101 protein-coding genes, 1 tRNA gene and 1 riboswitch (1 of these 103 running past the window's edge) are annotated in these 115,343 nt (G+C 42.4%); of the genes, 63 read left to right on the top strand and 39 right to left on the bottom strand.

Annotated features, from left to right (window positions below):
• Both CWC04_RS14730 and CWC04_RS14725 read right to left on the bottom strand, forming a co-directional pair.
• On the bottom strand, nt 1-217 hold the 5' end (the start) of the coding sequence (locus CWC04_RS14730) for a hypothetical protein (RefSeq protein WP_029773520.1). 815 nt of this gene lie to the left of the window's left edge; the window shows 217 of its 1,032 coding nt (coding positions 1-217); it begins with the start codon at nt 215-217; the stop codon falls past the left edge of the window.
• A 122-nt stretch (nt 218-339) separates the two neighbouring features.
• Entirely contained in the window at nt 340-798 is a 459-nt protein-coding gene (locus tag CWC04_RS14725) for an EVE domain-containing protein (protein WP_138685787.1), read from the bottom strand.
• A gap of 79 nt (nt 799-877) precedes the next feature.
• Between CWC04_RS14725 and tesB the strand changes: the two genes are divergently transcribed.
• The gene (gene tesB, locus CWC04_RS14720) at nt 878-1,735 is read left to right on the top strand and encodes an acyl-CoA thioesterase II (RefSeq protein WP_004588683.1); all 858 of its coding nucleotides are present in this window, start codon (nt 878-880) and stop codon (nt 1,733-1,735) included.
• A 196-nt stretch (nt 1,736-1,931) separates the two neighbouring features.
• On the opposite strand, the gene plsB is transcribed toward tesB, so the two are convergent.
• Nucleotides 1,932-4,370, bottom strand: a complete 2,439-nt coding sequence (gene plsB, locus CWC04_RS14715) for a glycerol-3-phosphate 1-O-acyltransferase PlsB (protein ID WP_029773518.1) — start codon at nt 4,368-4,370, stop codon at nt 1,932-1,934.
• Between the two features lie 413 nt (nt 4,371-4,783).
• On the opposite strand from plsB, the gene rpsJ reads away from it, so the two are divergent.
• The 11 genes from rpsJ to rpsQ are packed head-to-tail and all read left to right on the top strand — an operon-like array spanning nt 4,784 to nt 9,750.
• Nucleotides 4,784-5,095 carry a 30S ribosomal protein S10 gene (rpsJ, locus tag CWC04_RS14710; protein ID WP_002957900.1) on the top strand — a complete coding sequence of 104 codons (312 nt, stop codon included), beginning with the start codon at nt 4,784-4,786 and terminating at the stop codon, nt 5,093-5,095.
• A 27-nt stretch (nt 5,096-5,122) separates the two neighbouring features.
• A complete protein-coding gene (gene rplC / locus CWC04_RS14705) occupies nt 5,123-5,758 on the top strand; it encodes a 50S ribosomal protein L3 (RefSeq protein WP_004588685.1) in 636 nt (211 codons plus the stop codon).
• Between the two features lie 17 nt (nt 5,759-5,775).
• Nucleotides 5,776-6,381: a 50S ribosomal protein L4 gene (gene rplD, locus CWC04_RS14700; protein WP_004588686.1), complete on the top strand. Its 606-nt coding sequence runs from the start codon at nt 5,776-5,778 to the stop codon at nt 6,379-6,381.
• Nucleotides 6,378-6,680 carry a 50S ribosomal protein L23 gene (rplW, locus tag CWC04_RS14695; RefSeq protein WP_004588687.1) on the top strand — a complete coding sequence of 101 codons (303 nt, stop codon included), beginning with the start codon at nt 6,378-6,380 and terminating at the stop codon, nt 6,678-6,680. Before rplD ends, rplW begins: the two co-directional genes overlap by 4 nt.
• A gap of 17 nt (nt 6,681-6,697) precedes the next feature.
• Nucleotides 6,698-7,522: a 50S ribosomal protein L2 gene (gene rplB, locus CWC04_RS14690; protein ID WP_004588688.1), complete on the top strand. Its 825-nt coding sequence runs from the start codon at nt 6,698-6,700 to the stop codon at nt 7,520-7,522.
• Nucleotides 7,523-7,537: 15 nt separating this feature from the next.
• Complete coding sequence (gene rpsS / locus CWC04_RS14685; RefSeq protein ID WP_004588689.1) at nt 7,538-7,816, top strand: 30S ribosomal protein S19; 279 nt, start codon at nt 7,538-7,540, stop codon at nt 7,814-7,816.
• A 14-nt stretch (nt 7,817-7,830) separates the two neighbouring features.
• Nucleotides 7,831-8,163 carry a 50S ribosomal protein L22 gene (gene rplV, locus CWC04_RS14680; RefSeq protein ID WP_004588690.1) on the top strand — a complete coding sequence of 111 codons (333 nt, stop codon included), beginning with the start codon at nt 7,831-7,833 and terminating at the stop codon, nt 8,161-8,163.
• 11 nt (nt 8,164-8,174) lie between these two features.
• The gene (rpsC, locus tag CWC04_RS14675) at nt 8,175-8,876 is read left to right on the top strand and encodes a 30S ribosomal protein S3 (RefSeq protein ID WP_004588691.1); all 702 of its coding nucleotides are present in this window, start codon (nt 8,175-8,177) and stop codon (nt 8,874-8,876) included.
• 12 nt (nt 8,877-8,888) lie between these two features.
• Nucleotides 8,889-9,302, top strand: coding sequence for a 50S ribosomal protein L16 (gene rplP / locus CWC04_RS14670; protein ID WP_002957890.1), 414 nt, complete (start codon nt 8,889-8,891; stop codon nt 9,300-9,302).
• Nucleotides 9,302-9,493: a 50S ribosomal protein L29 gene (rpmC, locus tag CWC04_RS14665; RefSeq protein WP_004588692.1), complete on the top strand. Its 192-nt coding sequence runs from the start codon at nt 9,302-9,304 to the stop codon at nt 9,491-9,493. Before rplP ends, rpmC begins: the two co-directional genes overlap by 1 nt.
• Nucleotides 9,493-9,750: a 30S ribosomal protein S17 gene (gene rpsQ / locus CWC04_RS14660; protein ID WP_004588693.1), complete on the top strand. Its 258-nt coding sequence runs from the start codon at nt 9,493-9,495 to the stop codon at nt 9,748-9,750. Before rpmC ends, rpsQ begins: the two co-directional genes overlap by 1 nt.
• A 328-nt stretch (nt 9,751-10,078) precedes the next feature.
• Here the strand turns inward: rpsQ and CWC04_RS14655 are convergent, their stop codons facing one another.
• Entirely contained in the window at nt 10,079-10,615 is a 537-nt protein-coding gene (locus CWC04_RS14655; RefSeq protein WP_138685786.1) for a helix-turn-helix domain-containing protein, read from the bottom strand.
• Between the two features lie 181 nt (nt 10,616-10,796).
• On the opposite strand from CWC04_RS14655, the gene CWC04_RS14650 reads away from it, so the two are divergent.
• Nucleotides 10,797-11,270, top strand: coding sequence for a hypothetical protein (locus CWC04_RS14650; protein WP_138685785.1), 474 nt, complete (start codon nt 10,797-10,799; stop codon nt 11,268-11,270).
• A gap of 113 nt (nt 11,271-11,383) precedes the next feature.
• Nucleotides 11,384-11,980: a hypothetical protein gene (locus tag CWC04_RS14645; protein ID WP_138685784.1), complete on the top strand. Its 597-nt coding sequence runs from the start codon at nt 11,384-11,386 to the stop codon at nt 11,978-11,980.
• 30 nt (nt 11,981-12,010) lie between these two features.
• Here the strand turns inward: CWC04_RS14645 and CWC04_RS14640 are convergent, their stop codons facing one another.
• A complete protein-coding gene (locus tag CWC04_RS14640; protein WP_138685783.1) occupies nt 12,011-13,642 on the bottom strand; it encodes an HNH endonuclease signature motif containing protein in 1,632 nt (543 codons plus the stop codon).
• A gap of 306 nt (nt 13,643-13,948) precedes the next feature.
• On the opposite strand from CWC04_RS14640, the gene CWC04_RS14635 reads away from it, so the two are divergent.
• From CWC04_RS14635 to CWC04_RS14620, 4 genes are all read left to right on the top strand, one after another.
• Nucleotides 13,949-15,760: an assimilatory sulfite reductase (NADPH) flavoprotein subunit gene (locus CWC04_RS14635; RefSeq protein WP_126005518.1), complete on the top strand. Its 1,812-nt coding sequence runs from the start codon at nt 13,949-13,951 to the stop codon at nt 15,758-15,760.
• A 60-nt stretch (nt 15,761-15,820) separates the two neighbouring features.
• Nucleotides 15,821-17,518, top strand: coding sequence for an assimilatory sulfite reductase (NADPH) hemoprotein subunit (gene cysI, locus CWC04_RS14630; protein WP_024031990.1), 1,698 nt, complete (start codon nt 15,821-15,823; stop codon nt 17,516-17,518).
• A 42-nt stretch (nt 17,519-17,560) separates the two neighbouring features.
• Complete coding sequence (locus CWC04_RS14625; protein ID WP_004589442.1) at nt 17,561-18,301, top strand: phosphoadenylyl-sulfate reductase; 741 nt, start codon at nt 17,561-17,563, stop codon at nt 18,299-18,301.
• Nucleotides 18,302-18,428: 127 nt separating this feature from the next.
• Nucleotides 18,429-18,971 (top strand): DUF4124 domain-containing protein, encoded by a 543-nt coding sequence (locus CWC04_RS14620; protein WP_138685782.1) that lies wholly within the window; start codon nt 18,429-18,431, stop codon nt 18,969-18,971.
• 209 nt (nt 18,972-19,180) lie between these two features.
• Here CWC04_RS14620 and acnA read toward each other — a convergent pair whose 3' ends face one another.
• The 3 genes from acnA to CWC04_RS14605 all read right to left on the bottom strand — a co-directional run bounded on the left by acnA (nt 19,181) and on the right by CWC04_RS14605 (nt 23,059).
• Nucleotides 19,181-21,922 (bottom strand): aconitate hydratase AcnA, encoded by a 2,742-nt coding sequence (acnA, locus tag CWC04_RS14615; RefSeq protein WP_138685781.1) that lies wholly within the window; start codon nt 21,920-21,922, stop codon nt 19,181-19,183.
• 218 nt (nt 21,923-22,140) lie between these two features.
• Nucleotides 22,141-22,569: a hypothetical protein gene (locus CWC04_RS14610; RefSeq protein WP_055255159.1), complete on the bottom strand. Its 429-nt coding sequence runs from the start codon at nt 22,567-22,569 to the stop codon at nt 22,141-22,143.
• Between the two features lie 106 nt (nt 22,570-22,675).
• On the bottom strand, nt 22,676-23,059 hold the full coding sequence (locus CWC04_RS14605; RefSeq protein WP_138685791.1) for an RNA-binding S4 domain-containing protein: 384 nt from the start codon (nt 23,057-23,059) through the stop codon (nt 22,676-22,678).
• A gap of 269 nt (nt 23,060-23,328) precedes the next feature.
• On the opposite strand from CWC04_RS14605, the gene CWC04_RS14600 reads away from it, so the two are divergent.
• Together CWC04_RS14600 and CWC04_RS14595 are read left to right on the top strand one after the other, a co-directional pair.
• On the top strand, nt 23,329-23,631 hold the full coding sequence (locus tag CWC04_RS14600) for a hypothetical protein (protein WP_126005524.1): 303 nt from the start codon (nt 23,329-23,331) through the stop codon (nt 23,629-23,631).
• An 81-nt stretch (nt 23,632-23,712) separates the two neighbouring features.
• Nucleotides 23,713-24,378 carry a hypothetical protein gene (locus tag CWC04_RS14595; RefSeq protein WP_138685780.1) on the top strand — a complete coding sequence of 222 codons (666 nt, stop codon included), beginning with the start codon at nt 23,713-23,715 and terminating at the stop codon, nt 24,376-24,378.
• 9 nt (nt 24,379-24,387) lie between these two features.
• Here the strand turns inward: CWC04_RS14595 and CWC04_RS14590 are convergent, their stop codons facing one another.
• The 5 genes from CWC04_RS14590 to glnA all read right to left on the bottom strand — a co-directional run bounded on the left by CWC04_RS14590 (nt 24,388) and on the right by glnA (nt 29,487).
• Entirely contained in the window at nt 24,388-24,846 is a 459-nt protein-coding gene (locus tag CWC04_RS14590) for a cyclic nucleotide-binding domain-containing protein (RefSeq protein WP_004589450.1), read from the bottom strand.
• 28 nt (nt 24,847-24,874) lie between these two features.
• The gene (gene glnG / locus CWC04_RS14585) at nt 24,875-26,260 is read right to left on the bottom strand and encodes a nitrogen regulation protein NR(I) (RefSeq protein WP_004589451.1); all 1,386 of its coding nucleotides are present in this window, start codon (nt 26,258-26,260) and stop codon (nt 24,875-24,877) included.
• A gap of 15 nt (nt 26,261-26,275) precedes the next feature.
• Nucleotides 26,276-27,346, bottom strand: coding sequence for a nitrogen regulation protein NR(II) (glnL, locus tag CWC04_RS14580; RefSeq protein WP_004589452.1), 1,071 nt, complete (start codon nt 27,344-27,346; stop codon nt 26,276-26,278).
• Nucleotides 27,347-27,435: 89 nt separating this feature from the next.
• Nucleotides 27,436-27,948: a DUF4124 domain-containing protein gene (locus tag CWC04_RS14575; RefSeq protein WP_138685779.1), complete on the bottom strand. Its 513-nt coding sequence runs from the start codon at nt 27,946-27,948 to the stop codon at nt 27,436-27,438.
• 132 nt (nt 27,949-28,080) lie between these two features.
• On the bottom strand, nt 28,081-29,487 hold the full coding sequence (gene glnA / locus CWC04_RS14570) for a glutamate--ammonia ligase (RefSeq protein WP_024031998.1): 1,407 nt from the start codon (nt 29,485-29,487) through the stop codon (nt 28,081-28,083).
• Between the two features lie 506 nt (nt 29,488-29,993).
• On the opposite strand from glnA, the gene typA reads away from it, so the two are divergent.
• The gene (gene typA, locus CWC04_RS14565; RefSeq protein WP_004589455.1) at nt 29,994-31,817 is read left to right on the top strand and encodes a translational GTPase TypA; all 1,824 of its coding nucleotides are present in this window, start codon (nt 29,994-29,996) and stop codon (nt 31,815-31,817) included.
• 297 nt (nt 31,818-32,114) lie between these two features.
• Here typA and CWC04_RS14560 read toward each other — a convergent pair whose 3' ends face one another.
• The 3 genes from CWC04_RS14560 to CWC04_RS14550 all read right to left on the bottom strand — a co-directional run bounded on the left by CWC04_RS14560 (nt 32,115) and on the right by CWC04_RS14550 (nt 34,791).
• Nucleotides 32,115-32,849: a CBM9 family sugar-binding protein gene (locus tag CWC04_RS14560; protein ID WP_138685778.1), complete on the bottom strand. Its 735-nt coding sequence runs from the start codon at nt 32,847-32,849 to the stop codon at nt 32,115-32,117.
• A gap of 63 nt (nt 32,850-32,912) precedes the next feature.
• Nucleotides 32,913-34,004: an MBL fold metallo-hydrolase gene (locus tag CWC04_RS14555; protein ID WP_138685777.1), complete on the bottom strand. Its 1,092-nt coding sequence runs from the start codon at nt 34,002-34,004 to the stop codon at nt 32,913-32,915.
• 130 nt (nt 34,005-34,134) lie between these two features.
• Nucleotides 34,135-34,791, bottom strand: a complete 657-nt coding sequence (locus CWC04_RS14550) for a DUF2959 domain-containing protein (RefSeq protein ID WP_004588426.1) — start codon at nt 34,789-34,791, stop codon at nt 34,135-34,137.
• 85 nt (nt 34,792-34,876) lie between these two features.
• Here CWC04_RS14550 and CWC04_RS14545 point away from each other — a divergent pair, with 85 nt between their 5' ends.
• Together CWC04_RS14545 and dtd are read left to right on the top strand one after the other, a co-directional pair.
• Complete coding sequence (locus tag CWC04_RS14545) at nt 34,877-35,779, top strand: virulence factor BrkB family protein (RefSeq protein WP_024032002.1); 903 nt, start codon at nt 34,877-34,879, stop codon at nt 35,777-35,779.
• The gene (dtd, locus tag CWC04_RS14540) at nt 35,780-36,217 is read left to right on the top strand and encodes a D-aminoacyl-tRNA deacylase (protein ID WP_054983371.1); all 438 of its coding nucleotides are present in this window, start codon (nt 35,780-35,782) and stop codon (nt 36,215-36,217) included.
• Here the strand turns inward: dtd and CWC04_RS14535 are convergent.
• Nucleotides 36,214-36,915, bottom strand: a complete 702-nt coding sequence (locus CWC04_RS14535; protein ID WP_138685776.1) for a spermidine synthase — start codon at nt 36,913-36,915, stop codon at nt 36,214-36,216. The two genes, dtd and CWC04_RS14535, sit on opposite strands and share 4 nt — an antisense overlap.
• A 431-nt stretch (nt 36,916-37,346) precedes the next feature.
• On the opposite strand from CWC04_RS14535, the gene CWC04_RS14530 reads away from it, so the two are divergent.
• A complete protein-coding gene (locus tag CWC04_RS14530) occupies nt 37,347-38,240 on the top strand; it encodes a bifunctional GNAT family N-acetyltransferase/hotdog fold thioesterase (protein WP_024032005.1) in 894 nt (297 codons plus the stop codon).
• A gap of 72 nt (nt 38,241-38,312) precedes the next feature.
• Here CWC04_RS14530 and CWC04_RS14525 read toward each other — a convergent pair whose 3' ends face one another.
• The 5 genes from CWC04_RS14525 to dapA all read right to left on the bottom strand — a co-directional run bounded on the left by CWC04_RS14525 (nt 38,313) and on the right by dapA (nt 43,529).
• Nucleotides 38,313-39,347: a phospholipase A gene (locus CWC04_RS14525; RefSeq protein ID WP_004588421.1), complete on the bottom strand. Its 1,035-nt coding sequence runs from the start codon at nt 39,345-39,347 to the stop codon at nt 38,313-38,315.
• A gap of 209 nt (nt 39,348-39,556) precedes the next feature.
• A complete protein-coding gene (locus CWC04_RS14520) occupies nt 39,557-40,678 on the bottom strand; it encodes a succinylglutamate desuccinylase/aspartoacylase family protein (protein WP_138685775.1) in 1,122 nt (373 codons plus the stop codon).
• A 5-nt stretch (nt 40,679-40,683) separates the two neighbouring features.
• Nucleotides 40,684-41,889: a PLP-dependent decarboxylase gene (locus CWC04_RS14515; RefSeq protein WP_138685774.1), complete on the bottom strand. Its 1,206-nt coding sequence runs from the start codon at nt 41,887-41,889 to the stop codon at nt 40,684-40,686.
• Entirely contained in the window at nt 41,889-42,629 is a 741-nt protein-coding gene (locus tag CWC04_RS14510; RefSeq protein WP_029773501.1) for a 2,3,4,5-tetrahydropyridine-2,6-dicarboxylate N-succinyltransferase, read from the bottom strand. Before CWC04_RS14510 ends, CWC04_RS14515 begins: the two co-directional genes overlap by 1 nt.
• A gap of 15 nt (nt 42,630-42,644) precedes the next feature.
• Entirely contained in the window at nt 42,645-43,529 is an 885-nt protein-coding gene (gene dapA, locus CWC04_RS14505) for a 4-hydroxy-tetrahydrodipicolinate synthase (protein ID WP_029773500.1), read from the bottom strand.
• A gap of 128 nt (nt 43,530-43,657) precedes the next feature.
• Nucleotides 43,658-43,854, bottom strand: a riboswitch (Lysine riboswitch).
• 194 nt (nt 43,855-44,048) lie between these two features.
• Between dapA and CWC04_RS14500 the strand changes: the two genes are divergently transcribed.
• From CWC04_RS14500 to CWC04_RS14475, 6 genes are all read left to right on the top strand, one after another.
• On the top strand, nt 44,049-44,753 hold the full coding sequence (locus CWC04_RS14500) for a DNA-3-methyladenine glycosylase I (RefSeq protein ID WP_138685773.1): 705 nt from the start codon (nt 44,049-44,051) through the stop codon (nt 44,751-44,753).
• Nucleotides 44,754-44,755: 2 nt separating this feature from the next.
• Nucleotides 44,756-46,162: a protein adenylyltransferase SelO gene (locus CWC04_RS14495; RefSeq protein WP_138685772.1), complete on the top strand. Its 1,407-nt coding sequence runs from the start codon at nt 44,756-44,758 to the stop codon at nt 46,160-46,162.
• A 334-nt stretch (nt 46,163-46,496) separates the two neighbouring features.
• Nucleotides 46,497-47,555, top strand: coding sequence for an OmpA family protein (locus tag CWC04_RS14490; RefSeq protein WP_004588161.1), 1,059 nt, complete (start codon nt 46,497-46,499; stop codon nt 47,553-47,555).
• Nucleotides 47,556-47,863: 308 nt separating this feature from the next.
• Nucleotides 47,864-50,461: a bifunctional aconitate hydratase 2/2-methylisocitrate dehydratase gene (gene acnB / locus CWC04_RS14485; RefSeq protein WP_126005547.1), complete on the top strand. Its 2,598-nt coding sequence runs from the start codon at nt 47,864-47,866 to the stop codon at nt 50,459-50,461.
• Between the two features lie 198 nt (nt 50,462-50,659).
• The gene (locus CWC04_RS14480; protein WP_055255169.1) at nt 50,660-51,292 is read left to right on the top strand and encodes a 2OG-Fe dioxygenase family protein; all 633 of its coding nucleotides are present in this window, start codon (nt 50,660-50,662) and stop codon (nt 51,290-51,292) included.
• 9 nt (nt 51,293-51,301) lie between these two features.
• The gene (locus tag CWC04_RS14475) at nt 51,302-52,534 is read left to right on the top strand and encodes a cysteine desulfurase-like protein (protein ID WP_138685771.1); all 1,233 of its coding nucleotides are present in this window, start codon (nt 51,302-51,304) and stop codon (nt 52,532-52,534) included.
• Between the two features lie 142 nt (nt 52,535-52,676).
• Here the strand turns inward: CWC04_RS14475 and CWC04_RS14470 are convergent, their stop codons facing one another.
• Nucleotides 52,677-53,381, bottom strand: coding sequence for a 2OG-Fe(II) oxygenase (locus tag CWC04_RS14470; protein WP_004588165.1), 705 nt, complete (start codon nt 53,379-53,381; stop codon nt 52,677-52,679).
• Nucleotides 53,382-53,417: 36 nt separating this feature from the next.
• Between CWC04_RS14470 and CWC04_RS14465 the strand changes: the two genes are divergently transcribed.
• The 7 genes from CWC04_RS14465 (at nt 53,418) to CWC04_RS14435 (ending at nt 64,512) form a co-directional block, all read left to right on the top strand.
• Nucleotides 53,418-53,807, top strand: a complete 390-nt coding sequence (locus CWC04_RS14465; protein WP_024032015.1) for an acyl-CoA thioesterase — start codon at nt 53,418-53,420, stop codon at nt 53,805-53,807.
• 186 nt (nt 53,808-53,993) lie between these two features.
• Nucleotides 53,994-54,968: an aldose epimerase family protein gene (locus CWC04_RS14460; RefSeq protein WP_249326160.1), complete on the top strand. Its 975-nt coding sequence runs from the start codon at nt 53,994-53,996 to the stop codon at nt 54,966-54,968.
• A 186-nt stretch (nt 54,969-55,154) separates the two neighbouring features.
• The gene (locus CWC04_RS14455) at nt 55,155-57,902 is read left to right on the top strand and encodes a TonB-dependent receptor (protein ID WP_138685769.1); all 2,748 of its coding nucleotides are present in this window, start codon (nt 55,155-55,157) and stop codon (nt 57,900-57,902) included.
• Nucleotides 57,903-58,075: 173 nt separating this feature from the next.
• The gene (locus tag CWC04_RS14450) at nt 58,076-59,602 is read left to right on the top strand and encodes a tryptophan halogenase family protein (protein ID WP_138685768.1); all 1,527 of its coding nucleotides are present in this window, start codon (nt 58,076-58,078) and stop codon (nt 59,600-59,602) included.
• 12 nt (nt 59,603-59,614) lie between these two features.
• Complete coding sequence (locus tag CWC04_RS14445) at nt 59,615-60,376, top strand: SapC family protein (protein WP_138685767.1); 762 nt, start codon at nt 59,615-59,617, stop codon at nt 60,374-60,376.
• A gap of 81 nt (nt 60,377-60,457) precedes the next feature.
• A complete protein-coding gene (locus tag CWC04_RS14440; RefSeq protein ID WP_138685766.1) occupies nt 60,458-61,936 on the top strand; it encodes an SLC5 family protein in 1,479 nt (492 codons plus the stop codon).
• Between the two features lie 443 nt (nt 61,937-62,379).
• Nucleotides 62,380-64,512, top strand: a complete 2,133-nt coding sequence (locus tag CWC04_RS14435; RefSeq protein WP_138685765.1) for an alpha-galactosidase — start codon at nt 62,380-62,382, stop codon at nt 64,510-64,512.
• Between the two features lie 63 nt (nt 64,513-64,575).
• Here the strand turns inward: CWC04_RS14435 and CWC04_RS14430 are convergent, their stop codons facing one another.
• Complete coding sequence (locus tag CWC04_RS14430; RefSeq protein ID WP_004588172.1) at nt 64,576-65,277, bottom strand: FadR/GntR family transcriptional regulator; 702 nt, start codon at nt 65,275-65,277, stop codon at nt 64,576-64,578.
• Nucleotides 65,278-65,455: 178 nt separating this feature from the next.
• Between CWC04_RS14430 and CWC04_RS14425 the strand changes: the two genes are divergently transcribed.
• Nucleotides 65,456-66,214, top strand: coding sequence for an SDR family NAD(P)-dependent oxidoreductase (locus CWC04_RS14425; RefSeq protein WP_024032022.1), 759 nt, complete (start codon nt 65,456-65,458; stop codon nt 66,212-66,214).
• Nucleotide 66,215: 1 nt separating this feature from the next.
• Nucleotides 66,216-67,166 (top strand): 2-dehydro-3-deoxygalactonokinase, encoded by a 951-nt coding sequence (locus CWC04_RS14420; protein WP_138685764.1) that lies wholly within the window; start codon nt 66,216-66,218, stop codon nt 67,164-67,166.
• 75 nt (nt 67,167-67,241) lie between these two features.
• On the opposite strand, the gene glpD is transcribed toward CWC04_RS14420, so the two are convergent.
• From glpD to galE, 7 genes are all read right to left on the bottom strand, one after another.
• The gene (gene glpD / locus CWC04_RS14415) at nt 67,242-68,747 is read right to left on the bottom strand and encodes a glycerol-3-phosphate dehydrogenase (RefSeq protein ID WP_096041020.1); all 1,506 of its coding nucleotides are present in this window, start codon (nt 68,745-68,747) and stop codon (nt 67,242-67,244) included.
• Between the two features lie 201 nt (nt 68,748-68,948).
• Complete coding sequence (gene glpK / locus CWC04_RS14410) at nt 68,949-70,451, bottom strand: glycerol kinase GlpK (RefSeq protein WP_039972273.1); 1,503 nt, start codon at nt 70,449-70,451, stop codon at nt 68,949-68,951.
• A 205-nt stretch (nt 70,452-70,656) separates the two neighbouring features.
• A complete protein-coding gene (locus CWC04_RS14405) occupies nt 70,657-71,985 on the bottom strand; it encodes an alpha/beta hydrolase family protein (protein ID WP_138685763.1) in 1,329 nt (442 codons plus the stop codon).
• Nucleotides 71,986-72,016: 31 nt separating this feature from the next.
• On the bottom strand, nt 72,017-73,018 hold the full coding sequence (locus CWC04_RS14400) for a Gfo/Idh/MocA family protein (protein ID WP_138685762.1): 1,002 nt from the start codon (nt 73,016-73,018) through the stop codon (nt 72,017-72,019).
• Nucleotides 73,019-73,037: 19 nt separating this feature from the next.
• Nucleotides 73,038-74,186: a galactokinase gene (gene galK / locus CWC04_RS14395; RefSeq protein WP_138685761.1), complete on the bottom strand. Its 1,149-nt coding sequence runs from the start codon at nt 74,184-74,186 to the stop codon at nt 73,038-73,040.
• Entirely contained in the window at nt 74,176-75,240 is a 1,065-nt protein-coding gene (locus CWC04_RS14390) for a UDP-glucose--hexose-1-phosphate uridylyltransferase (protein WP_138685760.1), read from the bottom strand. Before CWC04_RS14390 ends, galK begins: the two co-directional genes overlap by 11 nt.
• Before the next feature lies 1 nt (nt 75,241).
• A complete protein-coding gene (gene galE / locus CWC04_RS14385) occupies nt 75,242-76,255 on the bottom strand; it encodes a UDP-glucose 4-epimerase GalE (protein WP_138685759.1) in 1,014 nt (337 codons plus the stop codon).
• 306 nt (nt 76,256-76,561) lie between these two features.
• On the opposite strand from galE, the gene CWC04_RS14380 reads away from it, so the two are divergent.
• Complete coding sequence (locus CWC04_RS14380; protein ID WP_138685758.1) at nt 76,562-77,389, top strand: SDR family NAD(P)-dependent oxidoreductase; 828 nt, start codon at nt 76,562-76,564, stop codon at nt 77,387-77,389.
• A 145-nt stretch (nt 77,390-77,534) separates the two neighbouring features.
• On the opposite strand, the gene CWC04_RS14375 is transcribed toward CWC04_RS14380, so the two are convergent.
• A complete protein-coding gene (locus CWC04_RS14375) occupies nt 77,535-77,774 on the bottom strand; it encodes an HP1242/YdcH family protein (protein WP_004588182.1) in 240 nt (79 codons plus the stop codon).
• A 300-nt stretch (nt 77,775-78,074) separates the two neighbouring features.
• Between CWC04_RS14375 and CWC04_RS14370 the strand changes: the two genes are divergently transcribed.
• From CWC04_RS14370 to speD, 10 genes are all read left to right on the top strand, one after another.
• A complete protein-coding gene (locus CWC04_RS14370) occupies nt 78,075-79,064 on the top strand; it encodes a zinc-dependent alcohol dehydrogenase family protein (RefSeq protein WP_138685757.1) in 990 nt (329 codons plus the stop codon).
• A gap of 332 nt (nt 79,065-79,396) precedes the next feature.
• Nucleotides 79,397-81,670, top strand: a complete 2,274-nt coding sequence (locus tag CWC04_RS14365; protein WP_138685756.1) for a putative bifunctional diguanylate cyclase/phosphodiesterase — start codon at nt 79,397-79,399, stop codon at nt 81,668-81,670.
• Between the two features lie 128 nt (nt 81,671-81,798).
• Nucleotides 81,799-82,380 (top strand): anthranilate synthase component II, encoded by a 582-nt coding sequence (locus CWC04_RS14360; RefSeq protein ID WP_138685755.1) that lies wholly within the window; start codon nt 81,799-81,801, stop codon nt 82,378-82,380.
• Between the two features lie 46 nt (nt 82,381-82,426).
• Entirely contained in the window at nt 82,427-83,587 is a 1,161-nt protein-coding gene (locus tag CWC04_RS14355; RefSeq protein WP_138685754.1) for an HDOD domain-containing protein, read from the top strand.
• 444 nt (nt 83,588-84,031) lie between these two features.
• A complete protein-coding gene (locus CWC04_RS14350) occupies nt 84,032-85,237 on the top strand; it encodes an aspartate aminotransferase family protein (protein WP_138685753.1) in 1,206 nt (401 codons plus the stop codon).
• A gap of 84 nt (nt 85,238-85,321) precedes the next feature.
• Nucleotides 85,322-86,338 carry an arginine N-succinyltransferase gene (gene astA, locus CWC04_RS14345; protein ID WP_004588189.1) on the top strand — a complete coding sequence of 339 codons (1,017 nt, stop codon included), beginning with the start codon at nt 85,322-85,324 and terminating at the stop codon, nt 86,336-86,338.
• A 16-nt stretch (nt 86,339-86,354) separates the two neighbouring features.
• Nucleotides 86,355-87,824, top strand: a complete 1,470-nt coding sequence (astD, locus tag CWC04_RS14340) for a succinylglutamate-semialdehyde dehydrogenase (RefSeq protein ID WP_054983397.1) — start codon at nt 86,355-86,357, stop codon at nt 87,822-87,824.
• A 140-nt stretch (nt 87,825-87,964) separates the two neighbouring features.
• A complete protein-coding gene (locus CWC04_RS14335; RefSeq protein WP_004588191.1) occupies nt 87,965-88,312 on the top strand; it encodes a DUF3802 family protein in 348 nt (115 codons plus the stop codon).
• 149 nt (nt 88,313-88,461) lie between these two features.
• Entirely contained in the window at nt 88,462-88,875 is a 414-nt protein-coding gene (locus CWC04_RS14330) for an OsmC family protein (RefSeq protein ID WP_004588192.1), read from the top strand.
• An 88-nt stretch (nt 88,876-88,963) separates the two neighbouring features.
• Entirely contained in the window at nt 88,964-89,776 is an 813-nt protein-coding gene (gene speD / locus CWC04_RS14325) for an adenosylmethionine decarboxylase (protein ID WP_004588193.1), read from the top strand.
• An 82-nt stretch (nt 89,777-89,858) separates the two neighbouring features.
• Here speD and CWC04_RS14320 read toward each other — a convergent pair whose 3' ends face one another.
• The 7 genes from CWC04_RS14320 to cysG all read right to left on the bottom strand — a co-directional run bounded on the left by CWC04_RS14320 (nt 89,859) and on the right by cysG (nt 98,478).
• Nucleotides 89,859-91,130 carry an aromatic amino acid transport family protein gene (locus CWC04_RS14320; protein ID WP_126005581.1) on the bottom strand — a complete coding sequence of 424 codons (1,272 nt, stop codon included), beginning with the start codon at nt 91,128-91,130 and terminating at the stop codon, nt 89,859-89,861.
• A gap of 386 nt (nt 91,131-91,516) precedes the next feature.
• The gene (gene cysQ / locus CWC04_RS14315) at nt 91,517-92,287 is read right to left on the bottom strand and encodes a 3'(2'),5'-bisphosphate nucleotidase CysQ (protein WP_024032039.1); all 771 of its coding nucleotides are present in this window, start codon (nt 92,285-92,287) and stop codon (nt 91,517-91,519) included.
• A 5-nt stretch (nt 92,288-92,292) separates the two neighbouring features.
• A complete protein-coding gene (gene cysC / locus CWC04_RS14310) occupies nt 92,293-92,889 on the bottom strand; it encodes an adenylyl-sulfate kinase (RefSeq protein ID WP_024032040.1) in 597 nt (198 codons plus the stop codon).
• A 33-nt stretch (nt 92,890-92,922) separates the two neighbouring features.
• Nucleotides 92,923-94,647, bottom strand: coding sequence for an SLC13 family permease (locus tag CWC04_RS14305; protein WP_138685752.1), 1,725 nt, complete (start codon nt 94,645-94,647; stop codon nt 92,923-92,925).
• A 31-nt stretch (nt 94,648-94,678) separates the two neighbouring features.
• Nucleotides 94,679-96,103, bottom strand: a complete 1,425-nt coding sequence (cysN, locus tag CWC04_RS14300; protein ID WP_138685751.1) for a sulfate adenylyltransferase subunit CysN — start codon at nt 96,101-96,103, stop codon at nt 94,679-94,681.
• Nucleotides 96,103-97,002 carry a sulfate adenylyltransferase subunit CysD gene (gene cysD / locus CWC04_RS14295; protein WP_004588199.1) on the bottom strand — a complete coding sequence of 300 codons (900 nt, stop codon included), beginning with the start codon at nt 97,000-97,002 and terminating at the stop codon, nt 96,103-96,105. The genes cysN and cysD overlap by 1 nt, the downstream gene beginning before the upstream one ends.
• 48 nt (nt 97,003-97,050) lie before the next feature.
• Complete coding sequence (cysG, locus tag CWC04_RS14290; protein ID WP_024032043.1) at nt 97,051-98,478, bottom strand: siroheme synthase CysG; 1,428 nt, start codon at nt 98,476-98,478, stop codon at nt 97,051-97,053.
• A 281-nt stretch (nt 98,479-98,759) separates the two neighbouring features.
• Here cysG and deoC point away from each other — a divergent pair, with 281 nt between their 5' ends.
• The 13 genes from deoC (at nt 98,760) to fusA (ending at nt 115,260) form a co-directional block, all read left to right on the top strand.
• Nucleotides 98,760-99,503 carry a deoxyribose-phosphate aldolase gene (gene deoC, locus CWC04_RS14285; RefSeq protein WP_138685750.1) on the top strand — a complete coding sequence of 248 codons (744 nt, stop codon included), beginning with the start codon at nt 98,760-98,762 and terminating at the stop codon, nt 99,501-99,503.
• 149 nt (nt 99,504-99,652) lie between these two features.
• Nucleotides 99,653-99,729 (top strand) — tRNA-Trp (locus CWC04_RS14280).
• A gap of 132 nt (nt 99,730-99,861) precedes the next feature.
• Complete coding sequence (gene secE, locus CWC04_RS14275; RefSeq protein WP_004588203.1) at nt 99,862-100,239, top strand: preprotein translocase subunit SecE; 378 nt, start codon at nt 99,862-99,864, stop codon at nt 100,237-100,239.
• Between the two features lie 4 nt (nt 100,240-100,243).
• Nucleotides 100,244-100,801: a transcription termination/antitermination protein NusG gene (gene nusG / locus CWC04_RS14270; protein ID WP_024032045.1), complete on the top strand. Its 558-nt coding sequence runs from the start codon at nt 100,244-100,246 to the stop codon at nt 100,799-100,801.
• A gap of 213 nt (nt 100,802-101,014) precedes the next feature.
• Nucleotides 101,015-101,443 carry a 50S ribosomal protein L11 gene (gene rplK / locus CWC04_RS14265; protein WP_004588205.1) on the top strand — a complete coding sequence of 143 codons (429 nt, stop codon included), beginning with the start codon at nt 101,015-101,017 and terminating at the stop codon, nt 101,441-101,443.
• A gap of 3 nt (nt 101,444-101,446) precedes the next feature.
• Complete coding sequence (gene rplA / locus CWC04_RS14260; protein ID WP_004588206.1) at nt 101,447-102,151, top strand: 50S ribosomal protein L1; 705 nt, start codon at nt 101,447-101,449, stop codon at nt 102,149-102,151.
• A gap of 323 nt (nt 102,152-102,474) precedes the next feature.
• On the top strand, nt 102,475-102,969 hold the full coding sequence (rplJ, locus tag CWC04_RS14255) for a 50S ribosomal protein L10 (RefSeq protein WP_004588207.1): 495 nt from the start codon (nt 102,475-102,477) through the stop codon (nt 102,967-102,969).
• A gap of 75 nt (nt 102,970-103,044) precedes the next feature.
• Nucleotides 103,045-103,407, top strand: a complete 363-nt coding sequence (gene rplL, locus CWC04_RS14250) for a 50S ribosomal protein L7/L12 (RefSeq protein WP_004588208.1) — start codon at nt 103,045-103,047, stop codon at nt 103,405-103,407.
• 272 nt (nt 103,408-103,679) lie between these two features.
• Complete coding sequence (gene rpoB / locus CWC04_RS14245; protein WP_004588209.1) at nt 103,680-107,705, top strand: DNA-directed RNA polymerase subunit beta; 4,026 nt, start codon at nt 103,680-103,682, stop codon at nt 107,703-107,705.
• Between the two features lie 104 nt (nt 107,706-107,809).
• Entirely contained in the window at nt 107,810-111,982 is a 4,173-nt protein-coding gene (gene rpoC / locus CWC04_RS14240) for a DNA-directed RNA polymerase subunit beta' (RefSeq protein ID WP_004588210.1), read from the top strand.
• A 193-nt stretch (nt 111,983-112,175) separates the two neighbouring features.
• Nucleotides 112,176-112,550, top strand: a complete 375-nt coding sequence (rpsL, locus tag CWC04_RS14235; protein WP_002958885.1) for a 30S ribosomal protein S12 — start codon at nt 112,176-112,178, stop codon at nt 112,548-112,550.
• A gap of 97 nt (nt 112,551-112,647) precedes the next feature.
• Entirely contained in the window at nt 112,648-113,118 is a 471-nt protein-coding gene (gene rpsG / locus CWC04_RS14230) for a 30S ribosomal protein S7 (RefSeq protein WP_004588211.1), read from the top strand.
• A 27-nt stretch (nt 113,119-113,145) separates the two neighbouring features.
• Nucleotides 113,146-115,260: an elongation factor G gene (gene fusA / locus CWC04_RS14225; protein WP_138685749.1), complete on the top strand. Its 2,115-nt coding sequence runs from the start codon at nt 113,146-113,148 to the stop codon at nt 115,258-115,260.
• Nucleotides 115,261-115,343: the final 83 nt, after the last annotated feature.

Below are 115,343 nucleotides of genomic sequence, written 5' to 3'. Positions count from 1 at the left end.
AGTGATAGCCCCAAGGGGCAAAGTCATCGGTTAGGTCGTGTTCTTGGACGTTGGTGCCCGCGGGGGAAAAAGTAAAAAGCAGGGGCTTATTTAAATCAACAAATTCGTATTTTACATACACATCGCCGAGTAGGTCGCCGCCAGACATAGGCAGCTTAGTTTGTTGTTCATCACGGCAAAGCGTTAACCATTCATCTAACCAATACAGTAGTTTCATTAATCCCCCAATTATAACTCGCGGGGGATCGTATCAAACACGGCCAAATGAGGTCAAACATAGCCAAGCTTTAGCCCGTTAACGGTTAGCTACTAATACAGCTTGATATTTACTTACTGAGCTTAATTGCTCATGGCTATTATTTGCTCCCAGTCGTTTTGTGTGACTGGCATTACCGAAAGACGGCCTGCTTTTTTAAGGGCTAATTCGGTAATAGCCTCGTTAGCTTTAATGTCTTTTAAGCTTACGCGTTTGTTTAAATGGCTTTTATAGGTTACTTCAACTACAAACCAGCGTGGCTTGTCGGGCGTGGCCTTCGCATCGTAATAGTCACTATTTAAATCAAACTGAGTTGGGTCGGGGTAGGCTTCTTTAGTAATAGTGGCTATGCCCACAACGCCTACTTGTTTGCAGCTAGAGTGGTAAATAAATACTAAGTCACCTAATTTTATATCGTCACGCATAAAGTTACGTGCCTGATAATTACGCACGCCTTCCCACAGGGTGGTTTGTTGCGGCGCTGTTTTTAAATCATCAATCGAAAAAGCATCGGGCTCAGTTTTAAATAACCAATAATTCATAGCGTTACTCATTTAGTTAGATTTACATAGCTGCATTGTATAGTATCATTAGCTTATCTGGGGATTGAGAGAACAGCAAATGAGCCAAGTATTAGATGATTTATTATCGTTATTGTCACTTGAAGAAATTGAACAAGGTTTATATCGTGGGCAAAGCCAAGATTTAGGGTTTAGAGCGGTATTTGGTGGCCAAGTAATGGGGCAGGCATTGTCTGCTGCAAAAGAAACGCTACCAAAAGGACGTGTTGTTCATTCATTACACTCTTACTTTTTACGCCCCGGCGACGCCGCAAAACCGATTGTTTACGACGTAGAAACCATCCGCGATGGTAAAAGCTTTAGCACCCGCCGAGTAAGCGCTATTCAATACGGTAAACCTATTTTTTATATGACTGCGTCGTTTCAGGGTGAAGAAGAAGGCTTATCGCATCAAGCAACCATGCCTAATGTACCGCCACCAGAGGAGCTTCGCTCGTCGCTTGAGTTTTATCAAGAAAACGCCCACCACATACCCGAGGTGATCCGTAATAAGTTTATACGCGAAATGCCCATTGAAATGCGTCCGGTTACTTTTCATAACCCATTTAAGCCAGAGGTTATTGAGCCCGTAAAGCACATTTGGATTAAAGCCAATGGCGATATGCCCGACGATCAACGCATTCATAATTACTTATTAGCGTATGCCTCTGACTTTGAGTTTTTACCTACGGCATTACAGCCTCATGGCGTATCGTTTATGCAGCCAAATATGCAAGTGGCAACGATTGACCATGCTATGTGGTTCCACCGCCCATTTAGAATGGACGATTGGATTTTATATACCATAGACAGCCCAAGTGCTAGTTCTGGGCGAGGCTTGGTAAGAGGCCAGTTTTTTGACCGCCAAGGTAATTTAGTCGCATCAACGATTCAAGAAGGGGTGATGCGCCAGCGTTAATTTGATTAGACTTACTGGCAATAGACTGGCTGTTAAGCGCAAATTAGCAGTGCTTTCGCTGAAGGTTTTACCAAGAGATAAGCGCCTCTATGTTGCGTTGTTGTTTAATAACCAAATGTACAAAAAAGACTCAACATGTTAAATGTTGAGGCTTTTTTAATGGTGTTTAATTAGAGCTTAAATTATCGCAGCTCGGCTAATTACATTGATCTTGCACTATGTCGCTAACCGATTGCCATATACGTGCAGGTAATAAGGTTTTTAAGTACATGTATATTTCACACAGTTGTGTACTACCGTGAATACCATTTTCACCTTCAGTAATTAGCAGTTCACCGCGTAAATTATCAATAAAGCTTACCAGTACTTTTTTATCAAAAAACTCCGGGGTTTTAATGCCGTGTAAGGTGCCTAAACGGTTTGCCAGTACTTGGCTTTCACGCTCTAGTTCGGCTTTTTCAATTCCGTTACTGGTTTGAATAAAGCCCACAACAATGGCATAACGTTGCAACGTAAAGCTAAGCGACCTTCCTAGCATTTCAAGTTTGGCTAACGAATCATTCGTGTTAGTAACATGAATGGTATCGCCATCAAGCTCAATTAAGTTTTGATCGCTAAAGTTAGCCAAAATACGGCTTATGTAGTTTTCATCTAGCGGCTGTAAATACCATTCTTTTGCAAACAGAGGGTAAAAAGCCGAAACAAGCTTTTGGCATTGCTCTACCGTACTACTGTGTTGCTTAAATAAGTGCAAAGCAATAAGGCTTGGCACAGCAAATAAGTGCAAAATATTATTACGGTAATAGTTAAACAGGGTTTTTTCTTTATCGTTAATTGCAATAATTTCGCCAAATTCATCGCTAATAACATCAAACTTATTAAGCTTAATGGCGTGTGTTAATAGTTGCTCTGGTGTTTCATCGGGGGCAGTGACTTTATCGCTATAGCTTGCATCGCGTTGTAGGCGTAAGTAAAAATCTAGTTGCGCTAATAGCTTAGGCTTACTTAACGCGTGTTTGTCGTTAACTAGCAAAATCATAGCCAGTAAATTCACAGCGTTAAGTGCTGCTGCATTATTAATTTTTACCATTACTTGGTCGGCTAATGCGGCTACTTGAGGGCCTAGCCATTGCGGCTTTTGCACATCGGTAGGGTGTATTGCATCGCGCCAATCAGGTTGGTTGTCGTTTAAGTATTGGTTTATAGAAATAGGGTCGCCAAAGTTTAAGTAACCACGGCCGTAATTTTTAAGGTTTTTAATGGCTTTAAAAATACCAAAAATGGACTCGCCTTTTTTATCTTTACCGGCAAGCTCTTTTAAGTAGGTATTGATTTCCATTACATGCTCATAGCCAATGTATACCGGCACAATAGAAACCGGGCGGTCTATGCCACGTAGCATTGCTTGCAATGTCATGGCGAGCATACCGGTTTTTGGCGGTAGTAATCGGCCTGTACGGCTGCGCCCGCCTTCAGTGTAAAACTTAACTGAGTAACCTTTAATAAATAGCTGGCTTAAATACTCTTTAAATACGGCTGAGTAAAGTTTATTACCGGCAAACGAGCGGCGGATAAAAAACGCCCCTGAGCGGCGAAAAATACCACCGGCAGGGAAAAAGTTAAGATTAATGCCCGCGGCAATATGCGGCGGCACCAAACCTTGATGGTATATAGCATAGGTAAGTAACAAGTAATCCATGTGGCTGCGATGACACGGCATATAGATTATCTCGTGACCTTTATTTGTTAGCTCATGAATCTGCTCGGTGTATTTTATATCTATACCGTTATAAAGCTTAGTCCACAGCCAGGTTAAAATTCTGTCGCCTACACGTATCATTGCCTCAGAGTAATTAGCGGCAATTTCATCTAGTAGTTTTAACGCGTTTTGACGGGCTTCTGTTTGGCTTATTCCTTTTGACTTGGCTTCATCTTGAATCGCTTTTTTTATTGTAGGCGAAGCCAAAAGCGAGTTAAATAGTTGCTCGCGCGAGGGCATTTTAGGGCCCGTAGCGGCCAGTTTTTGACGTTTAAAGTGCACCCGAGCAACACGCAATAGTTTTTGTGGTAGCTCATTTACGTCGGCTTTTTCGTTCACGATAAGTGATAAATCGAGTGGCTGGCTAAAGCGAATAAAGTTATCGCGCCCAGAAAAAAGCACAACGAAAAATTTTCTAAACCAACTAGGCGTAAGAGAGTGGGTAATTAAGGTACGAATACCTGGCTTTTCCTTACCTGGGTCGCGCCCCCATAAAATAGTTACCGGCACCACTTGTACATTCTTTTGCCCGCTATTTAATAAATGTTCAACTATTTGCTTACCCTGCGATAAAGCGGCGGTTGGTTTCGCGGTATCGCCAAATAAAGGTGGCGGATTTTTAATACCAATAAAGCGTGCCAGCTCTTGGTTCCCTAACGTTTGATATTCGCATGGGTTAGGCAAACCATGCTTTTTACATACATTAGTAAGCGCAGCTAAATCGAAACGCGAATTTAAACGTACTATATAAAAAGTAGGGTGTTCAGGATTAAGGTCATATTGTTCTATTGGGCTTTGGGGAAGGACCTTACTTTTTACCAAAACACGGCTTACGCAGCTAGTAAGAAAATTCAAACAATAATTTAATAAACGCATCGACTCACCATATTGAGAGTATTAAAAGCAAAATTAGCGCATAGGATACCATAATATCTATAAAATCCTGTAATTTGCGTAATCGGTTAAATTATAAACATAAGACTAATTTGGCGCTGAGCAGTTCAATTATAGCTATAAATAACCAGTGGCGGTTATTTGGGCAGCCTTACACCCGTAATTAATTTGCAATTAGTTGTTGCATTTATCACCAATATCACTATAATACGCAGGCTTTCAAGATTCCTCTGGAACTTGAAGGGATAAATTAAGCTTGGATTTCAAGCTAATAAACAGGAGTTCCGATTTGGAACTCATCGTAGATATAAATCAACAACCGGCATCTTAATTATTAAGATTGTTTCGGTCGTTTTTTTATGCTCTTTAAATGCTCTTTATATTGAGGTTTAAGAATGTCAAATCAACGCATTCGTATTCGCCTAAAAGCTTTTGACCACCGTTTGATTGACCAATCAACGGCGGAAATCGTGGAAACTGCGAAACGCACAGGCGCACAAGTACGTGGTCCAATCCCACTACCTACACGCTTTGAACGTTTTACTGTACTAACTTCACCGCACGTAAACAAAGATGCGCGTGATCAGTACGAGATCCGCACCCATAAACGTCTGATCGACATCGTAGAACCAACTGACAAGACTGTTGACGCATTAATGCGTTTAGATCTTGCTGCTGGTGTTGATGTTCAAATCAGCCTGGGTTAATCGAAAGATTAGAGAGGTTATAGGAAAATGGCATTAGGTCTAGTCGGTCGTAAAGTGGGTATGACACGTATCTTCACTGAAGATGGTGTATCTATCCCTGTGACAGTTATCGAAGCGACTCCTAACCGCATTGCTCAGATCAAATCTGACGCAACAGACGGTTATAACGCGCTTCAAGTAACCGCAGGCACTAAAAAAGCAAGCCGTGTAAACAAAGCAGCAGCGGGTCATTTCGCTAAAGCTGGTGTTGAAGCGGGTCGCGGTCTGTGGGAATTCCGCCTAAATGGTGGTGAAGGCGATTTTGAAGTAGGCGCTGAGCTTACTGTTGAATTATTCAACGAAATCAACAAAGTTGACGTAACCGGTACTTCTAAAGGTAAAGGTTTCCAAGGTGGTGTTAAGCGCTGGAATTTCAGCATGCAAGACGCTACTCACGGTAACTCTCTATCTCACCGTGCTCCTGGTTCAATCGGTCAAAACCAATCACCTGGTAAGGTGTTTAAAGGTAAGAAAATGGCCGGTCATATGGGTGCTGAGCGTGTAACGACTCAAAACTTAGAACTAGTTCGCGTTGACGCTGAGCGTAACTTGCTTTTAGTTAAAGGTGCAGTACCTGGCGCTATCGGCGGTGACGTTATCGTTAAACCAGCTGTTAAAGCATAAGTCCTGGAGATTTAGTGATGGAATTAGCAATTAAAGACGCTTCTGGCGCTCTTGAAGTTTCTGAAGCTACTTTTGGACGTGAGTTTAACGAAGCATTAGTACACCAAGTAGTTGTTGCATACGCAGCAGGTGCTCGTCAAGGTACTCGTGCTCAGAAGACACGTTCTGAAGTAAGCGGTGGTGGTAAAAAACCATGGGCTCAAAAAGGTACTGGCCGTGCACGTGCTGGTACAATCCGTAGTCCAATTTGGCGTTCAGGTGGCGTTAGCTTCGCAGCTAAACCACAAGACCACAGCCAAAAAGTAAACCGTAAAATGTACCGCGGTGCGATCAAAAGCATCTTATCTGAATTAGTTCGTCAAGAGCGTTTAATCGTTGTTGAAAGCTTTGGTCTTGAAGCACCAAAGACTAAAGAACTAGTTTCTAAGCTTAAAGAACTTGAGCTTAAAGATGTTCTTATCGTGACTGAAGAAGTAGATGAAAATCTTTTCTTATCGGCACGTAACCTGTACAAGGTTGACACGCGTGATGTAGCTGGTATCGATCCTGTAAGCTTAATTGCTTTCGACAAGGTACTTATTACAGCTGCTGCTGTTAAGCAACTTGAGGAGGCGCTAGCATGATCCGTGAAGAACGTCTTTTAAAAGTGATCCTTGCTCCACATATCTCTGAAAAAAGCACAATTGCTGCTGAAGAAAACAATACTATTGTTTTTAAAGTAACAAATGACGCAACTAAAGCTGAAATTAAAGCAGCAGTTGAGAAGCTTTTTGAAGTAGAAGTAACGGGTGTTCGCACACTTAACGTTAAGGGTAAAACAAAACGTACTGGCATGCGTTTCGGTCGTCGTAGCGACTGGAAGAAAGCTTACGTTACTCTTAAAGAAGGTAGCGAGCTAGACTTTGTCGGCGGCGCCGAGTAATAAGGGGAGTTAGAATTATGGCACTTCAAAAGTGTAAACCAACTTCTGCGGGTCGTCGTCACCTAGTTAAAGTGGTTAACCCAGATTTACATAAGGGTAAACCTTACGCACCACTATTAGAGAAAAACTCTAAATCAGGTGGTCGTAATAACAATGGTCGTATTACGGTTCGTCATATCGGTGGTGGTCATAAGCATCATTACCGTTTAATCGATTTTAAACGTACTAAAGATGGCATTCCAGCCACTGTTGAGCGTTTGGAATATGATCCAAACCGTAGCGCAAACATCGCTCTTGTATTATATGCAGACGGTGAGCGTCGTTACATTATCGCACCTAAAGGCTTAAAAGCTGGCGATGCAATCCAGTCTGGTGTTGATGCACCAATCAAGCCTGGTAATGCATTACCTATGCGTAACATGCCTGTAGGTTCGACTGTTCACAACGTAGAATTAAAACCAGGTAAAGGTGCTCAAATCGCACGTTCTGCTGGTGCATACGTTCAAATCCTTGCGCGTGATGGTCAATACGTAACATTACGTCTTCGTTCTGGCGAAGTACGTAAAGTACAATCTGATTGTCGTGCAACGCTAGGTGAAGTAGGCAATGCTGAGCATATGCTTCGTTCACTTGGTAAAGCAGGTGCAAATCGCTGGCGTGGTATTCGTCCGACAGTTCGTGGTGTTGCCATGAACCCGGTAGATCACCCACACGGTGGTGGTGAAGGTCGTACATCTGGTGGTCGTCATCCTGTGTCTCCATGGGGTAAGCCTACTAAAGGTGCTAAGACGCGTAAGAACAAGCGTACGGATAAATTTATAGTACGTCGTCGTACTAAGTAATATTGAGGAATAGCCATGCCACGCTCTCTCAAGAAGGGTCCTTTTATAGACCTACACTTGCTGAAGAAGGTAGAGAAAGCTTTGGAAAGCGGTGAAAAGAAGCCAATTAAAACTTGGAGCCGTCGTTCAATGATCATACCTAACATGATCGGATTGACCATTGCTGTCCATAATGGTCGCCAGCATGTACCAGTTTTCGTTTCTGACGAAATGATCGGTCACAAACTAGGTGAATTTGCACCAACTCGCACTTACCGTGGCCATGCTGCGGATAAGAAAGCGAAGAAACGCTAAGAGGGGAATGATAAATGCAAGCATTAGCTAAACATAAATTCGCCTCTGGTTCGGCGCAAAAAGCTCGTCTAGTTGCAGATCAGATCCGCGGACTACCTGTCGATCGCGCTCTAGAAATCCTGGCGTACAGCCCGAAAAAAGCGGCTGTATTAGTTAAAAAAGTACTTGAGTCTGCTATTGCTAACGCAGAGCATAACGAAGGTGCTGACATTGATGAGCTTCGTGTAACTACGATTTTTGTGGACGATGGTCCTACAATGAAACGTATTATGCCACGTGCTAAAGGACGCGCAGACCGCATCCTTAAGCGTACAAGCCACATCACTGTTGTGGTTTCAGATAGCTAGGAGTATAAGTAATGGGACAAAAAGTTCATCCTACTGGTATTCGCCTAGGTATATCTAAACCTTGGGTTTCTACCTGGTACGCGAGTTCTAAAGATTTCTCTGATCAGCTTTTTGGCGATCACAAAGTACGTACTTTCCTTACAAAGGAATTAAAAGCGGCTTCTGTGTCTAAAATCGTTATTGAGCGTCCAGCAAAATCGATCCGCGTAACAATTCACACGGCTCGTCCGGGTGTTGTTATCGGTAAAAAAGGCGAAGACGTTGAAAAGCTACGTCAAGCGGTAACTAAGATCGCAGGTGTACCTGCTCAGATTAATATTTCTGAAGTACGTAAACCAGAGTTAGATGCACAACTAGTAGCAGACGGCATTGCCTCTCAGCTAGAGCGTCGTGTTATGTTCCGTCGCGCTATGAAGCGTTCGGTACAAAATGCAATGCGCATCGGTTCTAAAGGGATCAAAGTTGAAGTTAGCGGTCGTCTTGGCGGCGCAGAAATCGCACGTTCAGAATGGTATCGTGAAGGTCGTGTACCTCTACATACTCTTCGTGCTGATATCGACTACGCAACTTCTGAAGCCTTAACCACTTATGGTATCATTGGTGTTAAAGTTTGGATCTTCAAAGGCGAAGTTATTGGTGGTTTACCACTAGTACAAGAGCAAGAGAAGCCAGCTAAACGCGCACCAAAGAAAGCCAAGAAAAGTGCTAAGTAGAGGTAGCGAGTAATGTTACAGCCAAAACGTACAAAATTCCGTAAAATGCACAAAGGCCGCAACCGCGGTTTAGCGCAAAACGGTAACAAAGTAAGCTTCGGTACTTTCGGTTTGAAAGCTACTGGTCGTGGCCGCATGACTGCTCGTCAAATCGAAGCAGCTCGTCGTGCTATGACGCGTCACGTGAAACGTCAAGGTAAAATCTGGATCCGTGTCTTCCCTGACAAGCCGATCACAGAAAAGCCTCTTGAAGTTCGTATGGGTAAAGGTAAAGGTTCTGTTGAATATTGGGTTGCTGAAATTCAGCCTGGTAAAGTACTTTACGAAATGGAAGGTGTTTCTGAAGAGCTTGCTCGTGAAGCGTTTGACCTTGCAGCTCGTAAACTGCCATTCAAAACAACTTTCGTAACTCGGACGGTAATGTGATGAAAGCAAGCGAACTAAAAGACAAAAGCGTAGAAGAGCTAAATGCTGAACTTCTAGGACTTCTTCGTGAGCAGTTTAACCTGCGCATGCAAGCAAGCACTGGTCAGTTAGCTCAGACACACACGCTAAGAACAGTACGTCGCGATATCGCGCGTGTAAAAACAATTATTAACCAGAAGGCAGGTCAATAATGAGCGATAAAATTCGTACTCTTCAAGGCCGTGTAGTAAGCGACAAGATGGAAAAATCTTTCACTGTTGCTATCGCACGTTACGTGAAGCACCCAATCTATGGGAAATTCATCAAACGTACTACTAAGCTACACGTACATGACGAAAACAACACAGCAAAAGCGGGTGACGTAGTTACTATCCGTGAATGCGCACCAATTTCTAAGAATAAATCTTGGACTTTAGTAGACGTTGTTTCTAGTCCAAAACAAGCTTAATTTTTAAATTAAGTAAGTTTTGTAAAAAAAGCCCTGGCATTAGCCGGGGCTTTTTGTTTGCGTTTAAAAAAAGCTGTAAGTTTGAAGCTTTCAGTCGTTAGCTGCTCGCAGTGAAGTGAAGCGCCGTAGCTTGGGTTGAGACTAGAACACTTGAGAAAAAAGCACACCACGAATACGTAATAGTCCTAATACTAATCGAAAATAATTCCAATCGTGTTAAGTGATGAGGCATTTATAGCGACAGATAAAAATTTCTGATGTACGACTGTATAGATGTTTGAGGTAGAGTAATACCGAAGTAATTGCCAAGAACAACTAAATAACAGCTCTATAATTTACCAAACCTATGCCTTTGCGAGAGTAAAGCTGCAACAATAGATATTAATATGCACACGGCAGAGCCTACCACTAGGAAGCGGTTCTCGATTCGACTGACTTGCCTTTCTCCTACAATTTGATAGGTCACATCCCCCTCAATAAAGCGTTCGCCTTGGTATTGCTGAGTGACGTTAAAGGCTAAAAAGTCACCTAGCTTTGCTTGATAGGTAAAGTAGGTTTGTGGATAAAAAATTTCATATGTTGCACACAACCACGCTATCAGCCCACACATAAATAAAGTCAGGCTCATAATTAAAGTGATGTTTGAGGGCTTATCTATCGCTGAACTTATAGGTAGGCATTTATCAATACAGCCTTCGCCATAGCAAAGTTTAAGCTTTTCAATTACCTCAGTTGAGGGGATAAACTGTCCATTTTCAAGCTTTGAAAGGTACGACTGTTGAATTCCAATTTCACGCGCAGCATAAGCCTGAGTCCACTTTTTATTTGCTCTAAGGCGTTTTAACTCCATTCCTAACGCTTGCATACCCTCTGCTCTTATTTGATTAGTTAAGCGTTTTATTATCGCTAAAATTAGTATTTATAAATAGTCTAAAAGCGTATATTCATGATTATTAATATAGAGAATATTATGAATATTAATGGCTTATATTAAATTTAATAAAATATAAGGTATGCTCAATTCGATTTTAATAAGGAGATATAATATGTCGAATAAATTTACTAGCGCTATTTTAGTGCTTATCAGTTCACTGTTTTTTATAAACCCCAGTTACGCAGAGCCTGTTTTTGCAATTAAGGCCAGTATTTATAAATTACAGAATGAGATTACCGTAGATAGTAAAATAGAGCAGGCTTTAAAAAATCTAAGCCCTACGCATCAACCTCAGCTACTCACGCTATTAAATAAAAGTGCAATGATAGAAATTGGTGATGATACGCAAATGACGGCGCTTGAAGTAAAGCCTAACGCAGAGGGGTCGCACTTTAACGCTAGTTTGAAGCTAAAAGAGCAGGTTGATGGCAAGTGGGAATCTATTTCTTCCTTTATGCCGCAAATCCCAAATGGGCAAACAGTGTATTTAAGCCGCACCTTTACAGATAAAGTATGGCTGATAAAAATTACAGGTAAACGCTACGAATCAATAGAGCGTGCAGAGCAGGCCTTAAATCAAAAGTAACGCCTGTTAATTTACCGTACAGTGTGTGGCTGCAAAAAAAGTTTAATATAAGTTTGCTGGTAAAGTGTGGCGGGCACGTTAGTATGCGCTAATAAAGGTACAAGGAGCGTAGTATGGCTAAGCAAACAGTGTTAATTATAGGTAATGGCCCCGTCGAAAAGGATGTAAGTAAAGCCCTAAACAGCTTTGATAGAGTGGTGCGCTTTAATATGTGTGCAAACATGCCTGCATACTTAGGCCGTAAATGTACTGATTTATGGCTAGTAGGACGAGGTAAGCAAGGCGCAATACTCTGCGCAGCGTTTCCAGATATAGATATAACGCAGCTGAAAAATGTCATGATCACTGACCCAACACCTAACTTATTTACTCAACCTTTTTATAAGCTAATTAACCGCAGGGGCTGTATTGACCATGGCGATGAAATAATACGTAAATATAGCCCGCATGCAAACGTGAGTCGAATCGCCCAGCACGATAAAACAGCATTATTAAAACACTTATATACGTTTGGCAAACCTGCTTTTAAAGCTAAAACACCCAGTTCGGGAATGTTAGCCATTGAGCACTTTTTAAAGCAGCAAGCACAGGTGTATATTATCGGTTTTGGTTTTAAGGGCTGGAAGCGTCATCCGTGGGATTTAGAAAAGCAGTATGTAGCGTCACTTATTGCCAAACAAAAAGTACAGTTATTAAAAAGCCCCATTTAATGCTGGGGCTAAAAAGTTATAACCAAGCTATTACCAAATCATCTCAACAAATTCAGGGTGATCGATATACGGGTTACGATTACCTTGAAACTCATAAGCTGCTTGGTTACGGTCAAGTTCCATTTGGCTAACAGGGTCGGCGTTATGCCAGTTAAGTAGCATAGCTACCACCCAGTTTTCGAATACTTGATTGCTTGTGCCATTAAGGACTGCATTACTGGCAGTTGTGTTATTTTGCCACGAGCCTATTACATTCTCGTAGCGGGTTGCCATGTAAAAATAAGCGCGGGCAAAGTCACCTTTAAACTCATCAATTGGCTCAAACACCGTACCTGAGTAATTAATAGAGCTTGCTGCTGAACCGACTTTACTACCGTTTGTTGATGTAAATGATGCGCTAGCCACTTCACCAAATGGGTAGTTACTACGTTTTGAGTTTACATAACCGTCGGTTGCATAAATGTGGTGCACGTCTGAATTCATTGGCTCATTTGTGCCGCCAAACCAGCTTTTAGGGAACGAATGCTCGCGGTTATAGCAATCTGCTTCACTGTTATAAGTACCGCACTGATCGCTCACCGCGGTGTAAGTATAACTGTCGCTACCATTTGGCTTTTCGCTATACATATCTAAAATACTGTTATCGTTTTCAAAGTATTTATCGCGTGCTGAAGAATCGTAAAAGTTCCAAATAGCCGAGTAACCTTGCGAGCTGTGATTTTTGATAATGTTATAAAGCTCAGTTTTTAATGCATAGCCAGATAAACCCTGAGTTGTTACGTAATAACCTGTTGGTGTTGGGTTAGTGCCACCGCCAGTATCACCACCAGAGCTATCGCCTAATTCAAAAGTTGTACTATCTGTGTTATTAAAACTTGCGCCACTGGCAAGTGTGGTGCTGCCTTGAGTGAGCGCATAATTACCATTACCTACGTTACAGCACATACCGTCGCCATAGCTGTCACTTATAACGAGGGTGTATGCGCCATCAGTTAAACAGAGTTGCTCATTATATTGTGTGTTAGAGGCATAACCACTACCACTGGCTATGCTGCTACCTTGGCTGTTGTTAAACAACCAGCTGGTTTCGCTGCCGTAGTTATCGGTATTAAGTGTTAAAGTAAGGCTATGGTCGTTACAGCTGCCTGTAGCGCCGCCGTCTGTATTAGGCAAAAAATTATCTACATAAACGGTTTCATTGCCATCAAAGCCGCTCATATCGTAAAAACGTAAACCAACATTAATGGTTTTATTACTGCTAGGCGTATAACTGTGGCTAATTGTTTGCCACTGGTTAGTTTGCGCTTGGCTAGAGTACCCTTGGTAGCCATCTACATACAGGCGGGCGCTTATGCTTCCTTCAGTGTGATATACATCCACTGAGAAATCATATGTTTTGCCCGCCTCCACACTAACTTGTTGTAATAAGTCGGTATTGCTTTGCGAGCCGGTGGTCACATTGATAGCCGCCGCGCTGTTTGCGTTATTTACGATACTGGTTGAGCGCGATACATTAATACCGCTATCAATTGTGGTCCACGCGTCAGGCGTATTGCCTGTCCACTGCTCAAAGCCGCCATTTGCGACATTGGCCATTGCTGGGGTGGCGGCAATTAGTAATGCCGTGCTAAGTAACTTATTTTTGTATGTCCCGTGTGACATGATTGTTCCTATTTTTTATAGTTGAGTAAATAACATACACTATCTGCACAAGGTTACAAATTTGTTAAATACAAAATTAATAAAATAGCAATAATCAGCCTTTAAGCTGTTTTTGAAGGTCTTTATATAAATTAATAACTAAATGGAATAACAAAGCAGATTCTATTCTTTTTTTCTCACCGCATAGCCCGCTATCCTGCACACTAATAAAACCTCAGCAGAGTTACTCTGGGTGAGGTAAAACTCATTTTGAACAGCGCATCATGTGGGCTGTATGTAATTTTCAGGGTTATGGGGAACAAATTCATGTTGTTAGGTCAACTTAACGCAGCGGCAAGCCCGCTATCGCAAGAGCAAGTACAAAAGCTGCAAGGCTTAGTAGCAGAACTTAATCCAATTCAGCAAGCGTGGGTAAGTGGTTACTTAGCTGCAAATGCTAATTCTGCGGCTCTTGGTGGGCAAGCGCCTACAGCGGCTGCAAGCGATGCTGCGCCACTTACTATTTTGTATGGTTCGCAAACAGGTAATGCAAAAGGTGTGGCGACTAAGCTTAAAGAGCAAGCAGAGTCGCGCGGTTTAGCTGTAAAACTTGTGAGCATGTCTGACTACAAACCTACAGCCCTGAAAAAAGAAAAGTTTTTAACCGTTGTTGTATCTACCTACGGTGAGGGTGAACCACCTGAAGATGCTGAAACACTGTATGAATTTTTAACTACCAAAAAAGCTCCTAAGTTAGATGGCGTTAAAGTCGCGGTACTGGGTTTAGGTGACTCTAGCTATGAGTTTTTCTGCCAAACAGCAAAAGACTTTGAAGAGCGTTTAAACAAACTTGGCGCAGAAACTATTTTCCAACGTGCCGACCTAGATGTTGATTACGATGATGAAGCAGCCACTTGGATCACCGGTGCACTTGATGCATTCGAACCTGATTTAAAAGCGCAGCAAGATGCTGCGGGCGGCCAAGTTGTATCAATGCCATTTGGCGCGCCAACAGCGGCAGCAAGTCAATACACTAAGCAAAACCCATTTGCGGCAGAGCTTGTTACCGTACAAAAAATTACAGGGCGCGATTCTACTAAAGATGTACGCCATGTTGAGATTTCGCTTGAAGGCTCAGACATCACCTACTTACCTGGTGATTCATTAGGCGTGTACTTTTTAAATGATGAAGCCCGCGTAGATGAGCTACTAATACACACGCAAATCGATTCAAGCACACTTGTAAAAGTGGGCGAAGAGTCATTGCCTATTCGCGATGCATTAATCGAAAAATTAGAGCTTACTCAGTCGTACCCAGGCTTTGTAGAAAAATACGCAGTTGCAACGGGCACGCCAGAGCTACTAAAGCTTGTAGAAGATAAAGCCGCTATGCGTGAGTACATTGAGCCTCGTCAAATTTTTGATGTAGTGGCACAAAATCCTGCAAAAATAGATGCACAAACCTTAGTAGATTGCCTACGTAAACTACAAGCGCGCTTATACTCAATCGCTTCAAGCCAAAGCGAGGTTGAAGAGGAAGTGCACTTAACGGTAGGTTTAGTTGAGTTTGACGCCTTTGGCAGCGAACATTTAGGTGGCTGCTCTGGTTATTTAGCACGCCGTGCTGAAGAAGGGTGTAAAGTTAAAGTATTTAGTGAGCACAACGACAACTTCCGTTTACCTAGCGATGATAATACCCCCATTATTATGGTTGGCCCAGGTACCGGTATTGCGCCATTCCGTGCATTTTTACAAGAGCGTGACTCGCGAGAAGCACAAGGCAAAAATTGGCTGTTTTTCGGTAACCCACACTTTACTCAAGACTTCTTGTATCAAGTAGAAATTCAGGGTTATTTAAAATCAGGCCTATTAAGCAAAGTTGACGTTGCATTTAGCCGTGACCAAGCCGAAAAAGTATACGTACAAGACAAACTACGCAAAAACTCAAAAGAAATTTTTGAGTGGCTAGAAGCAGGTGCGCATTTTTATGTGTGTGGTGATGCAAACCGCATGGCAAAAGATGTACACAACGCCTTAGTTGATATCATCAGCGAAAACACCGGTAAAAGCTACGAAGACGCAGAGCAATATTTAAAAGACTTACGTAGCGCTAACCGCTATCAGAAAGACGTGTATTAATCACGTTTCTTATTTTATTAACAGCTAGCAGCCGTCACTGTAACAAATTTAGGATTTAAAATGAGCGAACAAGATAAAAACGTAAAACTTTCTGATAACGAACGTTTGAAAAGAGAAAGTAACTTTTTACGTGGCACCATAGAGCAAGATTTAAAAGATGAAATTACCGGTGGTTTTACAGCCGATAACTTCCAACTTATACGTTTTCACGGTATGTACCAGCAAGATGACCGCGATATACGCCCTGAGCGTGCAAAGCAAAAGCTAGAGCCGCTGCACAATGTAATGCTACGTGCACGTATGCCTGGCGGTATTATCAAGCCTGAGCAATGGCTAGCAATTGATAAATTTGCCGATGAAAAAACAAGCTACGGCAGTATTCGTTTAACAACACGTCAAACGTTTCAATTTCATGGTGTATTAAAGCCAAATATTAAAGGCATGCACCAAATGCTTAATAGCGTTGGCATTGACTCTATTGCCACCGCAGGCGATGTAAACCGTAACGTACTATGTACGACTAACCCTGTTGAGTCAGAGTTACATCAAGAAGCGTATGAGTGGGCTGCAAAAATTTCTGAGCATTTACTTCCAAAAACGAAAGCATACGCTGAAATTTGGTTAAATGGCGAAAAAGCAGAAACCACAGAAGAGCCAATTTTAGGTTCTAACTACTTACCGCGTAAGTTTAAAACCACGGTTACTATTCCGCCTAACAACGAAGTTGATGTGCATGCGAATGACTTAAACTTTGTTGCTATTGCTGAAGATGGCAAGCTTGTTGGCTTTAACGTACTTGTAGGTGGTGGCCTAGCTATGACCCACGGTGATACGGCTACGTATCCGCGCAAAGCTGACGACTTTGGTTTTATTGCTCTAGAAGACACCTTAAAAATTGCTGAGCACGTTGTATCAGTGCAGCGCGATTGGGGTAACCGTTCTAACCGTAAAAATGCAAAAACTAAATACACACTAGACCGTGTTGGGTCTGACGTATTTAAAGCCGAAGTAGAAAAACGTGCCGGTGTAAGCTTTGCACCAAGCCGCCCTTATGAGTTTACTCACCGTGGCGATCGTATCGGTTGGGTAGAAGGCATTGATGGCAAGCACCACCTTACGCTATTTATACAAAGCGGCCGTATTTTAGACTACCCAGGTAAGCCATTAAAAACAGGTTGTCGTAAAATTGCAGAAGTGCACCAAGGCGATATGCGCATGACGGCTAACCAAAACTTAATTATTGCCGGTGTGCCTGCCGATCAAAAAGCAGTCATTGAAGAAATTGCCCGTAACCACGGTCTAATTGATGACAAAGACACTGAGCAACGTAAAAACTCAATGGCGTGTGTAGCATTGCCAACGTGTCCGCTTGCTATGGCCGAAGCTGAGCGTTACTTACCAAGCTTAATTGAAAAAACCGAAGCACTACTTGCTAAGCATGGCATACCTGATGACAGCATTATTATGCGTGTTGTAGGTTGTCCTAACGGTTGTGGCCGCGCAATGCTTGCAGAAGCTGGTTTAGTAGGTAAAGGCCCTGGTAAATACAACGTTTACCTAGGCGGTAATTTAGAAGGTACACGCATTCCTAAACTGTACCTAGAAAACGTAGGTGAAGATGTTTACCTAGACGCGTTTGATAAGCTAATTGGCCAGTGGGCAAGTGAGCGAAACGACGGTGAATGTTTTGGTGACTTTGTAATTCGCAAAGGCATTGTTGCTGAAGTAAAAGTATCAGTAACCGATTTTCACGCTTAATTAAATACCCACGCGGAGCGTGGGTGAGGTTTAAAATTGACCATGAGTGAATTTAAAAACATATTACAGCTTGATAAGCAAAGCCAAGCGGCATTGCTTGCAGATGCAAACGGCATACTTGCACCAATGAGTGCGGAGCAGCGTGTTGCATGGGCACTAGAGAACTTACCCGATACAGCTTTTTTATCATCAAGCTTTGGTATTCAAGCGGCGGTCATGCTGCATTTAGTAACATCTCAGCGTCCTGATATTCCTGTGGTATTAACCGATACGGGTTATTTATTTCCAGAAACGTATCAGTTTATTGAGCAAATGACAGCGCGCCTATCACTTAATTTACAGGTGTATAAAGCTGAGCTAAGCCCTGCATGGCAAGAAGCTAAATATGGTAAATTATGGGAACAAGGCGAGGACGGTATTAAGCAATATAATCAGCTTAATAAAGTAGAGCCCATGACCCGCGCATTAAAAGAAATAGGTGCCGGTACTTGGTTTAGTGGCCTGCGCCGTGACCAATCATCGACCCGTGCAGATAAACAGTTTGTTGAGATAAGCCGAGGTACGGTAAAAGTGTACCCGATTATTGAATGGTCAAACCGCGATGTATATCAATACCTTACCAAGCATGATTTACCTTACCACCCATTATGGGAGCAAGGTTATGTGTCGATGGGTGATGTGCATACTACGCGTAAACTTGAGCCAGGTATGAGCGAAGAAGAAACGCGCTTTTTTGGTTTAAACCGCGAATGCGGACTGCATATTGACGGCGATGGTATTTAAAAAAAGCGAATGCTAAACAACTATTTAAACGCAACTTAGGTTGCGTTTTTTATTGCAAAAAAATTGCCTGATTAAGTATTTTTTATTAGACTTGCCTTTCAAGGATTCATTTTTAAGCAGGAACGCTATGAAATACTTCACCTACTTGGCAATATCAGTCATGATCATTGCTGTTATCTCTTTGTTTTACCTAAAAAAGCCAGATGGCCAAACATGGCTTTCTAGTTCATCTATTAGTGCTGAATCTCACAAAATTAAAGAAAAAATGGTCGCGTTATCTACAAATACGCTTAATCAGGCAGTGCAAGGCGCAAAACAAGCAGGCGATAAAATTGCGCAGAGTGTAAACAATGATGCGGCGACAATTAAACCCGGTAGCAAAATTTATAAGTGGCAAGATAAAAACGGCCAATGGCATTTTTCAGATACGCCTAATGCAGATGGCAAAAGTATTGAGGTAAAACTTGATGCCCGTGATGTCACTGTTGTAGCTGCAGAAGACACCTCAATTTTGAGTAGCAGTGCAAGTACCTCAAAAAAGAGTATTCAATCACCTACACCAACCGTTTACAACGCTGAATCTATTCAAAAACTGTTTGAAGATGCCGAAAAGGCAAAGCAAAAATTAGAGCAGCGCAGTAAAGAGATGCAAAGTATAGGTGGGTACTAAATTTTTATTGTGCGCTTAGCATTAAAGCTTACTCAATATGAGGGGTTTTAATCGTGCGGGGTTTGTAATTAGTGAGCTGAGTTACTGCGCCTTCGTTATGCTAAGGGCTTATAACCAGTTAAAAGCAATACCAAGTTGCAATACTCGTTAATTATTTAGCGCATAAAAAAGCCTAGCGACTGCTAGGCTTTTTAGTTTTAAGTATATGATTAGTCGAGCATGTTACGTAAAACGTATTGTAGAATACCGCCGTGCTTGTAGTAATCCCACTCTTTAGGGGTATCTATGCGTACATCGGCGCTAAAGCTGACTTTTTTGCCCTCAGCATTCGTGGCAATAATACTCACTTCATTCGTTTTGTCGTACAAACCTTCAATATCAAACTGCTCTTGGCCAGTTAAATTTAATGATTCGTGGCTCTCACCTTCTTTAAACTGTAAAGGCAGCACACCCATACCAATAAGGTTAGAGCGGTGAATACGCTCATAACTTTGTGCAACCACCGCTTTTACACCTAATAAAAGTGAGCCTTTTGCTGCCCAGTCGCGTGATGAACCGGTACCGTATTCTTTACCAGCTAACACAATTAATGGTGTGTTACTCTTTTCATATTCCATTGCGGCATCGTAAATGCTGGCAAGCTTGTCATCAGGTTGGGTGCGAGTAACGCCACCTTCTGTACCTGGTGCGAGTAAGTTTTTAAGCCTAACGTTAGCAAATGTGCCTCGCATCATCACTTCGTGGTTACCACGGCGTGAACCGTACGAGTTAAACTGCGCTTTTTCTACGCCTTTTTCCTGTAAGTAAATACCGGCTGGCGCTTCAGCTTTAATGGCCCCCGCAGGAGAAATATGGTCAGTGGTTACTGAGTCGCCAAGTTTAGCTAAACAACGCGCCCCTTCAATTGTTGGCACGCCTGGTGGTTCAACGCTCATGCCCTCAAAGAATGGTGCTTTTTTAATGTAAGTTGACCCATCATCCCAATCATAGAGCTTACCATCAGGAATTTGGATTTTTTGCCAACGGCTGTCGCCTTCGTATACGTTGGCATAGCTTTTTTCGAACATTTCTCTGGTTACCGTTTTTTGTACTAGTTCGCTGACTTCGCTCACGCTTGGCCAAATATTTTTCAGGTAAATATCGTTACCGTTTTCATCTTGCGCTAATGGCTCGTTGTATACATCTATGTCTGTACGCCCTGCAATAGCATACGCTACCACAAGTGGAGGCGAGGCTAAAAAGTTCATTTTAACGTCTTGGTGTATACGCCCTTCAAAATTACGGTTACCCGATAAAATAGAGCTTACAACTAGCTTGTGCTTTTGAATAGCTTCGCTAATTTCATCTGCAAGCGGGCCTGAGTTACCTATACACGTGGTACAACCATAACCGACCAAGTTAAAGCCTAAGCTTTCTAGGTCATCCATTAGGCCTGCTTTTTCAAGGTAGTCGGTTACCACTTGCGAACCGGGTGCAAGCGATGTTTTAACCCACGGTTTTACATTAATACCCAGCTGTTTGGCTTTTTGAGCCACTAAGCCTGCGGCTAAAATAACACTGGGGTTAGAGGTATTTGTACAGCTTGTAATAGCGGCAATAACACAGGCGCCATCGTTTAGTTCAAATTCTTGGCCTTTAAACTTCACTTTGGCTGCACCCATAAACTGCGCTTCGTCTACCGGTTCATCAGGGTTGGTTGTTGGGCCTTCACTTTCAATGCGCGCTTCTTCAATATCGCTTTTATCACGACGAGCCATACGCTCATCTTGGAAACCTTTTAGGTGCTGGCCTATCACATCACCGGCTTTATCAAGTGTAATTCTGTCTTGTGGGCGTTTTGGACCTGCAAGGCTAGGCACTACGTCGTCTAATTTAAGCTCAAGGGTGTCTGTGTAATGCGCTTCGTCGCCTTCATGACGCCATAAGCCTTGGTGTTTAGCGTAGTCTTCAATCAGTTTGAGGTGATCTTCATCGCGGTTCGTTAAACGCAGGTAGTTAATTGTTTCATCATCAATGGGGAAAATACCACATGTTGCACCGTACTCTGGCGCCATGTTGGCAATGGTTGCTCTATCGGCTAGCGGTAAATCAGCTAGGCCGTCACCATAAAACTCAACAAATTTACCCACTACTCCGTGATTACGTAGCATTTCGGTAACGGTGAGCACTAAATCGGTAGCTGTGGTGCCCTCGGGTAAGCGGCCATTTAATTTAAAGCCCACTACCTGAGGAATAAGCAAGCTAATTGGTTGCCCAAGCATGGCTGCTTCGGCTTCAATACCACCTACGCCCCAGCCTAACACACCTAAACCATTAATCATGGTGGTGTGCGAATCAGTCCCTACGAGGGTGTCTGGGTAGGCTATTGATTTTCCGTTTTCACTGTCGTTAAAAACAACACGCGCTAAAAACTCTAAGTTTACTTGGTGCACAATACCTGTAGCTGGTGGCACTACTTTTAAATTATCAAAAGCAGTTTGCCCCCAGCGTAAAAACTCGTAGCGTTCTTTATTTCGTTCGTATTCTAGCTTGGCATTTAAATCAAACGCACCGTCGTCACCGTAGCCATCTACTTGTACTGAGTGGTCAATTACAAGTTCAGCAGGAGAAAGCGGGTTTATTTTTGCAGGATCGCCACCTAGCTTTTCCATTGCATCACGCATGGCAGCTAAATCAACAATGGCGGGAACACCTGTAAAGTCTTGCATTACCACACGTGCCGGCGTAAAGGCCACCTCAGCTGAGGGCTTTGCTTTAGGGTCCCAGTTAAGAAGGGCTTGAATGTCTTGTTCTTTAATATTTACGCCATCTTCATTGCGTAACAGGTTTTCTAGTAATACTTTGAGAGAAAAGGGCAATCGCTTTGCTTTGTCGCCTAATCCTTTAAGTGAGTGAATATGGTATTGCTCGCCATTAATCGTTAATTGTTGTTGGGTGTCGAAACTATTCATTTTTTGCCCCTTTGATAGTTAGGATTATGTCCTTGATAAAATAACGTGTTTATTTGCCAATAGTTTGCAAAGTGCATACCAGAGATAATAAATATGACAAATCAGGCTAAAAAGCAGGTAGCGCAATGCATGTTTTTTAGACAGTACTAAGTATAGAAGTGCTACCTAAAATTGTTTTTTCAAGTAGCAAAATAATGAGTTTACAAAAGGGGGGAAAGTTAGTTCAACCAACCTTGTTGTTTGCTTTTTATACTTAAATATAAAAGCAAAAACGCAATAACAATCACTAAAATAGGCATAAACACCGCGCTTACCCCCAGCATTTTAATGCTATTTATCACAATGAAATTATAAAATTGCTGAATAAATATCGCTACTAACGATAGCGCAAAGGTAGGCGTTGCAAGTGCATTTTTGGCCAATAGTAGTATGCAGCCAAGGGTGCCACCAAATACCGCTACAGCAAACGCAATGGTAGACCATAAAGGCACGTTTGAATATGCAGCTTGTTGATCTAACGGAAGTTTACTTATCATCTCGGGGGTCATCATAAGGTGCATTATAAATGCAAACACACCTAATAAATTCCAGATAAGTGCTGCCCACAGGGCGGGTTTAAACCAATTGGGTGTAGCTGAGGTTGTCATATTATTACCTTGTTTTTATTGTATTTTACGAGGTAATTAAAGAGCAAAAAGGCTAACTGTTCAAGCCAGCCTATACATATAATAAAATGGCACAAAGCGCTAAGGGCTAGCCAAATGAGATAGGGCGGCGCCCTGTGTTTTCATCAACCTTTGGCTTTTTAGAGCGCTTTCTTTTATTTTTTGCCGGCTTTTGAGCTGTTTCATTAGGTGTTTTTTCTGGCTGTGGCTGGGTTGTTACCACTGGGCGCTCTACAGGAGTCGCATCTTCACTTAAAGTGAGTTGAAAAAGCTCGCCATCAAATTCAAGTACATCGCCACTGTATAATTTTTTCCGTTTTATTGTACATATTTCATGGTTAACCCCAACATAGCCTTGCGCTATTAGGTTTTTAGCTTGGCCGCCACCTTCTACTAAATCGAGTACTTTTAGTAATTTACAAAGCTCTATAGGTTCTTCTTCAAGTTCAATTTCAATGTATTCTTCTGACATGGTTATCTCTGTTGGTGGCGCATAAGCAGCAAGTATAAAGGCTTGCACTGTTTTTTGCACCTAGCAAGCTCGCCCGAGTGGGATAAAAAAGAGTGATAAATATAAAACTTTTTTCAACTTTAAAAAAACTGCAGCATTTGATGCGTATGCTCTAGCAAAAATTTGGTGTGCTATTTGCTATTGCTTTGGCAAATAAAAAATCGTACCTAAAACATGGTAATTATTTCACCGTTTTAATTGTTTAGGTCTGCATATAATTGGAGCAGTAAATGGGCATAAGATTAGCAATGAAAAAAGAGCTAATGGGCTTAGATAATTCAGATATGCTGACAGCAGATGATGTAAGAGCTCACTTAGCTAACTCGGTAAAAACACAAAAAGAGCAAGATGAACGTGGCTTTTCGGTTATTTCTAAGTTTAACGATACGCACAGTCGGCTAATTAGTGGCGATACACTTAAAAAATCAAAACTGGAATTTGAACGTCATCGCTTATTTAATGAAGTTTTATATACACGCCAAAGTGTAGATGCTTGGTTAGACAGCCAAACAAATTATACCAACGTACAATAATACTTAATTAAGCACATGAGTATTAAGTTGCTATAGATAGTTACCTCCAATAGGCTACAGTTGTAATCATTGGGGGTCGCTATGAAAAATCGCATTTTAATCTGTATGTGGGCACTATTATTAACTGCGTGCCAACAACCTACCGTTTATGTTTTTAGTGAAAACTTGCAAGATGAGCAGCGCAAGCAGCTCGATGCTGCGCTAAAAGCACAAAATCTTCCTTATGAATACGTAGCGCTAGAAATCCCATCTACCTTTGGTGAGGCTACATTACTCTTATCAAGCGATAAAATTTACCCAAAAGAAACTGAGCAGTTAGCTATTATTATGCAAGAGCTAGGTTATCAGCCCGAAATTAACTACACCACACGATCAAATCACTTTTATGGTGATGGCAATATAGGCTTTTATCTAAAAAATGCAGTGGCGGGGTCAACCTTTGTTATGCCTAAAAAGTTACGAACAACTCAATGCAGCGAAGACAAGTACAATGATTTACTCGTCACAATTACAGATAAATATGCTGACTTTACCTTACCCAGTGGCGCTGTTGTAAGGTTAGGTTGGGAGTTTTTATATAGTTATGTTGTTATTTATTATAAAACCTACTCGCAAACATATAGCCACTCACAGCCGCTTGTAACGACGCCTTTTGGCGCTAAGCCATCCGATACGTATACATTTACGGCGCATGTTAATCTCCCCAGCTGGCTTGATTGCTCACTACAAATTGTTTATATGGACTGAGGGATAGAGTTAACCGTGGGTTTCTATGTGCTCACTCAGCTTTGCAATGCGCAGGCTCATACCTTCTATGATTCTATCTTTAATTTTTTCGCGTATTACATTAGGCAAGCGGGTCAGTGCCTCTGGGGTTATGGCAAGTACTATGGTGTCGGTTTTAGCGCGAGCGCTCGTACTGCGCTCGCGGTTATTAATAAATGCGCCTTCACCAATAAACTCACCGGGCTCTATAGTGCCAAGCTCCAGCAAGTGGTTATGTTTAAAAACAAGTAACGCACCACTTAATACAATGTATAAGCGTTTGTCGTTATCGTATTGTTTAAATAAAAACTGATGCTGGTTAACTAAATACAATAACCCAAACGACTCTAGTAGCACTTGGCGTTCAGCAAGGGTGAAGTCTTTAAAAAAGTGCAATCTATTCACTATTTCCATTTGTTTAAATAATGGAATGTGTTCTATTAATTTCATCCTAGGGCCAACGAGTAACGGTTAGAAGCTAGCTAATATTGCGCTCTTTTAATTTGCGGGTCAACGTGTTGCGCCCCCAGCCAATTTTTATGGCTGCATCTTGTTTATGGCCAGAGCAATTAGCCAGTGCTGTTTTTATAAGGCGAGTTTCAAGCTGAGCTTGAATATCAGGCCAAATGTTTTCTTTACCTTGCTTAAGCTCTTGATTGAGCCATTGCTGAAACGCATCAAGCCAATCACCTTCTTGTTGAACAGGCGCTGCATCAATGATCTCTGGTGGTAGGTCTTGCTCACTTACTAATTCACCAGGGGCCATAACGGTCAACCAGCGACAGGTGTTTTCAAGCTGGCGAACATTACCAGGCCAGCTAAATAGCCTAAGCTGCTCTGTGGCTTTTGGGCTTAGCACTTTACTTTCTACTTGTAGATCTTTTGCGCTTTTGTGTAAAAAGTGCTGTGCTAGGCGTTCAATGTCTTCAGTTCTTTCTCTAAGAGCCGGTAAACGAAGGCGCACAACGTTTAAACGATGAAATAAATCGTCCCTAAATTTACCCTGTTTTACTAAATCTTCTAAATTTTGATGCGTTGCAGCAATAATGCGTACATCAACTTTAATACTTTGGTGCCCTCCCACACGGTAAAACTCACCATCGGCGAGTACACGTAATAAACGTGTTTGCACATCCAGTGGCATATCGCCAATTTCATCTAAAAACAGTGTGCCGCCATTGGCTTGTTCAAAGCGGCCTTTACGAACGCTATCGGCACCAGTAAATGCGCCTTTTTCATGGCCAAATAACTCAGACTCTACAAGCTCTTTTGGAATAGCGGCCATGTTTAATGCAATAAACTGGTTTTCTTTACGTGGGCTGTGGTTATGTAAGGCACTGGCTACAAGCTCTTTACCTGTGCCTGACTCACCATTAATTAGTACGCTCATACTTGAAGCCGACAGTTTACCTATCGCTCTAAACACTTCCTGCATCGCAGGGGCTTCGCCAATAATATGGGCACTTTTAGGCGGAACTTGTTTACGCTTAGTTTTTTTAGTTGAGTTTGCTCTACAGGCACTTTCGATTAATGCCACGGCTTCGTTTAAATCAAATGGCTTGGCTAAGTACTCAAACGCGCCTTTTTGAAATGCGTTAACCGCTGAGTCTAAATCTGAGTGGGCGGTCATTATAATAACCGGCAGCCCAGGGTTTTGCTCAGCTATGAGTTCAAGCAATGCCATGCCGTCCATGCCTGGCATCCGTACGTCAGATACCAACACGGTTGGCTGGCTAAATTTTAGCGCGCTTAACACGTCTTGCGCATTTGCAAAGCTTTCTGCTTCAAACCCTGCGCGTGTCAGCGCTTTTTCTAATACAAAGCGAATTGATGCGTCATCATCTACAAGCCAAACTGTTTTCATGCCAACTCCAAAACATTAATCTGCAAAAGGCAGATAGATATTAAATTCAGTATGGCCAGGCCAGCTATCGCAGTCTATATAACCGTCGTGCTGATCTATGAGCGTTTGTGCGATTGAAAGCCCTAGCCCTGAGCCACCTTCTTTGTTGGTGATCATCGGGTAAAACAATGTTTCGCGAACGCTAGGGTCTATGCCTGGTCCATTATCAGAAACCTGGATCAACAAGGCTTTTTTAGGGGCTTTACCGGGGCGGCGATACTGATGATTAATGCGGGTTTTTATTTTTATTTCACCGCCATCAACTAACGCCTGTTGAGCATTGCGTACAATATTAAGTACAACTTGCTGAACCTTGCCTTGGTCAATAAACACATCAGGGATACTTGGGTCGTAATCTTTAACTAGACTAATATTTTTACAATTATCTAATGTGCTTAATTTAACAACCGACTCAAGTGTTTGATGAATATTGCCATACGACTTTTGCGGAAGCTGATTTGGCCCAAGTAGCCTATCAACTAATTCGCGTAATCGGTCGGCTTGCTCAATTATAAGCTCAGCGCATTCGTCCCTTTCTTGTTGATCTACCTCATACTGCAATAACTGCGCCGCTCCGCGTATTCCCCCTAAAGGATTTTTAATTTCGTGAGCAAGCCCTCTAATTAAATTTCGTGCAGCTTGATATTGATGCATTTGGTTAGAGGCTTTGTCGTGTTTTATTTCTTCATCGGTTTTACGACACTCAAGTAAAATATAGCGTTCGTTTTTAAACTTAACTTGGCGCGATGTAATGGCTATTTTTGCATGGCGAGAATCTATAAAGACCACGTCAGCTCTGTGCTGGCTGCAATCTACACCATCAACAAGTGAGTACTGGGCTATGCGCTCTAAATCCACAGAATGGTAATTAAATAAGCTGTTAAAGGTTTGCCCAATAATGCGCTTTTTACCCAAGCCGAGTAGTTCGCTGGTGCTGGTGTTGGCATAAACAAGGGTAAAACTTTTATCAAGTAACATGACCGATGTAGTTTGATTTTGCCAAATGGCATTGAGAAGTTCAGGGCTAAAATTTTGTTCGTTTGACATCTTTGCACCACTTTAGTGCGTTAATATTTGCAAGCAAGTTTTAATCAGTAAATACTGCTGCGCTAATTTTGCTTCATGAGACATTGTACTTAGTTTACAGCCTTTCTTTGCATCACAAAGGTACTGGGCTGACTGATAGCAATGGCTTGATTTTGTTTATTATAAAGTTTGAGATACAAAGTATGAGCTCCGTTTTCTACATCCCGTATAGCAAACGTTGATAAATCGCTTGCGGGCCCATAAGCGTTACCGTTTAAAAATAGCTGTATGGTAAAGCCAGCTTCAAAACGCGGTGTTATGCGGCTTGTTACGTACACCGAGCCGGTGTTTTCGCGTACGGTTTGGTTATGTGTAGGCGACGATATCATAATTTGAAAACGGTTAGGGTGTGTTGGTTGTGGTGAACCAGGGGGGTGTTTATCGGTCTCAGACAGGGTAAGATCTTGGCTGCTTAGTTTTATTTCGTGCGCGCCACTACGTGGTGTATCTGAGAACACTAAAACACCATTTTTATCTTTCCAAGCATAAATTTTCTTATTGCCTGCATAACTATAAATGCTTAATCCTAAAGCAAAAAATAGTAATAATATCCTGTAATTCACATTGCTACCCTGCATATTTTGTAATTACATAACTTTAGTGGAGATAACCCTAATTTACCATAAAAAAAAGCCCGCTAAGCGGGCTTGAGAACACACATTTATTATCTTATCGATAATTTTGTCTACGGCGTATTAAACGCTGTAGTACATTTCAAACTCAACTGGGTGAGTTGTCATGTTAAGTTTTTCAACTTCTTGAGATTTAAGTGCAATGTATGCATCGATTAAATCATCAGTAAATACGCCACCTTGCGTTAAGAATTCACGGTCAGCACTAAGTGCTTCTAGCGCTTCATCTAGTGAAGATGCAACTTGTGGAATTTCTGCTGCTTCTTCTGCTGGTAGATCGTATAAATCCTTATCCATAGCATCGCCAGGGTGGATCTTGTTTTTGATACCGTCAAGGCCAGCCATAAGCATTGCAGAGAAAGCAAGGTATGGGTTAGCAGTTGGATCTGGGAAGCGTACTTCGATACGACGACCTTTTTCAGATGGTACAACTGGAATACGGATTGATGCAGAACGGTTACGTGCAGAGTATGCAAGCATTACCGGTGCTTCAAAACCTGGTACTAAACGTTTGTAAGAGTTAGTTGAGGCATTTGCAAACGCATTGATTGCTTTAGCGTGCTTAATAATACCGCCAATGTAGTAAAGTGCATCTTCAGAAAGACCACCGTACTTATCACCAGCAAAAAGGTTAACACCGTCTTTTGCTAAAGATTGGTGACAGTGCATACCAGAGCCGTTATCGCCTACAACAGGCTTAGGCATAAATGTGGCCGTTTTTCCGTAAAGGTGAGCCATGTTATGAATAACATATTTCATCTCTTGGATTTCATCCGCTTTTAATACCATTGTATTAAAGCGAGTTGCGATTTCGTTTTGACCCGCTGTTGCAACTTCGTGGTGATGCGCTTCTACTACTTGGCCTAGTTCTTCAAGTACTAAACAAGTAGCTGAACGCCAATCTTGTGAAGAGTCAACTGGTGAACATGGGAAGTAACCACCTTTAACACCTGGGCGATGACCTGTGTTACCACCTTCGTAGTCTTTATCAGAGTTCCATGCTGCTTCAACAGCATCAATTTTGTACATAGAACCTGACATATCTGACTTGTATTTAACATCATCAAATAGGAAGAATTCTGGCTCAGGGCCAAATAAAACTGTATCTGCGATACCGGTAGATTTCATGTACTCTTCAGCGCGTTTAGCAACTGAACGAGGGTCACGCTCGTAACCTTGTAGTGTAGATGGCTCTACAACATCACAACGTACGATTAGCGTAGCTTCTTCTGTGAATGGGTCTAATTTTACTGAATCAGCTACTGGCATAAGTACCATGTCTGATTCGTTAATGCCTTTCCAACCTGCAATTGAAGAGCCGTCGAACATTTTGCCGTCTTCAAAAAAATCTTCATCTACTTGGTGATGAGGAATAGAAACATGTTGTTCTTTACCTCTAGTATCAGTAAAGCGTAAATCAATGAACTTAACGTCATTTTCTTTAATAAAATCTAAAACCGATTGTGACATGTGTCCTCCAACTGTTGGGTTTTATTATTGCTGCATTAAATGCTTTGGTTTTTAGTAAGCCGATTTTATGCCATTATTTTAACTTGCTGTTTATTAAGTTAAAAATTATGGTTGCACAAAAGTGGTCACGGACTTTGCACTTTTGTGGTGCGTAAAATATCCACATTGGTGCAAAAATTTCACGCTCGATTCTGCACGTATTTTAATCACCTAAATCAGCTTAACTTAAATAGTAAATAGTGCCAAAGCAATCAACAAATTAGCTAAAAAACGACAATTTATGTAATTTGTCGAAATTTATTTCATATAATTGTCATATAAAAAACAGATACTTAGTAAAAGTATTAAGAAAGTTTTTAAAATTGTATTGGATAAACTTTCATCCATGTCATTAATGAGGGATAATATGCGCCCTTTTAAATCCTATGCTGGGACATCTGGTGAAAACGCAGATGAGTGCGTAGATCTTGCAGGATCAATGAGAATAAACTTCTCTGAGTAAAAATATGAGCATCGAACAGTTAAGAAATATAGCGATTATCGCGCACGTTGACCACGGTAAAACGACATTGGTTGACAAACTACTTGAGCAATCAGGTACATTAGAAACACGCGGCGGTAACGAAGAGCGTGTGATGGACTCAAACGACATTGAGAAAGAACGTGGTATTACCATTTTGGCTAAAAACACAGCCATTTCTTGGAAAGACTACCATATCAATATCGTAGATACCCCGGGACACGCCGATTTTGGTGGTGAAGTTGAACGCGTACTTTCGATGGCTGACTCAGTATTATTACTTGTTGATGCTCAAGAAGGTCCAATGCCGCAAACGCGTTTCGTAACGCAAAAAGCATTCGCGCAAGGCTTAAAGCCAATTGTTGTTATCAACAAAATCGACAAGCCAGGTGCACGTCCTGATTGGGTTATGGATCAAATCTTTGATTTATTCGACAACCTTGGTGCAACTGACGAACAGCTAGACTTTAAAGTAATCTACGCTTCAGCAATCAACGGTTGGGCTACACTAGATTTAGACGAGCCGTCTGACAACATGGAACCTATGTTCCAAATGATCGTTGACGAAGTATCACCACCGGATGCAGATCCTGAAGGTGACTTCCAAATGCAGATTTCTCAGCTTGATTACAACTCTTATAAAGGTGTAATCGGTATCGGCCGTATCAAACGTGGTTCTGTTGTGCCTAATCAGCAAGTAACGATTGTTAGTGCTGATGGCTCTACGCGTAACGGCAAAATTGGTTCAGTACAAAGCTACCTAGGTCTTGAGCGTATCGAAACAGATAAAGCTTACGCTGGTAACATTGTAACGGTAACAGGTCTTGGCGAGCTTAAGATTTCAGATACTGTTTGTTGCCCTAACAACGTTGAAGCATTACCACCACTAAGTGTTGATGAGCCAACAGTAACAATGACGTTCTCTGTAAATAACTCTCCTTTCTGTGGTAAAGAAGGTAAGTTTGTAACATCACGTAATATTCGTGAGCGTTTAGACAAAGAATTAGTACATAACGTTGCACTTCGTGTTGCAGATACTGACAACCCAGATAGCTTCCGCGTATCGGGCCGTGGTGAATTACACCTTGGTATCTTAATCGAAAACATGCGTCGTGAAGGTTATGAGCTAGCTGTATCTCGTCCAGAAGTAATCTTACGCACTGTTGATGGCGTATTAGAAGAACCGTATGAAACACTAACAATTGACTGTGAAGAAGAGCATCAAGGTTCTATCATGGAGCAAATTGGTCTTCGTAAAGGTGAACTTACTGATATGGCACCAGATGGTAAGGGCCGTATGCGTTTAGACTTTATGATCCCAAGCCGTGGCTTAATCGGTTTCCAAACTGAGTTCATGACGTTAACTTCAGGTTCTGGTTTACTTTACCATACATTCGATCACTACGGTCCGCACAAAGGTGGCGAGCTAGGTGTTCGTAAGAACGGCGTAATGATTGCAAATGCTACAGGTAAAGCACTTACTAACGCATTATTTAACTTACAAGAGCGTGGTAAATTATTCATCGGTCACGGTGTTGAAGTTTACGAAGGTATGGTTATCGGTATTCATAGCCGCGATAACGACCTTACAGTTAACGCCCTTAAAGGTAAGCAACTTACTAACGTTCGTGCATCTGGTACAGATGAAGCACAAACATTGACGCCACCATTGAACTACACACTTGAGCAAGCGCTTGAGTTCATCGATGATGACGAGTTAGTAGAAGTAACACCTGAGAACATTCGTATTCGTAAGCGTCACTTAACTGAAAGTGAGCGTAAGCGTGCGGGTCGTGCTCCAAAATCATAATCTATTAATTTAGAGTAATGGTTTAAAAGCCGCTGTATTGCAAAATACAGCGGCTTTTTTGTGGGTTAAAACAAGAGTCGTCAGTTGTACGAACTGTGATCATACCGCTAAAAGCGCAGCGCCTCTTATCCTCTTTGTGAATAATTCACTTAAAAAATATTTGCACAAGGAGGAGGGAATGAGAAGTAAAAGAGTCAGAGCTTAAACAATCGATAATGCAAAGCATCATAATTGTTGGTAGGGCATTTTTTCGTTGGGTTTCGCTACGCTCAACCCAACCTACTTCTCAACTATTTATTAGTGGTTACTTTTTGGCAGCAGGGTAATTTTGCCAAAGACATCTGCGTCTATAAAACCGCGGTTTCTGTCGCCATTGACTGGCTGTACTTCGTGAGAGCCCATAAAGTGCTCGCGTACTTCGCTGCCATCGTTATCGCAATACGCGAGCATAAAACCAATGACTTGTTTTTCATTAAGCGTAATGGGCGTGTTTACAGCGCCTTCTTGGTAATCGTTAGGGTAGAGCTTTATAGCAACTTCCCAGGTGATGTTATAAGGGGCTTGGGTATTACGCTTCCAGTTACTTGTTAAGTGGTCGGTGTATAAATGGGCTTTTTTATCGGGGCCGTAATCGGCGGCTTGGTTATCAAGGCCGATGTGATATGCCAACGCGGTATGGTTAAATTGGTGAATACCACCTGAGGCGTCGCTATCGATAAAAATTTCCAGCGCATCGTCATCCCAATATTTTACGGTCGGGTCTGGATGCGTATCAATAAGTACATCGTCAGTTATATCCGCTTGTAAATACAGGTAGTTTTTATCCCACAGCAGGCGGTAGCGGCCTTTAAAGTCGGCATCTGATGAGGGCAAGGTGCCATCCATTAAATGCGGCATATCATGCCACGTTGCTTTATCCCATGCGCTTTCAGATACGCCATCGATAGTAATAGGGGTCGATGTGTGCGCTACATCAATGGCCATTACTGGGGCGCTTAATAAACAGATTAAAGCTAATGCGTGTTTTTTCATTAATTTCTCAATGTTAATATGTATTTAGATATAACAATCATCCTAAAACAGTTCAGCAATGAGTTACAGTGAAATACTTTCGCCTTCGTTTAAAATATATAAAGGTGTGGTTGAAGCCATTTTATTGTGCATATGTAGCAACCTTAGCAGTGCTGAATGGCTTGTCCGGTCGCCCATTTTCCAGCTTGAGTTACCATAGCCCCACGGTATCATTACTTTACAGTTAAGATCGCTAGCTGCATTTACAGCATCCTCTGGTGTGGTGTGTACATAACGATACCAAGTAGGGCTGTCTTCACTGTAATACGAGGCTATAGGCAGTAGGCATATGTCTATATCGCCATACTTTTGCTGAATGTCTTTAAAGTGTTTTGAGTAGCCGGTATCGCCTGCAAAAAACACGGTACTGCCGTTTTGCTCAAGCAACCAGCCATTCCATAGGTCTTTATCGTTATCTTCGTAAATAAAGGGCACCAATACGCGGCTACTAAAGTGGTGCGCTGGTAGGGCATGAATCGTTAAATCATCAAGCTGTGTTTTTGCATACCAGGCCATTTCGCTAATGTTATAGCCACCAGTAGGGAAGTTGTCGGCCATACCTAATGGCGTTAAGTATCGAGGTTTATTACCAAGCTCTTCTATATCGGCTTTATTAAAGTGATCGTAATGAATATGCGAGTACATCACTGCACTTAAGTTTTTAAGCTCGTTTTGTGTAAGCCAATCGCCGGGTTGCCTGTAAAACCCTGAGGCTAACCTAAAGGCTAAATCAACAGGTGAGTCGAACTGCTCTTTTACAGGGTCAAATAGCACGTGTTGTCCGTTAGGTGTGCGAATCATAAACCCAGCGTGTCCTAGCCAGCGCACGGTAAAGCCCGTATTTAAATTAATTGGCTTTTGCTCAGCAATAAATTGGCAATCTTCAGCGTCTTGTTTGCATTGTAATTTAGGGCTTGGCGGGTAGCAGCCGGTTTCGCAGGTGGTGGGGTAGGTTTTTTTGCCAGGGTAGAGGTTATAAAAGCGTCCTTTTCGCTCCCCTGTTTGATGCTGCGGGGTAAGCGTGTTTTCCCCTGCAATCACCTCAATGCGATTAGTAGTTTCGCAAGCGCTAAGCAATCCACAAATAAATACAAGGCTGGTGGTTTTTAGTTTCATCGTTGTTATCTATTATTATTTTTATAAAAGTATAACAACATCAAAAGATTAACAAATAGTTCAAAGGTAACAAAACGTAACAACAAAAAAGCCTGCAATATGCAGGCTTTGTTAGGCAGATTTTAATTGATTAGCCAGCGCTATTCATTTGCTCTATAAACTTGTTTGAATCGGCAATTGATTTATTCATGTCGTTCATCAGCACTTGAATATCACGCTTTAAATTAGTGAATTCGCCTTTAATAGCGGCAACCGCTTGTGCGTTTAAGTTATGCTTTAGGTACAGTACGTTATCTTGTAAAGACGATAGCACTGGTTCCATTTTGCTTTCTGCACTGCGCATAGAGCGTAGTAACTGGCTAAATTGGCGTTGTGTAGCCGCTAGCTTTTTACTGCTTTCGCGTTTAAGCGACGCGCTTTTGTATTGCTCAAGCTCATCGCTCCATTCATCAAATAAAGCTTCTGCTACATCTTCAACTTTATTAATATTGCTCGACACTTCATTAGCGGCTGCTAAGCTCGACTCATAATCGTCGTTAAGTTGATTGTAGGCATCTTGTAACTCGCCGCCGTCAAAATTAATTAAAGTTGTTAGGCGCTCAAGTGCTGATTGAAATTCTTCTTGCGACTCTTCTTGTGAATCTTTGGTTTCTTCTACGCGGTCAATAAGAATGTCGCGCTTATGTACACCTACTTTTTCCATTGCAGAATAATAGGCCGACTGACAGCCCGATAAAGTAAGCGTAATGGCCAGTACCGAGGCGCTAAGTAATGTTTGTTTTTTCATTTGGATCCCTATTTACCAGTAAGTGCTGTAAATTATGGTGCTGATTGCTATCATAATCAAAATTCGATTAGCACAAGTCAATTGTATGAATGATAAGCTCTCCCTTTATAAACAGCAAGCTATCTCCTTTTTGAAGCAGCAGCCAAGCTGGTGGATGCAATACGTTAACCGCTGTATAGACGATCAAATTACGGTAAATGCAGGCTACCTTGCCTATGTTACTTTGCTTTCTTTAGTGCCTTTGATAGCGGTAGGCGTGGCAATATTTTCGGCCTTCCCGGGGTTTGAGTCGACCCGCATAGCCATAGAAAGCTTTTTGTTTACTAACTTTGTACCTACCTCATCTGATGTTATTAAAGAGCATATAAGCTCCTTTGCTGGCAATGCGAACCAAATGACCGCCGTGGGTATTGGCTTTTTAGCGGCGATTGCATTGCTGCTTATACGTAATGTTGATGCCACGCTTAATCGTATTTGGCGTATTAAGAAAAAACGCCCCATGATGATCTCTTTTGCGGTTTATTGGATGGTATTGAGCTTAGGCCCCGTACTACTGGGCGCAAGTATTGGTGTTACATCGTATATTGTTTCGTTAGTGTCGTTTGCCGATCAGGGCATTCCTGGGTTTAGTGGCTTTTTGTTAAAGCTGGTGCCTTATGGCTTTTCGATGATTGGCTTTTTAATGTTATACACTTTAGTACCTAACACGCCTGTATCTATTCGGGCTGCGCTACCGGGGGCTCTTTTTGCGGCAGTATTATTTGAGCTGACTAAAAAAGGCTTTGCGCTTTATATTAGCCACTTTCCATCGTACGAAGTAATTTATGGCGCTGTTGCGACCATTCCTATTTTATTTGTGTGGGTGTATTTGTCGTGGGTGGTGGTGTTATTAGGGGCCGAATTTACCGCCTGTATAAGCCCTAATCATGTACCACAAACACCAGAAATAGACATTGATGAAGAACTAAAAACAGAGGAACGCAGTTAAATGCAAGGCTTAATACAACGTGTAAAAAGTGCCAAAGTAGAAGTTGATAACCAAGTTATAGGTGAAATTGGCCAAGGTATTTTATTGTTACTCGGTGTTGAAAAACCAGACGATGAGCAAGCCGCCGACAAACTATTGCATAAGGTAAGTAATTACCGAATATTTACCGATGAAAACGACAAAATGAACTTAAGCCTAAAAGATATAGGCGGTGAGTTACTCGTGGTGTCGCAATTTACATTAGCGGCTGATACTAAAAAAGGCATGCGGCCAAGCTTTTCATCGGCAGCCACACCTAGCCAAGCTAACGCGCTTTACGAGTACTTTGTAACTCAAGCTAAAGCGCAGGGTATTAGCGTGGCAACGGGAGAGTTTGGCGCCGATATGCAAGTGAGCTTGTGTAACGATGGGCCTGTTACGTTTAACTTATCGGTTTAATTACCAGCTTTAGTAACAATAATAATATGATTCACAAAGCCCGCAATTTTATGCGGGCTTACTTTTACGCCAAACACATTAAATAGTAACTGCTGTAACTGAATTAACTGCGACTCATGTTGCGACAAAAAGTTTATAAATAGCGTGCCACCTGCGTTTAGCGCATCGTATATTTTTTGATAAAAAGCGCGTTCAAACAAAAATCGAGGTGCATCTATCTGGCTAAATAAATCAAGAATAATCCAGTCATGGTTATGTGCCTTGCTAAGTACATTTTGCGCGTCATCACACTGCACGTCACTTTGGTTTTTAAGAGCGAAAAAATCTGTATAGCAGGCAATTATATCTGCATTTTTTTCAACTGATGTTACGTGTGCCTGCGGGTAAGTGTATTGTAAGTAATTACGTATAGCGCCACCGCCAAGGCCAAGTTCTAACACATGATTTGGTGGTGCTAAGGTTTGCCACTGCTTAGCTAAATAGGTTAAATGTGGAAATAGTAAGCGCTGTGGATTGTTAAGCTCTATCACCGATTGCAACGTATCGTTGATTAGCAGCCAGCGAAGCTGACCGGATTGGCGAACCTGTATGTGATCGCCTGCATATTTATGCCAGTAAACTAGTTGCCCAATATCTTGGCTGTGACTAATAAAGTGGCTACTCACTACACCCGTTAAAGGGTTTATAAAATCGCTCATAACATTAAGGGCCTGTTGACCTTTCAGGATTAAAGTTTGTTCAATTTAGGGGCGATTTAATCGCGGCGCGAGATTTGTAACCTAGTGGGCTAGGTAACTGCTCCTGCGTTACTCTACTGGCTTACACCCATGTAGGCAACAAAGAGTAAATTCCCCCAAGGCAGAACCCTTCGCTCAGTGCATGTTCAATCTCTAAAGGCCCAGCATAAACTAGCTGATGCGATGGGTAAAACAGTTATTTTTTCGCTTGCTTACCAAAGTCGTATTGGCAGTGTTTAAAAGATGGAGTATGGTATTTGCCATAATAATTCCAACCAACTTAATCTTTAATTTTCTAATGTAAAAACCAATGTGCAGGTTAAAGAGTTATTCAGTTGGATTACATGCCGTAGCCTTTATTTTTTATTTACGGCAAAACAACAGGAGTATATATGTTTCAAGTAACGACACCGCAGAGCAGCGAAGACTGGCAAGCGTACTATCAATTACGTTGGGAAGTACTACGTGCGCCTTGGAATGAGCCTCGTGGCTCTGAACAAGATGATATGGAACAAGACTCAGAGCATCGCTTTATAAAAAATAACAACGGTGATGTGCTTGGTGTGGCCCGTTTACACTTTAACAACCATGAGCAAGCGCAAGTACGTTACATGGCCGTAGCCGAAGGCAACCGTAATCAACATATTGGTAGCCGTTTATTACACGAGCTTGAAAAAATAGCATGGACGCAAAATGCAGGCGAATTAGTGTTATTTGCTCGCGAGCGTGCGCTTGAGTTTTATAAGCGCCATGGCTACGAGCTAAAAGAAAAAGCCCACTTAGCGTATGGCGATGTACAACATTTCAAAATGATTAAGCAAAAGCCTAGTGAGCCGGGTTGGTTTCGCCACCCTGATTGGACGCAAGTACTGCAAAATATTTGGCGTGAATCAATCCCAATTAGTGATGCAATGGGTATAAAAGTAGAAAGCTACACAGATTGGCAGTTTACAACGCGTGCAGATTTAGACGCTAACTTAAACTTACACAACACTATGTTTGCAGGCTCTATATACAGCTTAGCAACCTTAACCGGTTGGGGCGCAACGTACTTAGCGCTTAAAGAGGCAGGGCTTGAGGGCAATATTGTATTAGCCGATGCCACTATAAAATACTTAAAACCACTTAATACCGACCCACGCGGTTGTGTTGATGTGCAAACCTGTAAAGGTAAGCTCAGTGAGCTGGAAACAACAGGCAAAGCAAGTTATGTAGTACCTGTTACTATATTTGATGGCAGCGATGTTGTTGCAGAGTTTGAAGGGGTGTTTGCCGTTAAAAAATAACGAGTAACGCTTTAATAAAAAAGCCAAGCACTTTATAAAAGGGCTTGGCTTTTTTTATTGCGTATTAATAAATTAAAGTAAATCAGTAAGTAATATACCTACACCAATACGCTCTACATCAGCGTTATAATCAATTAGGCTTTCACCGTAACCGTTAAAATATTGTGCGTAGCCACGCAAACGACCCCAAAGCGGGAATGACCAATCTAGTTGAAGTGCACCACGGTTATCTGAATTTAAATTGTTACGAGTCATAAAGCTAAACTCGTGATCGTGATAACGATACGCCCCGCCAAATTCAAAGTAACCCATGTATTTGTAAATATCTGGATTGTCGTCGCCATCGGCTTCTAATATATTGTCTTTTTCATCCTCGGCAATGCGATACCAAGGTTTAAAGCTAAATACAAAACCGCTCTTTTCCCATATAAAATCGGCGTAAATTCGGTTCCATGAACGAGAGTTTGGCTGGCTGCGGCCATTAGATTGGTGCGAAATACCCAGCGCTATGGCCATTTCGTCGCCCCAAAGTACGTTTTCTTGGTCTAGGTAGTTTACCCAAAATATTTCTGGTTCGTAGTTGGTTTCACGAAACGGAGAAGAAATCTCTGAGTTATAAATTTGCCAATACGACTGCAAGGTAAAGCCAAAAAATATGGCTTGGTCGTCATCTGCAAAATCATCGTACAGTGGCACTTTAATAGAAAGCTGGTATTTAGCCTCTAGGTTATCAAGGGGTTCGCCATTTTCTTCATCTGTTAGCTCGTCAAAGCCATCAAACGGGCGATCGTTAGGGTGCGAGACATACGATAAAGGTAAAATGTAGTTACGTTTATGCGGCGTAATTACGTTACGATTTTTTTTGCTTACCTCTTCGCGAGCCTTGCGTTTATCAAGTGCGGTAAGTTGTTTGTTTTCTTCAAGGGCGGAGCATTTTGTGCGCAGCTCGTCTAGGGTTTGCTTACCATCGCCACCAATTACTTCATTTAAAATACATTGCTTAACTAGCTCTATGTCGTTGTCTTGTTCATTTTTTTTAACCTCTTGTTGGGCAAAAGAGGGTGTGCTTAGTAAAGCCGTAACTGCAATCCAATAACGCCAGCTCATTGTTTATTCCTTTGAGAGTAAGGTAGATTTATAAATTATAACGTGTTTTTACATTTGTAACGGTGAACTTTCACTGAATTTACACTTATTTGATTACCTTACGTTTACACCGTTATCACAGATCAAAAAAAGCGGCATATAGCCGCTTATATTGTAAGTTAGTTAACTTACTCTCACGCAATGAGAAGGGGGAGTTATAGCGCGGTCCGTTATAACTCAAATACGTTAGTAAAAAACTTATATAGTTCAGTGCCTTGGTTTACGCTTGCTGAGGCAAAATGCAAAATAGCAATTGCATCGCAATCAAGGCTTAATGTTTGTAGGGGCTGCTCAGTTAAATAGCGCTCCATGCGTAATATATGGGCTATTGGCTCACCTGCCTTTATGTGTGCGCCTAACGGAGCAACATATTCAACCATGCCGCCAATCGGCGCATAATAAGCAAAGTAGTCATCTAAATGGCACGCATAACGGGTCATCTGCTTAGGTTGATGCGCTGCATCTACTAATACATTTTTATGGTTCAAATAGCTTAAAATGCTGTTTGCATCATCAAAGGCGGCTGCTAAATCTATTTTTTCTTGGCTGCCTAGCTCTACTGTAAAGGCCTCAACCTGTACATTGAAGTCCCTGCCTTGCGCACTAAGTGCATCACTTAGATGCCACCATGGGCAAAAGCTAGCTTCATCCATTGCGCCATCAAAGTCGCTTGGAATTAGCAGTACGTGTTCAATATTAAAATAACGTGCGCTGTCGCTGGCATACGTTGGACAGTACAGATGCTTACTTGAAATAGGCCCCGTGTGTAAGTCGAGCACGAGATCGGCTTGATGCGCAAGCTTTTGCAGGTTAAGCGCAATGCGTTTACCGGTATTGAGCAAGTAAGCTGGGCCGTTAAGTTTGGCATCTATTTCATCAAGCAGGGCTTTTTTAAAATTACTTTTTAAAGCTGCATCGTCGTACTGGCTATGCTCGTGTGCAAACTGGGTGACTAAATCACTATTGTAGTGATACATACGGTTCCAGTTAGTGCCAGTAATAGGGTCGAATCGGCCAAGGGTAAATTCCCCTGATTTTTGATTACAACCAATAGGGTTAGCATAAGGTACTAAGGTAATGTCGCCTTTTAAATTGAGCTGTTTTAACTGCTCTAGCAGCTGAAAAATAACCGCGTTACCTTGTACCTCGGCGCCATGCATATTGGCTTGAATATACACGCTTGGCCCGCTGCCATCGCCTTTTAAGCGATACACCGGAATAGTTAGGGGTAAGCCGTTTGCTACTTCCCCTACTACAATGTTTTCTTGGCTAATGGGTGTTGTTATGCTCATGTTTATTACCTTAAGTAGTGACTGGCATCTTCTGCTTGGCGCACACACGTGAGCTCGCCATTTTGTAACACGTATTCTGCAGCTAGTTCATGGCATAAAAAATAGGGCATGCTTTCGGTAAAACCATAGGCGCCACATTGGCTAAACACCAGCCAGTCTTGCTCGTTTAAATCGCTTGGTAGGGTATGCTCGCCTAAGCAATCAAGGGCAGTACATAATGGGCCATATAAGCTCATTGCTTGTTCTGGCGCTGTTGATTCGCGCAGTAACGCCGCAGGAAAATCTTGGCTTGTAACAGCAGGGCGCAATAAGTGGTTAATACCACCGGTTAAAATAACTTGCTGTTGCCCGTAGTTTTGTTTGCACTCAACGACGGGGTTAGCGTAATGACCGCATTCGCCTACAGCGTAACGGCCAAGCTCCATCCAAAGCTCGTCTACACCCGCATCTTTTTTAATTTTTGCCAGCGCGGTGATTAATCCATCCCACTCAAGTGTTGCATCGTTTGGTGTGTAAGGAATACCTAAACCGCCGCCTAAGTCTAAAATTTTAAGGTTTATATTTAAGTTATTAGCCAAGGTGGTAAGCGGTGCAATCATTTGCGACCACAGCTCGCTTAGCTTTTGCGTGCTAAGCATGTTGCCCCACTGAAAAATATGCAGACCATCAAAATTAAGTGCTGGGTAATCGCCAGTATTGAGCGCTTGCCATTCATCGCAACCAAGCCCAAACGGAGTAAGGCTGTCACCCCCTAATGGGTTTTTTTCACCTTCTGGCCAGCGTAATTGCACACGCAGTAATATTTGCAGCTGCGTATTTTGCAGCTGCGCTTGCTGGTTTAACCAACGTACTTGATTGAGGCTTTCGGCAACAAAAATACGCACGCCGCGCTCAATAAAGTGTTTAATTTGTTTAGGGCTCTTTGCAGGCCCTGTGTTGAGCACGCGCTGTGAACTAATACCTTGTGCAAGGACTTGTTCAAGCTCACCTTTACTTGCTACGTCAAAGTTAAATCCGGCGCTGTCTAGGCATTGAATAACCTTAGAAAGCGGATTGGCTTTTACCGCATACCAAAGCTTTACATCGGTTTGCGCAACTAAACGGGTAAGGTGTGCGTTTAGTTTGTCTAAGTCGTAAACAAAAAAAGGTGTATCAAGTTGCTGAGTAAGTGTATTTACGGCGGCCTTGATAGGCGTGCTCAAAAAGCTCATTATCGTAAAACCTCTTCTAGCAATAACGATGCATCGCTTTGCTCGTCGCGGTATTTAACAATGAGTGCACACGACATGCTTAAGCCTTGCTCACGAGCCCATTCGTTAGACGCAGGGCGAGAGCCTGGTATTACAATAGCGTACTCTGGAATTGGCTCGCCTTTATCTAGCTGGCGCTCGTTAACACAGTCGTAAACCGGAATAGTGGCAGATAAACGCACGCCTGGTGCAAGTACAGCGCCTTTTTTAACCACTACGCCTTCAACAATGACACAACCTGCGCCAATAAACGCATCGTCTTCAACCACGACTGGGCTTGCCCCAATTGGCTCAAGTACACCACCAAGTTGAACAGCTGCGCTTAAATGTACATTTTTACCAACTTGTGCACACGAACCCACTAATGCGTGGCTATCAACCATAGTGCCTTCGTCGATGTATGCGCCAATATTTACGTACGCTGGTGGCATAATAATAGTGCCTTTAGCTACGTAGGCTCCGCGGCGAACACTGGTGCCACCTGGTACCATACGCACGCCATCGTCAGTGCTAAATTCTTGCGGTGCAAGGTTGTGCTTATCAACAAACCCGCCTGCAAACTCGGTGTTAGTGCCATTTTTAAAGGCTTCTAAAATGCCTTGTTTTACTTCTACGTTAGCTTCCCATTGGCCGCTTTCGTTTTGTGATGCTGCGCGTACTGCGCCCGATTCTAAATTATTTAGTAGTTCTAACCAGCTCATTATAAAAACCTGTGTTTAATGCCAAGATAAAATGGTGTCGTTTGCAGTGGTAATGCAATCGGTTTGCGTTAACTCAAGATGCGTTAAAGGTGGACGCAACAGTGGGCTATTTAAACGCCCTTGCTGGTGCATTAGCACTTTAACGGGAATAGGGTTTGCTACAGCAAATAGGCTATTGATAGCGCGAGTCCACTGAGCAAATAAATTGGGGTGTTGACCGCTTAGGCTGCGCTTTACAAATTCGTGTGTTTGCAAAGGCCATGCATTGGCCGCAACCGAAACTAAGCCTTTTGCACCTGCTTGGGCAAAGTAGGGCATAAGTGCATCGTCGCCACTGTATAGCGCTAAATTAGGCGCGGCTTGTCGGTATGCTTCAAATTGGGTGATGTTGCCACTTGCTTCTTTTAAAGCCCACAGTTTTGGGTGCGCTTTTAAGTTTTCAATGGTTTCGATAGGAATGCTTACACCGCTGCGCCCAGGTACGTTGTACAACATACACGGATGCGCGCTTTCGTTTAATAAGCTTTCGTACCAATGTGTTTGACCTACAGCCCCTGGTTTTGCATAAAGAGGCGAGCCTAATAAGTAGCTGTGAATAGGTAATTGGTTACAGTAGCTAACCCATTCTTTTTGTTGGGCCAAATTACTACCACCAACAGCAACCATAAGCGGTACACTGGGTTTTAATTGGCACACGTGCTCAACAATGCCTTGCTGCTCTTTAAGCGTAAGGGCTAAGCCTTCACCTGTGCTACCGAGCAGTAAAATACCGTTGTGTGCCGCTTCTTGTTCGCTAACAAGTGTTGTGAGCGTGTCGTAGTCAACATTACCTTGTTGATCAAACGGCGTAACAAGCGCTGTCCACAGTGCGTAGTCGTCTAAATTGAAGTTGTGAATCATCTCTTACGAACCTATAAGGTGTTCGAGATATTAAGGAGGCTGTATGATGTGAGCCGCATTAACGTCGTTCGAACAGTATTCGAAGAGCGAATGGGCTTAAAATAATAGGGCGCACGGCCTTATTATTTAAGACCAGAAGCTCTCCACCAAACTAATAAGCTGTTTTAAAACAGCTATTGGTGACAGTCGCTAGGATTCAACCTAGTCGCCCGAAGTAATTGCTTCGCAAAAGCGTTTACCTCTCGGCGGTATTCCCCTCACATATGCTCACTGGAGTTTGCGCTCCTAACATACGCTACCTGAATAACGCACCTCTTCTAGCCCTTTGTATTTTATTTAACCGCTAAAGGTTTAACAAAATACAATTTAAATAGGGTAATTGCGGCGATTAAAACATTTTAGCCGTCTAGGTGTCAAGTTGCAGGATACAGATTAGTTCATCGAAAATGTGGGTGGTTACGTATTGGCTGCTTTTCTCGTAAACTAACCCTATGAGCAGTGATGAGGTATTTAATAAGTATGGAAAAATTTAGCGATATTTATAAGCGAGCAGTAGAGCGAAAAGGTTCTGAAAAAATGCTTAAGTTATTACTCGCAAAACCCTTATCTAAAAAAGCATTAAGCGCATTAAGTGACGACGATTGGCTTGAAGAGTTTACCCGTAAAGTATTTCAAAGCGGGTTTTACTGGTCGGTAATAAACAGTAAATGGCCAGGTTTTAGAGAGGTTTTTTGGCAGTTTAGTGTTGATAAATTACTTATGATGCCGCCCGATATGCTCGAGCAAAAAGCAACTGATGAGCGCATTATTCGTAATTATAAAAAGGTAAAAACAATTCCTGAAAATGCCTACATGATCCACGAAATAGCTCAGGAACATGGCAGTTTTAGCAAGTTTGTAGCTAACTGGCCAAGCGATGACATTATTGGTTTATGGGCATATTTAAAAAAACACGGCGCCCGTTTGGGCGGCAATACAGGCCCGTATGCCTTAAGAGCGCTTGGTAAAGATACTTTTTTACTTTCGCGAGATGTAGAAAGTTACCTAAGAGCGCACAAAATTATCGATGGCGGCCTGCAGACTAAAAAATCACTCACTGCCGCACAGGCGTTTTTTAACGAAATGCAAAAGCAAAGTGGTTTGAGCCTGCAAGAACTTAGCTTAATTGTGGCTTACAGCGTGGGCGACAATCGCGTAGGCATAAGCCAACAAACAGAGGATTAACCATGAAACTAGTGCCAAGATACACAGACATAGCAGATAACTTCGCAATAGAGGATAGTCCTTCAAGCGTTGCAGCTGCGCAATTACTTTTGTGGAACGAAGCGTTAGCACAGCAGTTTAATATAGATGTTGAGCCTGCGCTGCGCGCCAGTACTTTTGCTGGTAACGAGCCACAACCGGTAAATGCTGTAGCGCTTGGCTATTCTGGGCATCAGTTTGGGCACTTTTCGCCGCGCTTGGGTGATGGGCGAGCGCACTTACTGGGTGCTATCAGCGATGATAAAAATCAGCTGTGGGATATTCAGTTAAAAGGCTCAGGCGCCACGCCTTTTTCAAGAGGAGGCGATGGGCGATGTGCACTAGGCCCCGCTATTCGCGAGTATATTATGAGCGAAGCTATGCATGGCTTAGGGATTAAAACCACGCGGTGTTTGGCTGTTGTCGGCACAGGTGAAGCTGTTTATCGTAATCCGCCGCAACCAGGCGCAATTGTTACCCGCTTAGCAAGTAGCCATATTCGCGTTGGCTCGTTTCAGTATTTAGCAACTCAAGGTGATGTAGAGGGATTAAAAAAATTAGCTGATGTAGCCATTGAGCGTCATTATCCAAGTATTCAATCAGCAGGGGCTCAGCGCTATTTAGACTTTTTAGAAGCCGTTATAAATAGTCAGCTAGCGCTGGTTATTAGCTGGATGCGAGTAGGCTTTATTCATGGCGTTATGAATACTGATAATACCTTGATAAGCGGCGAAACTATCGACTACGGCCCGTGTGCAATGATGAATACCTTTGATTTTGATACCGTGTTTAGCTCAATTGATAAGCAAGGTCGCTATGCCTATGGTAATCAGCCAAATATTGTAAGTTGGAACTGCGCGCGTTTAGCCGAGAGCCTAATCCCGCTAATAGATGAAGATGACGAACAAGCTGTAAGTTTAATGACGCCGCTAATTAATCAGTTTTCTACGTTATTTAACGAGCAATATAATCAAATGTGGGCACAAAAATTAGGCTTAGCAGGTTATAACGAAGACGATGTAGAGCTTGTAAGTAAGTTATTATTGTTATTTCAAGAGCATAAGCTCGATTACACCAATACCTTTGATGGCCTAACCGAGTCACTAAAGGGTGGCAAAGTGCCAGATGAATTAACGCAATGGGCCATGTTATGGCAAAAAAGATGTGATGAAAACAGCTATAACCTAATGAGAGCGGCTAACCCAAGGGTTATACCGCGTAATCACATCGTCGAAGAAATACTTGCGCAATATAATCAACACGGCGAGAGCGAGCTGTTAAGCGACTTCTTAGCGGTAATGAGTAACCCATATGATAAAACAGCTAATTTAGCCCGCTTTCAAGAGACAGGTAAAGATGACAAGGGCTATCAAACTTTTTGCGGTACTTAAGTATTGTAATTAATTGTAAGTTTTTGATTATAAATAGTCATTTTTGAATAATGCAGTGTACAATGATTGAGCAGTTACACACTCGGTGGTATTGTGCGCATTCATAAAAAGTAACTATTTATAAATTACCATAATTTATTAATTGCAGATTAGGTAAAAATTTTTACTTAACCTACAATTGGTGGTTGGAATGCCTGTAGATCGTTGAAAAAATTTATAAACTTTATTTTTCGTTAAGTATCGATTAACAAAAGCTCGGGTAGTGTGTACAAAACTGGTTGAGCTAGTATTGATTAGCTACAATTTTCTAAGTTGTTAAAATGGGAAGAAAACAATGAAATTAAAATCACTTACAATTGCAATTGCGTTAGCTGCAACTAGCGCGTCTACATTCGCTGCCGATAAAGAAGAAGGTTTCTACATTGGTGCATTTGGTGACTACTATGATGCGTCATGGGAAAACATGCGCGCTCAAGCTGGCCTTGACGTAAACGAGTCAACTGGTTGGGGTGTAGAAGCAGGTTACCGTTTCAGCGATTACTGGAGCGCACGCCTTGAGTATGCAGATATGGACTTTAACGCGTTCGATAAAGCTGCGGGCAATCGTAATAATATCGACGGCGAGCGTTACGGTATTGATGCGCTTTACCACCTTGACGGCGGCCCTTTCTACGGTCTATTCGGTATTAAAGAAATGGACGTAGTAGATGACAACACATTCTTAAACGCAGGTGTTGGTTACCAACACTTTATTACTGATGGCTTTTTCGTAAACGCTGAAACTGCGGTATACCAAGGTCTTGATAAAGGTTACACAGATGTAGGTGCTAAAATTGGTATTAACTACTTATTTGGCCAAAACTCTATGCCTGCACAGCCTGTAGAGCCAGCGCCTACAGCAGTAGTAGAAGTACCTGTAGAACCTAAAGACAGCGACAACGACAACATCCTAGATAAAGATGATAAATGTCCTAACACGCCAATGACAGACGCTGTTGATGGCGATGGCTGTACTTTATACGAAGACCGTGAAGTAACAACAAGCTTATTAGTTACTTTCCCACATGATTCTGCACAAGTTGGTCAACGTTACTTTGACGACATTGCATCAGTATCTGAGTTCTTAAAAGAGCACGAAGATACAACTGTACTACTTGAAGGCCACGCGTCAGCGGTAGGTAACGCAAACTACAACAAGATGCTTTCTAAAAAGCGTGCTGATGATGTAGCACAAGAGCTAATTAAAGATGGCATTGCTGAAGATCGCATTACAACTGTTGGTCTAGGTGAAGAACGTCTTAAAAACACAGCTAACACGAAAGAAGCTCACGCTGAAAACCGTCGTGTAGAAGCACATGTAAAATCTATTGAACGTGTAAAAGTTAAGCGTTAATAGTTACTTACTTTATTTTAAAAACCCAGCTTAGTGCTGGGTTTTTTTATGCCTTTAAAACAGCATATGCAGTATTAGCCTGATTAAACAAGAATGATTATTACTTAACAAACATTCACGAAAATAGAATTTATGCTTACCACTATTCATAATATTTATAGTCGGTATAATCAGTTGCTTAGCTGGATGGATTTTCATCTATACATAAAAGCTTTATAATCCCGCGTTAGAATACTATAAGTATAGGGTTACTTTTTTTGCGCATGAGGCGCTACCGAATACTTTCACGTCACCAAGAGGGCAATATTGTGCTACAAGAATATCGTAAACACGTAGAAGAGCGTGCCGCGTTAGGTATCGTACCAGCGCCATTAGATGCTCAGCAAACGGCTGATCTTATTGAACTAATTAAAAACCCACCAGCGGGTGAAGAAGAGTTCATCTTAGATTTACTAATCAACCGCGTACCACCAGGCGTTGATGATGCAGCATACATCAAAGCAGGCTTTTTAGCGGCAGTTGCTAAAGGCGAAGCACAATCTCCATTAGTATCTAAAGAAAAAGCAGCAGAATTATTAGGTACAATGTTAGGTGGTTACAACATCGCCCCAATGATTGAGCTACTTGATGACGAAACACTTGCGCCTATCGCTGTAAAAGGCCTATCAAACACATTATTAATGTTTGATGCATTTTACGACGTAGAAGAAAAAGCAAAAGCAGGCAACGAGCACGCTAAAAAGATTATTCAATCTTGGGCAGACGCTGAATGGTTTACTAACAAGCCAGCTGTTGCTGAAAAAATCTCTGTTACTGTATTTAAAGTAACCGGCGAGACAAACACTGATGATTTATCACCTGCACCAGATGCATGGTCACGTCCAGATATCCCGCTTCATGCTTTAGCAATGCTAAAAAATGAGCGCGACGGTATCACTCCTGACAAAGCGGGTGAAGTAGGTCCAATCACTAAACTTGAAGAATTAAAAACACAAGGTTTACCACTTGCATACGTAGGTGACGTTGTAGGTACTGGTTCTTCTCGTAAATCTGCAACTAACTCTGTGCTTTGGTTTATGGGTGATGATATCCCATACGTACCTAATAAGCGCGTTGGTGGTGTATGTTTAGGTAACAAAATTGCGCCTATCTTCTTCAACACAATGGAAGATTCAGGTGCGTTACCAATCGAGTTAAATGTTGATGAGTTCAACATGGGTGATCAAATTGATATTTACCCATACGAAGGTGTAGTTAAGCGCCACGGTACTGATGACGTTATCTCTACTTTTGAGCTTAAATCAGACGTAATTTTAGATGAAGTACGTGCCGGCGGCCGTATTCCTCTAATCATTGGTCGTGGTTTAACAGACAAAGCACGTACCTCTTTAGGTTTAGGTGCTACTGACGTATTTAAAGTACCAGCAGTAACAGAAGTGTCTGATAAAGGCTTTACACTAGCGCAAAAAATGGTTGGTAAAGCATGTAACGTAGCAGGTATTCGCCCAGGCCAATACTGTGAGCCAAAAATGACGACTGTAGGTTCGCAAGATACTACAGGTCCTATGACACGTGATGAGCTTAAAGACTTAGCATGTTTAGGTTTCTCTGCAGATTTAACAATGCAGTCATTCTGTCATACCTCTGCTTACCCTAAACCAATTGACGTAAACACTCACCATACGCTTCCTGATTTCATCATGAACCGTGGCGGAGTTTCACTTCGTCCTGGTGATGGTGTAATTCACTCTTGGTTAAACCGTATGTTATTACCAGATACTGTAGGCACTGGTGGTGATTCACATACACGTTTCCCATTAGGTATTTCGTTCCCAGCGGGTTCAGGTGCAGTAGCGTTCGCAGCAGCAACAGGTGTTATGCCACTTGATATGCCTGAGTCTATTTTGGTTCGCTTTAAAGGTGAAATGCAACCAGGTATCACTTTACGTGACCTAGTACATGCAATCCCATACTACGGTATTAAGCAAGGCTTATTAACAGTAGAGAAAAAAGGTAAAATCAACGAATTCTCTGGTCGCGTACTAGAAATTGAAGGTGTTGAGCACTTAACTGTTGAGCAAGCGTTTGAATTATCAGATGCATCAGCAGAGCGTTCAGCAGCAGGTTGTACTGTTAAGCTTTCTAAAGAGTCTATCAGCGAATACCTTGAGTCTAACATTGTTATGCTTAAGTGGATGATCTCTGAAGGTTACGGCGATGTACGTACAATCGAGCGTCGTATTACAGCAATGCAAGAGTGGTTAGCAAACCCAGAACTTATGGAAGCTGATGCTGATGCAGAGTACAAGCACGTTGTAGAAATCGACCTAGCAGAAATTAAAGAGCCAATCCTTTGTGCTCCAAATGACCCAGATGATGCGCGTTTACTTTCTGATGTTACTGGCGAGAAAATCGACGAAGTATTCATCGGTTCTTGTATGACTAACATTGGTCACTTCCGTGCTGCGGGTAAATTACTAGATGGCTTTACAGGTCGTATCCCAACTCAACTTTGGGTAGCTCCACCAACGAAGATGGATAAAGACCAACTAACTGACGAAGGGTACTACGGTATCTTTGGTCGTGTTGGTGCACGTATCGAAACGCCAGGGTGTTCACTGTGTATGGGTAACCAAGCACGTGTTGCTGATAAAGCAACGGTTGTTTCTACTTCAACACGTAACTTCCCTAACCGTTTAGGTACAGGCGCAAATGTATTCTTAGCATCAGCTGAGCTTGCTGCAGTAGCGGCAATTTTAGGTAAATTACCTACACCAGCTGAGTACCAAGAATACGCAGAGAAAATCAATGCAACGGCTGCAGATACATACCGTTACTTGAACTTCCACCGCATGCCTCAGTACACTAAAAAAGCAGACAACGTAATTATTCAGCAAGCTGTATAATTTAAAGCTGTTTTAAAAAAACCCGCTTAGGCGGGTTTTTTATTGGCTAAAATAAAATTGAATATTTCATGCTGTAATAAGTTTTATTTGAATTAAATATAACCATTACCCACTTTTTATATAAATAATAAAGCAAATATTCCTTTCTACATGCATTAAAATCTCTTTTAATATTCTCATTATTTTAAGCGAGATTTTATGACTGCATTAAACAACCAGAATTTACTGCAACTTCGTTTTATTAACCAAGCAAATATTGATTTGGTTAAGCCTTCTTTTGATAACCTACCTGCTAATCCGTATGCAGATGGTGAATTTCGTAAGCGTCGTTACTCGGTAATTAAATTTCAAAATGGTGAGCTAAAACTACAAGCTGCCAAAGCGTTTGTTCAAGACGATTCTATTAATACCTTTCAGGGTAATGTTGAGCGTACTTATGAAAACTTAGAGCAAAGCTTACTTGAGTCAGAAGGGATGAAAAGCATTGTAAGTGAGTTTTGTGAGCTTACCGGTATTGATGAAGGCCGTGATATTGAAATTCACCAATTTAGAATGCTTGCGATTGATAGCGATACGCCCGCAGCACCTGAAGGTGTGCATCAAGATGGGTTTGACCATGTTTGTGTATGTGGTGTTTCTCACGAAAACTTAGAAGGCGGCGAGCTGCTAGTATACGAAAACAAGCAAGCAGAACCGTGTTTTAAAATGGAAATTAAAGACGGAATGTTTGCACTAATAAACGACCGTCAAGTTTGGCACAATGCAACGCCAATGAACAAAGTAGATACAAGCAAGCCAGGTTACTTGGATTGTTTTGTACTTACCTCTTAAGGAATGCTCATGAACATAGCGCAACTACGTGAGCAGTTTCCTGCATTAATACAAACCGTTGATGGTAAATCGCCAATATTTTTAGATGGCCCAGGTGGCTCTCAAGTGCCGCAGTCTGTACTAAATGCAATGACTGCTTATTTAGGGCACTACAACTCAAACTTAGGCGGTGCGTTTTTTTCAAGTGATAAAACCGTTGAATTAATGGCAAATGCGCGCCAAGCAGCGGCCGATTTACTTAATGCGCCAAGTGCACAAAATATAGTGTTTGGCCCTAATATGACCAGCCTTACCTTTAGCTTTAGCCGTGCTATTTCACGCGATTGGCAAGCCGGCGATGAGATTATTGTGACTAACGCTGATCATTTCTCAAATGTATCGTCGTGGCAGCAAGCAGCGCAAGATAAAGGCGTTAAAGTTCAAACCGCTTTAATTAACGAGGCTGATTGCAGCTTAGATATGGCGCAGTTTGAAAGCTTATTAAACAGCAATACTAAACTGGTTGCGGTGACTTACGCTTCAAATACTACGGGTTCTATTAACGATATAAAACGTATTATAGAGCTTGCCCATGCTGTAGGCGCATTAGTGTACGTTGATGCCGTGCATTATGCACCGCACGAGCTTGTTGATGTTCAGGCCCTTGATTGCGACTTTTTGGCCTGTTCTGCATATAAGTTTTTTGGTCCTCACTTAGGCATGGTGTACGGTAAAACAAAGCATCTTGAAGGTTTTACGCCTTACAAAGTAGAACCAGCTAAAGATGTAGCACCAGGTCGATGGGAAACAGGCACGCAAAGCTTCGAAGCCTTAGCAGGTTTTATTGCCGCTGTTGATTACATTGCTGCAATTAGCGGGCTTGATGAAGGCCACACGCGCCGTGAAAAGTTAACGGCGGCTTTTGCTAAAACAAAGCAGCACGAAATGGCGCTTAGTGAGTACTTTTTAACGCGTTTAGTTAATTACCCACGCATTAAGCTATTTGGCATTGATGACCTAGAGCGCTTAAACGAGCGTACGCCTACATTTGCTTTAACCTTTGAAGGATTAGAGCCGCGTGAGGTGTCTGAGTTTTTAGGCAAACAGCATATTTGTGTGTGGGATGGTAATTTTTATGCACAAGGCTTATGTGAGCAGTTAGGCGTACTTGATAAAGGCGGTGTAGTGCGCATCGGTTGTATGCATTACAACACCACCGAAGAGCTAGATAAGTTATTTGATTTGTTTGATCAACTTCTTTGAAACTGACAGTTTATACCAATCCGCATAATTAAGTATTATCGCGGATTGGTATGAATACAAATCTGCGCTTTTGAATAACTCTTTTTAAAGCTCAAATGTTTAAAGTAGTCAGCGGTTAGTTAGTTTTTGCCCGCTGACTGTTTTAGCTTTTAGGTGTGCCGTATATGTGCTCTGCGCGATTAAATAGCACCCATGAAGTTAATATATATTTATCGTTCGATACCGGCTTATTACCTCTATGGGTATGCGTAAAGTAGCCAGGGGCAATGACCATAGTGCCTTTTTTAGGCGCAATTTTACGTTTTTGATAATAAAACTCTGTTTCGCCACCTTCCTCTACATCGTTTAAATAAAACATAAATAATAATACACGGTGCAGTGCTTCATTGTGTTGTAGCTGTGGATACACTTCACTATGCCAGTAAGGGTAGCCGCCTTTATTTACCTCGTACTTTTGCGCCTGAATGTTCCCAAGTCTAAATATTTGCTGCACCAGCACAGAGAGCTGTGGTTTGCCCACTTCGTCAAAGTTATCCTGTGTTAAATCCACCACATCCCCCGTTTTTGGGTGATACACTTTTAAGCCAAATGCGCCAATTAGCATAAAAAAGTGTGCTTCTACATAGTTAAAAACATGCTGTGCAGTGGTTTGCTGAATATGCTTTAATTGTTGGGCGTATTCTGGGTAACTGTTTAATTGCAGGTCGTGGCTGTCTTTCTTTTTTAAGTCCACACCACCAGAGGTTACACCTTGTTTTACATGCGGGCTGTTAGAGAATGTGGTAATAAAGTTATCGCAAAAATCATCGCTTAACGCGTTATCAATAACGTGGATAAAGTCCGTCATGATTTACCTTTTTATTTAGTTATTATTTGGATTTTTATGTTTATTGAAAAAGTGATGCCGCGCTTTAGCGAAACAGATGCACTCGGACACATCAACAATACCGTACTACCTGTGTGGTTTGAAGCCGCACGCGTCCCTATTTTTAAATTTTTTACCCCCGATCTAAACCCACACGACTGGAAACTGATCATCGCTAAAATAGAAGCATCGTTTGTAGGGGAATTATTTTATGCTCACGAAGTGACGATTAAAACAGCCGTTGAGCATGTAGGAAATAGCTCTTTTACCATTAAGCAAGAGGCGTGGCAGCAAGGTAAATGCTGTGTTGTGGGTAAAACTGTATTAGTGCGTTATAACTTTAAAAACAAAGCTAAACAAAATTTAAGCGAAGCAGAAGTCGCAGCACTCAGCGAACACCTAGTTTAACTAGGTGCATTTACTCCACGCAACGAGGATCGTGATGTAAACCACAAGCGACAGCTGTGAATTTTTATAGCGTTATTTTAACGCATTTTGATTGAGTTACGCTTCTCACTTATATACTATTTATATTATATATTGTTGCACCGCTATGACAGGTACTGTTGAGCTGGTAGTTTATGGAGAATGAATGTGGCATCTACAACTGGCAATAAACCGTTAGAGGTAATAACGCTTAGCGATGGTAAAAGCTTAACTGCAGAAATATTGCCATTTGGCGCTATTATCAAAAGCATAAAGTTTAATAACCAAGAGATGACACTGTGCGTTAACGAACCTGCTTATTATTTAGAAAACCCATTTTATTTAGGGGCAACAGTCGGGCGCTACGCAAATCGTATTGAAAACGGACGTTTTGTATTGTCAGGCACAGAATACCAACTTAAAGCAAATAATGGCCCAAATAGCTTACACGGCGGCGAAAAAGGCTTTAATAAAGTACTGTGGCAAGTCACTAAGCAAAGCAATAATGAAGTGGAGCTCTATTACTGCTCGGCAGATGGAGAAGAAGGCTTTCCTGGGCAGTTACAAGTTTGGCAAACAATTACTGCACGCAATGGCGAGCTAATCCTCAGTTACAAAGCCATTACCGATAAAGAAACCCTCGTTAACTTTACCAACCACTGCTATTTTAATCTTGAAGGCAGTGAAAGCATTAATAATCACCTGCTGCAAATAAATACCGCAACGTATTTACCTATCGATAGTAACAGTATACCGCTTGCCCATCATGAAGATGGCTCGGGCAGCTGCTTTGATTTTACTCACCCTAAGCCCATTGGCGATGCACTGTGCGCACAGCATGCGCAACTTGATGCCGGTAGTGGCTTTGATCATTGCTATATTTTTAGTGATGACAATCGTTTAAAAACAATGGCTACATTAACCTCGCCACACACGGGCGTTAATTTAACCCTTAAAAGTACCCAGCCTGGTATGCAGCTTTATACGGCAAATTTTGTAGGTTCTCCTTTTAATGCACGCCAAGCGGTGTGTTTAGAAGCTCAAAACTGGCCCAATGCAGCAAATAGAAGCGATTATCCAAAAGCTAATTTATTGCCAAATGAAGAATATAATCAGCAAATAATTTTTGCGTTTTCGCAATAACATACTAATTCCACTGTTAAATTAAAGAAAACAAAAAGAAAAATACACGTAACAAAAAGATAGCCATAATTAAGGAAAAGGTTGCACTTTTGCTCAATTTAAAGTATTTATATTATAAATAGTATTTGAAGCTATACACACCACACAACGACAAAATGACTACACACAATCAGGAGTTTTTAAAAAATGATAATTAACAATAAGTTATCGTTCAACAAGAAAACCGCACTCAGTATTGCTATTACAGGCATATTGGCAAGCGGCCACGTTGCAGCTCAAGGCGCTGAAGGCGACACACCGACAGTAGTAGATAAAGATGTTGAGGTTATCGCAGTAACGGGTATTCGCAGCAGCTTACGTTCATCAATGTTAGATAAAAAAGCATCTAATGTTGTAACCGATGGGATTAAAGCAGAAGATCTTGGTAAATTTCCTGATTTAAACGTAGCAGAGTCTCTGCAACGTATTACAGGTGTAGCCATTGACCGTAGTGGCGGTGAAGGGCAAGCAGTAACAATTCGTGGTTTTGGCCCACAATTTAACACGGTACTTGTAAATGGTCGTCAAATTGCGACTGACAGTGCAGGGCGTGAATTTAATTTTGATGTATTAGCGGCAGACCAAATCACCGGTGCTGATATTTATAAAAGTAACAGTGCAACGCTTCAAGAAGGCGGCATTGGTGGTACGGTTAACGTAACCACAGCTCGTCCATTCGATTTTGGTGGCTTACATGTGATTGGTTCAGTGAAAGGCATGTACGAAAGCCTTTCTGAAGAAGTATCGCCATCGGCTTCATTTTTAGTAAGTAATACGTTTAACGACGACAAGCTCGGTGTGCTTTTTGCCATCACTAACCAACAACGTAAGCTGCAAAATAACCAAATTTTAACGGCGGGTTGGCGCGGTGGACAAACTATTTCAAATCCACAAGACGGCGTACTGTACGACAATGCATACATCCCACGTAACTGGGACCAAGTTGTAGATGAGCAAGACCGTGAACGTACTAATGCAAGCTTAGTATTACAATATGCACCGTCTGACGATATTACTATTACTGTAGATGGTTTAATTTCAAAATTTGAAGTGGACTCATCAGTACGCGATTTAGCTTCTTGGTTTGAACCAGACCGCGTAGGTAGCGCAACAATCGATCCTGAAACGGGCACCTTACTTACCTTTACGCAAGAAGTAGGTTTAGGTAACGCCAGTGGCAACCCTGCAACCGACTTTGTATCACACACACGTAACTCGCGTGATGTAACTAACAAAGCATTTGGTATTAACGTTGACTGGCAAGTAAACGAGTCATTAAAAGCAAAATTTGACGTATCTCGCTCAACAGCTGAAAACGACCGTGCTGGTAATGACCGCTTTAACGTAGTGGGTATTATTAACAGCTACAGCTTTGACGGCACCGGTAGCGTTCCTACCGTACAGCATGATGGTTTTGAAAATGGCTCGCTGCCAGATGCAAGCCTTGCGCGTCTTCACTACAACGAAATTGGTAACCAGTTTACAGATGAAGATGAAATTACCGAAATCAAAGCCGATTTTGAATACGTACCAGATAAAGGCCCAGTTGATCGCATTAACTTTGGTGCTTATCGTCAAGAACGTGAAAAATCAAGCTTCCAAATTTTTGGTAGCCAATGTCAGTTTTGTGGTTACGGCACTGAAGCACCACTTGATGAAATTGATTTTGAAGCTTACTCAGCAAGTAACTACTTCCCAAGTTTAATCGATACATTTTATAGCTACGACGGCGATAAAATGCTTGATTATCTTGCTGACCAAGGTTTCCCTGTAGAGCCAACACTACAAAATAACCGTTACACAATTAACGAAGATATCACTAGCCTTTACATGGACTTTACCATTGGTTTCGACCTAGCTGATATGCCAGTTACGGTTAACATGGGTGCACGTTACTCAGAAACTGATATTGAAGTAGCGGCTGTACAAAGCTTTATCAGCGATGTTATTCCTACCTCTGATGCCACTTTATTCCAAAACGTATTTGGCCCGGCAACAGACATTCAAGAAGGGACGAGCTACTCAAACTTACTTCCTTCTTTTAACGTTAAGCTTGAACTGCAAGACAACATGATTTTACGCTTTGCAGCGTACGACAGTATTACTCGTCCTACTATGTCACAGTTATCACCTGCGACCACGTTTAACGAGCCTCGTCGTCAAAACTTAACAGCAAGTGGTGGTAACCCTGCACTTAAGCCGTTCCAATCTGAAAACTGGGATATCTCTTACGAGTGGTACTACAACGACGCTAACTTATTTAGCTTTGCCGTATTTAGTAAAGAAGTGGATGACTTTATTGTTACCCTAACCGGCGACGAAACATACGACATGACTGACCGTACAGGCCCTGGTTTTGCGTGTACAACCTGTACTGACCAAACCGATGCCGAACTTAACGGTAGCTCAGAAGTTTACACTGTGAGTCGCCCGCAAAATGGCGAGTCTGCAACGGTAACGGGTTACGAAATCGGTGTAACTCATATGTTTGAAAACGGCTTTGGTTTTATTGCTAATGCCACGGTAGTAGATAGCGATATTAGTGTTGATGGCGATACAAGCCAAACATTTGCGCTTGAAGGGTTAGGTGATTCACAAAACTTAGTGCTGTTTTACGAGCAAGATAACTGGCAGGCACGTGTTGCATTTAACAACCGTGAGGGCTTTTTACGCTTAGTTGATAACGGCTTTAACGGCGAACCAGTGAACGTAGAAACGTACGGTCAATGGGATATTAGTGCAAGCTACGATATCAACGAAAACTTCACTATTTTTGCCGAAGGCATCAACATTACTGAAGAAGAGCTAGTGCAAACGGGCCGTTTTGCTAATCAAATCTACTCTGTAGAAGATAATGGCTCACGTTACGCGTTTGGTATTCGCGGTACGTTTTAATTGATAGCAGAGGCAGCGATTGCCTCTTAGTTTTCATTGCAGTGCATTATAAGTACTGTTACTAATAAAGTTAGTAGCTAATTTGCACAAAATGAGACTAATTTAAACAAATGCCCGAAAGGGCATTTGTTGTCTAACCGGTTATCAATAAAGTACTCAAAGAGTAGTCCGTTATGAATAAAGCAATAAAAACAATCGCCGTAATTGGTGGCGGCACAGCAGGATGGCTGAGCGCTGCAATTATCGCTTCGTATCACCAAGGTAATAAGGGTGATGGCTTAAAAGTGATGTTGGTAGAATCATCTGATATTCCAACAATTGGTGTAGGTGAAGGTACCTGGCCCACTATGAAAAACACGCTTCAGCAAATTGGTTTGCGAGAAGTGGATGTATTTAAAGCCTGTAATGCCACCTTTAAACAAGGCGGTAAATTTGTAAACTGGACGCATGGCAACAACGATTTTTACTACCATCCCTTTACGGTACCGCTAGGTTACGGCCGTATAGATTTAGCCCCCTATTTAGATAATGTTGAAAACTTTGCTCAGCAAACTAATTTTCAGCACGATATTTGCGAAGCAAACCTAGCACCGAGAGGCATTGCGCAAGGCGAGTATCAAGCAAATTGTAATTACGCATACCATTTAGATGCCGGTGCCTTTGCCGAGCTATTAAAGCAACATTGTAAGAGCAAACTAGGCATTGAGCACATTATTGGCACCGTTGATCAGGTAAAGCTTGATGAAAGCGGGGCTATAGACACGCTTACCTTAACTGATCAAACCCGCACCATAAACGCTGATTTATACATAGACTGCACGGGTTTTTCATCGCTGTTATTAGGCCAAGCCCTTAACGTGCCATTTAAAAAAATGGACCACGTATTATTTAACGACAGCGCCCTAGCTATGCAAGTCCCCTACGAAGAAGGTGATGAGTCACTGGCCAGTCATACCATTGCCACCGCACAAAATGCTGGGTGGATTTGGGATATAGGCCTAACGCATCGCCGTGGTGTAGGGCATGTATATTCAAGCAAGTTTTTATCAGATGAAGAAGCCGAGCAAAACTTACGCAACTATTTAGGTGATGCCGCTAAAGGCTTAACTGCCCGAAAAATAAGTTTTGAGTCAGGCTATCGCGAAAAATTTTGGCACAAAAACTGTGTTGCAGTGGGAATGTCGGCAGGTTTTGTAGAGCCCCTTGAAGCAACCGCCATTATGTTGGTTGAAATTTCGTCTCGCTTTGTTGCAGAGCACATGCCAGCCGATACCCAAGTAATGCCCATTGTTGCAAAGCGCTTTAATGAGCAAATGGATTATCGCTGGCAGCGTATTATCGATTTTTTAAAACTTCATTACATGTTAACTAAGCGCCCAGAGCCTTATTGGCAAGCGCACGTACAACCACAAAGCATTCCGCAAAGTTTACAAGAAGACTTACTGCTTTGGGGTACGCGTGGCCCACTTATTCAAGATTTTCATGGCGCATTAGAGCTATTTCCTGCCGCCAGTTACCAGTATGTTTTATACGGTATGGGCTTTAAGCCCGACTTTACTAAGCAAGCGTATTTGTACTCAAACGATGCGCAAGCAAATCAAATAATTGAACGTAACAGCCAGCTTACACAGCAGATGTTGCAAACGTTGCCGCCTCACCGTGCTTATATTGAGCAGTGGCTTGCGGCTAACCCAGTTTAAGGATGTGTAACTATGGCAATTAGTGAACTATCAAATACTCAGCACCAAGCAATAAAAATTAACCCTAATGCGGGTGTTGAATACGCAAAAACACAGCATTTAGTTAATCTACGTGCAAACGAAGTAGCAAAAGCAGCCTGCGATTTACCTATTTTTTTAGCGCGTAACGCACACAACGGCAGCTACACCATTTCCGGCTTAACCAGCTTTAGTGCTCAGCAAAGTTTATTTGTGAGTAACAATCAATGGCAAGCGCTGTACACGCCTGTGTGCATACAAACCCAGCCGCTTTATTTACTCACTCGTGAGGCAAATAGCAGTGATTACTTTATTGCTATTGATGAGCAAAGCTCAGCCGTTAATACCCAGCAAGGCGAGCCGTTATTTGATGCCAAAGGCAACCCAAGCCTGTATTTAAGTGCGCAGCAAAAGCTACTAGAAAGCGATTTAAAAAATGATTACCAAACGTACCAATTTACCCAAGAAATTGCCCGCTTAGGGCTTATTAAAAACATAGATATTGTTTTGCAGTTTGAACAAGGCGAGGCGCAAACTATTCAAGGTTTGAGCACTGTTGATGAAGATAAACTGCAAACTTTAGACAGCGATACCATTGCCAATTTACACAAACAAGGTTACCTGAGCGTGCTTAACAGCATGCTTATTTCGTTGTTTCAGTTAAATGCGTTAGTAAAGCGTCACAACCAGCATCCTGAACTTATGCCATTAAAGCAAATTAAGTTAGAACTAAGTCGAGATGCACACGCACTGTAAGGTGCAATTTATTAATTAGCCTTTACAGGTTAATACGTTCACATAGACAGACATTGCGTTTAACGCGCTGGAGACACACACATGTCAGACAACATTTTGCAGTTGGTGGTTTTTTTCTTTGTAACCGCTTTAATTGGTGGACTTACATATTGGAAGTGCCGAGGCCAAAACCGTAATAGTGGTGATAATCAAACAAAAGAGTATTTTTTAGCGGGCGGTGGCCTTACTTGGATGTTTGTAGCAGGCTCAATTACGCTCACAAATTTAAGTACCGACCAGCTGGTGGGCATGAATGGCAATCAAATGGCCTTGCTTGTGTGGTGGGAATTGGCAGCTATTTTAGGGCTTATTATTTTAGCCAAAGTATTTATTCCTGTTTATTACAAGTACAACTGTACAACCACCACGGAGCTGTTAGAAAAACGCTACAACAACAAGCATATTCGCGCTGTTATTGGTGGCTTATTCTTTTTAGGTAATGCGCTAATTTACATGCCTGCGGTTATTTATTCTGGTGCGCTATTTATGCAAACCATGTTTAAGGTTGATATTCCGCTAATGTACATAGCGACCGCATTCGCTTTAGTAGGTGCTATTTATGCATTTTTTGGGGGCTTACGTGCGGTTGCCGTATCCGATACCTACAATGGTTTATTAGTGTTAGGTATGGCAATACTGGTCGTATTTTTAGCGCTTAACGCGATTGATTACAACTTTAGCGGTATTCCACAAGAGCGCTTAACATTAATTGGTGATGCTGACTCGCCAATCCCTTGGCCTACGCTTTTAACCGGTATGATCTTTATTCAAATGTATTACTGGGGTACTAACCAAACCATTACCCAGCGTGCAATGGCTGCGCCAAACGTTAAAGAAGCGCAAAAAGGGATATTTGCAGCAGCGGGTATTCGCTTTTTAATTGTACCGGCGATTGTGGTGCTACCGGGTATTATTTCGTACAAACTGTATGGCGACATTGGCGATGCAGCTTATGGTCGAATTGTAGGTGATGTAATGCCTGCATGGTTAACGGGTGTATTTGCCGCAGCAATGGCGGCAGCAGTGCTTTCTACTTATAACAGCTTATTAAACTCGGCTACGGCACTTTACGTGTGTGATATTCACGAAGCTTACTTTAATAAAGAGCCAAGTGTAGTAAAGCTAAGTGGCTACGTTACGTTGTTACTTACTAGTTTAACGCTTGTGCTTGTGCCAATTTATCAGCAAGCCGACAGCATTATTAACTTACTACAACAGTTAAACGGCTTATTAAGTATGCCTATATTCTCAATTTTTGTAGTGGGCTTATTGTTTAAAAATGTGGATGCGCGTGCAGGTATTGCCGCGGTAATTTTAGGCGTGGTTATGTATGGCATGCTGACGTTTGAAAATTCGCCGCTACATACTGAACTACACTATATTCACTTAATGCCAATTACACTTATTGTATGTGTAGCCTTTGCATTAATCGTTAATAAAGTAGTGTTTGGTTTAAATGCACAGTGGGCAGGTAAAACACCTGCTATTGAAGATACGCCACCAGTGCACGCACCAAAATAACCAGCAGTAAAAAGTTAAGTCACTTTTTATTAGCCAGTTAACACATTACTAAATCGGCCTAAGGTAACTTAGGCCGATTTTTATTTATTCAATTAATCGACACTGTAGATAACACCTATGGCAATAATACTTAATCATTTTGCGGGGCTAAACGTGTGACTATCTGCGGGGTTTTACAGGCGACCCCAGGCTAAAAGCCCACTAAATATAATATTGCTCAAGGTGGTATTAAATTTTTTAACCGCTGTTTAAGTTAATGACTGGTATAGCCAGTAATAATATTGGCTAAATTACACCGTAAACACTATCTAAAAGTAATTTGTATGATATATACTATTATTTTAAAATCACTGACTGCAATTTGATGCAGTAAGCGGCGAGTAAGCACACATATGATGTACTCGCGTATTAAACTCATCTTCATTAAAGAGGACAGGAGAATCATGGCTGATATTAAACCATTCTTTCGATTAGACAGCGCAAACAGCACCGTTATTTTCGACTGCCAGAGCAAAACCCCAGCGTTACTTTATTTTGGTAAGCGCCTATCTGAGCAAACAACTGAAACAATGCTAACTCAGCTTGCGACTCGTCAGGAAGTAAAATGTGCCGTGGTTGAAGAAGCACCTATTTCTCTTTCTCCGCTATTAGGTGAAGGCTTTACAGGCGCGCCAGGGCTAGAGCTGTCAAACGACACCATAGCTTGGTCAGTTGGGCCTGCTCTTCAAGATGTTCGTCAGCCAACCCCTTCTAGCTTAGAGTTTGTAAGTGTTGATGAGTTGCGTGGTATTGAAGTAGTGCACAGCATCACACTTGATAGCAACACCGATGTGCTAAGTGCGCATACCGTATTAACTAACTTAAGTGATGCACCGCTAAGCGTTAATTTTTGCGCCGCACCTACGTTCCAACTACCCGATAGCATGAACAAACTAGTGAGCTTTGAAGGACGTTGGTCTAACGAATTTCAACGCCAATTGGTTGATTTAGTATTGGGCAGCTTTGTACGCGAAAACCGCAAAGGTAAAACATCGCACGACGTATTCCCTGGCTTATTAGTTCATAGCGAAGGCGCAGGCGAGCAACAAGGCGAGTGTTATGGCTTTCATTTAGGTTGGAGCGGTAACAACAAGCTACGCGCTGAGCTACTACCAGAAGGGCGCCGCTATGTGCAAATGGGTGAGTTATTATTACCGGGCGAGCTAACTCTTGCTAAAGGCCAAACGTATCAAAGCCCAAGTATTTATGGCTCGTTTTCGAGCGATGGCTTTAGTGCACTGTCGCGTAATTTTCATCGCTTTGTTAAAGCTAACTTACTTAGCCAGGCGCAGCGCGAAAAAACACGCCCAGTACATTACAACACGTGGGAAGGCATTTACTTCGATCACGATGTAGACACGCTAAAGCAGTTAGCCGATAAAGTAGCGCCATTAGGTATCGAGCGTTTTGTACTTGACGACGGTTGGTTTAAAGGTCGCCGTGGTGATTATGCAGGCCTAGGTGATTGGACCGTAGATTATGAAATATACCCAGACGGCCTATCGCCAGTGATTGACCATGTAAACAGCTTAGGCATGGAGTTTGGTATTTGGTTTGAACCTGAAATGGTAAACCCAGATAGTGACTTATACCGCGCTCATCCTGATTGGGTATTAGGCTCAGAAAATAACGAGCAACTTAGCTTTAGAAACCAGCTAGTGCTTGATTTAACGCGCACTGAGGTTGTTGAATACCTATACAAAGCGATTGATGACATTTTAGTTGAATACCCAACAATTAAGTACATTAAATGGGATATGAACCGCGATATAAACCACGCGGGTAACTTCTCAGGCAAGCCTGCGGTGCATCAGCAAACACTGGCACTGTATCGCTTAATCGACCGCATTAAAGCGGCGCACCCTGGCCTTGAAATAGAAAGCTGTTCGTCAGGTGGTGCCCGTGTAGATTATGGTGTGCTTGCACACACAGACCGTGTATGGACGTCAGATTCTAACGATGCACTTGACCGTCTTGAAATTCAACGCGGCTGTTCGTTCTTCTTCCCATCGTCGGTTATGGGTGCACACGTAGGCCCTCGTGATTGTCATATCACAGGTCGTAATGTCAGTATTGAAATGCGTGCTGCGGTATCTATGTTTGGCCACATGGGTATTGAAATGGACCCACGCGAGCTGACCGATCACGAATACAATGCGCTTAAAGCGGCTATTGCGCTGCACAAAGAGCACCGTGAATTTATTCATGCTGCCGATTTGTACCGCCTCGATAGCGACGATTTATCAATTAACTTTGGTTTAATCGACGAGCAAAAATCAAAAGCGTTATTTGCGTATAACAGTGTACGCGAAACACCGCGCACTGCGCCTAATAAGCTTCGTTTTGTTGGTTTAGATGCAGATACGCAGTACACACTTAATTTAGTGTGGCCTGTTAAATTTGAAGAATACCGACCTTCGTCTATTGCCGCTGTTAACGGGCAAACTTTTACGGGTGAAGCGTTGATGGAATTTGGCCTACAAATGCCAATTTCATTCCCGCAAACATCGCTTATTTTTGAGCTTAACAAAGCTTAAAATATAGCAAGCAGTAAAAAGGGAGCTAATTAGCTCCCTTTTTTAATAATGTTTTTTAGGCTATTAGTCGAGTTTAGACTCAATCAACTCAAGCGCTTCTTCTAAAATGGTTTCTACTGCTTTTTTAGCGCGCTCTGGATTGCGCGATTTAATCGTATCTAAAATATCAGCATGCTTTGCAACGTCGGCCCCGGGCACACCTTTAATGTGGTTGGTGTAACGAATACTTACGCGCAGCGCGGTGCTAATAAATTCAGTGAGCTGTACAAAAAAGCGGTTATTACTAGCTACTAAAATACTGGTATGAAAGGCAATATCGGCTTCAAGCGGATCGTCTAAACCTTGGTCTGCATCGGCCATGCGGGCAAGTGCGTTGTCTATTTCAGCAAGTTGTTCGGCGCTGGCATTTTCAGCTGCTAGGGCAGCGGCTTGTGGCTCAAGTGCGACACGTACTTGCGTAAACTCTTTTAATAAAGAAAGCGACGGTTTACTGCTTAAAATCCAGCGCAGTACATCTGTGTCAAACATATTCCAGCTGCTTTCTGGCAGTACGCGGATCCCTTGCTTAGGGCGAGAAGATATTAAGCCCTTAGCAGAGAGCATTTTTACAGCTTCGCGTGTTGCACTGCGGCTCACATCGTATTTTACGCATAGGTCAGCTTCTGAGGGCAGACCTTCGTTAACTGGGTAAACGCCACGCACAATTGCAAAGCCTAAATCATGGGTTAATTGTTGTGTTAAATTTTGACGAGGTTGGCTTTTCATTGAGCGTTATCCGAATGAGTTATTGCTTTATTATATATCATATATCATATTAATGTACGAAAGGATATGTTATAAACTTTGTTAAAGGCAAGTATTTTAACACAGCTGTAACAGTAATCCTCTTTAGCAAATAATTATAAATATTGAGAGGGGCAGTCTGTATTATGGAGAAACGCATTTGAATAATCACGCTCACTACCCCAGTATTTCTGGCAAAGTTGTTTTTATTACCGGGGGTGCTTCAGGCATTGGCCGTGCAATGGTAAAGGCGTTTGCCGCTCAAGCTGCCAAAATTGCCTTTATAGATATTAATAACGAGGCTGCTCAATCTCTTATAGCCTCACTGCCTAATGCTAAATTGTGGTTTAGACAGGTTGATGTAACTGACTCAAATGCTTTACAGCAATCTTTGGTAGATGCATGTGCTGAACTAGGCGCTATTAATGTACTGGTAAACAATGTAGCCAATGACCGCCGCCAAGCCAGTGAAGACGTTACAGTACAAGATTGGGATCAATGCCTACAAATTAACTTAAATCCGGCATTTTTTGCCTCGCAAGTGGCTATGTCTTTTATGAAAAGCGAAGGCGCGGGGAGCATTATTAATTTTAGCTCTATCAATGCCATCATGGGGCAGCCACAAATGGCGGGTTACGTAACGGCAAAGGCCGGTTTAATCGGCATGACTAAAGCACTGGCTCGCGATTATGGTGAATTTGGGATTCGGGTGAATGCTATTTTACCGGGTTGGGTTGCCACCGACCGCCAATTAGCCAGTTGGTTTACCGAGCAAGAGCAAGTGAAGTGGATGGAAGCCATGGCTCTTAAAAAGTTAGTAACCCCTGAAGATGTAGCTAATTTGGCACTTTTTTTAGCTGCCGACGAAAGCAGTATGATCACCGGCCAAGGTATTAAAATTGACGGTGGGAGGCTCTAAGTTGCAGCACTTAAACCTTTTTATAGCCGTAGATTGGGGCACGAGTCATTTGCGCGCCTATTTATGCAGCGTAAATACCACAGGGCAATTAACTTTAATTGCTCAGCGCGACGGCCCAGGTGTGATTAGAGATAAACAAAACTTTGAACATACTTTAATTGGTGTCGTTGCACCATGGACCAGCGAATACGGCGTTTTACCTATTTATATGGCAGGGCAAATCACCTCAAGTATTGGCTGGAAAGAAACCCCTTATTTAGCGTGCCCCATAAACCCCGAAAGCCTGCTTAGTGGCGCAATTAATTTTGATTGTGCAGGTAACAAAGTCAGTGCTTTGCCTGGTACAAAATGCACATTACAAAACAATTTATTTGATGTAATGCGCGGCGAAGAGCTGCAAATTTTAGGTTTTTTAAAGCAAAACCCGGTCTATCAGCACGGCAACGTACTCATTTGTTTACCCGGTACCCATACTAAATGGGTGCTGTTAAAAGATGGCCAAATCATCTGTTTTAAAACCGCAATGACCGGCGAATTATACGACTTGCTATGTCATCAAAGTGTACTTATTCCTAACGACTGTGAAGCGGGGGAGTTTGATTGGCATGCATTTGAGCAGGGCTGTGAACTCACGTTAGGCAGTGACAGCGGTAATTTGGCACACGGTATTTTTAGTGTCCGTACGCGCCAACTTTCAAAAGAGTTAACACCAGTGCAAGCCAAGGCATACTTGTCGGGCGTGCTTATTGGTAGTGATGTACGCGCTGCACGCCATGCCAGTGAATGGCAATTGGTGAATAATTCTAAAGTGGTCGTTATTGGCACAGAGCAACTAAATGCCTGCTTTACTCATGCGTTAAATTGCATTGGTGTGCAATGTTTAGAGTTTGACGTGAAAGAGGCTACGTTAAGTGGTTTTAACTACTTATTTAATAGTAATAAAATCAAGTAATATAAAAAGCCCCCAATATTGATTGTGCAATTATTGGGGGCTAGTTCTTAAATTAAGTAAGGATTAAAGCTGCTGTTAAGCTGTTTTAGCCGCTTGGCTTTGCGTAATATAATGATTAAGCGTTGCCACTTGTGCTTCATTAAAGCGCAGCCCTAGTTTACTTCTGCGCCATAAAATATTGTAAGCGTTACCCGCCCATTCTTCATTTAGTAAGTAATCGACTTCTGCTGCAAATAAGCCATGACCAAAATCTTGGCCTAAATCACTGAGCTGGGTTGCACTGCCTAAAATTAGTTTTGCACGAGTCCCGTAGGTACGTACAAAGCGTTTAAGAGTGATTTCTGGTAACCAACTATAAGCCGCTTTAAGCTCATTGGTCAGCGCTTCTACCGAGCTAAAATCGCCACCAGGTAAGGCGCTGTGTTTGGTCCACGCTTCACTCATTTGCGGGTAAAATTCTTCAAGCTTATTCACTGCAGCTTCGGCAAGTTTACGGTAGGTGGTAATTTTGCCACCAAACACACTTAACAGTGGTGTGTGTTTGCCTTCACTTGAAAGCTCTAACTTGTAATCACGCGTTACTTTTTGTGCATTCACTGATTCGTCATCAAGCAGTGGGCGCACACCTGAAAAGGTATGTACTATGTCTTCGCGTTTAATGTGGTTTTTAAAGTAGCTGTTAGTAATATCGATTAAGTAATCGATTTCTTCATCACTAATTTTTACATCTTGCGCTGCGCCTTTGTGTTCAACATCGGTGGTGCCTACTAGCGAGTAGTCATCTTCAAACGGTATAACAAACACAATGCGCTGATCTTTATTTTGTAAAATGTAGGCTTGTTTTTCATCGTGAATACGCGGCACCACAATATGGCTGCCTTTAACAAGGCGAATATTTTGTGGTGACTTTTCTATCAGTGCTTCGTCAAATAATTTTGCAACCCACGGGCCTGCTGCATTAACAATACCTTTGGCTTTAATAGTCTGTTGCGCCTTAGTTTGTTGTTGCTCAAGCGTTACCTGCCATTGGTTATCGATGCGTTTTGCACTTACGCACTTGGTTTGCGTAGCAATGGTTGCGCCTTTGTTTTGGGCAGCTAAGGCGTTTAAAATTACCAATCGTGAATCATCAACCCAGCCATCTGAGTATTCAAACCCTTTTGTAATTGAAGGTTCTAATACGCTGTTTTCACCAAACTTGATGCCACGCGAGCCAGCAAGTGTTTCGCGCTTAGCTAGGTTGTCGTACATAAATAAGCCAATACGGATCATCCATGCTGGGCGTAGGTGCGATTGGTGCGGTAGCCTAAAGGTAAGCGGCCACATAATATGCGGGGCATTTTTAAGCAACACTTCGCGCTCAGCCAAGGCTTCTTTTACTAATCTAAATTCGTAATGTTCAAGGTAGCGTAAACCGCCGTGGATCAGCTTAGAACTATTTGAAGACGTTGCACTGGCAAGGTCTGATTGTTCACACAATAGAACTTTTAATCCTCTGCCTGCTGCATCAGCTGCTATTCCAGTGCCGTTTACACCGCCACCGACGACGAGTAGGTCGTATTCGTTATCTGCTAATTCCACCGAGCTAACCTTTTTATTTGTAATATAAATAAGACATATAGCATCATAAAGCTGCGGCCCTTATTTGACAATAGATAACCGCGCTTTTTGCTTGTTAATTTTTAATCCTGATCTTTTTAAAACATACAGCGTACAACGCGCCATTTAAGCGCTGTTGCCGGTGTTTTGTAAGCCGCTAATTTTAATTAGCGGCTGGGCGTATTACGCTTGTTTGCTATCGTCACTAGAGAGACAAACTTGCGCTACACAGTGCTGCCACTTTGCGTATAAATCGTTACGTTCGTCAGCGCTCATTGTTGGCTCAAAACGACGGTCGCAGGTCCACATTTTTGCTAATTGCTCAGTTGACTCATACACACCGGTTTGTAAGCCTGCTAAGTATGCTACGCCTAAAGAGGTGGTTTCGGTCACTGTTGGGCGCTCTACCGTTGCGCCTAAAATGTTTGATAAAAAGGTCAGTACCCAGTTATTTTTAACCATACCGCCATCTACCCGTAACACGCTTGGGCGTAAGCCATCACGCTCCATTGCTTTTTGTAAGTCTTTGGTTTGATACCCAACCGATTGCAGCGCAGCAGCAACAATGGTGCTAATGCCCGAGTCGCGGGTTAAACCTAAAATAGCGCCACGCGCATTTGGGTCCCAGTAGGGCGCGCCTAAACCTGTAAACGAAGGCACTAAAAATACCCCATGATCAAGCGGTACATCTTTTACTAACGATTCGCTCTCTCCGGCATGGCTTAATAGTTTTAAGCCTTCAACAATCCACTGCATCGTGGCGCCTGCCATAAAAATGCTGCCTTCAATGGCATATGTTGGTTTGCCATTTAGCCTATAAGCCACCGTGGTTAATAAGCGGTTTTCAGAGGTAAGCGCTTTTTCACCGGTATTCAGCATTAAAAAACAGCCCGTACCGTAAGTACTTTTTGCCATACCTTGCTCAAAACATGCGTGGCCAACAAGGGCTGCTTGCTGGTCGCCGGCAATACCACATACGCGTATTGGTGCACCAAAAATATCGTCGCTGGTTGAGCCAAATTCGTCGGCTGAGTCCATCACTTGGGGCAGCATAGATTCAGGAATTTCGAATAAATCGAGTAGTTCTTGATCCCATTGCTGAGTATGAATATTAAATAACATAGTGCGTGATGCATTGGTGGCGTCGGTGCGGTGCTCTTTACCACCGGTTAACTGCCATAGTAAATAGGTATCAACGGTACCAAACGCCAGTTCACCTGCAAGGGCTTGTTCGCGTGCGCCTTCAACGTTGTCTAAAATCCAGCGTACTTTAGTGGCCGAAAAATACGGGTCTAGCAGTAAGCCGGTTTTATCGCTTATGGTTTGGCAAAGCTCGTCAGTGCTTAGGCTTTCGCAGTAATCGCTGGTGCGGCGGTCTTGCCACACAATGGCGTTATAAATAGGTTTGCCGGTTTTTTTGTTCCACACTAAAGTGGTTTCACGTTGGTTGGTGATACCAATGGCAATAATTTCTTCAGGCTTAACGTTTTTATCTGCTAATACTTCGCGGCTGGTACTTAGCACGGTTTGCCAAATATCGTTAGGGTCGTGTTCTACCCAACCATTTTGCGGAAAATGCTGCGAAAATTCTTGTTGTGCTGAGCCAAAAACGTCTGCATCTTTTGTAAACAAGATGGCCCGAGAGCTTGTGGTTCCTTGATCAATTGAGAGTATGTATTTTGACATGATATTTGTGTTATTTATCTTATCTTATATATGACTAGATTGCCTTTAACTTACATTAATGGCAATGATTTTTTCTTAAAATAGCCGTTTAAAAAATAAGCACGCTGTTTTTATTTGCTAACTCTTTTAAATAACAGGTGTTTTATAGCAGCATTATTTTAAGTGCGTATGCGGCTAAATATAAAAATAGCCGCCAAAGTTTGTGTTACTTGGTGCGCGGTTTAGCTTGTTGCCAATCCATACCAGTAGAAAAACGATTATCAAACCCATGCCATGCTGGCAGTGGCTTACCATTAACCACAGCTTGGTCGCCATTTTGTGGTAAGTCTAGGTATTCACATTGACTGGTAATGCCTTTTACGTGGCAGTCCATCATAGCAAGTACAAAGTGTTTGTTGGTCTCGTTTAGGGTGCGCATTGACCACGATGGCTCGTAGTAATGGCCTATATCTAATTCGCTGCTACGTTTGGCAATAGCAGGAGCAGGGTGCGGCGCAATATTATGGCGCGCATTTTTGTAAGTAAGCAGGTACTTGTCGGTGCTGCCCGTTTGGTTATATAGGTTTTTAATGCCTTCATAACCGGATATATCATCTAAGCTACCCGCGATATAAAGCGAAGGCACTTTAATGTTTTGCATAGCACTGGCATTAAATAAGTTATGTTGCCCGCCCCAAGGCGCAAAGGCCACCATAGCTTTAATACGCGAATCGACTTGTGGGTTTTTATATTGCCCACCTGCACAGCTATTGAGTAATTGCTGCACTTGTTTAATTTGTGCAGGGTCTTTCATACCGGTAAACATTGCAGTGGTTTGCTCGTTAAAGTCATAACAGCCACCAATTGTATTAACCGCGCCAAAACCACCCATAGAGTAACCAATTATGCCTGCTTTTTTGTTATCTACTTGCTTGCTGGCAAAGTTGTTTTGTTCGTTAAAGTAGTTAAGTACAAATTGTTGATCGCGTGATCGGTTAATAAGGGTACTAAAAAAGCCCGAAAACGGCGCATTTTTAAAATCAACATCTGCATTGGTTGAGTCGGTATGATCTATGGCTGCCACAATGTACCCGTGCGATGCTAAATGTTCGCCCAAGTAATACATAATTGTACGATAGCCGGTATAACCGTGTGAGAGCACAATAACAGGGTAGTGCTCTTTGTTATTAATGGCTACATCGCGCATGGCATCGGCTTGTAAGGTAAAGGCTTTACCTGTACGGGTTATGTCGCTGTAGCTGGTTAAGGGTGCGTTTGCACTGTTTGCTGCTGGGTACCACACTTCTACTTTTAAAGGGCGATCTCTTTTCCCTTGGGTTGCAGGGTCAAACTGCGCGGGATTTACTAAATCAAGCGTTTGTACGCCAACGCTGTAACTACCTTTAGCAGCAAGCTCAGGAAGTACTTCGCTGGTTAAAGGTGGGTAGAGTTGCTCAGGCGTTTTTTGATCTGCAAAAACAGTACTTGCTGTTAAGCAGCCCGTTGCTAGCAGCAAGGCTTTTGAAAGTGCCTTTAACGTGTGTGTGGTTGTCATTGTGTATCCTTGTTGTGTGTATTTTTTATTATTAATCTAGCTGATGGGCTTCAACGCTATCGCTGTATTTAAGCTGCCACTGCGCCCGAAGCGTATCCATTATGTGCATTACCCGCAGGCTTGTGCTGAGCGGTAATACATTGCTTTGTGTTTGTTGTTGTAAAATACATTCGCTAACGTGAGCAATTTCAAATTTAAAGTTTTCATCGTCATTAAAGCTAAAATCAAACTGCTGCATTTGCTGGGCGTTTAAATGAAGCTCTAGCGACTGTGCACCAACAAATTCAGCAATGCGAATATACCCGTGCTCCCCTAAAATACAGGCTTCGGTAGGGCCATTTTGTTGTAATGCGCTACTAAGCTGCGCAAATTGCCCTTGGCCGTAATTTATAAGGGTTACACTGCGCTCATCTACGCCGGTCGTGCTTTTGTGTACTAATGATTTAATTTGTTCAGGGGCTTTATTAAATACCACATCGGCAATCGATATAGGGTAAATACCTAAATCAAGCAATGCGCCACCTGCAGTCGCAGGGCTCATTAAACGGTGTGAGTCAGCAAAGTTGCCCGCTAGGCTAAAGTTGGCATTCACACTGTGTACTTTGCCTATTACGCCCTCGTTTAATAGCTGCTGCAGTTTTACTATGGCAGGTAAAAAGCGCATCCATACACCCTCCATTAAAAAGCAGTTTTGTTGCTCGGCTAACTGGCTAAGGGTTGTGAGTTGCTGTGCATTAACAGTAATGGGCTTTTCGCTGAGTACATGCTTATCGTGCACTAAGCATTGCGCAATAGTTTTAAAGTGTTGCTCGTGGGTATTAGCAATATATATGGCGTCAATGTGTGGGCATTGCATAAGGGCCTGGTAGCTCTCATAGCCTTTAACTGAATAGTGTGTGGCAAATTCTTTTGCGCGTTGCTCGCTGGTCGATGCAGCGCCAATAAGCTGTGCATTAGCGCAATGCGCAATGCTTTTAGCAAAGGTGTGAGCAATATTGCCACACCCAATAATACCCCAATTAACCTTTGCCATGCTTATTCCTTAATGATGTTTAAAAAGACGTAATTTGTAATCCTGAACCTGCTGAACATACGTAAATGTCGGCATTTAAATTAAAACGCTCAAAGTAGTGCTGCTCAACCGCTGCTTTGATAAGTGGTACTTCTGCATCACGGCATAAACACACAATCGCACCGCCAAAACCGCCGCCGGTCATACGTACTGCACCACGTTCGCCCATCGCTTCTTTACAAATTTCTACTAGGCCGTCGGTTGCTGGTACGGTTACTTCAAAGTAATGCTTAAGCGATTGGTGCGATGCCGCCATTAGCTCGCGCAGCGTATCAATGTCGTTATTTTGCAGCGCTTTAGTTGCTGCAATTACACGCTCGTTTTCGCTAATTACATGGTGTGCACGTTTGTATTCGTTTTCGCTTAGTGCATCTTTAGTTGCTTCAAGCGTGTCCATGGTGGCTTTACGAAGCGTGGCTACATTCATTTTTGCAGCTGCTTGCTCACAGTCAACACGACGTTGGTTGTACTCGCTATCTACCAATTTACGTGGGTAGTTAGAGTTAACAATAACAATGTTTAAATCATCGGGTACTTTTACTGATTCAGTCGCTAGGTTTTCACAGTCAATTAAAAGGGCATGGCCGTTTTCACCTTTTGCCGAAATAAGCTGATCCATAATGCCCGATTGGCAATGCATAAAGTCGTTTTCGGCTTCTTGGCCTAGTAAGGCAATTTTTTCTTCGCTTAAACCAAGCTGTGCAATATGGTTAAACATACCACCAACAGCCACTTCTAATGCCGCCGATGACGATAAGCCACTGCCTTGCGGTAAGTTACTGTCAATAAGTAAATCGGCGCCGCGTAAAGTATGGCCCGCGCGCTTTAAAACAAATGACACGGCACGGATATAGTTACCCCATTGCGATTGCCCTTCGCTGATGTCTTCATCAACACTAAAGCAATCTTTTTCGCCTGGGTAATTTAACGAATGCACAGTAATGATGTTGTCGTCGCGCTCTTTAAACATAACTTGAGTACGAAACTCTAACGAGCACGGAAATACAAAGCCGTCGTTATAATCGGTAAATTCGCCAATTAGGTTTACACGCCCAGGTGCTGCAGCAATACCTTGAGCAGGCGCACCGTACAGTGATAAAAATTGTTGTTGAAAATCGTTAAGCGTCATCTGTGTGTCCTGCTGTTTTTTTATAGTGTGTGGTACTGGCTGCTTGTAAAATAGAGGCAGCTGTTTCTGCGCTTAAATCGCGCTGGCTTTCACCTAGCATTTCGTAACCAACCATGTGTTTTTTAACGGTGGCAGAGCGAAGTAGCGGCGGGTAAAAATGGGCATGTAACCGCCAATGTTGCTCATCTGAGCCACGATTAGCCGGTGCATTGTGCCACCCCATAGAATACGGGAAGCTACAATTAAATACGTTGTCGTATTTAGTGGTTAATACTTTAAGCGCTTGTGCTAGGGCGTCTGTTTGCGCATCGTTTAGCTGGCTAAAGTTTTGAATGTTATCTTTAGTTACAAGCAGTGTTTCAAACGGCCATGCAGCCCAAAATGGCACCACAACAAGCCAGTGCTCGTTTTCAAATACGACGCGGGTTTTATCTGTTTGCTCTTTTTGCACGTAATCGGCAAGCATCGCGCTGCCATGCTTTTTAAAATAGGCAAGCTGCTGCGTATCTTCGGCTTCTATTTCGGTTGATAAATGCGCATGTGCCCATACTTGGCCGTGTGGATGAGGTTGCGAGCAACCCATGATCTCGCCTTTATTTTCAAACACCTGAACACACTCATAGTGTTGTGCAAGTTCTGTGTAGTTGTCTTTCCAGGTTTTTACTACTTCGTGTAGGGCATCGTGCTCAAGCTCTGGCAGTGTTTTGTTATGCTCTGGCGAAAAACAAATCACACGGCATTCGCCGCTTGCTTCATCAGCAATAAATAAATCGCTGTCTGACTCTAATCTTTGTGATTGCTCGCTCTCATTAGGGGTAAGTGCGCCAAAGTCATTTCTAAATACATGGGTGTATTTGTAATCTGGGTTGCTGTCGCCATTTGCACGGGTGTTGCCTGGGCAAAGTGGGCAGCTTTCATCGTGTTTTGGTAATATGCTTTCGTTTACTGCTTCTGTAGCACCTAACCACGGGCGGTTATTACGATGCGGTGATACTAATACCCAGCGCCCCGTTAGCGGGTTTTTACGTCTGTGAGTACTTTCTAATAAAGCCATGTTAACTCTCCAACCCACTAGGGTAATTAGTTTGCCAGCGCCATGTATCGTTGGTCATGTCGCTCAATGTTAGTTCTGCGTGCCAGTTAAGGGTGGTTTGCGCTTTTGTGGCATCGGCGTAATTACAGGCAATATCGCCTGCACGGCGCGGTGCAATTTTATACGGAATATCTTTATTGGCTGATGCGCTAAATGCTTTGATCATATCAAGCACCGAATAACCTTGGCCGGTGCCTAGGTTGTATGCATGAAAGGCGGTATCTGTTTTATGTTGCATAAAGGCCGCTACATGGCCCTTAGCTAAATCTAAAACGTGAATATAGTCGCGCACGCCGGTGCCATCTTTGGTGTCGTAGTCGTCACCAAAAATATTAACCACTTCGCGTTTACCTACCGCAGTTTGAGCAATAAAGGGCATTAAGTTATTTGGGATACCATTTGGGCTTTCGCCTAATAAGCCGCTTGGGTGTGCACCAACTGGGTTAAAGTAGCGAAGAGCAATGCCCATAAATTGGCTGTTGGCATTACATACGTCTTGCATGGCTTGTTCAACCATAACTTTACTCCAACCGTAAGGGTTAGTAGCGCGTATAGGGTGTTTTTCATCAATAGGTAGGTAGTCTGGCTCGCCGTATACAGTGGCCGATGAGCTAAATATTATGTGGTTAACGCCTACCTCTTGCATGTTTTGTAGCATGCTTAATGTACCCGACACATTGTTTTGGTAATAACGCAGTGGTTGCTCGGTTGATTCACCTACGGCTTTAAGTGCTGCAAAGTGAAATACAGCCTCAGCTTGGCTGTGTTTAAGGGCAAGTTTAAACTGCTGCTCGTCTTGAATATCACCTAAAATAAACTCAAAACGGGTGCCGGTAATTTTTTCGAGTTGATCAAGCACATGGGGGCTTGCGTTAGATAAGTTGTCGTAAATAACTGGGGTAATGCCTGCCTCATGAAGGGCAATACATGTGTGGCTACCTATATAACCCATACCGCCTGTAACTAAAACTTTCATGTGTTTTCTCGAAAAGTGTATTTATATGATAAATACTACTATTAAGGTAATTTAAAAACAATAGTTATGATTGCCCGTTATTTCAAATAAACGCTTAAAATTTACCCAAGCAAAGGCACAATGGCTATACCTACTTAATAAGGGCGCATAGGTTTATCAATTAATTCTATAAACTGATTCTACTGAGCCACTAATTATTAGTCGCTAAAAGTGGTGGTATTATTAATAAATAGCAGTGAGCTAATGCGTGTGTAATTTGTCGTTATTGCAATGGCCAAAGTCTTAATACAAAAAGGAACGTTCAACATGAGAAAAACAATTTTATTAACCGGTGCCACCGACGGTATTGGCCTAGAGACCGCTAAAATGTTGTTAGCGCAAGGGCATACTGTATTATTACACGGGCGCAACCAAGACAAGTTAAATACCGTACAAGCAAGCTTAAACGCTGATTACCCGCAAGCAAGCACAGCCACCTACATTGCCGATTTAAGCGATATGGCGCAAGTAAACACCTTGGCTCAGTCAGTGTTAGCCGACTTACAAAACGCGAATAAAATACTTGATGTAGTTATTAATAACGCCGGTGTTTATAAATTGGCAAATATCACTACTGTAGATGGGCTAGATGCACGGTTTGCAGTTAATACGTTAGCGCCTTATTTACTTACTAAAGCGTTACTGCCTGTAATGAACACGCAATCACGTGTGATTAATGTGTCATCGGCTGCACAAACCAGCGTTAACTTTGACTCGTTAGTGGGCAAAAAGCCACTATCAGATAGCGCAGCCTACGCGCAAAGCAAATTGGCTATTACTATGTGGTCGCGTCATTTAGGTTTAGCACTTAAAGGTAACGGGCCGTTAGTTGTTGCGGTAAACCCTAAGTCGTTACTAGGTAGTAAAATGGTAAAAGATGCCTACGGGCTTGCTGGTGGCGACTTAAAACTAGGCGCTGATATTTTTTGCCGCGCTGCATTAAGTGACGAATTTAAAGATGCCACTGGCCTTTATTTCGATAACGATGCAGAGCGCTTTGCACCGCCACATCCAGATGCGCTTAACCCTGCTAAAAATCAGCAGTTAGTTGATACGTTAGATAGCCTGCTTGCTCAGCTAAATGCTGATAGCTAGTAGCAATTTAACGCGAAAAGATTTTACTCATGCCTTATAAGGCCTAGTTGTTTTTTATAAAGCCGATATGTGCTTTAAATGTTTTACCCTTTGTTGATCGTCAAAGAGTTCACCTAACGGTGAACTCTTTTTTTTGCGTGCAACATTACTCTTGTTGTAAACGCTCGTACAACCAATCTTTTAATTCTGAACGCTCATGTTTTAGTTGATTCATTTGCTCATCGCTAATGGGCGCATCTTTAAGCTCTAAAACACGAATTTCTTTATCTAGCTTGTCGTATTTATCTGCCTTTTTGGCAAATTCTGTGTCGCTTTTATTTAGCTCTGCAATGGTATTTAGGTACTGCGGAAAGTCATTGGTAAGTGAGTGGTCTTCGCCTAACATATTCGCTCCTTAGTAGGATAAATGAGTTACTTAAGTGAATTACTACCTTTTCATATATTACTCTGGGGCTTAGACAATAATAAATCAACCATAGTTAGCTTAAATTGGTATAGCGCAGCGACTAGTAGGATGTTGTTTAACGCCTACTTTTAAACAGTGATGGAGTGATTTTTAAACTCTATTATAAATATTATTTTGAAACTGATTGTATGTTTAGCCTTATTATCATTTGTAAAGGGGGTGTCTACAATGAAGCTTCATTACACAATTACTTATCAACAGATAACAGAGGCAATACCCATGAAAGCAATGACAATTAATAATTTTGGTGGCACTGAAGAGTTTGTAGCAGCTGAGGTTGCAAAACCACAAGTAACAGCAGGTAATGTGTTAGTTCGTATTGCCGCAACAAGCGTAAATACAATTGATATGATGATTCGTCAAATGGGTGCTGACTTACCCTTTGCTCCAAAACTACCGGGCATTTTAGGGATGGACTTTGCAGGCACCGTTGAAGCTGTTGGCGAAGGTGTAACAGAATTTGCAGTAGGTGATGAAGTATATGGTTGTGCTGGTGGCTTAGGCGATTTACCAGGTGCACTTGCTGAGTTTATTCTTGCTGATAAGCGCTTAATCGCTCACAAACCTAAAAACCTAAGCATGAAAGAAGCAGCCGCTATTCCACTTGTAGGTATTACAGCACTTGAAGGCTTAACACGTGCAAGTGTAAGTGCAGGCCAAAAAGTATTAGTACACGGCGGCGCAGGTGGTGTAGGCCATTTAGCAGTACAACTAGCTAAGCATTTTGGCGCTGATGTTTACTCAACTGGCGGTAACGCAGAGCAACTAGCACTAATAGAAAGCTTTGGCGCTACAGGCATTAACTTTAAAGATGAGACTGTAGAGCAATACGTTGAAAAGCACACTAATAATGTTGGCTTTGACATGGTATTTGACACCGTAGGTGGTGGTAACCTGACTAACTCATTTGCTGCAGCAAAGCTAAATGCACAGGTATCTACAACGCTTTCTTTATTAGAAGTAGATTTAAGCCCAGTACACTTTAAAGGGTTATCGTTAAACGTAATCTTTATGCTTATTCCAATGATCCACGACTTTAACCGTCAAGACCACGGCGACAAACTGACTAAACTTGCACAAATTGTTGAAGCAGGCGGTATGCGCCCAGTACTTGATGAGCAAGACTTTAGCTTAGAAGAAGCAGCTAAAGCGCATGACCGCTCAGCAAGTGGCCAAGCTATGGGTAAAGTTGTTATTTCTGTACAATAAATTATACCAATCCGCATAATTAAGTGATCTAATTTGAGGATGGAAAAGCGTGTTGATAGCAAGGCAAAAAATTCGCTATTTAGTTGCTCTAAATGAGAATTTTTTAACGTAGATAGCGACACGTTTAGCCCCTGAAAATGATTAAGTATTATTGCGGATTGGTATCATTACGGCCGGCATCCTCGCCGGCCTCTTTCTTTTTTATGCCCGCCTGATTAACGTTTGTACACCCTTTTTTATAACCAAATATAAACAATAGTGCTTTTATTAATCGTATATAATTACGTTTTAAAATTAGTTGTTAATATTTTAGGGTCAGAGCAAGCGTTTATATGAAAATATTCACTAATAAATTTGCCAGTAAAGCTAAGCAGTTTTATATCGGTATTGTGCTGGTAGGCTGTGTACTGTCTGCGATGGTTTATTATCAGGCAGAAACCATTGAGCGCACCTCATCGACCTTAATGGAACAACAAATTCCGGCGCTGCGCGATATTCGATTAATCGAAACCTACCTAGTAAAGCAAGAGCGCTTATTATATGAGTATTACGCAACGAGTAAGCGTGAACTTTATTTAATCGACTTTTTAGAAAACCATGTACGTATACTTGCGCTAATAAAAAACCTAGATCAAAACCACAGCACATTAGCGCTAGAAAGCAGCTTAAGTGATGAGTTTAAAAGTGGTTTAGACTTAGCACTTAAATTACACGAAAACCTATCAAGCAGCCGCACTAGTTGGGATTTAGCCAGAGAGCAACTAGAGCAACTCACCGAACTGCAAGCCCAAGTGATGGGGCACTTAACAAATGCAGAAACGGTTATTTCAAATGCGGTTGATAGCGGCTACAAAGACACCGAAAGCAACCTGCACACCACAGTCAATATTGTGTTTTTGTTTACGTTTGCCATAGTGCTGGTAAGCATTTATACAGGGCGTTACGCATCTAAATTTATAAAGCTTAGTGCCCGTAACGAGCGTTTAGCGCTATTTCCAACGCGCAACCCTAACCCAATTGTGAGTTTAAGCGCTAACCTTGAGCTTAACTACTGTAACCCTGCCGCTATTGCTATGCATAAAGCGTATGTAAGCGATAAGCACAGTACGCCCATTGCATTACTAAGCCCTAATATAAAGCAGCAACTAATAGACACTAAGCAGTCGGCTAGTCATGTTGAGCGCTTTTATACACAGCTAGATAACCATTACCTCACTTACCAAATACATTGGCTGCAAGAAATAGATGCCTTTGATATACACATACGCGATGTAACAGAGCAATTTGAGGCAGAGCGCTCATTAGAGTATTTAGCCTTTCACCACCCGTATTCAAAGTTGCCTAACCAAGCCAGTTTAGAAACATACACCAATGAGCTAATTTCGCTTGAGCAGCCTTTTAGTTTAATGCTGATTGATGTAAGCCACTTTAAGCTATTGCTTGAGCAATATGGTTTATCGGGCGCTAACGAGTGTATAAATGCCTTTGCTATGCACTTATCGCACAGCGCTAATAAATTTTCTCAGCAATTAAAAAGCAAAAACAAACTGACCTTCTACCACATTGCCGATGCAAACTTTGTGGTTATTTATACCGAGCAAGATTGCTCAACAACCCTAGATGACTTACTCAAAGGTGTACAAAGCCGTTTAAGCCAAGCTATTAGCACACCGTACGGTGAAATGCGCATGAGCTTTAACTGCGGTGTAACACGCTACCCAACTAGTAATGACTATAAAACGCTGCTACTGCACGCCAATATTGCCTTAGAAGAGGCGGTAAAACGTAATATTCCCTACGCTCATTTTGATACCGAAAGCGGAGTTAAGCACGCCCAGCAGCTGCATATTGCTCGCCGCCTTGATACCGCGATTGAAAAGCAGCAGTTTGAGCTTTATTTTCAGCCTAAAATGCACCTTAAATCGCAAACCATAAACAGCTGCGAATGTTTAATTAGGTGGTTTGATGATGGGAAATTTGTCTCTCCGGCGCAGTTTATTCCTATTGCCGAGCACAGCGGGTTTATATTGCCATTAGGCGAATGGATACTTGATAGTGCCTTTGCCCAAGCTAAAAAATGGCATCAGCAAAACTTAAATATCCGCTTGGCTATTAATATATCGGCAAGGCAATTTACACAGCAAGACTTTGTGCAAAGCATAAAACAGCGGTTGGCACATTTTAACGTGCCCGCGCATTTAATTGAGCTAGAAATTACCGAAACCGCCATTATGGACGATGAAGAGTTTGGTATTTCAGTACTGCAGGCACTGAGTGCACTGGGTATTAGCTTATCAATTGATGACTTTGGTACGGGCTATTCGTCGCTGGGTTACTTACAGCGTTTTCCGGTTAATAAATTAAAAATAGATCAGTCGTTTGTGCGCAATATGGCCACAGACACACGGGATCAGGCTTTAGTACTGAGTATTTGCCAATTAGCTAAAAACTTAGGGCTCGATATTATCGCCGAAGGTGTAGAAGAGCATGCCCAACTTGAAAAACTAAAAGAGTATAACTGCGACCTAATTCAAGGGTACTTGTTAAGCCGGCCAATACCAGCAAACGAATTTGAAGCATTTTTAGCTAAAGGCGTAAGTTTTTAAGGCGTTTTGCTAATGTATGTTGGGTAATTATTAGTGATAGAATGGCCTTATAAAAGCTTCTATCGCTCATTTTACAAGCCACACACATGAGCAAAGAGCACTACATTATTAAATAAGGTCGTTGTGTAATGCTGTTGATGATCGACAACTACGATTCGTTTACTTATAACCTAGTACAATATTTTCAGCGCTTAAACCAAGAAGTGCTGGTAAAGCGTAATGACGAAATATCTGTTGCGCAAATTAAGCAACTTAACCCCAAGCATATTGTTATTTCTCCGGGGCCTTGTACGCCAAACGAAGCGGGTGTGTCACTCAATGTCGTTGAGCAGCTAAAAGGCATTTACCCTATTTTGGGTATTTGCTTAGGGCATCAAAGTATAGCGCAAGCGCTAGGGGGCAAGGTTATACGTGCTAAGCAAGTCATGCATGGTAAAACCTCACCTATTGTTCATAATAATAAGGGGGTATTTACCGGTTTAGAAAACCCGCTTACTGTGTGTCGTTATCACTCGCTGGTGGTAGAAAAACATAGTTTACCGAGTGAATTAGCCATTACCGCATGGAGCCAAACCGAGCAAGGTGAGTTTGACGAAATTATGGGGCTACTTCACACAGAGCTTGCTCTTGAAGGCGTGCAATTTCATCCCGAGGCTATTTTAACAACTCAAGGGCTCGAATTGCTTGCTAACTTTTTATCTCGCTTCTAACCTTACAGTAACCACCGAATGGTAATACTTATACTGAATGGACTTTATGACTGAACTTGCGTCGCAAAAGCGAATAGCCTCAATGCTTGACCAGCGTGCTCACGACTTGCTGCTTGGCCATAGTTTTGCACATCAACAAATTGGCTTTATTCATACGCTGGAAATTGATTATGGCGAACCAATGAAGCAACGCACGTTATTAGAAGTAGAAGTTGCCGCACAGCATAAACGCCAGCAAAGTAGCACCGCGCATCATAAGTACCGAGCACAAGCGAGCAAACAACTTCATAAAGTAATAGAAACAGCCATATTTAAGCAATTAGAAGATATGGATGCTGTTATTCAAAACACCATAGGCATAGAAGATAACGTTGCTACCATGCTAGATATACTGGCGGTTAAGTCGGCAAGTGTTGGGCGTTTAGAGCCATTGGTAAATGATTCTAGTTGGCTTGGCCGCGAATTAGTGTCATTGGTAAACCTGCCTTACTACCGAAAGCAGCGCAGCAAAAGTACCTCAGTTAAAGTAGACAGCCCCGCACTTGCACTGCGCTATATTGGCCTTGATAACTTACAATTGGTAATTCCTACTTTTGCTATGCGCCATTGGATGCCACACAGCACAGAGCCATTTCCATTATTAAAACGCCGCCTGCGCGATGCCGCCATGGCCAATGCAATTGCGGCGCAAAAAATTGCAGAGCTTAACGATGTAAACCCCGTACATGCGTTTACACTGGGCATGCTTATAGATGTAGGGCGTATTGCCTTAGTGCGTTTGTACTTAAAAACCTTTGAACAGGTATGGCAACGCAAAGTGCAAATAGCACGCGAAGCACAGCAAAAAGATTTACACACGGCATTGATGGAGCTAAAGCCAGATCCCTTATTTTTAACCACGTTGTTAAGTAATAAGTCGCTTGAGTTAAGTGCTAAAGTTATTCGAAAAATGGCTTTTAAGTTTTTGCCGTTTAATCATGTTATGGCGCAACTTGTTCATGGTATTGAGCAAAGTAGTGATGTTTTCCCTATGAGTGAAGTCATGCTTAAAGCGCGATGCTATTCGCAGTATTTAAATCTAAAACAACACCAACTTATTGAACAAGATGAAATGCAGGCGTGGTTTTCGTATCACCAATTCACTAAAAATGAGCTAAAAGCCCTCGAAACAAGCAATTTTACCAACCTTGCTATTCAAATTGACTAAAAAGCAGCTTACTCGCTGGTCCTTATATCGGTAAATTGCCGTTGGTGGCGGCAAATTTTCATTAACTATTGAATTTTTTGTTAATTTTTTTGCGACTATTCATTCATTAACATCTCCCCAAGCACACCTCGCTTTAAGCACTTAATGTAAGGCGCGACTCACTGCGCAGGCGCATAAGTATTAAAAAATGGCATTTATTTTCTATGCAGATAGTTATTCACTATCTATGAAATAATATCCCAAGGCCTTTATTTTAAAGGCCTGCATGAAAGTTTTTAACGAGACAGCACCACAAATATCTGAAATAATGAGCGCCTGAAAATTGAACCACAAGGCAGTTTTACGCTCAACCTTTTGCTATTTAGTGCGTAAATATCTTGGTTACATTTATAACCAAACACCTATTTTGATGTTTTGTGTTGCTCACAATTAAGAGGAAAAAAAATGACAGTCAATCGCGAATTATTTGATCACGTAATGGTTCCTAACTACGCGCCTTCAAGCGTTATTCCTGTTCGAGGCGAAGGCTCTCGCGTATGGGATCAACAAGGTAAAGAATTTATCGACTTTGCCGGTGGTATTGCTGTTAACTGTCTTGGCCATTGCCATCCTGCATTAGTAGGTGCATTAAAAGAGCAAGGCGAAAAAATTTGGCACCTATCAAACGTAATGACTAACGAGCCTGCGCTGCGTTTAGCTAAAAAAATGGTCGATGCGACCTTTGCTGAAAAAGTTTACTTTGCAAACTCAGGCGCAGAAGCAAACGAAGCTGCGCTTAAATTAGCACGTCGTTTTGCACTTGATAAATTTGGTGCTGAAAAATCACAAATTATCTCATTTAACAAAGGCTTTCACGGTCGTACGTTCTTTACCGTAACGGTAGGCGGGCAGGCGGCATACTCAGATGGTTTTGGTCCTAAGCCAGGCGACATCGTACATTGTGATTACAATGACCTAGCTGCATTTGAAGCGCTAATTAGCGACAAAACATGTGCCGTAATGATGGAACCACTGCAAGGTGAGGGCGGTATTATTTCGCCAACTGACGAATTTGCACAAGGCGTTCGTGAGCTATGTACTAAACACAATGCACTGCTTATTTTTGATGAAGTACAAACAGGTGTTGGCCGTACTGGTGAGCTATACGCATACCAAGGTCTAAACGTAGTGCCTGATATTTTAACGTCAGCTAAAGCTCTTGGCGGCGGTTTCCCTATTGGCGCTATGCTAACTACTACTGAGGTTGCACAGCACTTAAAAGTAGGGACTCATGGTTCTACTTACGGTGGTAACCCACTGGCGTGTGCAGTAGCTGAAGCAGCATTTGATACTGTAAATACCCCTGAAGTACTGGCGGGCGTAAAAGAAAAAGCAGCATTATTTAACGAGCTTCTTAACGGGGTAAACGAAAAATACAACGTGTTTAGCGAAATTCGTGGCCAAGGTTTATTAATTGGTGCAGCCGTTAACGAGCAATACAAAGGCCGTGCTAAAGAGTTTTTAGTAGCAGCTACCGAGCAAGGGCTTATGTCGCTTGTAGCGGGTGCTGATGTAGTACGCTTTACGCCATCGTTAGTAATCACCGAAGCCGATATTCGCGAAGGTATGGCGCGTTTTGAAAAAGCAGTAGCAAGCGTAGTAAACGCTTAAGCGCGTTAAACCACCTTATTAAGGGCAAGCCTGCTTGCCCTGCATATTCTATTTACCGTTATTGATAAGGGAGCAAGCGGACTCATGATGATCCTTCGCCCAATCCAGCAAAATGATTACGCAGCGTTATTAAAAATTGCCCACGAATCGGGCCATGGTTTTACATCTTTGCCGTTAAACGAAGAGTTACTGCAAAAGAAAATTGACCATTCTGTAAGTTCATTTGCTAAACAAACGTCACAACCTGGTGACGAAGGCTACCTGTTTGTTCTTGAAGATACCGAAACCGGTGAAGTAGTCGGTACTTCAGCTATTGAAGCTGCAGTAGGGCTTGATGATGCGTTTTATCATTACCACTTAAGTAAAGTAATTCACTCATCACGCACGTTAGATGTATACAAAGCGGTTGATATTTTAACCCTATGTAACGACTACACCGGCGCGACAGAACTATGTACCTTATTTTTGAAAGATGGCTATCGTAAAAACTGTAACGGTAAACTTCTTTCAAAAGCGCGCTTTATGTTTATAAAACAACATGAGCAGCGTTTTGCACAAACAGTAATAGCAGAAATGCGCGGCGTGTCTGACGAGAACGGCAGCAGCCCGTTTTGGCAATGGCTAGAAGAGCACTTTTTCTCAATGGACTTTCCTACCGCCGATTACCTAACAGGTATAGGCCAAAAAGTGTTTATTGCTGAACTAATGCCAAAGTACCCAATTTACGTAAACTTGCTTAGCAAAGACGCTCAAGCGGTGATTGGTAAAGTACACGACAACACACGCCCAGCTATTGAGCTATTAAAAAATGAAGGATTTACCTTCAACGGTTACGTCGATATTTTTGATGCGGGCCCAACAGTAGAAGCAAAAGTAGATAACATTGCCACTATTCGTAATGCGAAAGACTTCAAAGTAGAAATAGGCGAAGCATCGGGCGATACCATGGTACTGCTTGCTAACGGCAAGTTAGAAGATTACCGTGCAACGGTTGCAGCGCTTAGCTTTGATGAGCGTGCAAGCAGCCTTATTTTATCGCAACAAATAGCCGATGCCCTACAGCTACAATCGGGCGACACCGTAAGCGCAACCCCAGTTTAATTAAGGAGAAAGTATAATGACTCATCCTGCACAATTTATTAATGGTCAGTGGTCACAAGGCCAAGGCAACGCATTTAATTCAGTAAACCCTGCAAATAACGACGTTATTTGGCAGGCATCTTCAGCGACTGCAGAGCAAGTAGATAGCGCGGTAAATTCGGCGCGCGAAGCATTTTACAGCTGGGCAGATAAAAGCTTTAACGAGCGCCTAGAGATAGTTAAAACCTTTGCTGCAACACTTAAAGAGCACAGCGAAGAACTTGCTGTAGCGATTGCCCAAGAAACCGGTAAACCACTGTGGGAAACGCGTACAGAAGCGGGCGCAATGGTAGGTAAAATTGCCATTTCTGAAAAAGCATTTTTAGAGCGCACTGGCGACGTTGAAAACGCTATGCCAGTAGGACGTGCGATGATCCGTCATAAACCACATGGTGTAGTTGCCGTATTTGGCCCATATAACTTCCCTGGGCACTTACCTAATGGCCACATTGTGCCAGCGCTTTTAGCTGGTAACACCGTGGTATTTAAGCCATCAGAGCTTACGCCAATGGTGGCAGAGCTTACGCTTAAACTATGGGAAAAAGCCGGTTTACCTGCCGGTGTAATTAACCTTGTTCAAGGTGAAGTAGAAACAGGTAAAGCCCTTGCTGCGCATAAAGGCATAGATGGTTTATTCTTTACAGGTTCTTCGCGAACTGGCCATATTTTACATGAGCAGTTTGCAGGCCAGCCAGGTAAAATTTTAGCGCTTGAAATGGGTGGCAATAACCCACTGATTATTAAAGATGTGGCAGATACTAAAGCCGCGGTACACGATATTATTCAATCGGCGTTTATTTCAAGCGGCCAACGTTGTACGTGTGCACGTAAAGTATTTTTACCTAAAGGCCAGCAAGGCGATGACATTTTAGCGCGCCTTATCACTGCAACTAAAGCCATTAAAGTAGGCAACTACGATGATGAAGAACAGCCATTTATGGGCTCTATGATCTCATCTGCGGCTGCAGCTGGCATGGTAAAAGCACAAAACGAGCTGGTTGAGCTTGGCGGTGAAGTACTAGTAGAGCTTGAGCACACAGCTAATACTGGTTTTGTAACACCGGGTATTATTGAGTGTTCAGCAATTAGCGACTTCCCAGATGAAGAGCACTTTGGCCCATTATTAAAAGTGTTCCGCTTTGATGACTTTGACCACGCAATTGATAAAGCAAACGATACCAGCTTTGGTTTATCAGCAGGTTTATTAAGCGACAGCGAAGCCGACTACAATCACTTTTTACGTCGTATTCGTGCCGGTATTGTTAACTGGAACCGCCCAATTACAGGTGCATCAAGTGCAGCTCCATTTGGTGGTATTGGCGCATCAGGAAATCACAGAGCAAGCGCATATTATGCAGCCGACTACTGTGCATACCCTGTTGCATCGGTAGAACTTGAAAAAGTAACGATGCCAGCAACACTAAGCCCAGGCTTAAAAATAGATTAATTACTGTTCTATTTGTAGTTATAAAGAATGAGAAAAGCAGCTTAGGCTGCTTTTTTTGTATTGGTATCGCGCAAAGCTAGTAATTAGTGGCGCTTTCTGCTTAAATCTATGCAATTAGTTATTCAAAGGTGAAAATCACAATGGTTTTAGACAGGCAAGGGTACGATGACTTGATCATGTATCTAACTCAAAATTTAGCGTTATTTGAGAAGCCAGGCGAAATCAAACCCGGTGCCCCTACCGTTATGGAACTCATAGAAGACGTAATAGCGCATAACGTTATGCTAATTTGTGAACAACATACCAATCTTAATACCGAACAACGCAGCCAAATAGTGCGCGAGGTAGACGGTATTGTTTACGACTTACAAGAAGTGCTAAGCAGCATAACCTCACAACCCGTTACGGTTGAACAACACGCATTTATAGATGAGTTTGCTGGGCTTATTAAAAACTTATTTGATAACGCGGTAACACAAACCTCTTAACGTTACCCGTTAACACAGCGCAGTATTACCTAATAACTGCGCTCCTATTACTTCTCGCCTTATTAATAACACCACTAAATTTAATCTCAGCGTTCACGTATCGTTGCAGATTGTTATACAATCAACAAAATTTTTTTAGAGATAAACACATGCAAGCAAATGTAAAATGGGTTGAAGGCGACACCTTTATTGGCCGTTCTAATTCTAATCACAATGTAGTTTTTGATGCCGGTAGCGACAGCGCTGCACCAAGTCCAATGGAAATGGTACTTATGTCGGTAGGTTGTTGCTCGTCGGTAGATGTTGTAAGTATTTTAAAAAAAGCCAAACAAGATTTTTCTGATGTGCAAGTACAACTAAGCTCAGAGCGCGCCGAAACAGCGCCTCGTGTATTTACTAAAATTAATTTACACTTTGTTGTTACAGGCAATAATGTCTCGGAAAAACACCTTGCGCGTGCGGTTTCGCTCTCTGCTGAAAAGTATTGTTCTGTTGCTTTAATGCTTGATAAAACAGTAGAAATTACCCATAGCCACGAAGTTGTGCAAGAACAGGTAAAATAACGCTTTTTCCGTGAGGAAAATTCGTATAAAATCCGCGAACTTTTCATTCTGCAGGTGCAGATTTCACTAATTTATAGGTTGGTTTATCATGAACAAACCCTTCGATAAACTTAAACTTCATGGCTTTAATAATTTAACCAAAAGTTTAAGCTTTAGTATTTACGACATTTGCTACGCAAAGACCGAGCAACAACGTAAAGAATATATTGAATATATCGACGAGCAGTACAGTGCAGATAGACTAACTGACATACTAGGTGATGTTGTTGATATTATTGGTGCTAACATTTTAAATGTGGCGCGCCAAGATTATGAACCACAAGGCGCAAGTGTGACTATTTTGGTTTCGGAAGAGCCGGTAGAAGAGCAGCAAAATTACGATGCTGACGAAGCGCCAGGTCCATTACCAGATTCTGTTGTTGCGCACCTAGATAAAAGCCACATTTGTGTACATACCTACCCAGAAGCGCACCCTGATGATGGTATTTGTACATTCCGTGCTGATATTGAAGTATCTACCTGTGGAATTATTTCGCCACTTAAAGCGTTAAACTTCTTAATTCATAGCCTTGAGTCAGACGTAGTAACCATTGACTACCGCGTACGTGGTTTTACCCGCGACGTAAACGGTGTTAAACACTACATTGACCATGCAATTAACTCGATTCAAAACTTCATGACAGAAGATACCAAAGAAGCGTACCAAATGATGGACGTGAACGTGTATCAAGAAAACCTGTTCCACACCAAAATGATGTTAAAAGAAACCGACTTAAACACTTACCTGTTCGGCCTATCTACTGATGAGCTGTCGGATGAGGAAGAAGAAGAAATTCGCTCTAAACTTACCCGCGAAATGCAGGAAATATTCTACGGTCGTAACCTACCAGACGCAGAATAAATTAGTTTAAAAGCAATTTAGTTGTATTAAAAATGGCGCTCAGTGAGCGCCATTTTTTATGGGGGTATTTATAGCAATTCGCTTAATTAAGCATGCTGTAAATAAGCGCACATACGGCCAGTGAGCCCACAGCTAGAACAAACAATGTGCTTACGCGGTTGCGGTATTTACTCAGCGCAGGCACTTTGTATACGGCAATCATTGGCATAATAAATAAAATCATCGCAATGATAGGGCCAGAGAGCTGATCCATCATGTCTAAAATGCTTGGGTTTTTAACCGCGCAAAACCAAATAGCAAAAAACATAATGAGTACGCCAATTTTGTCGGCTACTTTAGCACTTAAGCTGGTTTGCTTAGTCACCAAACCGGTAAAGCTTTCGCGTGCACCTAAAAAGTGCCCTAAAAACGATGACGTAATCGCAATAAAGGCAACCAGCGGCCCAAGGGTCGCGATATACGAGTTACTGGTGATATTAGCAAGGTAAGATAAAATCGATACGTTAGCCGCTTTAGCAGCAGCCATTTGCTCGCTAGTAAGCGAAAGCACGCAAGAAAATACAAACAGCAGTACAAATACAATAAGCAGTAAGCTAGTGCGCTTTAAAATAGCCTCAGCCTTATTAGTAGCCTGATTACCATAATGCCCACGCTGCACGTTCACAAAGCTTGAAATAGCCGCCGCATGACTAAACGAAAACACAATAATAGGAATAGATAACCACAGTGTTTTAGTAAAGCTGCCCGCCTCAGGTAGGCTCATATCAGGCATTTGCCAGCTAGGGATTAAATAGAGCGATAAGCAAAATAAAATACCTACAAGCGGATACACCAAAATAGCAAAGGCGCGCAGCATTAAGCGCTCGCCGCCCATCATTAGGCTAATCATACCGGCAACCAATACACCCGAAAGTAACACGCGAGAAGGTGACTCAAGGCCCATTTGGTTAACCATAAAGCTGTCAACGGTATTGGTTAAGCCTACGCCGTAAATAAGCAAAATGGGGAATATAGATAAAAAGTATAATAAAGAGATTAACCTGCCCGCCGTTACACCAAAGTGCTCTTCAACAACATCAGTAAAATCTGAATCTTTGCTTTTAGACGACAACACAAAGCGGGCTAAGCCACGGTGTGCTAAAAAGGTCATTGGAAAGGCTAAACACGCCATAATAATAAGCGGCCAAAAACCACCTATACCAATGTTAATAGGTAAAAATAAAATGCCTGCGCCAACAGCGGTACCAAAAAGGCTTAACGTCCACTGCGTATCGTGCAGGTTCCATTTAGAAGTAGGTGTGTGTTCACCTGTTGTTGATGCATTTGAAAGCGTTGCATCTTGTGATGGTGTCATGTGTGTGTTCATCCATTATTTAATAATAATCGCGCGCAAGAATATAGTTTTTAGCGAAAAGTTTCATGTTTTGAGGGGTTTTGTAGACTAATTAATTAGACGCCGTTGCACCAAAAGTGTCATGAATACGAAACAGCGCTGTAAAAATAAACAAATACCCGAACCAGCACAGTTGTAGGTTGGGTAGAGCGAAGCGAAACCCAACACGCCATAGCGTCATTCGAGCAGTAAAGCCAAGAGGCGACTTTATTTCTTAAACTTGCTTATTCAAAAATCTTTAATTGATATGAAGTGCAATAAGTTGGGTTTCGTTCCACTCAACCCAACCTACGGTGTTTAGGTTTACATCGAGCTGCTCGTGGCTAACAGCTCGAAGCTCTTAGCTTTTACTCTTCCACCGCACTAACAACAAAATACGGATTCAAATACTCATCTTTGGTGTTATAAATAAGCGGGCTGCCATCGAGCTTAGTGACTTTAGCGCCGGCTATTTCAGCAATAGCATGGCCAGCTCCCGTATCCCACTCACAGGTTGGGCCTAAGCGTGGGTAAATATCAGCGCTGCCTTCGGCAACTAAGCATAATTTTAGTGAGCTGCCTTTTGAGACCATTTCAACGTCGTCAAAGCGTTTTACAAACTCGGCTAAATCAGGTGATGGGTGCGAGCGACTGCCAACCACGCGGATTAACCCTTTGTTAGGTTTAGTGGTTACTTTAAGCTCAATACGCTCATCGCCTTTGTCTTTAAACGCGCCAATGTCGTTACTGGCTAAGTACGATACGCCAAGTGCGGGCGCATCAACGACAGCAAGCACAGGTTTGCCGTTTTCGATTAGGGCTATATTTACGGTAAATTCGCCGTTCTTTTTAATAAACTCTTTAGTGCCGTCGATTGGGTCTACTAACCAGTAGCTTTTCCATGTTTGACGAATGTCCCAGCTTATATCAGCGCTTTCTTCGCTAAGTATAGGTGTGTCGGGCGTGAGCTGTTTTAGCCCTGTCACAATGACTTTATGAGCTGCTAAGTCGGCGTCGGTTACTGGGCTTTCATCGGCTTTGTATTCAACGTTAAAGTCCTTTTCGTAAATCCCCATTATGGCTTGGCCTGCTTTGCGGGCAAGGATGAGGGTTTCTTCTAGTAGCTCGGTTTGGTTCATTGGGGTTAACCTATAATATGCTTTTGTTTTAGATACGTTATCAGTTGTGTAACCGATTGGTCTAGGGTGTTTTTACTGGTATCTAAAATTATTTCTGGGTTGTTGGGTACTTCGTAGCTTGAGTCGATACCGGTAAAGTGTTTAATCTCACCTGCGCGGGCTTTTTTGTATAAGCCTTTAGGGTCGCGGCTTTCGCATACATCAAGCGGGGTATCTATAAATACTTCAATAAACTCGCCGTCATCGACTAGGCTGCGCACCATGTCGCGCTCTGCTCTAAATGGCGAGATAAACGCGGTAAGCACTAATAGGCCGGCATCGGTCATTAGTTTGGCGGTTTCGCCAACGCGGCGTATGTTTTCGATGCGGTCTTCGTCGCTAAAGCCAAGGTCTTTACATAAGCCGTGACGTACGTTATCGCCATCAAGCAGGTAAGTGTGCGCACCTTGCTGGTTAAGCGCCGCTTCTAATGCGTTGGCTACGGTGCTTTTGCCAGAGCCAGAAAAACCGGTAAACCATAAAATGGCCGGTTTATGCTTTTTTTGCTCACTACGTTGTGCTTTTGTGGTTGCGTAGTTATGCCAAACAATATTTTCATCCATAGTGGTGTGTCTCTTGTACTGTAAGCGCCCGTATTAAAAAGGAAATACGAGCGGGATCAAGGTTAATACCGTGATTGAATAAATAATAGAAAGGGGCAAGCCCATTGTTATGTAATCTTTTAAGCGGTAGTTACCCGCGCTGTAAACCATAAGGTTTGTTTGATACCCAAACGGCGATATAAAACTGGCTGATGCACCAAACGCTACCGCCATAATAAAGGGTAGTGGGTCTACATTAAAACCCACTGCTAGCGAGTAAGCCACAGGAAATGAAAGCGCTGCTGCTGCATTATTAGTAATAAGCTCGGTGAATAATACGGTCATTAAAAATATGGCGATAAACGCGCCATAAGGGCCAAAATCACCTAGTACCATAAATAGGGCATCTGATATTTGCCCGGCAAGCCCGGTTTCTATCATTAATTTAGCAAGCCCTATGGCACTGCCCACAACGGCGAGTAGCTCAATGGGAAAGCGACGTTTTACTTCGCTTAGTTTAACTGTACCGCTAAGCAATAAGCCAATAAGTAACACCAGCAGGCCTTTTACTAAAGGGACTATACCTACAATGCTTAGCCCTAACACGGCGGCAAAGCCTGCCAATACAATATTAGATTGCTTAGGTTTTAGGTGTGTTTGTAAGTCAAACCCCGATATATACACAAATTCGCGGTTTAAATTAGGTAAAGAGTAAAAGTTTTTACCTGGGGCGAGTATTAAAGAATCGCCGGCTTGCAATTGCACTTGCCCAAGGCCGCCTTGTAAGCGGTCGTGCCCTCGGCGAATGGCAATAACAGCGGCATGAAACTGCTCTCTAAAACGCGCCTCTTTTACGGTTTTGCCAATAAACTTTGATGATTGGCTTACAACCACTTCAACTAAGTGTTCTATGTCCTTTTCGTGCTTGTCGTGCACCACTTTTAATCCGTCAAAGCGTCTTAATAAGGGGACCGATTTAATATCGCCAACAAACAGTAGTACGTCGTTTTGTCTAATAATTTGCTGAGGTGTTACTGCGTATATACGCTCATCGCCACGAATAATTTCGGCGAGGAATAAATCTTTTAAATCGCGTAGGCCGTTTTCTTCTACGGTGCGGCCAATAAGCTTAGAGCCTGCCTGCACTTTTCCCTCTAAGTAAAAGGGAATAACCTCTTGTGTGTTTTTGCCGTTGTCGGGCAGGTATTTGAGCATCACTAAAATAGTAATCAGGCCCACACTTAATGCGCCAATGCCCACTAAGGTAAAATCAAAAAAGCCCAGTGGCGCCATGCCTGCATCTACGGCAAAACCGTTCACTATTAAATTGGTTGATGTACCAATAAGTGTAATGGTGCCGCCTAATATAGCTGTGTACGACAGCGGTAATAGTAGCTTTGAGGGTGAATGATTTGGGTTGTCTTTTATGGCGGTGATAAGCGATGCCACAACCGCGGTATTGTTAGTAAATGACGATAAAAACGCGGTTGATAAACCAAGCTTTGTTACCGACTTTACTAAACTCCCTTTAGATAACGATTGGGAAAGCTGTTGTATGAGTGTGGTTTTTTCAATAGCGATTGAAACCAGCACTAATAGTACTAGGGTAATGAGCGATGGGTTTGCGTAGTTTACTAGCATGCTTTCAAGGTCAATCAGGCCTGTTAAATAACCCGTACCAATAGCGCTTACAAATAACCATGCTGGATTAATGCGGGTGCCAAAAAGGCACCCAACTAAGGTAAGCATAATGCCTGTTAAAACGAGCTGCTCTACCATGCTTTTATATTCCTAACAGACATTTTTATACTTACAGTTTTGAAATATCAAGCGCTTGCCAATGTGGGAAGTGCTTGCGTACTAAGCTATTAAACTCAATTTCAAAGTCGCTGAAATCGCTGTTTTGTTTTTCGCTTTTTAGTACTTGCTCAATCATACCTGCGGCAACCGTTAAGTTAGATAAACGGTCGATAAGGATAAATGAGCCAGTTTCGTGGTTGTTGTGATACTCGTCAGCTAATATTGTTTCGCTTAGTTCAAGCGTGACAATGGCAATTTCGTTTAGCTGAAGTGAATCGGCTGTGCCGTGCTCTAAAGTGTTTACATCAATGGTGAGGTCAATCTTTTTAACCACGGCTGATGTATTTTTACTACCTAGTTTAATGTTGTAGCTTTTACCTAGTACCAGCGGCTCTTCGTGCATCCACACAAGTTTAGCTTGTATAAGGTTAGTAACTGTTGCACTTGAGCTTTGCGGCACAATAACATCGCCGCGGCTAATATCAATTTCGCTATTGAGGGTAACGGTAATTGCTTGGCCGGCCTCTGCGTGATCTAGGTTGCCATTAAAGGTCACAATTTCTTTAATACTTGATGTTTTTCCCGACGGTAATACTTTTATTGCATCGCCAACTTGTAATTTACCTGATGCCAATGTGCCCTGAAAACCACGGAAGTTTAAGTTAGGGCGCACTACATATTGCACAGGCAAGCGTGCTTCAAAGCCGGTATCGGTTTCGGCCGCTGGTGAGTCTTCTAATAGCTCAAGCAATGGCCTGTCGGTGTAATAAGGCGTATGAGCAGAGCGTGTTACTACGTTGTCGCCTTTAAGCGCCGACATAGGCACAAACTTAATGTTTGATACGTTAAGTTGCTCAGCAAATTTAAGGTAGTCGGCTTTGATTTTTTCATAAACGGTTTCGTCAAAATCAACGATATCCATTTTATTAATCGCGACCACAAACTGTTTAATACCTAGCGAGTCACAAATAAAGCTATGACGCTTAGTTTGTACTTGCACACCGTAGCGAGCATCAACCAAAATAATGGCTACATCGCTTGTTGATGCGCCTGTTACCATGTTGCGTGTGTATTGCTCGTGCCCTGGGGTGTCGGCAATAATAAATTTACGCTTAGCCGTTGAAAAATAACGGTACGCTACATCAATAGTAATGCCTTGCTCGCGCTCAGCTTGTAGGCCATCTACTAGTAGCGCTAAGTCTAGCTCTTCGCCTGCGTTACCTACTTTTTCGTTATCTTTATGAAGAGCAGCTAGCTGATCTTCATAAATTTGGTGGCTGTCGTGCAGTAGGCGGCCAATCAGTGTTGATTTACCGTCATCTACGCTGCCACAGGTAAGCATACGCAATAAGCTTTTATCTTGTTGGCGTGCTAGGTAGGCGTCTATGCCAATCTCTTTTACTTCGTTAATGGTGTCGTTAGTATTGGTAGACATTAGAAATACCCCTCACGTTTTTTCTTCTCCATTGAGCCTGCTGAGTCGTGATCTATTACACGGCCTTCACGTTCAGATGACGTAGATAGCAGCATTTCTTCAATAATTTCTGTTAGGTTACTGGCTGTAGATTCAACTGCACCGGTAAGTGGGTAGCAGCCTAAAGTACGAAAACGTACCGACTTCATTTGTGGCACTTCACCCTCAGCAAGTGGCATGCGCTCATCGTCGACCATAATTAAGGTGCCGTCGCGCTCTACTACTGGGCGCTCTTTCGCTAAATAAAGCGGAACCATTTCAATGTTTTCTTGATAAATGTATTGCCAAATATCAAGTTCAGTCCAGTTAGACAGTGGGAATACACGAATGCTCTCACCTGGGTTAACTTGGCTGTTGTAAGTATTCCAAAGCTCCGGACGTTGGTTTTTAGGGTCCCAACGGTGGTGTTTATCGCGGAACGAGTAAACACGCTCTTTAGCGCGAGACTTTTCTTCATCGCGGCGTGCGCCACCAAATGCAGCATCAAAGCCGTATTTATCTAGCGCTTGCTTTAAGCCTTGGGTTTTCATTATGTCGGTATGTTTACCCGAGCCATGCTCAAACGGGCTAATACCCATTGCCATGCCTTCTGGGTTTTTGTGTACCAGCAGGTCAAAACCGTATTCTTTTGCAAGGCGATCGCGAAACTCAATCATTTCACGAAACTTCCAGTTGGTGTCTACGTGTAATAACGGAAACGGAATTTTTGCAGGGTAAAATGCTTTACGCGCTAAGTGCAAAAGTACCGATGAATCTTTACCAATAGAGTAAAGCATTACTGGGTTCTCAAACTCAGCGGCGACTTCGCGCATGATTTTGATACTTTCAGCTTCAAGTTGCTGAAGGTGAGTTAAAGCCATTGTTAGTCGTCCTACTAAAATGATTAAAAGTGATTAAGTAAAATATAATTATGTATTTGATACGCCGGTTAGCGGCTGAGCAAAGCTACTGGTTTGCTCGTTTTGGCCAAACCATGCAAGCTGCGAGTGCAGGGCGGCTACTTCGCCAATAATAAGTAATGCTGGCGATACCACACTGTTGCGCTCTATTAAATCTGCAAGCTCACCTAATTGCCCCGTAACAACACGCTGGTTTTTACGCGTGCCGTTTTCGATTATGGCAACTGGCGTATTAGCGCTACGCCCATGTTTTAAAAGCTGAGCCTGTATATGTGGCGATTTAATAACGCCCATATAAATAGCTAAAGTTTGATGCGCTTTAGCAAGCGATTGCCAATCGAGTTCTTGGCCATCTTTTTTACAATGCCCTGTTACAAACTGGATGGCTTGTGCGTGGTCGCGATGAGTAAGCGGAATACCCGCATACGCGCTACAACCAGCGGCGGCAGTTATACCCGGTACTATTTGATAATTAACGTTATTGGCAGCCAGTACTTGTACTTCTTCGCCACCACGGCCGTAAATAAATGGGTCGCCGCCTTTAATGCGGCATACTTTTTTGCCTTGCTTGGCAAAATCAACCAGCATTTGGTTGGTATCTTCTTGCGCTACACTGTGATCGCCCATACGCTTGCCTACGCAAACTAAATCGGCATCACGGCGTACTAATTCCATAATTTCATCAGACACTAAATAGTCGTATACAACGACATCGGCTTGCTGCATTAACTGCAATGCTTTAAGTGTTAAAAGCTCAGGGTCGCCTGGACCTGCACCCACTACATACACTTCGCCTTCTGGCTCGGCTTTGGCATCAAGCATTTGCTCTAGTTGTGCTTGTGCTGCATCGGTATTACCTGTTTGCACTTTGCTTACGACTGATGAATCAAACACGCCTTCCCAAAATTGGCGGCGATCGGCAAAGTGCTTAAAGCGCTGTTTTACTTTGTCTCTAAAACTGCCAACTAAAGTAGCCAGTGGGCCAATGTGTTGTGGGATTAACGTTTCGAGCTTTTCACGTAGTCGCCGAGCAAGTACTGGCGCGGTGCCTGCACTTGAAATAGCAATGGTTATTGGGTCACGGTCTACAATTGATGGGAATATAAACGTACATTTAGGTTGGTCATCAACCACATTTACAAATACATTGCGTGCGTTAGCTAGCTCAAATACATTGTTGTTTACTTCGTCTAAGTCTGTGGCTGCTATAACCAGCATTTTGCCATCAAGGTGCGACTCATCAAAATAGGCATCAATAAGCGTTACTTCATTGTTTTGTGCATGTTCTTTTAGTTCATCACAAAACCAAGGTGCCACTAAGGTTACATTTGCGCGGGCTTTTAAAAACGCGCGACATTTGCGTAATGCGACCTCTCCACCGCCAACAACCAGCACAGGTTTGTTGTCGAGTTTGGTAAAGATAGGTAAATACTGCACGTGGTTAACACCTCTAAGTAAAATCTAAAATAAAACGCTAGTGAGCAGGTGGCAGAATATAGCGCGCACTAGTAAGTAAAAAATAATTAAAACCAAGTTTATATAACCAAAAGTTATAATAGGTGGTTGTTTTAGGTTTAAGCCTTAATCTATAGGGGATTAACGCGCATTACACGCAAAATAATGTGCTTATAGTGTTTGGTTATGAGCTATAGCGAGATTACGTTAATTTGTTACTATGGGGCTAAACCTAATTTATCGCCTACTTAAAGGGATTACGTATGACTGAACAACACAACGATGCACACTTAGCTGTGTCGCTTATGGATTTAACAAGCCTAAACACCTCAGACACGGCCAGTGATATTCAGCAGCTTGTAAATAGTATTAACCCTAAATTGGGCACGCCTGCTGCAGTATGCGTTTACAGTGATTTTGTAGATGATGCAAAAATAGCATTGGCTGCGCGTGAGCTTAACCATGTAAAAGTAGCAACGGTTACAAATTTTCCTAGTGGTGATGCACCACTGAGCGATGTGATAAACGAAACACTGATAGCAATTGAGCGCGGCGCGGACGAAATAGATTTAGTGATCCCGTATAAAGCACTTATTGCTGGCGAGCACAGCAAAGTGCTTGAGTATGTAACTCAAAGCAAAAAAGCCTGTGGTACAAAAGCGCAATTAAAAATAATTATAGAAAGTGGCGAACTTAAAACTGCAGAGCTAATCACTAAAGCTACAAACTTAGCTATTCAAGGCGGGGCTGATTTTGTAAAAACCAGCACAGGTAAAGTGGCTGTAAATGCAACGCTTGACGCAACAAACGTGATGCTCAGCGCTATTAAAGAGTCGGGTAAGGTTGTTGGCTTTAAAGCCGCAGGCGGAGTTAAAACTGTTACTGATGTAAAGGAGTATTTAGCACTGACACGCTCAATTATGGGCGATGACTACTTACAGGCCGCTACATTTAGGTTTGGCGCATCAAGCTTACTAAGTGATGTATATAAAGTATTAGAAAAATAACCATTAAATTAAGCACTACGCCTTTATATAAGAGAGTAAATGATTGGCAGGCGAAACAATAATGGAATTAATTAATTAGATTTTCCTATGTGGGTATCTTTTAGGCTTGTGTTAATGATTTGCGTAAGTATAATAGGCATCCACTTTGCAGGGGCGTAGTTCCAATTGGTAGAACAGCGGTCTCCAAAACCGACGGTTGGGAGTTCGAATCTCTCCGCCCCTGCCATTTTTACTCATAAGTTGAGTAAGTCTGGGGTTAAAAATCGGTTTAAATAAGTCTGTTTTTAAGTTTAGATTTTAATGGATTAACCCTGCCGTTGTGTAGGGTTGTTGTGTCTGTAGTTAAGGTAATAATATTATGAGCACGAATGTAGAAACACCATCAAGTGCGATGGAGTCGGTAAAGTGGTTAGTAGCAATCGCGCTACTTGCAGGCGCAGTTGTTGGTAATCACATGTTTGCAGATCAGTCTGTATTACTACGTGCAATTGGCGTTGTGGTTGCTATAGCAGCAGGTTTAGGTATTGCCTCGCAAACCGCTAAAGGCCGTGACTTTTTAGCATTTGCTAAAGAAGCACGCATTGAAGTACGTAAAGTTGTTTGGCCAACGCGTCAAGAAACTACCCACACGACATTAATCGTAATGGTTGCAACAGTGATTATGGCGCTTATCCTTTGGGGATTAGATGGCATTTTATTCCGCGCTGTAGGCTTTTTAACTGGATTGGAGATCTGATCCCATGTCGGATGAGAACAAAGAAATTAAATTACGCTGGTACGTTGTACAAGCATTCTCTGGTTACGAAAAGCGTGTAGCGCAAACGTTATCAGAGCACATTAAAATTGAAGGTCTTGAAGAGAGCTTTGGTGAAATATTAGTACCAACAGAAGAAGTTGTTGAGATGCGCGCTGGTCAAAAGCGTAAATCTGAGCGTAAATTCTTCCCAGGTTACGTACTAGTACAAATGGACATGAACGATGCAAGCTGGCACTTAGTGAACAGCACTGAACGTGTAATGGGCTTTATTGGTGGTACTTCTGACCGCCCAGCGCCTATTAGTTCTAAAGAAGCAGAGCGCATTCTTAACCGTCTGCAAGAAAACGCTGAAGCACCTAAACCAGCTACATTATTTGAGCCAGGTGAAGTTGTGCGTGTTACTGATGGTCCATTTGCTGACTTTAGCGGTGTTGTTGAAGAAGTTGACTACGAAAAGAGCCGCGTGAAAGTGTCGGTACTTATTTTTGGTCGTTCTACACCGGTTGAACTTGAATTTGGTCAAGTTGAACAAGATAAGTAATTGATAAAAAAAGCTTCGCCATTATTTACTTAAATTTTGGCACGAAGCTTGAAAAAGGCCGCTGATTAACTTATAATCAGCGGCCTTTTTGTATTAAGGCAAAAATTTATTTTTGCTCGCAAAAAGTACGAAACCAATTTTTAAACTGGGAAGCCGTTAGAGTACGCGTCCTCGCGCGCACAAGGCTAAGACCCACCAAATGAGGTATTTATAATGGCTAAAAAAGTTGAAGCTTTAATCAAGCTACAAGTTGCCGCTGGTATGGCTAATCCTAGTCCTCCAGTAGGTCCTGCACTAGGTCAACACGGTGTAAACATCATGGAATTCTGTAAAGCGTTTAACGCGCGTACAGAGTCTATCGAAAAAGGCGCTCCAGTTCCTGTAGTGATCTCTGTTTACGGTGACCGTTCATTTACGTTCGATATGAAAACGCCACCTGCTGCTTACTTACTTAAGAAAGCTGCTGGTATCAAATCAGGCTCAGGCCGTCCTAACACTGAAAAAGTAGGCACAGTAACTCGTGCTCAACTTGAAGAGATCGTTGAGACAAAACGAGCTGACCTTACAGCGGCTGATATGGACGCTGCGGTTCGCACTATCGCAGGTTCTGCGCGTGCGATGGGCTTGAACGTAGAGGACTAAGAAATGGCTAAATTAACTAAACGTATGCGTACTATCCGCGAAAAAGTGGAAGTAACTAAAGATTACGAAATCAATGAAGCAGTTGCTCTTTTAAAAGAGTTAGCGACAGCTAAATTCGTAGAAAGTGTTGACGTTGCTGTTAACCTTGGTATTGACGCTCGTAAATCTGACCAGAACGTTCGTGGTGCAACTGTACTACCTAACGGTACTGGTCGTGATGTTCGTGTTGCTGTATTCACTCAAGGCGCTAATGCAGAAGCTGCAAAAGAAGCCGGTGCTGAATTAGTAGGCATGGAAGATCTTGCTGAACTAGTTAAGAAAGGCGAGATGGATTTTGACGTTGTTGTTGCATCACCAGACGCTATGCGTGTTGTTGGTCAACTAGGTCAAATCTTAGGTCCACGTGGTCTTATGCCTAACCCTAAAACTGGTACTGTAACGCCTAACGTTGCAGAAGCAGTTAAAAATGCGAAAGCAGGTCAAGTACGTTACCGTAATGACAAAAATGGTATCATCCATACTACTATCGGTAAGGTTGATTTCACTGCTGAGCAACTTCAACAAAACCTTGAAGCTCTAATCGTTGCGCTTAAGAAGGCTAAACCTTCTCAAGCTAAAGGTGTTTACGTTAAGAAAGTAACCATCTCTACAACAATGGGCGCAGGTGTTGCTGTTGACCAAAACACTTTAAGCACTTCTGTAGCTTAATAGGTGTTTACATGGCGTGAAATTTGTACTATAATTTTGCGCCATTTTGTTGAATAATTTATTATTTAACAAGTAAAGAATTCGGGTTGAAGTCCATAATTTCGCTAAGCTCTTGAGTGATGCGATAAATTGGGCTTCCGTCCAAGACCGTAGGCGGCTTCGGCCTTAATATTACCTACGTAGACGGTGTGAATCCCCAGATAGATTTTTCCTAATCTCTTCTGGCTCTCGCCGTAAAAAGCATCTCTATCAAGTTTGTTGATAGGGAAGAGTAAAACAGGGAAGCCGAGTGTCGGTGACCCATTAAACCAGGAGTAACACCCATGGCTTTAAATCTTCAAGGCAAAAAAGCAATTGTTGCTGAAGTCAACGAAGCAGCCAATGGTGCTCTTTCTGCAGTTGTTGCAGATTCTCGTGGTGTAGCAGTAGGCGCAATTACAGCCCTTCGTAAAGAAGCTCGTGAAGCTGGTGTATGGATGAAAGTTGTTCGTAACACTCTAGCAAAACGTGCTGTTGAAGGTACTGAATTTGAATGTCTATCTGATTCGTTAGTTGGTCCAAGCTTAATCGCTTTCTCATCAGAGCACCCAGGTGCTGCTGCGCGTATCTTTTCAGATTTCGCGAAAAAGAATGAGAAATTTGAGCTTAAAACGGCCGCTTTTGAAGGTAACATCGTAGACGCAGCAATGCTTGCTACATTACCTACATACGATGAAGCTGTTGCACGCTTAATGAGCGCTATGAAAGAAGCGTCTGCTGGCAAATTGTGTAAAACAATTGAAGCAGTACGTGTACAGAAAGAAGAGCAAGCTGCTTAATTTTAAGCTGTTTAACCTCTCTTTCGGTGTAAATTTATTTGGACCTAGAGTCCGTTAATTATTAGGAAATTTGTAATGTCTGTAACTAAAGACCAAATCCTTGACGCAATTGCTGAAATGTCAGTAATGGACGTTGTTGCTCTTGTTGAAGCAATGGAAGAAAAATTCGGCGTAACTGCTGCAGCTGCTATGGTAGCAGGTCCTGCTGCTGAAGCTGCTGAAGAGAAAACTGAATTTGACGTAATCCTTACTGGCGCTGGCGCTAACAAGGTTGCGGCAATCAAAGCTGTACGTAGCGCAACAGGCCTAGGCCTTAAAGAAGCGAAAGCTCTTGTTGAAGCTGCTCCTGCACCTATCAAAGAAGGTGTATCTAAAGAAGAAGCTGAAGCACTTCAAAAAGACCTTACTGAAGCTGGTGCTGAAGTTGAGGTTAAGTAATCTAGCTCACGCTAGGTTCGCTGCCTGAGTAATCAGGCAAGGGCTGGTGATTATTTAATCACCGGCCTTTTTGCGCTATAGAGTTATGTATTCCTGTAGCTCAAATAAAATCTGATTTTCTCTTTACTTTCAACGCTTTATAGTTTGCTAGTGTTGCTAAGGCGGAGTTAATTAGAACAACAATTAAATGTTGTAAATCTTGGCATAGATGCCAGTTAAGTCTGTTCTTACAAGAACAGGTCGGGTCAAAGATCAGCAAGCTGAGGAACCCCATGGCTTACTCTTATTCTGAAAAGAAACGTATCCGTAAGGATTTTGGTAAACGTCCACAAGTTTTGGATATACCTTTCTTACTGTCGACACAGTTAGAATCGTTTAAAAAATTCTTAGTCCCAGACGCTGATGGCGATCATGGTTTGGAAGCAGCCTTCCGTTCTGTGTTCCCTATTAAAAGCTACTCGGGAAATTCTGAGCTTCAATACGTAAGTTATCGTATTGGTGAGCCAGTATTCGATGTAAAAGAATGTCAAATTCGCGGTGTGACTTATTCTGCTCCACTTCGCGTGAAACTGCGTCTTGTAGTTATGGACAAAGAAGCTCCAGGCACAGTTAAAGACATTAAAGAGCAAGAAGTTTACATGGGCGAAATTCCGCTCATGACTGATACCGGTACTTTTGTAATCAATGGTACAGAGCGTGTTATCGTTTCTCAGCTACACCGTAGCCCTGGTGTATTCTTTGATAACGACCGCGGTAAAACCCATTCATCGGGTAAAGTATTATATAACGCACGCGTTATACCTTACCGTGGTTCATGGTTAGACTTCGAATTTGATGCAAAAGATAACTTATATGTACGTATAGACCGTCGTCGTAAATTACCGGCGTCTATTATTTTACGTGCACTTGAGTACTCTAGCGAAGAAATCTTAGATATGTTCTTCGATACTACCGCGTTTGAAGTAACTGACGGTAAAGTTCTTATGGAACTTGTGCCTTCACGTTTACGTGGTGAAACTGCCGCTTTTGATATCAAAGGCGAAGACGGTGAAGTACTTGTTGAAAGCGGTCGTCGTATTACGGCTCGCCACATCAAGAGCATCGAGAAAAAAGGCATTAATCAATTAGAAGTACCACATGAGTACATCATTGGCCGTATTGTAGCTAAAAACTATGTTGATGAGTCAACAGGTGAAGTTATTGCAAACGCTAATGACGAGCTATCACTAGAGTTGATGGCTGAATTGGTTAAAGCAGGTCACACTAAAATTGAGACGTTATACATCAATGAAGTGGACAGCGGCGCTTACATGTCAAATACATTAAATATTGACTCGTCTAGCAACCGTTTAGAAGCATTAGTAGAAATTTACCGCATGATGCGCCCAGGCGAGCCACCGACGAAAGACGCGGCTGAAGCCTTATTCGAGAACTTATTCTTCTCTGAAGAACGTTATGACTTATCTACAGTAGGTCGTATGAAGTTCAATAGCCGTGTTGGTTACGATACAGACACAGGCCCTGGCACATTAAGCAAAGAAGACATCGTGTCTGTTATGAAAGTATTAATTGCTATTCGTAACGGTCAAGGCGATGTTGATGATATTGACCACTTAGGCAACCGTCGTATACGTAGTGTTGGCGAAATGGCTGAGAACCAATTCCGTGTTGGTCTAGTACGTGTAGAACGTGCTGTACGTGAGCGTTTAAGCTTAGGTGACCTTGACGCGATAATGCCACAAGATCTTATTAACGCTAAGCCTATTTCGGCAGCGGTTAAAGAGTTCTTCGGCTCGTCTCAGTTATCACAGTTTATGGACCAAAATAACCCGCTATCAGAAGTAACGCATAAGCGTCGTATTTCTGCATTAGGTCCGGGCGGTCTAACGCGTGAGCGCGCTGGCTTTGAAGTACGTGACGTTCACGTAACTCACTATGGTCGCGTATGTCCAATCGAGACTCCTGAGGGTCCAAACATCGGTCTAATTAACTCGTTATCTACGTACGCACGTACAAATGATTACGGTTTCTTAGAAACACCTTACCGTAAAGTGGTAGATGGTGTAGTAACTGATGAAGTTGATTATTTATCAGCCATTGAAGAAGGTCAGTTTGTTATCGCACAGGCGAACTCAAACTTAACTGAAACCAATGAGTTTGTTGATGAACTTATTCCGTGTCGTCACAAAGGTGAATCTACCTTTATGGGTCGCATGGACCAGCAATATATGGATGTATCACCACAACAGGTGATCTCTGTAGCGGCAGCACTTATCCCGTTCCTAGAACACGATGATGCTAACCGTGCATTGATGGGTTCAAACATGCAACGTCAAGCAGTACCAACATTGAAAGCGGATAAGCCGTTAGTAGGTACAGGTATTGAGTTAACACTAGCGAAAGATTCTGGTGTAACGATTGTTGCTAAACGTGGTGGTGAAGTAATGTACGCCGATGCTAGCCGCATCGTTGTAAACGTACATGACGATGAGCGTATTCCTGGTGAAGCGGGCATCGATATTTACAACCTTACTAAATACACACGTTCTAACCAAAATACATGTATTAACCAAAAACCAACGTGCATGGTTGGTGAACCGGTTACTCGTGGTGACGTGTTAGCAGATGGTCCTTCGACTGACTTAGGTGACTTAGCCCTTGGTCAAAACCTTCGCGTGGCATTCATGCCATGGAACGGTTATAACTTCGAGGATTCAATCTTACTATCAGAGCGCGTAGTTGAAGAAGATCGTCTAACGACTATCCACATTCAAGAACTACAGTGTGTTGCCCGTGATACTAAATTAGGTCCTGAAGAGATCACTGCAGATATCCCGAATGTGGGTGAGTCTGCGCTAGGCAAGCTTGATGAATCAGGCGTTGTTTATATTGGTGCTGAAGTTAAAGGCGGCGATATCCTAGTAGGTAAAGTGACTCCGAAAGGCGAGACGCAATTAACACCTGAAGAGAAGCTACTGCGTGCTATCTTCGGCGAAAAAGCGTCTGACGTTAAAGACAGCTCTTTACGTGTACCAAACTCTGTAACTGGTACTGTAATTGACGTACAAGTTTTCACCCGTGATGGTGTTGAAAAAGATAAGCGTGCGTTAGAAGTTGAAGACATGCAGCTTCGCGAAGCGAAGAAAGACTTCAACGAAGAGTTCCGTATTCTAGAAGCTGGTGTATTAGACCGTGCTCGCAAGCTACTAGCTGCAGCAGGCTTCGATGAAGACAACTTAGCGTCACTAAATGCTGAAAAGCTACTTACTCAAAGCCTTGCACAAGAAGACAAGCAAGCTGAACTTGAGCAACTAGCTGCACAGTACGATGAGCTTAAAGCTGAATACGATAAGAAGTTTGAAAACAAACGTCGTAAAATTACTCAAGGTGATGACTTAGCACCAGGCGTACTTAAGATTGTTAAAGTATACCTAGCTGTTAAACGTCGTATCCAACCGGGTGATAAAATGGCGGGTCGTCACGGTAACAAAGGTGTTATCTCGACTATCGTACCAGTAGAAGATATGCCATACGATGATAAAGGTCGTACGGTAGATATCGTACTAAATCCACTAGGTGTACCATCACGAATGAACATCGGTCAGATCCTTGAAACACATATGGGTCTAGCTGCACGTGGTATTGGTGAGCGCTTAGAGGAAATGATGAAGGAACAACGTGAGCTACATGAGCTACGTGAATTCATCAAGCAAGCTTACGAAATCGGTGAATCTCGTCAAGAAGTAGATATTGCTAGCTTCTCTGATGATGAAATTCGTCGTTTAGCTGATAACTTAAAAGGTGGTTTACCAATCGCTACTCCTGCATTTGATGGCGCTAAAGAAGACGAAATCAAAGACATGCTAGAGCTTGGTGGATACCCAAGAAGTGGTCAGGTTACACTCTATGATGGCCGTACTGGCGATCAGTTTGAACGTCAAGTAACTGTTGGTTACATGTACATGCTTAAACTTAACCACTTGGTTGACGATAAGATGCACGCACGTTCTACTGGTTCTTACAGCCTTGTTACTCAGCAGCCGCTGGGTGGTAAAGCACAGTTCGGTGGCCAGCGTTTTGGTGAGATGGAAGTATGGGCACTTGAAGCTTACGGTGCTGCTTACACTCTACAAGAAATGCTAACAGTGAAATCGGATGACGTGAACGGTCGTACTAAGATGTATAAAAACATCGTTGATGGTAACCATAAAATGGAACCAGGTATGCCAGAATCGTTCAACGTATTGTTGAAAGAAATCCGCTCACTGGGTATCAACATCGAGTTGGAAGAAAATTAAGCCAATTAGATGCTGCAGTTAATCCTGCAGCATCTGTTACGGCTGAATAGAATGTAGGGGCGAGATTATCCGCCCTCAAGATTAACTCCGACAGGAGAGCTAAGGTGAAAGACTTACTTAAGTTTCTGAAGCAACAAAATAAGACCGAAGAATTCGATGCAATTCGCATTGGTCTTGCTTCACCAGACATGGTTCGTTCATGGTCATACGGTGAAGTAAAGAAACCTGAGACTATTAACTACCGTACTTTCAAGCCTGAGCGCGATGGCTTATTCTGTGCCCGTATTTTCGGCCCAGTGAAAGATTATGAGTGTTTATGTGGTAAATATAAACGCCTTAAACACCGTGGTGTGATCTGTGAGAAGTGTGGCGTTGAAGTTACACTTACAAAAGTGCGTCGTGATCGTATGGGTCATATCGACCTTGCGAGCCCAGTAGCACATATATGGTTTTTAAAATCATTACCGTCTCGTATTGGCTTAATGCTTGATATGACACTTCGTGATATTGAACGTGTTCTTTACTTCGAATCATTCGTAGTAACTGAGCCTGGTATGACAACGCTTGAGCGTGGTCAACTATTAGGTGAAGAAGAATACCTAGATGCACTTGAAGAGCACGGTGATGAGTTTGAAGCTAAGATGGGTGCAGAAGCAGTATTAGACTTGCTTCGTGAACTTGATCTTGGCCAATTAATTGCAGAAATGCGTGAAGAGTTACCAACAATTAACTCTGAAACGAAGCGTAAAAAGATCACTAAGCGTCTTAAGTTAATGGAATCGTTCCACCAATCAGGTAATAACCCTGAGTGGATGATCATGACAGTACTTCCAGTATTGCCACCTGACTTACGTCCATTAGTACCACTAGACGGTGGTCGTTTTGCGACATCTGATCTAAACGACCTTTACCGTCGTGTTATTAACCGTAATAACCGTCTTAAGCGTCTATTAGATTTAGCTGCACCAGATATTATCGTACGCAACGAAAAACGTATGTTACAAGAAGCGGTAGATGCGCTACTTGATAACGGTCGTCGTGGTCGTGCAATTACAGGTTCTAACAAGCGTCCGCTTAAATCTCTTGCTGATATGATCAAGGGTAAGCAAGGTCGTTTCCGTCAGAACTTACTTGGTAAGCGTGTAGATTACTCTGGCCGTTCTGTAATCACGGTTGGTCCTACACTTAAGCTTCACCAATGTGGTCTTCCTAAGAAGATGGCACTTGAGCTATTCAAACCATTCATCTATGGCAAATTAGAGCGTCGCGGCATGGCTACGACAATCAAAGCTGCTAAGAAAATGGTAGAGCGCGAAGTAGCGGAAGTATGGGATGTACTAGACGAAGTAATTCGTGAACATCCAGTATTACTTAACCGTGCACCTACACTTCACCGTTTAGGTATCCAAGCGTTCGAACCTGTACTAATTGAAGGTAAAGCAATCCATTTACACCCATTAGTATGTGCGGCTTACAACGCCGACTTCGATGGTGACCAAATGGCGGTACACGTACCGTTAACGCTTGAAGCTCAGTTAGAAGCTCGTGCACTAATGATGTCTACTAACAACATTCTATCTCCAGCGAATGGTGAGCCAATCATCGTTCCTTCACAGGATGTTGTATTAGGTCTTTACTACATGACGCGCGATCGCATTAATGCGAAAGGCGAAGGCATTGTATTTAAAGATCCTAAAGAAGCAGAAAAAGCATACCGTAGTGGTAACGCAGAACTTCACGCGCGCGTTAAAGTGCGTATTAGTCAGTCAATTACTAACGAAGCAGGTGTTGTTGAAGACACTGTAACGCTTATCGACACTACTGTTGGTCGTGCAATTCTGTCTCTAATTTTACCTAAAGGTATGCCGTTTGAGTCAATCAACCAAGCATTAGGTAAAAAGCAGATTTCTGGCTTATTAAACGAGTGTTACCGTCGTCTAGGTCTTAAAGACACTGTTGTGTTTGCTGACCAAGTTATGTACACCGGTTTCCACTACGCAATGAAGTCAGGTGTTTCAATTGGTATCGATGACTTAGTTATCCCACCAGTTAAAGCATCAATCATTGAATCAGCTGAAGCTGAAGTAACTGAAATCAACCAACAATTCCAATCAGGTCTTGTAACGGCTGGTGAAAAGTACAATAAAGTTATCGATATCTGGTCACGTGTAAATGAAAACTTATCACGTGAAATGATGGCCAACTTGTCTAAAGACACGGTTATCAATGCCAAAGGTGAAGAAGAAGAGCAACCGTCATTTAACTCAGTGTTTATGATGGCTGACTCAGGTGCTCGTGGTAGTGCCGCTCAGATCCGTCAGCTAGCAGGTATGCGTGGTCTAATGGCACGTCCAGATGGTTCAATCATCGAGACGCCAATCACGGCTAACTTCCGTGAAGGTCTAAACGTACTACAGTACTTCATCTCAACGCACGGTGCGCGTAAAGGTCTTGCCGATACAGCACTTAAAACAGCTAACTCAGGTTACCTAACGCGTCGTCTAGTAGACGTTGCACAAGATTTGGTAATCAATGAAGACGACTGTGGCACAGAAGATGGCTTAACAATGAAACCACTTATTGAAGGTGGTGACGTTGTAGAAGCACTTCGCGAACGTGTACTAGGTCGTGTTGTAGCTGAGCCTGTGGTTATCCCTAATACAGATACTGTATTAGTAGAACGTAATATCATGCTTGATGAAAAACTGTGTGACCTTTTAGAAGAGCACTCAGTAGATGAAGTTCGCGTACGTTCTGTTATCACTTGTGATAACGACTTTGGTGTATGTGCTAAGTGTTATGGTCGTGACCTTGCACGTGGTCATATCATCAACGCGGGTGAATCAGTAGGTGTTATCGCGGCACAATCAATCGGTGAGCCGGGTACACAGCTTACGATGCGTACATTCCACATCGGTGGTGCGGCATCAAGAGCATCAGCTGAAAATAATGTACAAGTTAAAACTGACGGTACGTTAAAACTACATAACGCTAAGTATGTACTTAATACCGACGGTAAGATTGTAATTACTTCACGTTCAACTGAAATCACTATCATTGATAGCTTCGGTCGTGAAAAAGAGCGTTATAAAGTACCTTACGGTGCGGTACTAACAGTACAAGACAATGCAGAAGTTCAAGGTAACGACATCGTTGCTACTTGGGACCCGCATAGTCACCCAATCGTTCTTGAGCATAAGTCAAAAATCTCGTTCAGCGATATTGATGACTCAAATACTGAAGCACAAACTGATGAACTAACCGGCTTAACCCGTGTAGTTGTTAAAGACCTTGCTAAAGTAAATGCGAAAGAGCCTAAGCTTATCATCGAAAGTGAAGAGCGCGGCTTGCAAGAAACACGTCTACCTTCATTCACTACGATTGAAGTGACTGATGGCGTTACAGCAAACCCAGGTGACGTACTTGCACGTATTCCGCAAGAAGGTTCGAAAACTCGTGATATCACGGGTGGTCTACCACGCGTAGCCGACTTATTTGAAGCACGTAAGCCAAAAGATCCAGCTATCTTAGCTGAAATCACAGGTACTATTAGCTTCGGTAAAGAGACTAAAGGTAAGAAACGTTTAGTTATTACACCAGCTGAAGGCGATCATTACGAAGAGATGATTCCTAAGTGGCGTCAACTTAACGTGTTTGAAGGTGAGCAAGTGTCTAAAGGTGAAGTTATCGCCGATGGTCCTGAATCACCACATGACATCTTACGCCTACGTGGTGTGACTCATGTTGCTAACTACATTGTTAACGAAGTGCAAGAGGTTTACCGTTTGCAGGGCGTTAAGATCAATGATAAGCACATTGAAACAATTATTCGTCAGATGCTACGTAAATGTACCATCCTTGACGGCGGTGATACTGAATTCTTAGCGGGTGAGCAAATTGAAGTAGCTCGCGTAAATATCGCTAATCGTGACCTTGAAAAACAAGGTAAAATCCCAGCGAAGTTTGAAATACAACTTATGGGTATCACGAAAGCATCACTAGCAACCGAATCTTTCATCTCGGCAGCGTCTTTCCAAGAAACAACACGTGTTCTTACAGATGCCGCAGTGAATGGTAAGAGCGATGAGCTTCGTGGTCTGAAAGAAAACGTAATTGTGGGTCGTCTGATCCCAGCCGGTACTGGCTTTGCGTATCACCAAGACCGTATGGCTCGCCGCAAGCAGGGTGAAGTTGTTGAAGAGCAAACAGTAAGTGCAGAAGAGGCAACTCAAGCACTAACAGATGCTCTGAACGCAGATTTATCTGGAAATCAATAAACTCTTATTAATCAACAGATTAATAAATCGTAAGACAGTTATCTACTGTCTTACGATGAGTTTAGGTTGACAGGTTAAACTTTGCTCATTAAAATTCCGCCACCCATTTACTTGCATGTATGTTACAAGCTTGTAAAAAGGGCGGATTTTTTTATTTTTTTCAGTAGTAATTTTAATTTCAGGAGCTATTTAAATGGCAACTATTAACCAGCTAGTGCGTAAGCCACGTCGTAGCAAGGTTACTAAAAGTAACTCAGCTGCGCTTAAAGCGTGTCCGCAAAAGCGTGGTGTATGTACTCGCGTATATACAACTACACCTAAGAAACCAAACTCAGCGTTACGTAAAGTAGCTCGTGTACGTTTAACTAACGGTTTCGAAGTAACATCATACATCGGTGGTGAAGGTCATAACCTTCAAGAGCACAGTGTAATCCTAATCCGTGGTGGTCGTGTTAAAGATTTACCAGGTGTGCGTTTTCACACTGTACGTGGTGCACTTGACTGTGCAGGCGTTAGCGACCGTCGTCAAGCTCGTTCTAAATACGGTGCAAAACGCCCTAAAGGCTAATTGTTTTCCGTTAGTAAGGCCAAGCACTAAATATTATTAATTATTGTTTTGGGTGATTGTTCCAAAAGGACAAACCTGAATAAACCGGAGATACAAAATGCCTAGAAGACGCGTAATAGGTCAACGTAAAATTCTTCCAGATCCTAAGTTCGGATCGGAACTTCTTGCTAAATTCGTTAACATCGTAATGTTAGACGGCAAGAAATCTACTGCTGAAAAAATTGTTTATGGTGCGCTAGACGTGGCTGCTGAGAAATCAGGCAAGTCGCACCTAGAAATCTTTGAATCTGCACTTGATAACATCCGTCCACAGGTAGAGGTTAAATCTCGCCGTGTTGGTGGTTCAACTTATCAAGTTCCAGTTGAAGTACGTCCAGTACGTCGCAACGCATTAGGTATGCGTTGGTTAGTAGACGCTGCACGTAAGCGTGGCGAAAAATCTATGGGCTTACGTTTAGCTCAAGAAATCGTTGACGCTGCTGACAACAAAGGCACTGCGGTTAAGAAACGTGAAGACGTTCACCGTATGGCTGAAGCGAATAAAGCATTCGCACATTACCGTTGGTAATCTGTCCTTAACCTTTAAGAGGATCATATGGCACGTACAACTCCACTTGAGCGCTACCGTAATATCGGCATAGTAGCTCACGTAGATGCAGGCAAAACCACCACAACAGAACGTGTTCTGTTCTACACAGGTCTTTCTCATAAGATCGGTGAAGTACATGATGGCGCCGCAACTATGGATTGGATGGAGCAGGAACAAGAGCGTGGTATCACAATCACTTCTGCTGCAACAACGTGTTTCTGGAAAGGGATGGACGCGCAATTTGACGACCATCGTATCAATATTATTGATACTCCAGGACACGTAGATTTCACTATTGAAGTAGAGCGTTCTTTACGCGTACTTGATGGTGCGGTAGTTGTTCTTTGTGCTTCATCAGGTGTACAGCCGCAAACTGAGACAGTTTGGCGCCAAGCGAACAAATACGAAGTTCCAAGAATGATCTTCGTAAATAAAATGGATCGCACCGGCGCTGACTTCTTAACGGTTGTAGGCCAGGTGAAATCTCGTCTTGGAGCAACGCCTGTTCCAATCCAGTTGCCAATTGGCGCTGAAGACGACTTTAAAGGTGTTATTGACCTTATAAAAATGAAAGCCATTAACTGGAACGAAGCGGACCAGGGTATGACTTTCTCTTATGAGGCAATACCGGCAGAACTTCAAGAGCTCGCTCAAGAATGGCACTCTCATTTAGTTGAAAGTGCAGCTGAAGCCTCTGAAGAACTAATGGATAAGTACTTAGAAGGTGAAGAGTTAAGTGAAGCAGAGATTAAATCTGCCTTACGTCAACGCACATTAGCGAACGAAATTGTTCCCATTACGTGTGGTAGTGCATTTAAAAACAAAGGCGTTCAAGCTGTGCTTGATGGCGTTGTTGAATACATGCCTGCACCAACACAAGTGAAACAAATCCAAGGTATCCTAGAAAATGGAACTGAGGAAGAACGTCCAGCTGATGATAAAGCGCCGTTTGCTGCACTTGCATTTAAAATTGCAACAGACCCGTTTGTTGGCACTTTAACCTTTTTCCGTGTTTACTCTGGTACTGTTAAACAGGGTGACGCGGTTTATAACCCAGTTAAAAGTAAGCGTGAGCGATTTGGTCGTATCGTACAGATGCATTCAAACTCACGTGAAGAGATCAAAGAAGTTTACGCAGGCGATATTGCGGCAGCTATTGGTCTTAAAGACGTAACAACAGGTGAGACACTGTGTGATCCGAACTCTATCATTACGCTAGAGCGTATGGAGTTCCCAGAGCCAGTTATCTCTGTTGCGGTTGAGCCTCGCACAATCGCTGACCAAGATAAGATGGGTATTGCACTAGGTAAACTAGCCGCAGAAGATCCGTCTTTTCGTGTACAAACTGACGAAGAATCAGGCCAGACTATAATCTCTGGTATGGGTGAACTTCACCTTGATATCATTGTCGACCGTATGAAACGTGAATTCAGTGTTGAATGTAACGTTGGTAAGCCGCAGGTTGCATACCGAGAAGCTATTCGTTCAACTGTTGAAGTTGAAGGGAAGTTTGTACGTCAATCAGGTGGTCGTGGTCAATATGGTCACGTCTGGGTTAAACTTGAACCGATGGATATTTCGGATGATGAAGCACCAATTTATGAGTTCGTTAACGAAACTGTAGGTGGTTCGGTTCCAAAAGAATTTATCCCTGCGGTAGACAAAGGTATCCAAGAGCAAATGTCTCAAGGTGTACTGGCAGGCTACCCATTACTTGGCGTTAAAGCGACTTTATATGATGGTTCATTCCATGATGTAGACTCGAATGAAATGGCATTTAAAATTGCAGGTTCAATGGCAATGAAAGCTGGGGCGCTTAAAGCTGACCCTGTACTTTTAGAGCCAATGATGAAGGTTGAAGTAATCACTCCTGACTCAAACATGGGTGATGTAGTTGGCGACTTAAACCGTCGTCGCGGCATAATCGAAGGCATGGAAGATGCAATAGGTGGACTTAAGCAAGTTAATGCTCAGGTTCCTCTTTCTGAAATGTTTGGTTATGCAACTGCTTTACGATCTGCAACACAGGGCCGTGCTTCTTACTCTATGGAGTTTTTGAAGTACGCTGAAGCCTCTAAAAATGTTGCAGATACAATAATTTCAGCTCGCGCTGTTATATGATTTTAGCTTGTCTGGCTCAATAGTGAGTCAGGCTTTAATTTCTTAATTAGGAATTTTTTAAGATGGCAAAAGAAAAGTTTGAA

The organism is Pseudoalteromonas sp. S2893, assembly GCF_005887105.1.
In the GTDB taxonomy this organism is placed as follows: Bacteria; Pseudomonadota; Gammaproteobacteria; order Enterobacterales; family Alteromonadaceae; genus Pseudoalteromonas; species Pseudoalteromonas atlantica.
The sequence above is the reverse complement of the archived record's forward strand: the minus strand, read 5'-3'. Positions and strand labels throughout refer to the sequence as shown.

What these genes read in the sequence shown, in the direction of transcription:
- CWC04_RS14725 (WP_138685787.1), bottom strand. Translation starts at nt 798, where the DNA reads ATGAATTATTGGTTATTTAAAACTGAGCCCGATGCTTTTTCGATTGAT.
- tesB (WP_004588683.1), top strand. Translation starts at nt 878, where the DNA reads ATGAGCCAAGTATTAGATGATTTATTATCGTTATTGTCACTTGAAGAA.
- plsB (WP_029773518.1), bottom strand. Translation starts at nt 4,370, where the DNA reads ATGCGTTTATTAAATTATTGTTTGAATTTTCTTACTAGCTGCGTAAGC.
- rpsJ (WP_002957900.1), top strand. Translation starts at nt 4,784, where the DNA reads ATGTCAAATCAACGCATTCGTATTCGCCTAAAAGCTTTTGACCACCGT.
- rplC (WP_004588685.1), top strand. Translation starts at nt 5,123, where the DNA reads ATGGCATTAGGTCTAGTCGGTCGTAAAGTGGGTATGACACGTATCTTC.
- rplD (WP_004588686.1), top strand. Translation starts at nt 5,776, where the DNA reads ATGGAATTAGCAATTAAAGACGCTTCTGGCGCTCTTGAAGTTTCTGAA.
- rplW (WP_004588687.1), top strand. Translation starts at nt 6,378, where the DNA reads ATGATCCGTGAAGAACGTCTTTTAAAAGTGATCCTTGCTCCACATATC.
- rplB (WP_004588688.1), top strand. Translation starts at nt 6,698, where the DNA reads ATGGCACTTCAAAAGTGTAAACCAACTTCTGCGGGTCGTCGTCACCTA.
- rpsS (WP_004588689.1), top strand. Translation starts at nt 7,538, where the DNA reads ATGCCACGCTCTCTCAAGAAGGGTCCTTTTATAGACCTACACTTGCTG.
- rplV (WP_004588690.1), top strand. Translation starts at nt 7,831, where the DNA reads ATGCAAGCATTAGCTAAACATAAATTCGCCTCTGGTTCGGCGCAAAAA.
- rpsC (WP_004588691.1), top strand. Translation starts at nt 8,175, where the DNA reads ATGGGACAAAAAGTTCATCCTACTGGTATTCGCCTAGGTATATCTAAA.
- rplP (WP_002957890.1), top strand. Translation starts at nt 8,889, where the DNA reads ATGTTACAGCCAAAACGTACAAAATTCCGTAAAATGCACAAAGGCCGC.
- rpmC (WP_004588692.1), top strand. Translation starts at nt 9,302, where the DNA reads ATGAAAGCAAGCGAACTAAAAGACAAAAGCGTAGAAGAGCTAAATGCT.
- rpsQ (WP_004588693.1), top strand. Translation starts at nt 9,493, where the DNA reads ATGAGCGATAAAATTCGTACTCTTCAAGGCCGTGTAGTAAGCGACAAG.
- CWC04_RS14655 (WP_138685786.1), bottom strand. Translation starts at nt 10,615, where the DNA reads ATGCAAGCGTTAGGAATGGAGTTAAAACGCCTTAGAGCAAATAAAAAG.
- CWC04_RS14650 (WP_138685785.1), top strand. Translation starts at nt 10,797, where the DNA reads ATGTCGAATAAATTTACTAGCGCTATTTTAGTGCTTATCAGTTCACTG.
- CWC04_RS14645 (WP_138685784.1), top strand. Translation starts at nt 11,384, where the DNA reads ATGGCTAAGCAAACAGTGTTAATTATAGGTAATGGCCCCGTCGAAAAG.
- CWC04_RS14640 (WP_138685783.1), bottom strand. Translation starts at nt 13,642, where the DNA reads ATGTCACACGGGACATACAAAAATAAGTTACTTAGCACGGCATTACTA.
- CWC04_RS14635 (WP_126005518.1), top strand. Translation starts at nt 13,949, where the DNA reads ATGTTGTTAGGTCAACTTAACGCAGCGGCAAGCCCGCTATCGCAAGAG.
- cysI (WP_024031990.1), top strand. Translation starts at nt 15,821, where the DNA reads ATGAGCGAACAAGATAAAAACGTAAAACTTTCTGATAACGAACGTTTG.
- CWC04_RS14625 (WP_004589442.1), top strand. Translation starts at nt 17,561, where the DNA reads ATGAGTGAATTTAAAAACATATTACAGCTTGATAAGCAAAGCCAAGCG.
- CWC04_RS14620 (WP_138685782.1), top strand. Translation starts at nt 18,429, where the DNA reads ATGAAATACTTCACCTACTTGGCAATATCAGTCATGATCATTGCTGTT.
- acnA (WP_138685781.1), bottom strand. Translation starts at nt 21,922, where the DNA reads ATGAATAGTTTCGACACCCAACAACAATTAACGATTAATGGCGAGCAA.
- CWC04_RS14610 (WP_055255159.1), bottom strand. Translation starts at nt 22,569, where the DNA reads ATGACAACCTCAGCTACACCCAATTGGTTTAAACCCGCCCTGTGGGCA.
- CWC04_RS14605 (WP_138685791.1), bottom strand. Translation starts at nt 23,059, where the DNA reads ATGTCAGAAGAATACATTGAAATTGAACTTGAAGAAGAACCTATAGAG.
- CWC04_RS14600 (WP_126005524.1), top strand. Translation starts at nt 23,329, where the DNA reads ATGGGCATAAGATTAGCAATGAAAAAAGAGCTAATGGGCTTAGATAAT.
- CWC04_RS14595 (WP_138685780.1), top strand. Translation starts at nt 23,713, where the DNA reads ATGAAAAATCGCATTTTAATCTGTATGTGGGCACTATTATTAACTGCG.
- CWC04_RS14590 (WP_004589450.1), bottom strand. Translation starts at nt 24,846, where the DNA reads ATGAAATTAATAGAACACATTCCATTATTTAAACAAATGGAAATAGTG.
- glnG (WP_004589451.1), bottom strand. Translation starts at nt 26,260, where the DNA reads ATGAAAACAGTTTGGCTTGTAGATGATGACGCATCAATTCGCTTTGTA.
- glnL (WP_004589452.1), bottom strand. Translation starts at nt 27,346, where the DNA reads ATGTCAAACGAACAAAATTTTAGCCCTGAACTTCTCAATGCCATTTGG.
- glnA (WP_024031998.1), bottom strand. Translation starts at nt 29,487, where the DNA reads ATGTCACAATCGGTTTTAGATTTTATTAAAGAAAATGACGTTAAGTTC.
- typA (WP_004589455.1), top strand. Translation starts at nt 29,994, where the DNA reads ATGAGCATCGAACAGTTAAGAAATATAGCGATTATCGCGCACGTTGAC.
- CWC04_RS14560 (WP_138685778.1), bottom strand. Translation starts at nt 32,849, where the DNA reads ATGAAAAAACACGCATTAGCTTTAATCTGTTTATTAAGCGCCCCAGTA.
- CWC04_RS14555 (WP_138685777.1), bottom strand. Translation starts at nt 34,004, where the DNA reads ATGAAACTAAAAACCACCAGCCTTGTATTTATTTGTGGATTGCTTAGC.
- CWC04_RS14550 (WP_004588426.1), bottom strand. Translation starts at nt 34,791, where the DNA reads ATGAAAAAACAAACATTACTTAGCGCCTCGGTACTGGCCATTACGCTT.
- CWC04_RS14545 (WP_024032002.1), top strand. Translation starts at nt 34,877, where the DNA reads ATGAATGATAAGCTCTCCCTTTATAAACAGCAAGCTATCTCCTTTTTG.
- dtd (WP_054983371.1), top strand. Translation starts at nt 35,780, where the DNA reads ATGCAAGGCTTAATACAACGTGTAAAAAGTGCCAAAGTAGAAGTTGAT.
- CWC04_RS14535 (WP_138685776.1), bottom strand. Translation starts at nt 36,915, where the DNA reads ATGAGCGATTTTATAAACCCTTTAACGGGTGTAGTGAGTAGCCACTTT.
- CWC04_RS14530 (WP_024032005.1), top strand. Translation starts at nt 37,347, where the DNA reads ATGTTTCAAGTAACGACACCGCAGAGCAGCGAAGACTGGCAAGCGTAC.
- CWC04_RS14525 (WP_004588421.1), bottom strand. Translation starts at nt 39,347, where the DNA reads ATGAGCTGGCGTTATTGGATTGCAGTTACGGCTTTACTAAGCACACCC.
- CWC04_RS14520 (WP_138685775.1), bottom strand. Translation starts at nt 40,678, where the DNA reads ATGAGCATAACAACACCCATTAGCCAAGAAAACATTGTAGTAGGGGAA.
- CWC04_RS14515 (WP_138685774.1), bottom strand. Translation starts at nt 41,889, where the DNA reads ATGAGCTTTTTGAGCACGCCTATCAAGGCCGCCGTAAATACACTTACT.
- CWC04_RS14510 (WP_029773501.1), bottom strand. Translation starts at nt 42,629, where the DNA reads ATGAGCTGGTTAGAACTACTAAATAATTTAGAATCGGGCGCAGTACGC.
- dapA (WP_029773500.1), bottom strand. Translation starts at nt 43,529, where the DNA reads ATGATTCACAACTTCAATTTAGACGACTACGCACTGTGGACAGCGCTT.
- CWC04_RS14500 (WP_138685773.1), top strand. Translation starts at nt 44,049, where the DNA reads ATGGAAAAATTTAGCGATATTTATAAGCGAGCAGTAGAGCGAAAAGGT.
- CWC04_RS14495 (WP_138685772.1), top strand. Translation starts at nt 44,756, where the DNA reads ATGAAACTAGTGCCAAGATACACAGACATAGCAGATAACTTCGCAATA.
- CWC04_RS14490 (WP_004588161.1), top strand. Translation starts at nt 46,497, where the DNA reads ATGAAATTAAAATCACTTACAATTGCAATTGCGTTAGCTGCAACTAGC.
- CWC04_RS14480 (WP_055255169.1), top strand. Translation starts at nt 50,660, where the DNA reads ATGACTGCATTAAACAACCAGAATTTACTGCAACTTCGTTTTATTAAC.
- CWC04_RS14475 (WP_138685771.1), top strand. Translation starts at nt 51,302, where the DNA reads ATGAACATAGCGCAACTACGTGAGCAGTTTCCTGCATTAATACAAACC.
- CWC04_RS14470 (WP_004588165.1), bottom strand. Translation starts at nt 53,381, where the DNA reads ATGACGGACTTTATCCACGTTATTGATAACGCGTTAAGCGATGATTTT.
- CWC04_RS14465 (WP_024032015.1), top strand. Translation starts at nt 53,418, where the DNA reads ATGTTTATTGAAAAAGTGATGCCGCGCTTTAGCGAAACAGATGCACTC.
- CWC04_RS14455 (WP_138685769.1), top strand. Translation starts at nt 55,155, where the DNA reads ATGATAATTAACAATAAGTTATCGTTCAACAAGAAAACCGCACTCAGT.
- CWC04_RS14450 (WP_138685768.1), top strand. Translation starts at nt 58,076, where the DNA reads ATGAATAAAGCAATAAAAACAATCGCCGTAATTGGTGGCGGCACAGCA.
- CWC04_RS14445 (WP_138685767.1), top strand. Translation starts at nt 59,615, where the DNA reads ATGGCAATTAGTGAACTATCAAATACTCAGCACCAAGCAATAAAAATT.
- CWC04_RS14440 (WP_138685766.1), top strand. Translation starts at nt 60,458, where the DNA reads ATGTCAGACAACATTTTGCAGTTGGTGGTTTTTTTCTTTGTAACCGCT.
- CWC04_RS14435 (WP_138685765.1), top strand. Translation starts at nt 62,380, where the DNA reads ATGGCTGATATTAAACCATTCTTTCGATTAGACAGCGCAAACAGCACC.
- CWC04_RS14430 (WP_004588172.1), bottom strand. Translation starts at nt 65,277, where the DNA reads ATGAAAAGCCAACCTCGTCAAAATTTAACACAACAATTAACCCATGAT.
- glpK (WP_039972273.1), bottom strand. Translation starts at nt 70,451, where the DNA reads ATGTCAAAATACATACTCTCAATTGATCAAGGAACCACAAGCTCTCGG.
- CWC04_RS14405 (WP_138685763.1), bottom strand. Translation starts at nt 71,985, where the DNA reads ATGACAACCACACACACGTTAAAGGCACTTTCAAAAGCCTTGCTGCTA.
- CWC04_RS14400 (WP_138685762.1), bottom strand. Translation starts at nt 73,018, where the DNA reads ATGGCAAAGGTTAATTGGGGTATTATTGGGTGTGGCAATATTGCTCAC.
- galK (WP_138685761.1), bottom strand. Translation starts at nt 74,186, where the DNA reads ATGACGCTTAACGATTTTCAACAACAATTTTTATCACTGTACGGTGCG.
- CWC04_RS14390 (WP_138685760.1), bottom strand. Translation starts at nt 75,240, where the DNA reads ATGGCTTTATTAGAAAGTACTCACAGACGTAAAAACCCGCTAACGGGG.
- galE (WP_138685759.1), bottom strand. Translation starts at nt 76,255, where the DNA reads ATGAAAGTTTTAGTTACAGGCGGTATGGGTTATATAGGTAGCCACACA.
- CWC04_RS14380 (WP_138685758.1), top strand. Translation starts at nt 76,562, where the DNA reads ATGAGAAAAACAATTTTATTAACCGGTGCCACCGACGGTATTGGCCTA.
- CWC04_RS14375 (WP_004588182.1), bottom strand. Translation starts at nt 77,774, where the DNA reads ATGTTAGGCGAAGACCACTCACTTACCAATGACTTTCCGCAGTACCTA.
- CWC04_RS14370 (WP_138685757.1), top strand. Translation starts at nt 78,075, where the DNA reads ATGAAAGCAATGACAATTAATAATTTTGGTGGCACTGAAGAGTTTGTA.
- CWC04_RS14365 (WP_138685756.1), top strand. Translation starts at nt 79,397, where the DNA reads ATGAAAATATTCACTAATAAATTTGCCAGTAAAGCTAAGCAGTTTTAT.
- CWC04_RS14360 (WP_138685755.1), top strand. Translation starts at nt 81,799, where the DNA reads ATGCTGTTGATGATCGACAACTACGATTCGTTTACTTATAACCTAGTA.
- CWC04_RS14355 (WP_138685754.1), top strand. Translation starts at nt 82,427, where the DNA reads ATGACTGAACTTGCGTCGCAAAAGCGAATAGCCTCAATGCTTGACCAG.
- CWC04_RS14350 (WP_138685753.1), top strand. Translation starts at nt 84,032, where the DNA reads ATGACAGTCAATCGCGAATTATTTGATCACGTAATGGTTCCTAACTAC.
- astA (WP_004588189.1), top strand. Translation starts at nt 85,322, where the DNA reads ATGATGATCCTTCGCCCAATCCAGCAAAATGATTACGCAGCGTTATTA.
- astD (WP_054983397.1), top strand. Translation starts at nt 86,355, where the DNA reads ATGACTCATCCTGCACAATTTATTAATGGTCAGTGGTCACAAGGCCAA.
- CWC04_RS14335 (WP_004588191.1), top strand. Translation starts at nt 87,965, where the DNA reads ATGGTTTTAGACAGGCAAGGGTACGATGACTTGATCATGTATCTAACT.
- CWC04_RS14330 (WP_004588192.1), top strand. Translation starts at nt 88,462, where the DNA reads ATGCAAGCAAATGTAAAATGGGTTGAAGGCGACACCTTTATTGGCCGT.
- speD (WP_004588193.1), top strand. Translation starts at nt 88,964, where the DNA reads ATGAACAAACCCTTCGATAAACTTAAACTTCATGGCTTTAATAATTTA.
- CWC04_RS14320 (WP_126005581.1), bottom strand. Translation starts at nt 91,130, where the DNA reads ATGACACCATCACAAGATGCAACGCTTTCAAATGCATCAACAACAGGT.
- cysQ (WP_024032039.1), bottom strand. Translation starts at nt 92,287, where the DNA reads ATGAACCAAACCGAGCTACTAGAAGAAACCCTCATCCTTGCCCGCAAA.
- cysC (WP_024032040.1), bottom strand. Translation starts at nt 92,889, where the DNA reads ATGGATGAAAATATTGTTTGGCATAACTACGCAACCACAAAAGCACAA.
- CWC04_RS14305 (WP_138685752.1), bottom strand. Translation starts at nt 94,647, where the DNA reads ATGGTAGAGCAGCTCGTTTTAACAGGCATTATGCTTACCTTAGTTGGG.
- cysN (WP_138685751.1), bottom strand. Translation starts at nt 96,103, where the DNA reads ATGTCTACCAATACTAACGACACCATTAACGAAGTAAAAGAGATTGGC.
- cysD (WP_004588199.1), bottom strand. Translation starts at nt 97,002, where the DNA reads ATGGCTTTAACTCACCTTCAGCAACTTGAAGCTGAAAGTATCAAAATC.
- deoC (WP_138685750.1), top strand. Translation starts at nt 98,760, where the DNA reads ATGACTGAACAACACAACGATGCACACTTAGCTGTGTCGCTTATGGAT.
- secE (WP_004588203.1), top strand. Translation starts at nt 99,862, where the DNA reads ATGAGCACGAATGTAGAAACACCATCAAGTGCGATGGAGTCGGTAAAG.
- nusG (WP_024032045.1), top strand. Translation starts at nt 100,244, where the DNA reads ATGTCGGATGAGAACAAAGAAATTAAATTACGCTGGTACGTTGTACAA.
- rplK (WP_004588205.1), top strand. Translation starts at nt 101,015, where the DNA reads ATGGCTAAAAAAGTTGAAGCTTTAATCAAGCTACAAGTTGCCGCTGGT.
- rplA (WP_004588206.1), top strand. Translation starts at nt 101,447, where the DNA reads ATGGCTAAATTAACTAAACGTATGCGTACTATCCGCGAAAAAGTGGAA.
- rplJ (WP_004588207.1), top strand. Translation starts at nt 102,475, where the DNA reads ATGGCTTTAAATCTTCAAGGCAAAAAAGCAATTGTTGCTGAAGTCAAC.
- rplL (WP_004588208.1), top strand. Translation starts at nt 103,045, where the DNA reads ATGTCTGTAACTAAAGACCAAATCCTTGACGCAATTGCTGAAATGTCA.
- rpoB (WP_004588209.1), top strand. Translation starts at nt 103,680, where the DNA reads ATGGCTTACTCTTATTCTGAAAAGAAACGTATCCGTAAGGATTTTGGT.
- rpsL (WP_002958885.1), top strand. Translation starts at nt 112,176, where the DNA reads ATGGCAACTATTAACCAGCTAGTGCGTAAGCCACGTCGTAGCAAGGTT.
- rpsG (WP_004588211.1), top strand. Translation starts at nt 112,648, where the DNA reads ATGCCTAGAAGACGCGTAATAGGTCAACGTAAAATTCTTCCAGATCCT.
- fusA (WP_138685749.1), top strand. Translation starts at nt 113,146, where the DNA reads ATGGCACGTACAACTCCACTTGAGCGCTACCGTAATATCGGCATAGTA.